Origin of the sequence: Rhodoferax sp. (genome assembly GCF_028688795.1) — a bacterium.
Lineage (GTDB): Bacteria > Pseudomonadota > Gammaproteobacteria > Burkholderiales > Burkholderiaceae_C > Rhodoferax.
Genome location: NZ_JAQTXM010000008.1, coordinates 1 through 115,343, shown reverse-complemented (window position 1 = coordinate 115,343; position 115,343 = coordinate 1). Strand labels below are relative to the sequence as shown.

Sequence of the window (115,343 nt, the reverse complement as noted above, 5' to 3'; positions counted from 1 at the left end):
ACGTTGTACAGGCGCCGCTCCACCGCGTCGACACAGTCGGTGACCACATAGGCATCGTCTGGGAAATACCCAGTGGGTGCTTTCTGGCGCTTGAGCAGCGCCATCACGCCCTGGTAGTTTTGTGAGAAGTCTTTGGAGAAGCTGCTGCCGGTGTATTGCAGCCGGGCGCTACCAGCGCTGTAGCCGCAGCCCCAGGTTGGGCCTGTGGTTGGGGCCTGGCGACGCAGGGTTCGGCGCAGCCCCCAAACTGCGGTCCATGCCAGCACGATGAGGCCGGCCACCGCCACTGAAATCAGACTGACCCGGCCCAGCACGTCGTGCACGCCCTGCATCGCCTGCAGGGCGGAGGTCTCCGGCACCGCGTGCAAAAACAGCCGGGTGGGCGCTGCAACCAGCATCAGCCCCAGCACTGGCATCAACCCCAACAGCACCGTGCCTGCTGTGTGAATCAGCAGCGGCGTGAGCATCCAGCCGCTGGGTTCATGGCCGTCGGGCAGGGTGGTGTCACGCGCGTGGCCCATGAAGATCACGCCATAAGCCCGGGTGATGCTCAGGGCGGACACGGCGCCCACGAAGGCCAGCAGCGTTGCCACCCCGATCAGCATCAGTTTGGCCCAGACGCTGATGGTTTCACCGGTGAACAGCCCGCTGTAAATCAAAAACTCGCTGGCAAACCCGTTGAACGGTGGCAGGGCCGAAATGGCAATGCCGCCCACCAGAAAGCTCAACGAGGTGAGGGGCATCAGCTTGGCCAAGCCGCCCAGGTGCTCAATGTCCACGCTGTGTTTGACCTGATACACCGCCCCCGCTGCATAAAACAACTGGCATTTGAAAAACGCGTGGTTCAGCACATGCAGCATGCCGCCAGCAAAACCCAGCGCCACCAGCCCCGGCACATCCCACGCCAGGCCGAGCGTGCCCATGCCAAAACCAATACCGGCAATGCCAACGTTCTCGGTGCTGGAATAACCCAGCAGGCGTTTCAGGTCGCGCTGGCCTACGGTGTACAAGCCGCCAATCACCGCAGAGGTCACAGAAAAGGCGATCAACGCCCAGCCCATCCAGGCGTCAGGCTTGCCCTGGATCAGCAAAAAGTGCAACAGCGCAAACAAACCGGCCTTATGGATCACACCCGACATCAGCGCACTCACATGGGCCGGTGCCGCCGCATGTGCGCGCGGTAACCACGAGTGAAAAGGGAAGAACGCCGACTTCAGCCCAAAGCTGGTCAGCAGCAGCAAAAACACCGTGTTGCGAATGGTGCCTGGGTGCGCGCTCATCCAGTCGCCCCAGTCGTCCAGGTACCAGCTTTGTGTCTGGGCATACAAAATCATGAACGCCGCCACCAGAAAAATCAGGCCGATGTGGGTGGACACCAGGTAGTTGAAGCCGGCAAAGCGCACTTTCTGGTTGGTGTAGTCCCAAATCACCAGCAACCAGGCAGACAGCGCTGCAATTTCCCAGCCCATCAGAAACGTCACCGCGTGTTCGCCGGTGTAGACCATCAGAAAGGACACCGAAATCATGTTCAGCAGGCCAAAGTGCACCCCGAGGTGGCGCGTGCTGTTGAAATACTTGCGCAAATAGCCCACCGCATAAACCCCGCCCAGCAGCGTCATCGGCAGCGACCAGCTCAGGAAAAAAGCGCCCAACGCGTTCAGGCGAAAGCGCACCGCGCCAATCGGGTAGCCCCAGGGCATCTCCACAAAAAGCTCGGGCGCGCCCAGCAGTACTGGTACCACCGCCAGCCATACCAGCCCGGTGGCCAGGACTTGCGAGGCCAAGCCAACACTGGCGCGCAGCCAGTTGCGCATCGGCAGCAGGCACAGCGCAGCGCCCAGCAGCAACACCAGAACCGCCGTAACGAGCGGGTTCATGGCGCTAGCCTAGGCTGACAAAATGAGGATGGGGTGAGGGAATTTGGGAATGGCTTCATGAGGGCTCCACACACTGACGAACAACGCAGTTCAGCCGATGTGTGGTGGACCGCAGTGGCGCAGGCGCATGTCAAACTGCCGACGCTTGGAGAGCATCAGGGTTTGTCCGTGCGAGGGGGTACCAGCAAGCCGTGTCATGAAGCGACAAATTCTACGCCTGCACGATGGTGCGCGAGCCCCTGGTTTTCCCGCGTCAATGAATCCGCATGCCCGGCTGGGCGCCGGCAAACGGCTCCAGCACATAGATACCGGGTTGCGCCTTCTCATCGGCGTGGCTGGCGGCCAGCACCATGCCTTCACTCACGCCAAATTTCATCTTGCGCGGGGCCAGGTTGGCCACCAGCACGGTGAGTTTGCCGGTCAGGTCGTCGGGCTGGTAGCAACTGGCAATGCCGGAAAACACGTTGCGCGTTTTGGGCTGACCGGCCTCGTCTACTTCACCCACATCCAGCGTGAGTTGCAGCAGCTTGGTGGAACCCGCCACCGCCTGGCATTGCACGATTTTGGCAATGCGCAGGTCGATCTTGGCGAAGTCGTCGATGCTGATGGTTGGGGCCAGCGCTTCACCACCGGGGGCAGTTGGGTCAATCGGTGTGGCCGGGGCGGCGGCTTTGGCAGCTTTTTTGTCACCCGGCTTTGTGGTCGCTGTTGATTCTGTAGCTGCTTGCGCTTGTTCTCCCTGGGCTGCAGGCTCAAACAATGCATCAAGTTGTTTCACGTCGACACGCTGCATCAAATGCTGGTAGTTGCCAATCACATGGCCGGTCTGCAGGGGATCGGCGATGTTGGTGAAGCTCAAGGGCTCAATGGCCAGGAATTGCTCCACCTCGGCCGCCAGCGCGGGCAGCACCGGTTTCAGGTAGCAGGTGAGGATTCTGAAGGCTTTGATGCACACCGTGCACACGTCTTGCAGGCGGGCCTCCTGGTCGGGCTTTTTGGCCAGGTCCCAGGGTTTGTTGGCGTCCACATAGGCGTTCACGCGGTCGGCCAGCAACATGGTCTCACGCAGGGCCTTGGCGTATTCACGCGACTCGTACAGCAGTTCGATGCTGGTGCGCTCAATGCGCAACTGGTGCAAGAGCGCGGCGCCGTCTTCCGACACATCGCCCAGTTTGCCGTCGAACCGCTTGGTCAAAAAGCCCGCGGCACGGCTGGCAATGTTGACAAACTTGCCAATCAAATCACTGTTGACGCGGGCCATGAAGTCGTCGGCGTTGAAGTCAATGTCTTCGTTGCGGGCCGAGAGTTTGGCGGCCAGATAGTAACGCAGCCATTCGGGGTTCATGCCCAGGCTCAGGTACTTGAGCGGGTCCAGCCCGGTGCCGCGGCTTTTGCTCATTTTTTCGCCGTTGTTCACCGTCAAAAAACCGTGCACAAACACGTTGTTGGGGGTCTTGCGGCCGCTGAAATGCAGGGTGGCGGGCCAGAACAAGGTGTGGAAGGTGACGATGTCTTTGCCGATGAAGTGGTATTGCTCCAGCTCGGGGTTGACCATGTAGGTGTCGTAGTCCGGGCTTTGCGGGTCCAGTGCAGCACGTTTTCCCAACAGGTTTTTCAACGAGGCCAGGTAACCAATCGGGGCGTCCAGCCAGACATAAAAGTATTTGCCCGGTGCGTCGGGAATCTCAATGCCAAAGTAGGGTGCGTCTCTAGAGATGTCCCAGTCGCCCAGGCCTTCGCTCTTGGAGCCGTCGGGGTTGGTGCGCACGCTGAACCATTCCTTGATCTTGTTGGCTACTTCGGGCTGCAGCTTGCCGTCTTGCGTCCACTGCTCCAAAAACGCCACGCAACGTGGGTCAGACAGCTTGAAGAAGAAATGCTCGGAGCTTTTCAGCTCGGGTTTGGCGCCTGACAGGGCCGAGAACGGGTTGATCAGGTCGGTAGGGGCATAGACCGCGCCGCAGTTTTCGCAGTTGTCGCCATATTGGTCTTTGGCATGGCACTTGGGGCACTCACCCTTGATGAAACGGTCGGGCAAGAACATGTTTTTCTGCGGGTCGAAAAACTGCTCGATGGTGCGGGTCTCGATCAGCGAGCCATCCTTGTTGTCGCGCAGGTCACGGTAGATCTGGCGCGCCAGTTCATGGTTTTCCGGGGCGTCGGTGCTGTGCCAGTTATCGAACCCAATGTGAAAGCCGTCCAGGTAGGGCTTGCGGCCAGCCGCAATGTTGGCCACAAACTGCTGCGGCGTGATGCCGGCTTTCTCGGCTGCAATCATGATCGGCGCGCCGTGGGTGTCGTCGGCACAGACAAAATCCACCGCGTTGCCCATCATCTTTTGGTAGCGCACCCAGATGTCGGCCTGGATGTATTCCATGATGTGACCAATGTGAAAATTGCCATTGGCGTAGGGCAGGGCGGTGGTGACGAAGAGTTGGCGTGACATGGGTGGATGACCTTTGGGGAAACAGCGGCCATTTTAATCGGGGCGATCTTTGGATAAACAGTTGGGCAAACGAAAGCGCGGGGGTCTTGCGACGCCCGCGCTTTTTGGGGATGCGGCCGTGTGCGCGTTAGGCGGCAGGTGTGCCCAGCATGGTTTGCAGTTCGCCGTTTTCGTACATTTCCATCAAGATGTCTGAGCCACCAATGAACTCACCCTTGAAATAAAACTGAGGAATGGTCGGCCAGTTGCTGTAGTCCTTGATGCCAGCGCGAATGCCGTCGTCTTCCAGCACGTTGACGGTTTTGACCGCCTTGGGGTCGACGCCACAGGCTTTCAGGATTTGGATGGCGCGGCCAGAAAAGCCGCACTGTGGAAAACTTGCCGTGCCTTTCATGAACAGCAAGATGTCGTTTTGTTTGACCAGGTCGTCAATGCGTTGTTGTGCGTCGCTCATGCTCAAAATTCCTTTGTTAATAAACAGATCGGATTATTTCACCTTCAAAGCTGTTGCGGGGTGTGACCCTGTCGGGCTTAGGGGTGTTGTGAATTGCTATTTAAAACATAGCTGCTTGCGCTTTTATCCAAAGGGCTAGAGGCTAATTTGTTATAAATTTAATGGGTGGCTCAATAGTGCGGCGGTAACTCGTCGCGCGGGTTGCGCTGGGGCACCGGCCCTTCTTCGGGCGATTGCTGGCGCAAGAAGTGCACTTCACGCGTCAGCCGGTCAATCTGATCTTGCTGGCGGGTGATGATCTGGTCGAGCTTGTCGATCAGGTCTTCGGCGAAGCTGGCCTTGATTTCAAGCTCGGTCAGGCGCGTGTCGATGCTGTTTGATTCTTGGGTAGTGTTCATGGCAGAGGGAGTTAGCAGGACGGTCAGGGCCGGGGGCAGTTGATGTCCGCAGGTGTGGCGTTGTGTTGCCCGCCGCTGCAGCGTTCGATGCCCGCCAGGTCGCAACGGGATTGCACCTGCGTGAAGCCGGCAGTGGTCAATAAATCCCGCACGGTTTGTGCCTGATCGTAGCCATGCTCCAGCAGCAGCCAGCCACCAGGCTTGAGGTGCGCCGGGGCTTGGGTGATGATCTGGCGGATGTCGTCCAGGCCGTCGGCGCCGCTGGCCAGCGCTTGCAGCGGCTCGTGGGTGAGAGCGGCTAGATGCGGGTCAAGCGCGGCGATATAGGGTGGGTTGGAGACTATGCAGTCATATTTGACAGACGGATCGGCTAAACCTGCGAACCAGGCGCCCTGGCTGAATGTGACCGCCAGTTGCAGCCGCTGGGCGTTGGCTTGGGCCACGGCCAGGGCATCGGCACTGAAGTCGATGGCATGCACTTGCAGTGCCGGCAGGCTGGCCTTGAGCGCCAGCGCGATGGCACCGCTGCCGGTGCCCAGGTCGAGCGCGCTACGGTTTGCCTTGCCCTGCCCTGAAGCAGAGGTAGTCGCCATGGTGCAGTTGGGGTCCGTGAGTATTTCAATCCCCCAGCTGACCAGTGTTTCGGTGTCAGGCCGGGGCACCAGCACGCGGGCATCCACCGCCAAGTCCAGACCAAAAAATTCCTTGCGACCGGTGAGGTAGGCCAACGGCTCACCCGCCAGGCGCCGCTGCGCCAGCAGTGTCAAGGCGTTGCCAAGCGCAGGCGGCAACGTGTCGGTGTCATGCGCCAGCAGCCAACCGCGCTGGTGTGGCGGCTGCCCCAACACATGCAGCAGCAGCAGTTGCGCGTCCAGCCGCTCCAGCCCGGTGGCTTGCAGGGCTGCGAGTATGTGGGCCAGCGTTTGCGGCAGAGGTTCAGGGATGGGTGTAGGTGACATAAATGCTATCTAATAAATAGCTGCTTACGCATTATTTATATGGGCTAGGGGTCATTTTTCCATATATTTCAAAGGGCGCGTCAAACGCACGCATTGAAAGCACTGAACTGGTGTTTGATGCCGTTCATTGAACTCAGGCATTGAGCTCCAGCGCAGCCAGCTGAGTGGCTGCCTCATGGGCTTGCAGCGCATTCACCACATCATCCAGGTCTCCTTCCATGATGGCCAGCAGCTTGTACAGCGTGAGGTTGATGCGGTGGTCGGTCAAGCGCCCTTGTGGAAAGTTGTAGGTGCGGATGCGGTCGCTGCGGTCGCCGGTGCCAACCAGGCTTTTTCGCTCGGCAGCATCTTTGGCGGCGCGCTCGGCGCGGTCTTTTTCGTGGATGCGGGCGGTCAGCACCTTGAGCGCCTGCGCCTTGTTGGCGTGCTGGCTGCGCCCGTCCTGGCATTCGGCGACTGTGCCGGTGGGCAGGTGGGTGATGCGCACGGCAGAGTCGGTTTTGTTGATGTGCTGGCCACCCGCCCCGCTGGCGCGGTAGGTGTCGATGCGCAGGTCCGAGGCGTTGATTTTGATGGCCTCAGCCTCGTCGGGCTCGGCCAGTACCGCCACGGTACAGGCGCTGGTGTGGATGCGACCCTGGGTCTCGGTCACTGGCACGCGCTGCACGCGGTGGCCACCGGACTCAAACTTGAGTGCGCCATAAACCTGGTCCCCTTCGATGCGCAGCACCACCTCCTTGTAGCCACCGAGTTCGCTGCTCGACTCGCTGATGATCTCGTGCTTCCAGCCCTTGCGGTCGCAGTAACGCAGGTACATGCGCGCCAGGTCAGCGGCAAACAGGGCAGATTCGTCGCCGCCGGTACCCGCGCGGATTTCAACAAACGCCGGGCGCGCATCGTCCGGGTCTTTGGGTAGCAACATGCGCTGCAACTCGGCCTCAAGCTGCTGCAGGTCGGCGCTGGCAGCATCGATTTCTTCTTGCGCCATTTCTGTCATGTCGGTGTCGTTGGCCGCGTCTTTGAGCATGTCTTGCGCCCCAGCCAGGTCGGCTTCGCGCTGCTGGTAACGCAGCCAGCGGCCGGCTACGGCGGCCACGTCGGTGTGTTCGCGTGACAGCTTCAGGAACTGTTCCATGTCGCTCATGATGTCCTGGCGCGACAGCAAGAATTCAAGCTCGCCGAGACGGTCAGCGTAGCGGGCGAGTTGTTGGCGAAGAAAGGGTTTCATGGGGATCGGTGGGTAATTGTGCTGAAAATCGGTGGATGTCAGTGGCTTTTGGCGTCACCTTGTGGTGACCTGGCCAAATGAATTCGGCCCTGCAAAAAAAGCCCTGCTGGGTCATACCCGCGGCGCCAAGAGGTGTGCCGTCTCGCGGGGATCAAGACGGGCGTACGAAAGCTTCAGCCCAGCTAACGCTCTTTGCGCAAAAAGAAGTGCTGCACGGCCGAAGTGGCGCGTTCACGGGCGGCGGCATCGCCTGCGCGCAACTCAGCCATGGCGCCGTGCAGCATTTTTTGCGTCAAGCCTTTGCTCAGGGCCTCCAGCACGGCATCCACGTTTTCACCCTTGGCCAGCAGCTTTCGGGCACGGGCAATTTCATTGGCGCGCCACTCATCCGCCTGGGCATTGAGTTGCTGGATCAGTGGCACGGTGCTGCGTTGCTCCAGCCAGTGCAGAAAGCTCTGCACACCGGCGTCCACAATGGCTTCAGCCTGCGCCACGGCCGCCTGGCGGCTGGCCTGGGCGGTCTGCACCACACCGGCCAGATCGTCCACGGTGTACAGGTAGACGTCTTCCAGGGCTTTGACTTCAACTTCAATGTCGCGCGGCACGGCCAAATCAACCATGAACATCGGGCGGCGACGGCGCTTTTTCAGTGCCCGCTCGACCGAACCCAAGCCAATCAGCGGCAAGGTGCTGGCGGTGCAACTCACCACAGCGTCAAATTCATGCAGCCGGTCCGGCAAATCGGCCAGGCGCATCACTTCAGCGCCAAATTTACCGGCCAACTCTTCGCCTCGTGACAGGGTGCGGTTGGCAATGGTGATGCTTTTGGGGTTCTTGGCGGCAAAGTGAGTGGCGCACAGGTCGATCATCTCGCCGGCACCGACAAACAAAACCTTCACCTCGCTCAAGTCTTCAAACAACTGGCCAGCCAGACGCACGGCGGCGGCGGCCATGCTGATGGAGTGCGCGCCGATTTCGGTGGAGGTGCGCACCTCTTTGGCCACGGCAAACGAGCGCTGGAACAACTGGCTGAGCGTGCTGCCCAAAGCGCCTGCAGCTTCGGCGGCGCGCACCGCGTCTTTGATCTGGCCCAGAATTTGCGGCTCGCCCAGCACCATGGAATCGAGCCCGCTGGCCACCCGAAAGGCGTGGCGTGCGGCCAGGCCGTCATGCATCACATAGGAGTGAGCGCGCAGCAGTTCGGTCGACACGCCGCCGCTGTGGGCCAGCCAGTCAAGGGTATTTTCGAGTTGCGGTTGTTCGCAGGCGCAATAAATCTCGGTGCGGTTGCAGGTAGAGATCAATGCCGCCTCGGGCTGGCGGCTCAGGGCACCGCGCAAGGCGTGCAGGGTGGGCTCGATTTGGTCGATGGCGAACGCAAAACGACCGCGCAGATCGAGCGGCGCGGTCGTGTGATTGATACCTAATGCCCAGACTGCCATGAGTGAATTATAAAATCACCGACCATGTGCTTTGACTTGTATCATTTTTTCTTTTCCCTCAAGGGCTGCTAATGGGTTTTCTTGCGTTGCTTAACCATGCCATCAACTTTTTGGCGCCAGCTGCCTGGCTTGCCTTGTTGGTGCCGGTCCTGAGCCGTTTATTTATGAAAAAACGGCCTGTAGCTCATACATATATTGCGCAGGCAGCTATACATTTTGCATTGGGTGTGGTGGCGCTGTTGATTGGGTTGGCGCTGTTTGGACGAGATGGGAAGATGCTCACCTATATGGCGTTGGTGGTGTTGATTGCCACCAGCCAATGGGTCATGCTCAAAGGCTGGCGCTGATTTGGTCTAGGGTCAGTTGCATTGGGTTGGTCCAAGCTTGTGCGGATTAGTTTGAAAGCACTTCGAGATTTTGATTTAAATCAAGGGTTTTGAGCCCGATGCAGCTACGCTCTTCGCTTCTTTGTCATCACACCGGAAACCCCCCATGAAATTTTCAGCTTTGCTTGCCACCCTTGTTCTCGCCAGTGGATTTGTTTCCGCTGCTCACGCGGCCGACCCTGAGTACCTGCGCATCATCGGCACCGACACCAAATTTGTAGCTAAAAATGCCAAAGGTGAAGAAACTGTGATCACCCGCGTGATGACACCTTGCGCCAAAAACAAGGGCTGGATTCAGGCCATGGTGCCCGTCCCGGGCGTGCACCCGGTGGGCGAGATTGAAGTTCTGAATGCCATGAACGACCGTGACGCCCTGCTGGTGGACATGCGCGAGCCGGAAGACCGTGCCAACGGCACGATCAATGGGTCCATGCACATTGTTTACACCGAAGTCGCAGGCCGTTTGAATGAGCTGGGTTGCAGCAAGACTGCGGGTAAATGGGATTGCAGCAAAGCCAAGAAGGTTTATGCGTTTTGCAATGGCCCGGCCTGCCCACAAAGCCCATCGGCCATTGTGGCCATGACGCGTGAAGGGTTCCCGGCTGACCGCATTTATTACTACCGTGGCGGCATGCTGGACTGGGCGGCGCTTGGTTTCCCGGTCATTAAAGGCGACTTCTAAAGCTTAATGGGTTGGTTTGAGGGCGCTGGGTGCAAATAAGTCCACCCGATCGGTGATGATGCCGTCCAGCCCCAAGTCAAAGAGCCGCTGTGCATCATTGACCTCGTTCACCGTGTAACTCAGGGTGCGCAGGCCGGCGCTTTTGGCCTGCGTCATGCTGGACGTGTCCCAAAGCGCTTGGTCGCAGACCACGGCGACACAGTCCAGCCGTAACGCGGTTTCCAGCCAGCCGGTCCACAGGTTTTCCAGCAGCAGGCCGCGTGGCAGTTCTGGGTGGACCTGCAGTGCGCCTTCAAGTGAAGCCACGTCAAACGAGGTCAGAAGGGGTGGCACCAGAGCCCCATGCCAAAGCCGTGCGGCATGGCTCGCCACCACCTCGCCGGTGTGTACTTCCGTACCGGGTGTGGCTTTGATTTCAATGTTCAAAAAGTAGCCGTTGTGCAAACAGTAGCGGGCAATGGCTTCAAAGGTGGGCAGTGGCTCGCCCACAAAGCTGCGCGAATGCCAGCCACCAGCGTCCAGCAGGGCCAGCGTGCCCCACGGGTGCTCTCCACCCACTGCGCTTAAGCCGCGCCCGAGCGCTTCAACTGCGTTGGTGGTGCGCTGCAAGGTGGCGTCGTGCATTAAAAAAGGGATGCCGTCGGCACTCAGCTTCACGTCGCATTCAAACATGCGGTAGCCAAAGCTGGCCCCCGTGCGAAAGGCCGACAGCGTGTTTTCTGGGGCCAGTTTTCCTGCGCCACGGTGGGCAATCCAGCTGGGGTAGGGCCAGTGGTCGGTTGTGACTGGTTTCATGTGGTGGTCTCCCTGCGTTTGCCGCTGGTAGCATCAAAGTGGTGGATTTTTTCTGGACGTGGGGTAACGTGCAGCGTCTGCCCCAATGCAGGCGGCGCATGCGATTCTTCCGTGCGAATGATGACCAATTCGTCAGCAGCTCCATGTGCCCAACGGCCGTAGGTGAGCCGCTCAGCGCCCAGCATTTCAACGGCCTCCACCGTCAGTGCCCATCCCGTTGGTGTGATGTCAAGGTGCTCGGGGCGTACACCTGTAATGGTGTCGGCGCCTGCACCTGGCGCGTTTTTGAGCAAGTTCATGGGCGGCGAGCCCATAAACCCCGCTACAAACGTGCTGGCCGGGCGGTTGTAGACCTCGTCTGGCGTGCCAAATTGCTCCATGACGCCAGCGTTCATGACGATCATGCGTTGCGCCAGCGTCATGGCTTCGACCTGGTCGTGTGTCACAAAGAGTGATGTGATGCCTAGTTCGCGGTGCAACTTCTGGATTTCAAGGCGGGTTTGGGCACGCAGTTTGGCATCAAGATTGCTCAGCGGCTCGTCAAACAAAAACACCTGCGGCTGGCGCACGATGGCGCGCCCCATCGCCACCCGTTGGCGTTGCCCGCCTGAGAGTTCGCGCGGTTTGCGTTGCAGAAATGGGCCAATTTCTAGAATTTTGGCGGCTTTGTCGACCCGTGCCTTGATCTCATCCACAGGCACCTTGGCAATCTTCAGGCCGTAGGCCATGTTTTCGAACACACTCATGTGCGGGTACAACGCGTAGTTCTGGAACACCATCGCGATGTCTCGCTCTGACGGCTCCAGGTCGTTGACCACCCGGTTGTTGATCGAAATGTCGCCGCCGCTGATTTCTTCCAGGCCCGCCACCATGCGAAGCAAGGTTGACTTGCCGCAGCCAGATGGCCCGACGATGACAACAAATTCACCATGCAGAATTTCGGCGCTGATGCCGTGGATGACCTGGGTGGCGGTTTTGCCCAGCCCATAGCGCTTGGTGACGTTTTTTAAAGTGATTGAAGCCATGTTTTATTCAGTTGGCGACAGAGCAAATCTTGGTCTGTCCCGCAATCCCTTAATCAGTTGAGGACGGAGCGACGCGCTGCATCGCAGGTGCATCGGTGTGTCCCCAAACATGTTACTTTTCTGTATCCACCAGCCCTTTGACGAACCATTTTTGCATCAGCATCACCACCAACGCTGGCGGTACCATGGCCAGCACGGCGGTGGCCATGACGATGTTCCATTGCATCTCGGAGTCGCCGCCGGAGATCATCCGCTTGATGCCGATCACCACCGGGTACATGTCCTCGCTGGTGGTCACCAGCAGTGGCCACAGGTACTGGTTCCAGCCGTAAATGAACTGAATCACAAACAGCGCAGCAATCGACGTTTTGGACAGCGGCACCAGAATGTCCTTGAAAAAACGCATGGGGCCAGCGCCATCCATGCGTGCCGCCTCCACCAGTTCTTCAGGCACGGTCAAGAAAAATTGTCTGAACAAAAACGTGGCGGTGGCCGAGGCAATCAACGGAATCGTCAAGCCCGCATAACTGTTGAGCATGCCAAGGTCTGACACCACTTTGTAGGTCGGTCCAATGCGCACCTCCACGGGCAGCATCAGCGTGATGAAGATGGCCCAGAAGAAAAACATGCGAAAGGGAAAACGGAAGTAGACGATGGCAAAAGCTGACAGCAGCGAGATAGCAATCTTGCCCAACGAGATGATCAGCGCCGAAATCAAACTTACCATCATCATTTGCCCGACCGGCGCTTTGGAGCCGGAACCGCCACCGGTGCCGTTCCAGGCGGCGGTGTAGTTCTCAATCAAGTGCCCACCGGGCAGCAGCGGCATGGGCGTTTGCACAATCGCCTGCGCGGTCTGGGTCGAGGCCACAAACGTCAGGTACAGCGGAAAAGCCACCACCAGCACACCCAAAATCAGCACGGTGTGTGACAGAAATGTCAAAAACGGGCGACGCTCAACCATCAGTAGTTCACTTTCTTCTCGACAAAGCGAAATTGCACCACCGTGAGCAGCACCACAATCACCATCAGCACCACGGATTGTGCGGCCGAGCCACCCATGTCCATGGCCTTGAAGCCATCAAAGTACACCTTGTAGACCAAAATGGCGGTTTCCTTGCCAGGGCCGCCTTGGGTGGCTGCGTCAATGATGGCAAAGGTGTCAAAAAAAGCGTAGACGATGTTGATCACCAACAGGAAAAACGTGGTGGGTGACAGCAGGGGAAACACGATGGTCCAGAAACGCCGCCAGGGCCGCGCACCGTCAATGGCGGCGGCTTCAATCAGCGACTTCGGAATGCTTTGTAGCCCCGCCAAAAAGAACAAAAAGTTGTATGAAATCTGCTTCCACACCGCAGCCATCACCACCAGAGTCATGGCATGTGTGCCGTTGAGCAAGTGGTTCCAGTCGACACCGAGCGCGCGCAGCCAGTACGACACCACGCCCACGCTGGGCGCAAACATGAACAGCCACAACACGCCAGCCACCGCTGGCGCCACGGCGTAGGGCCAGATCAGCAGGGTTTTGTAGACCAGTGCGCCTTTGACAATGCGGTCGGCAAACACCGCCAGCAGCAGTGAAATACTGATGCCCGCCACCGCCACCAGGGTTGAAAAAATGGCGGTGGTGTAAAACGAGGCCAGATAAGTCTCGTCGTTCCAAAGGTTACGGAAGTTGTCGAGACCGACCCAGTCCACCGATGTACCAAAGGCATCAGATTGCTGCACCGACTGCAGCAGTGCCTGGGCTGCAGGCCAGAAGAAAAACAGCGCGATCACAACCACCTGGGGGGCCATCAGCACCCAAGGCAGCCACTTTGAGCGGAAGAAAACGCGTTTTTCCACTGTTCACCCATTAACCTTTCTTGTTGGCCTTCTCAAAGCGTTCCAGCAGCTCGTTGCCGCGCTTCACGATGGCGTCCAGGGCTTCTTTGGCAGTCTTCTTGCCACCCCAAACGCCTTCGAGTTCTTCGTCCTCAATGGTGCGGATCTGTACGTAATTGCCCAGTCGGATGCCGCGCGATTTGTCGGTGACCTTGCGAATCATCTGGTTGACAGCCACGTCGGTACCCGGATTTTGTTTGTAGTAGCCCGATTTTTCAGTCAGCTCATATGCAGCCGTGGTGATGGGCAGGTAACCGGTGCGCTTGTGGCTCTCTGATTGCACCTCTGGGCTGGAGATGTAGTTAAAGAACTTGGCGACGCCTTTGTATTCATCGGCCTTCTTGCCGGCCATGACCCACAGGCTGGCACCCCCAATGACGGTGTTTTGCGGTGCGCCGGGCACGTCCGGGTAGTAGGGAAGGGGTGCAACACCAAAAGCAAACTTGGCATTTTTCTTGACGTTGCCGTAGAAACCGCTGGAGGTGGTGATCATGGCGCATTCGCCTGAGACAAAGGTGGCTTCAGGCACATTGGCGCGTCCCTTGTACACAAACAGCCCTTGCTGGTGCATGTTGGCCAGGTTTTCAATGTGGCGCACATGCAGCGGTGAGTTGACCTTCATGCGTGCGTCCATGCCACCCAAGCCATTGGCCTTGGTAGCGAATTCGACGTTATGCCAGGCTGAAAAGCTCTCCAGTTGTGTCCAGCCTTGCCAAGCCACGGTGAGTGGGCATTTGTGCCCACTGGCCTTGAGCTTGGCGGCGGCCAGCGCCACCTCAGGCCAGCTGCTAGGCGCCTTGTCGGTGCTCAGGCCAGCGGCCTTGAAGGCATCCTTGTTGAAATAGAACACGGTGGTGGAGCTGTTAAAAGGCATGCTCAACATCTCGCCACTGGGCGCGGTGTAATAGCCCGCCACTGCTGGAATGTAGGCTTTGGGGTCAAACTTTTGACCCGCGTCCTTCATGACCTTGCCGACAGGCACGATGGCGTTTTTGCTGGCCATCATGGTGGCCGTGCCAACTTCAAACACTTGCAAAATGTGCGGCGCATTGCCAGCCCGGAAGGCCGCCACGGCGGCTGTCATGGACTCGTCATAGGTGCCCTTGTAGGTGGGCACAATTTTGTAATCTGCCTGGCTGGCATTGAAGTTTTTGGCGAGGTCGTTGACCCATTCGCCGTTGACGGCGGTCATGGAGTGCCACCATTGGACTTCGGTCACGGCCTGGGCCGTCAGGGCAAATGATGCCAGCGCGACGGCTGCAAGTTTCAATTTCATGTGATTTCCTTGAAGTGAAGGGTGCGAGCTTACGGATCAAATATGACGAATTTGCGACAGAAAAATGTCAGTAGCCAACCCAGACCACAATTAAACGCGGATTCTTGCGGCGTGTGCATCAGGGTTTCCACAGGGTCACCATCACCCGAGTAGGGCAATGTTGCACTGCGGTAACATTGCCAGCCCAGCTTGGGCGTGCCTATGACAGGGCTCAAACGCCCACTCAAATGCCCATAAAGGCTGCAATAAAATACCCGATGAACGCCCCAATACCGCTCAAGTCTTTGTTGCCTGCTGGCGCTGTTGCGCCGCACGGACAGGAACGCATTCGCGAAATTCCTTACAACTACACCTCTTTTTCTGACCGCGAAATCGTTATTCGCCTGCTCGGTGCAACGGCCTGGGACTGGCTGAACAAACTGCGTGATGAGCGCCGCACTGGCCGCTCGGCGCGCATGTTGTATGAGGTGCTGGGTGACATCTGGGTGGTGCAACGCAACCCCTACCTGCAAGACGACTTGCTGGACAACCCGAAACGCCGGGTGTTGCTGGTGGAAGCCTTGCAGCACCGCCTGAGCGAGGTGCAAAAGCGCCGCACGCCCGAAACCGACCCTGAACGTGATGCTCTGGTGGGGCAGTTGCTGGCAGCGGCGGGCAAGGCTGTGCAGACGTTTGATGCGCATTTCGTAGAAACCGCCATGTTGCGGCGCAAGGCGCAAAAGGTGCTGGCCAAGCTCACGGCCAAAGACAACATCAAGTTTGACGGCCTGAGCCGCGTCAGCCATGTGACGGATGCTACTGACTGGCGCGTGGAATACCCGTTTGTGGTGCTCACGCCCGATACCGAGGCCGAGATGGCGCATCTGGTCAAAGGCTGTATTGAGCTGGGTCTGACCATCATCCCGCGTGGCGGCGGCACGGGTTACACCGGTGGCGCGATTCCGCTGACGTGGAAGAGCGTGGTCATCAACACCGAAAAGCTTGAGGCCATGACCGAGGTCGAGATGCTCAAGTTGCCGGGCCTGGACCATGAGGTAGGCACGGTCTGGAGTGAGGCTGGCGTGGTAACGAACCGTGTGGCACACGCCGCTGAGCGTGCCGGTTTTGTCTTTGCGGTGGACCCGACTTCTGCCGAAGCCTCTTGCATCGGCGGCAATATTGCCATGAATGCCGGCGGCAAAAAAGCCGTGTTGTGGGGCACGGCGCTGGACAACCTGGCGAGCTGGCGCATGGTGACACCGCAGGCCGAATGGCTGGAGGTGACACGCATCAACCACAACATGGGCAAGATCCATGACGTGGAGGTGGCCAGTTTCGAGCTTCAATATTTCAAAGCCGACGGCAAAACACCCATTCGAACCGAGCGGTTGGACATTCCCGGCAAGACCTTTCGCAAGGAAGGCCTGGGCAAGGACGTGACCGACAAATTTTTGAGCGGCTTGCCCGGCATTCAGAAAGAAGGCTGCGACGGCTTGATCACCAGCGCGCGCTGGGTGGTGCACAAAATGCCTGCGCACACGCGCACGGTGTGCCTGGAGTTTTTTGGCAACGCCAAGGATGCGGTGCCCAGCATTGTGGAAATCAAGGACTTCATGTTCGCCGAGCAAAAACGCTCGGGTGTGGTGCTGGCCGGGTTGGAGCATCTGGATGACCGCTACCTAAAAGCCGTGGGCTACGCCACCAAGAGCAAACGCGGCGCTGCCTTGAGCGGCGGCGGCGTTCCCAAAATGGTGCTGTTTGGCGACATCGCCGGTGAAAATGCAGACGACGTGGCGCGTGTCACGAGCGAGGTGGTGCGCATTGCTAACTCACGCAGCGGCGAGGGTTTTATTGCCATCAGCCCAGAAGCCCGCAAGAAATTCTGGCTTGACCGCAAGCGCACCGCCGCCATCAGCAAACACACCAACGCGTTCAAAATTAACGAAGACGTGGTGATTCCGCTGCCGCGCATGGCCGAGTACACCGACGGTATCGAGCGCATCAACATCGAACTGAGCCTGGCAAATAAGCTGGCCCTGTGTGACGCACTGCAAGACTTTTTTAGCCAGGGCAATCTGCCGCTGGGTCGGCAAGACGACGCTGGCGAGATTTCGGCCGCCGAGTTGTTGGAAGACCGTGTGGCGCAGGCGTTGGACCTGCTGGCCAATGTGCGTGCGCTGTGGGCCGGGTGGCTGCAGGAAGTGGCACCCCTCTTTACCCAGTTGCAAGACCATTCCTTGCGCGCCAGCTGGAAAACGCAGATTCGCCAGCCGTTGCAGCAAATATTCAGCGGCGTGGCGTTTGAGCCGATATTGAAAGAATGCAACGCCATTCACCAGCGCGTGCTCAAAGGCCGTGTTTGGGTGGCCTTGCACATGCACGCGGGTGACGGCAATGTGCACACCAATATTCCCGTCAACAGCGACGACTACGACATGTTGCAAGCAGCCCATGGCGCGGTCAAACGCATCATGGCGCTGGCGCGTGCACTGGACGGTGTGATCTCGGGCGAGCACGGCATTGGCATCACCAAGCTGGAATTTTTGAGCGATGCCGAGTTGCAGCCATTCACCGATTACAAAGCCAGGGTTGACCCGGAAGGGCGATTTAACAAAGGCAAGTTGCTGCGAAATAAAGAGCTGTCTTCGAATATAAATAAAGGGCTAGAGCCTGATGCTATATATGCCGACCTGACCAACGCCTATACCCCCAGTTTTGGTCTGATGGGGCACGAATCGCTGATCATGCAGCAGTCGGACATTGGCGCCATTGCCGACAGTGTGAAAGACTGCCTGCGTTGCGGCAAGTGCAAACCAGTGTGCAGCACCCACGTGCCGCGCGCCAATTTGTTGTACAGCCCGCGCAACAAGATTCTGGCCACTTCGCTGTTGGTAGAAGCCTTTTTGTATGAAGAGCAAACCCGTCGCGGAGTGTCGATCAAACACTGGCAGGAGTTTGAAGACGTCGCCGACCATTGCACCGTGTGTCACAAGTGCCTGAGCCCGTGCCCGGTCAACATCGATTTTGGCGATGTGTCAATGAACATGCGCAACCTGTTGCGCAAAATGGGCAAAAAAACGTTCAGACCGGCGGGCGCTGCGGCCATGTTCTTGCTCAATGCCACCAACCCTGAGACCATCAAAATCGCGCGTTCGGTGATGGTGAACCTGGCCATCAAGTCGCAACGCTTGGCCGCCGATGTGCTGAAAGTCATTGCGCGCAAGCAAACCAAGGCACCACCGGCGTCCTTGGGCACGGCGCCCATCAAAGAGCAAGTGATTCACTTCATTAACAAGAAGCTGCCTGGCGGCTTGCCTAAGAAAACAGCACGCGCCTTGCTCGACATTGAAGACAAAGACTACGTGCCGATCATTCGTAACCCCAAGACCACCACGGCCGAGACCGAAGCGGTGTTTTACTTTCCCGGTTGTGGCTCGGAGCGCCTGTTCAGTCAAGTGGGTTTGGCGACCCAGGCGATGTTGTGGCACGCCGGAGTGCAAACCGTGCTGCCGCCGGGCTATTTGTGCTGTGGTTACCCGCAGCGTGGCGCTGGCCAGTTCGACAAAGCCGAGAAGATGATCACTGACAACCGGGTGCTGTTTCACCGGGTGGCCAACACACTGAACTACCTTGACATCAAGACCGTGGTGGTGAGCTGCGGCACCTGTTATGACCAGTTGCAAGGCTACGAGTTTGAGAAAATTTTCCCAGGTTGCCGCATCATCGACATCCATGAGTACCTGCTGGAAAAAGGCATCACACTGGCCAATGCCGGGGCATTTTTGTTCCACGATCCATGCCATAGCCCGATGAAGTTGCAAGAACCCATCAAGACTGTGAAAGCCTTGCTGGGCGATAACGTGATTCAGTCGGACCGATGCTGCGGTGAGTCAGGCACGCTGGCCTTGAACCGCCCAGATGTGTCGACCCAGGTGCGTTTTCGCAAGGAAGAAGAAATCCTCAAGGGTGAGGCGCAGTTGCGCCAGAAACCTGGTGTGGGTGCCAAAGATAACCTGAAGATACTGACCTCTTGCCCCGCCTGTTTGCAGGGCTTGAGCCGGTTCGGCGAAGACCTGCAGAACGGATTGCTGGAAGCCGATTACATTGTGGTGGAAATGGCCCGCCAGATTTTGGGCGAGCAGTGGATGCCGGATTACGTCAAAGTCGCCAACGACGGCGGCATTGAGCGCGTGCTGGTTTGATTTGCAGACGGTTCTTAAAACTGAAAAAAGAGGTGACATGTCATGGCAGGTTTACAAAATGGCGCGCCCGCGCCACAAGACATCACGGTGCACAGCCAATCGCGTGTGCTGGAGATCAGCTTTTCTGATGGCGCCGCGTTTCGGATTCCGTTTGAGTTGATGCGGGTGTACAGCCCCTCCGCTGAGGTCGCGGGCCACGGGCCAGGTCAAGAAACCTTGCAAACCGGCAAGCGTGATGTGACGCTGGCAGGGCTGGAGCCCGTGGGCAATTACGCGATTCAGCCAGCGTTTTCTGATGGCCATGATTCAGGCATCTTTTCTTGGGATTACCTGTATTTCCTGGGCTCGCAGCAAGACAAATTGTGGGCGGACTACACCGCCAGGCTTGAAGCCGCCGGCGTTGACCGTGATGCGCCCATGCCAGAAAAGGCCGGCTCCAGCTGCGCTAGCCACTGACTTCAATTTTTAGCACGACACCCATGAGTACCACACACTTTGGTTACCAAACCGTTGAAGAAGCGGAAAAAGCCAGTCACGTCAAGGGCGTGTTCGATTCGGTTGCGCCCAAATACGACCTGATGAATGATCTGATGTCGATGGGCCTGCATCGCGCCTGGAAGGCTTACACCGTCATGGTGGCCAATGTGCATGAAGGCGACAAGGTGCTGGACATTGCGGGTGGCACGGGTGACCTGGCATTGGCGTTTGCCAAGAAGGTGGGAAAAACTGGCCAGGTGGTGCACACCGACATCAACGAAGCCATGCTGCGCACCGGGCGTGACCGCTTGGTAGATGCAGGGGTGGTGCTACCCACGGTGGTCTGTGACGCCGAAAAACTGCCGTTTCCTGATGGTCATTTCAACTTGGTCACTGTGGCTTTCGGTTTACGCAACATGACGCACAAAGATGTTGCGCTCAACGAGATGAACCGGGTGCTGAAAGCCGGTGGCAAGCTGCTGGTGCTGGAATTTTCCAAAGTGGCCAAGCCACTGGAAAAGGCGTATGACTGGTACTCGTTCAAGGTCTTGCCCAAGCTGGGTGAATGGGTGGCCGGCGATGCGTCGAGTTACAAGTACCTGGCCGAGTCGATTCGCATGCACCCAAGCCAGGAAGAGCTCAAAACCCTGATGAAGGCTAATGGCTTTGGCCATGTGGATTACCACAATTTGACGGGTGGTCTGGTAGCCTTGCACGTCGGCATTAAATGTTGATCTAAATCTAATTTTGGAGATGTTATGAAACGTTGGCTTTCGGTTTTGACCATGTGTCTGGTTCTTGTGGCTGGCCATGCAGATGCGGCTAAACGCTTCGGCGGCGGCTCGTCATTTGGAAAGCAATCCAGCAATGTCACGCAGCGCCAGGCGACACCGCCAGCCGCCGCGCCAACGCAGGGCGTCAATAACACCGCCAAGGCAGCGCCAGCGGCCGCTGCAGCGGCACCAAAGAAACCCTGGGGTGCGATGCTCGGCGGGTTGGCCGCAGGGTTGGGGTTGGCCTGGCTGGCAAGTTCGCTAGGTTTGGGGGCTGCCATGGGACAGTTCATGATGTTTGCCCTGCTGGCACTGGTGATCATGGTAGCGGTGGGTTGGTTTATGCGGCGTAAAAAACAAGCTGCGCCTCAAATGGTATCGCCGTTCGCGTTTCAGGGCGCAGGTGCCAGTGGCCAGCCTCCTGTGCCCACCAGCTATCGCCCTGAAAACGTCGGCAACGATGCGTCCGCACGGCCTTGGGAGCGCAGTGGTCCCGCTGCGTTTGATGGGTCGACCACGATGCCCGCAGTGTCTGGCTCCTTGATCGGCTCAGGCTTGTCGGGTGCGCAAACCTGGGGTATTCCGGCGGGCTTTGACAGTGAGGGTTTCTTGAAGTCGGCCAAGGCTAACTTTGTGTCGCTGCAGGCCGCGTGGGACAAGTCCGACGTTGGCGCCCTGCGCGTGATGATGACCGACACCATGCTGAAAGAAATCCAGGCCCAGTTGGCTGAGCGCGAGGCCCACACGGGTGGCCCGGTCAACCTCACTGAGGTGGTGATGATTGAGGCCCATTTACTGGGCATTGAAGATTTGGGTGACGATTACATGGCCAGCGTCGAGTTTTCCGGCATGATCCGCGAAGAGCCATCCAGTGGTCCCAGCCCGTTCCGTGAAGTCTGGAACATGACCAAGGCAAAAAATGGCAGCAATGGCTGGCTGGTTGCAGGGGTTCAGGCATTGCAATAAATAAATTGCGCCCAATTCGGGGAATAATCGGGGACTATGGCAACACAGTCCCCTTTTTCATTCCTGGAGGGTTTCCTCCAGAAGCTCCCCCTTCCTAACTTGCAGCCGCCTTCATGGGCGGTCGACGAGGTCCAGCGACGCGTCGTGCTGCTACTCAACCATGTGTTGATGCAGGAATCTGAGGCCATGGCGCGGCTGGCGCGGCAAAAAGGCCAGGTGATGCTGGTGCAATGGCGCGCCTTCAGTTTCAAGCTAGTCGCCACACCGGCTGGTTTGTTGGATCTGGCCGAGCCAGTCACTGCGCCAGACCTGGTCATGACGGTCACCGACGAGTCGCCGTTGGCACTGGCGCAAGCTGCGCTGCGTGGCGACAAACCCGCCGTACGTATTGAGGGTGACGTGCAATTGGCTGCCGAGGTCAATTGGCTCACGGAGCATGTGCGCTGGGATCTGGAAGAAGATCTGGCCCGGGTCATGGGTGATGTGCCGGCACACACCTTGAGCCAGATGGCGCAGACCATGACGGGGAGCCTGCGACAGTTCATGACAAAGGCTGCGGCCTTTGTGCCGGGCAAGTCGGCCAAATGACGCGTCTTTTTCGAGGGATCTTCATCCTCTGGGTGATGTTGCGCTACGGCCTGGACGAGCTGGTGCTGACCAGTTTCAAGAAGCCTTGGTTAACGGTTGTGGTGCGCGTGTTGACCATCGGACGCAAGCTCGATGCGCCGCGCGGTCAGCGCATTCGCATGGCGCTTGAAAGCCTAGGCCCCATTTTTGTCAAGTTTGGTCAGGTGTTGTCGACCCGGCGCGACCTGTTGCCGGTAGACATTGCCGACGAGCTGGCCATGTTGCAAGACCGGGTGCCACCGTTTGCCAGTGAAGTGGCGGTGGGCATCATTGAGCGCGCTTTTAAAAAACCAGTTGCAGATATTTTTGTATCGTTTGAGCGCGAGCCCGTGGCCAGTGCGTCAATTGCACAGGTGCACTTTGCGGTACTGAAAAACAAGCAGGGCGTCCACCGTGATGTCGCGGTCAAGGTACTGCGCCCTGGTATGGCATCGATCATCGACAAAGACCTTGGTTTGCTGAGAATGATGGCTGGCTGGGTGGAGAGTTTTTCGGACGATGGCAAACGTCTGAAGCCGCGTGAAGTGGTGGCTGAATTTGACAAGTACCTGCACGACGAACTCGATCTGGTGCGTGAAGCTTCCAGCGCCGCACAGTTGCGACGCAACATGGCAGACCTTGATCTGGTCATGATTCCCGAGATGTTCTGGGACTACTGCATGCCTGATGTGATGGTGATGGAGCGCATGAAGGGTATCCCTATCAATCAGGTTGAGCGTTTGCGCGCAGCGGGCATTGATTTCCCCAAGCTGGCACGCGATGGGGTCACAATCTTTTTTACCCAGGTGTTTCGCGATGGATTTTTTCACGCCGACATGCACCCAGGCAACATTCAGGTCAGCATTGAGCCGGCAACTTTTGGTCGGTATATTTCGCTTGACTTTGGCATTGTGGGCACGCTCACTGCCGTCGACAAGGAATACCTTGCGCAAAACTTCACTGCGTTTTTTCGGCGTGATTACAAACGGGTGGCAGAGCTGCACATTGAGTCTGGCTGGGCACCTGCGTCAACCCGGGTGGATGAACTCGAAGCCGCTGTTCGTTCTGTCTGCGAGCCCTACTTTGACCGGCCATTGAAGGAAATATCCTTAGGGATGGTCCTGATGCGCCTGTTTCAGACGTCCAGGCGGTTTCAGGTTGAAATTCAGCCGCAACTGGTGCTGCTGCAAAAGACCTTGCTCAATATTGAAGGTCTTGGACGGGAACTGGACCCCGAACTGGACCTTTGGCACACGGCCAAACCATTTCTTGAAAAATGGATGCTTGAGCAGATCGGTCCCAAAAAGTTGCTCGAAGAGCTGCGCAATGAAGCGCCTTTGTATGCCAAATTGCTGCCAGAGTTGCCGCGCCTGTTGTTTGAGTTTTTGAAGCATCCACCGTCATCCTCCAGTTCGCCTGAGTTGCGAGCGTTGTTGGCCGAGCAAAAACGAACCAATCGACTGCTGCAAACCCTCATTTATGGCGCCATTGGCTTTGTGCTGGGCCTGATCGTGATGCAACTGCTGGTGCGGGTCCGTCTTTTTTAGGCATCGTGCCTCGCCTTTCTGCACACGACAGTGCAGATTTATAATCGCAAGCTTTGCGAAACTTCTTCAAGTCTGGACACCATGCCTATTTATGCCTACAAATGCAGCGCCTGCGGGTTTGCCAAGGACGTGTTGCAAAAAATGTCTGACCCCGTTTTGACTGATTGCCCCGAATGCGGCAAACCTGCGTTTGCCAAACAGCTGACCGCAGCGGGTTTTCAGTTGAAAGGTTCCGGTTGGTATGCGACCGATTTCAAGGGTGGCAGTGGCGGTGCGGCTGTGGCTGCTCCTGCCGCAGTTGCTGCGGATGCCGGTGCCGCAGCTCCTGCTGTGTCCAAGCCTGATGCACCTGCTGCTTCAGGCGGCGGTTGCAGCACAGGCTGTGCGTGCCATTAGCCAAACCGATTTTTGAAAGTTACCGTGCCGTTTAAAAAATACCTTTTGACAGGCTTGTTGGTCTGGTTGCCATTGGCCATCACCATCTGGGTGCTGTTGTGGTTGGTGGGTTTGCTGGATGGCATTTTCATCGGGCTAGTTTCCGGTTTACAGGCCGTGGTGTCCGACGTTTCCTCAGGGTTGCTTGAGCGCTTCAAGCATATTCCAGGCTTGGGCGTGGTGCTGGTGTTTGGTGCGCTGATGATCACCGGTGCCTTGGTGTCCAATGTGGCAGGGCGTTGGTGGCTGGTTCAGTGGGATCGGCTCTTGACCAGGATCCCGGTGTTTAAGACCATTTACAACAGCGTCAAGAAAGTGTCCGACACGCTGTTTTCGAGCAATGGCAACGCGTTTCGTACGGCTTTGCTGGTGCAATACCCGCGGGCCGGGTCGTGGACGATTGCATTCCACACAGGTGTTCCTGGCGGCGAAGTTGCGTCGCACCTGGGTTCGGACTTTGTCAGCGTCTATGTGCCCACGACGCCCAATCCGACCAGCGGTTTTTTTCTCATGCTGCCGCGCAGCGATGTGATTGAACTCAAGATGAGTGTGGACGAAGCGCTGACCTATGTGATCTCGATGGGTTCTGTGGCGCCTGCATCTTTTACGGGCAATTTGCCCAAATAATTATTTTGATAACCCCGCCACCTGTCCTGGGTGGCCAATGAAAGCAGTTTTATGGCAATGCGTTCTCATTATTGTGGTCTGGTAACTGAAGCCTTGATGGGCGAAGCGGTAACCTTGTGTGGCTGGGTGAACCGTCGGCGCGACCATGGCGGCGTGATTTTTGTCGATGTGCGTGACCGCGAAGGTTATGTGCAAGTGGTCTGTGACCCGGACCGTGCCGAGATGTTTGGCGTGGCAGAAGACCTGCGCAATGAGTTTTGCATTCAGGTCAAGGGCCTGGTGCGTGCGCGCCCAGACGGCACGGTGAATGAGAACTTGAAGAGTGGGAAAATTGAGGTGCTGTGCCATGAACTCACGGTTCTGAACCCTTCGGTGACCCCTCCGTTCCAGTTGGACGAAGAAAACCTCAGCGAGACGACCCGTCTGACGCACCGCGTGCTCGACCTGCGTCGCCCCTACATGCAAAACAACCTGATGCTGCGCTACCGCGTGGCCATGGAAGTCCGCAAGTTTCTCGATGCCAATGGGTTTGTGGACATCGAAACACCCATGCTGACCAAGAGCACGCCTGAAGGCGCGCGTGATTACCTGGTGCCCAGCCGTGTGCACGACGGCCACTTTTTTGCGTTGCCACAAAGCCCACAGTTGTTCAAGCAGTTGTTGATGGTGGCCGGGTTTGATCGTTACTACCAAATTACCAAGTGCTTCCGTGACGAAGACCTGCGCGCTGACCGTCAGCCAGAATTTACCCAGATCGATATTGAAACCTCGTTCATGGACGAGGAGGAAATTCGCGCCATGTTCCAGGGCATGATCAAGACGGTGTTCCTGAACACCATCAACGTTGACCTGGGTGAATTCCCGGTCATGACATACCAGGAAGCGATGCATCGTTATGGCTCTGACAAGCCCGATCTTCGCGTCAAGCTTGAGTTCACCGAAGTCACCGATGTGATGACCGATGTAGATTTCAAGGTGTTTTCAGGCGCCGCCACCATGAAGGGTGGCCGTGTGGTGGCCTTGCGTGTGCCAGGCGGTGCCCGTGAGACGGGTGGCTTGAGCCGTGGTGAGATCGATGCCTACGCTGAATTCGTCAAGATTTATGGCGCCAAGGGCCTGGCGTATATCAAGGTCAATGACAAGACCAAAGGGCGTGATGGCTTGCAGAGCCCGATTGTCAAGAACATCCATGATGCTGCACTGAATGCCGTGCTGGAACGTACTGCCGCTGAGGATGGTGATCTGATCTTCTTTGGCGCTGACAAGGAAAAAATTGTCAACGATGCAATTGGTGCTTTGCGCATCAAGATTGGCCACAGCGTGTTTGGCAAGAAAAACGGTTTGTTTGAGGACCGCTGGGCGCCGATGTGGGTGGTGGACTTCCCGATGTTTGAACATGACGAAGACTCGGACCGCTGGATGGCAGTGCATCATCCTTTCACAGCACCCAAAGATGGTCACGAGGACTACATGGTGACGGCACCAGAGAAGTGCATCTCCAAGGGCTACGACATGGTGCTCAATGGTTGGGAAATGGGTGGTGGCTCCGTGCGTATTCACCGTGCTGAAGTGCAGAAAAAAGTGTTTGATGCACTGAAGATCACCCCTGAGGATGCTCAACTGAAGTTTGGTTTCCTGCTCGACGCCCTGCAATACGGCGCCCCTCCGCATGGTGGCCTGGCCTTTGGCTTGGACCGTGTGGTGACGTTGATGACCGGCGCCGAGTCGATCCGCGATGTGATCGCCTTCCCCAAAACCCAACGTGCACAGTGTCTTTTGACACAAGCACCGTCACCGGTGGATGAAAAGCAATTGCGTGAGTTGCACATTCGCCTGCGTACACCTGAGGCAGTCAAGGCCGATTAACTTTCAAAAAGTAGCTTGATGCAAAATCAAAGAGCGCTCTGATAGGCTAGCCGTTCCAATAAGGAGTTGGTAAGAGCAACTGTACTGTTTTAGAAGGGGCTCCAGTCTTAGATTGGAGCCCCTTTCTGCTGGAGGAAAAATCTTCTCCAGGTGAAACGGCTACTAAAGAAACTTTGCAGCATCTCACAAAGCGTTTCGGTGAGTTTCATGGGTTCTGACAAGCCTTTGCTAAAAACTCAGATACAAAATCCACAAACCGTGTACATTTATCCACTACTTGTGGATTTTAAATTAGATACCTATAATGTGGATGACAGTCCACAAATTAGGGATACGTAGTGAGCATTGCCAGTTTCTTGTTTACGCCTAGCGTCCAAAAGGTGTTGGGCGCCACCTTACTTCACCCAGAGCGCTCGTTCACGCTTCAAGAATTGTTGCGCGTTGCCTCGAGCGGACGCGGTAACACGCAACTGCAGATTGACCGTCTCGTGGACGCGGGGGTTCTCCAAGATGAACCGCGGCGAGGGCGTCAACGAAGTATTCGCGCAAACACTTCTTTCATTCTTTACTCAGAGCTCGCAAGTATCGCTCGCAAGTCATTTGCACTGGCGGAACCTCTCAAAGAAGCGCTCGCCTCATTTTCTCCGCAAGTAACAGAAGCTTTCTTGTTCGGGTCGGTCGTGAAAGGGACTGACACGGGAAAAAGTGACGTTGACTTGATTGTCGTAGGAACCGCTTCGCTCCTGGAGATGACAGAGGTAATGCACAAAGTCGAGCAAGGTCTGGGCAGGCCGATTCACTTTAGTTTGTACGAGCCTGCAGAATGGGCGACCCTCCTGCAGTCGGACCCCGTGGTTGCTCAGATTGCCAATGGGCCAAAAATAAGGATACTTCCCCATGTCCAGACCGAATGAATACGACAACCTCATAAAGAGCAAAGCCTTTGAGGCGGTAGCACCGACGACAGGCGCAGTGGACGGCTTTCTGCGGAACGCAGCCGACTATCTCGCTGCGGCAAAGGCGCTTGACCAGGCAAAGCACTTACAGGTGTTCACAATGGCCTATGAAGGCTACTTCCAGGTTGTTCAGGCGGTGCTTGAGTTCTTCGAAGTCCGCACCAAAGACGCAGGCCGCAACCTAGCTATCCAGCGCGTGTCTACGGACCTGAAGGTCGATACCAAAGAATTCGCGTTTATAACAAGGGCGCACGAGCGTCGAAACGGCACGTCCTATTCTTCGCCATTCCCTCCTGTGTCAAAGGCGGAGGCCCTGACCATGGTTTCTATCCTCGAAAAGTATCTGCCTCAAGCCAAATCCCTCACAGGTAATGAGCCGACAACTAATGCCTAAGCATTGGCAGCCAGGGTTTTGGTTTGGGCAACAACGTAATAAGCCTCTCTCAACTGATTGTTTAGAGAGGGTTTAAATCAAGGCCAAAAGAGCCGTTAGCAACTCCTTATTGGAACTGCTAGTCTGATAGGCGCTCTTTTTCGTTAATGGATACACATGACAAAGCCGCTCTTACGAACTCAAACGCATTGATACGGACTTCTTTACTGATGAGTAGTTGCTGGCATGCTGACTCGAATGGCTAAAATGGCTAAATTAACCCCAAGAGGTGTCAGATGCAAGTTACCGCCACAGAGGCGAAAAACCGATTTGGTTATTTTTGTGCCAAAGCTAAAGATGAGCCTGTGTTCATTGAAAAAGACGGGCGACTCGATAGCGTGATCATGTCGTTTGATGGTTTCCAAGCGCTTCAACAAGCGAAAGCCCCTGTCAGCTTTGAAGACCGCAAGCGTGCATTTGATGAGAAATACAAGGATTGGATCTCAGCGCAAAATGCACACCATGACTCTCATGGTTTGTGGTGTGAAGGATTGGTGGCTTGGCCGGGAGATGTCTGATGGCTCAGTACGATGTGTACACCAACCCACTGCGCCAGTCACGCCAGTTTGTGCCTTTTGTTGTTGATGTCCAAAGTACCTTGATGGATCAATTGGCGACACGATTGGTTTTGCCTTTGTCACGTGTTGGTTCGATGATGCCGCATTTGCCTGTTAATTTATGTCCCGTTGTCAGTGTCGAAGGAGAACGGCTAACGATCCAACCGCATCTGGCTGCGCCCGTTGCAGCCAGTTTGCTCAAAAACCCCGTCACAAACTTGCATTCACGGGCCAGCGAAATCGCCTCTGCCCTTGATGCCGTGATTTCTGGTGTTTGACACGCCTGTGAACTTCAAAATTCCGCAGTCGGTGCTGGTCGTCATCTATACCCCCGCGCTGGAGGTGCTGCTGATCAAGCGGGCCGATGTTGACGATTTTTGGCAGTCGGTGACGGGCAGCAAAGATGACCTGCAAGAAACATTTGAGCAGACGGCGCGGCGCGAAGTGTTTGAGGAAACGGGTATTGATTGCAGGTTGGGCGCCCCCTTGGCGGATAACTTGCAGGATTGGCAGCTTGAAAATATTTATGAGATTTATCCACGGTGGCGGCACCGTTATGCACCAGGTGTGACGCACAACACCGAGCACCTGTTTGGCTTGCAGGTGGCGCAGGGCATACCTATCAAACTCAGTCCGCGCGAGCACACGGACTGCCAATGGTTGCCCTACCAGCAAGCGGCGCAGCTGTGTTTTTCTCCATCGAATGCCGAGGCGTGTTTGCTGTTGCCAAGGTTTGCAAAATCAAGAGGTGAAACTTGAACATCGTCCGGGTCGCAACCTACAACATTCACAAAGGCGTGCAGGGCCTGGGACCGATGCGTCGGTTGGAGATTCACAATCTGGCGCTGGCCGTCGAGTCGCTGGATGCCGATGTGGTGTGCCTGCAAGAGGTGCGTCAACACAACCGCCTTGAGGCCAAACGTTTCGCCTTGTGGCCAGAGCAGACGCAGGCCGATTTTCTGACGCCCCAAGGCTATGAGGCGGTGTACCGAACCAACGCCATCACGCGCCATGGTGAGCATGGCAATGCCCTGCTGTCGCGCTGGCCGGTCCTGACGCACCAACATGAGGACATGTCTGACCACCGTTTGGAGCAGCGCGGCTTTTTGCATGTCACGCTCAATGTGCATGGGCGTGTGATGCATGTGCTGGTGGTGCATTTGGGCTTGGTCAAGGCCAGTCGGGCGCGGCAAGTGGCCCAGCTGCAGCGCTTTATTCAACGTGAAATTGAACCGGATGCCCCCTTGTTGGTGGCCGGTGACTTCAATGACTGGGGCACCTTGGTGCAAGATGCACTGGCACAGGTGGATTTGCACACTTGGGGCGTGCCGCACGCAACATTCCCGTCGCGCTTGCCCCTGGCGCAGCTTGATTATGTGTTTGCCCGCGGCCTGAAACCCATGGGCCTGACTGTGCCGCGCGGACGCATTTGGGGGCGCATGTCAGACCATTTGCCACTGATTGCTGAATTTGCCTTGACGGATTGAGCGCTTGGTGAAGTCACAGCGCCAAAGCGGTCATCAGTTGCAGCTGCTGCAAGGATCTGAGGCCTTTTTTACATCCTTGGTGGCGGCGCTGGATGCCAGCTTGCATGAGGTTCGGCTGGAAACCTACATTTTCAACCCGCAGGGCAGCGGTGAGCAAGTTGCGCTGGCTTTGGAGCGTGCCGCGATGCGTGGGGTGGCGGTGTATGTTGCTGTGGACGGTATTGGCACAGCTGAATTGCCTGCGCCGTGGCCGCAGCGATTCGCTGCGGCGGGTGTGCAGTGGCGCGTGTTCAAACCGCTGGGGCGTTTGGGTTTGCTGGTGCCCAGTCGCTGGCGACGCTTGCATCGCAAGCTCTGCGTGGTCGATGGCCAGGTGGCTTTCTGTGGCGGCATCAATGTGCTGGATGACTGGTTTGACCCAAACTATGGCGCACTGGCTGCACCGCGTTTTGATTTTATGGTGAGTGTGACTGGCCCATTGGTGCAGTCCACGCACCTGGCTATGAGTCAGTTTTGGTGGCGCATGCGGGCGGCTCAGCGTGCCAAGCAGGTGGACTGGGTGGGCGCCTGGCATGATCTGCAGCGTGCTGTTGAGGCAAAGCGCCAAGCCATGCCAGTTGCTGGGGCCGCCGGGGGCGCAATGGCTGAACTCGTGTTGCGGGACAACCTGCGTTTTCGCAGCGCCATCGAACGTGCCTACCGGCAGGCCTTGGGTGAGGCGCGGCGAGACATCATTGTCGCCAATGCCTACTTCTTGCCAGGCCGAAAAATTCGTCAAAGTCTCATTCATGCGGCCAAACGTGGTGTGCGGGTGCGTTTGCTGCTGCAAGGGCGCTACGAGTATTTCATGCAATACCACGCGGCCAACGCGTTGTATGCACCGTTACTGGCCGCAGGCATTGAAATTTACGAATACGTGCCGAGTTTTTTGCACGCCAAAGTCGCTGTTGTGGACGGGAGCTGGGCCACCGTGGGTTCATCCAACATTGACCCCTTGAGTTTGTTGCTTGCTCGCGAGGCCAATGTGGTGGTGCAAGATGCACCGTTTGCGAAAGAATTGCAGCAGCGTTTGGAGCACGCCATCAGCGTTGATGCGCGCCTGGTGGACGCCAGTGAACATGCCATGCGTAGCCTGCGTCAGCGCATGTTTGACGCAACGGCCTACCTTGTGATGCGGACACTTTTGTTTCTGATAGGTAAGCGCTATTAAATCAATAGTTAATAGCCCAGTAAACATAAGGGCTATGACCTAATAACCTTAGTATCAAAACACTGATACGATTGTTCTTCAATCATTTTTACATCCCCACCATGAACCCAGTTGAACAAGATGAAGGCGTCCCGGTATCGGTCAAAATCCGGGAGCGGGTCCAGGCCGCACGCAAGCGGTTTCATGCCAATGACAACATTGCAGATTTCATTCAACCTGGTGAACTTGAGTTGCTGCTTGATGAAGTCGAAGAGAAAATGAAAGGCGTGTTGAGCAGCTTGGTTATTGACTTTGAGCATGACCACAACACTGACAACACAGCGCGCCGCGTTGCCAAGATGTACCTCAAGGAAGTCTTTCAGGGGCGTTATGTCACTGCCCCAGCGATCACAGAGTTCCCGAATGCAGAGCATCTTAATGAACTGATGATCGTTGGCCCCATCACCGTACGTAGCGCGTGTAGCCACCACTTTTGTCCCATCATGGGCAAGTTGTGGATTGGCGTATTGCCCAATGAGCACACCAATGTGATCGGCTTGTCGAAGTACGCTCGGCTGGCCGAGTGGGTGATGGGGCGTCCGCAAATTCAAGAGGAGGCGGTGGTCCAACTGGCTGATCTGATCCAACAAAAGACCCAGCCTGATGGTCTGGCCATCGTCATGGAGGCCAGTCACTTTTGCATGAGTTGGCGTGGTGTGAAAGATGTCGACAGCAAGATGATCAATTCAGTGATGCGCGGCAGCTTCCTGAAGGATGCCAATTTACGTCGCGAATTTTTGTCACTTATTCCCAAGAAAGGCTAACCATGTTGGTTCGTTTACTTTATGCCAGCCGAGCGGTGGACACGCGTCCTGAAGCCATTGAATCGATCTTGCATCAGTCTCGTGACCACAATCCAGCCACGGGTGTGACGGGTGTGTTGTGTTACGGCGGCGGTATTTTTTTGCAGGCCATTGAGGGTGGGCGCATGGCGATCAGTGAGCTTTATGGCCATATCCAGCGGGATGCGCGCCACAAAGACGTGGTATTGCTGCAATACGATGAGATCTCAGAGCGTCGCTTTGCCGGCTGGACCATGGGTGAGGTCAACATGACCCGCATCAATGCGTCCATTTTGCTCAAATATGCAGAAAAACCTGAGCTTGATCCGTACTCAGTGTCGGGGAAGGTGTCGCTGGCCTTGCTTGAAGAACTGATGGCGACTGCGTCCATCATCGGCCGGTCCTGAGGTTGCACGCACGCGCCTCGTCTGTGACCAGTCACCCAGGAAAGCCAGGTGACGGCCTGGCAGATGGCGCACTGCTGTTGGGGTGCGACTTCTCGAGTGCACCCAACGCCAGGAAAACCATTGTGCTGGCTCTTGGCATGTTGCGAGACGGGCGAATTCAATTGTTGAAGCTGGAGAGTTTTGCATCGCTTGCGGCATTTGGGAGTTGGCTGGAGCAGCCACGTACCTGGGTTGGGGCCTTTGACCTGCCGTTTGGATTGCCGCGCGAACTGGTTCAGTCCTTGGGTTGGCCAACAGACTGGGCTGCCTGCATAGCGCACTACAGCGCGCTGAGCCGGGATCAAATCCGCAGCGTTTTTTCAGCTTTTTGCAACGCGCGCCCGGTGGGGGGGAAGTTTGCACACCGTGCCACGGATCGCCCGGCAGGGTCGAGTTCGAGTATGAAATGGGTGAACCCGCCCGTGGCGTTCATGCTTCATGCCGGTGTGCCGTTGTTAATGCGCGCAGGGGCTACGCTACCTGGCCTGCATGTTTATTCCGGCATTCAGGAGGGGGAAGCAGACCCGCCTTTGAAGGTAGCCCTGGAAGGTTATCCTGGGCTGTTGGCACGTGAAGTTCTGGGGCAGCGCAGCTATAAAAGCGATGACAAGGCGCTGCAAACGCCAGAGCGTCTGATTGCGCGCAAAGACCTGATTACGGCGCTGGAGCAGGGGCGCACGCGTTTGGACTTGCGTTTGAAGCTCTCACATGCCCAGCGCGATGCGCTGGTTGATGATGCGCGTGGCGATGCACTCGATGCGGTGCTGTGTCTGATGCAGGCGGCCTGGGCGCAAACCCGTTACCTTGCTGGTGACATGCGCTACGGCTTGCCGCCTGACATGGATGCGCTGGAAGGCTGGATCGTCACCGCCTGAATCCACCAGGCCTCTTAAGGTCTGGCGATCAGGGTTTCTTCAAGCTTGGCTGCCAATTGTCCGATGGCCAGCGCTGCAGGACAGCCGGGCAAGGATTGAACCAGCAACTGGCGCTTCATGACCGCCTGGCGCACCGACGGATCAGCCGGAATGTCGCCCATGTGAACCAGTCGCACGTTTTCACCAGGCTTGGCCACCACAAAGCGGTCAAGCACCTGCTGCAACTGGGAGGTGATGGCTCGGCCATCTCCCATGCGTGCCGTCTGGTTGATCACCATGCGAATGATTCTGCGTTTTTGCTCGCCTACCAGTACCTTGATGGTTGCGTAGGCGTCTGTCAGCGAGGTGGGCTCTGGGGTGGCGACCACCAGCACTTCAGAGGCCAGTGACACGGCAAACAGCACCACATCCGAGATGCCTGCACCGGTGTCGAGCAACACAATGTCGTAATGCGGCAGCAGACCGGACATGATGCGCAGAAAATCTTCGCGCACATTGGGTGTCAGGCGTGAATATTCCACCATGCCCGAACCCGCCAGTAGCACCGAAAAACCGCCTGGCGCACGCACAATGGCTTCCTCGAGTTTGGCTTTTCCCGTGAACACATCATGCAGTGTGATTTTTGGATACAGGTTTAACACCACATCGAGGTTGGCCAGGCCCAGATCGGCATCAAGTACCAGTACTTTTTGTCCACGTTTGGCCAAAGCCGCCGCCAGATTAGCCGACACAAATGTCTTACCCACGCCCCCTTTGCCGCTGGTAACCGCCAGCACTTTGCCAAGCGGTTTCAAAGGTACCCTGGCGGAAATGCTTTCAGGCACGGAGGGGTTCAATACGTCGCTCATTTCAGTTCACCCTATTCATTGCACTGCCCGATGAACCGACAGAATTTTCATTCGCCAAACTCTCAATCCAGGCTGGATCACCCAGAGAAAGCGGACCAAATAACAAACTTTTTTCCTCTGCGCTGACTGACAGCACGGGCTGCGGCTCAATGCACACCCGGTTGCGGCCCTCGGATTTGGCACGGTACAGCTCAAGATCAGCACGATCTACCCACAATTCAGGGGTGGATCGCACCCAGCGTGGTGCGTAGGCGCCGCCAATGCTGAGGGTGACCCGGACGCTGATGCCTGTTGGCAAGCTAACGCGCAAGGCACTCACGGATTCCCGAATACGCTCGGCGACCTGATGGCCGTAGTGGCCCTGGCAACTGGGCAGGATGATGACAAATTCTTCGCCGCCAAAGCGCGCCACGGTGTCCATGGAGCGAATACATTTGGCGAGGGTTTTGGCAACGGCCTGCAGCACCACGTCCCCAGTTGGATGGCCATAGGTGTCGTTGACATGCTTGAAGTGGTCAATGTCAAGCATGAGCAACAAAGCCGGTTCACCCGAGCGGGCCACCACTTCTATTTCACGGGAGAGCACGTTCTGGAAATAACGTCGATTGGCCAAACCTGTCAGTGGGTCTTTCTGGGAAAGCTCACACAGCCGGTCAATCACCGCTTGGACGTAAGCGTGAGGATCAGACCCGAATTCTGGCAGTGCATAGGTCCCATGCTCCAGCAGCGCGCGCGCATCGTTCAAGCGCAATTTATGTGGGTCAATCATGGAGGATGAAGACAATAAAGTCACCAAAGATTCAGGTATTGGAGCTTTAAAGTCTAACAGGTTCATCTTTGCGCTGATACTTCAAACAAGGCGTGAATGTGCTTTGTTTTGTGAGCGTTTGAAGCTGTCAGTCGTCGTTTGGATGGTGGCCAAAGGACTCGATTTTTGAGGTGTCTAGCATGTGGCGTTATGCGGCTTGGGTCTTTCTTTTTTTGCCGTGCTGGGGCATGGCTGAGACGTATTCGGGGCAGGTAACCCGTGTGTCCGATGGGGACACTTTGTGGGTGAAACCGGCCGATGGGCGTGCACCACGCAAGCTGCGCCTGCAAGGGCTGGATGCTCCTGAAATCTGTCAGGCCGGTGGTGAAACATCGCGCCATGCGCTAAGTCGGTTGGTGGCAGACAAAACTGTGTTGGTGACGGTGAAATATCAGGACGACTATGGCCGCGGGTTGGCGCGGATTTGGGTTGGTGAAAAGGATGTGGCTGCGCTCATGGTGCAGTCGGGCCAAGCCTGGTCGAACCGGTGGCGCAGAAGTCTGGGGCCATATGCCGCGCAAGAAAGTCACGCCAGGGCCTCCCGTTTGGGCTTGTTCGCTGACCCTGCCGCTGAATTGCCGCGTGATTTCCGCAAACGCGTTGGCAGCTGTTATTCGGGGCAGTCCTGGAGCGCTAAAAGTTCAAGCCGCTGAACCACACACCGGGCAACTTGTGTGACGGCCAATACGCACCTCAGTGAACTCCATGGCCCGGCCATCAAGCATCAGCAACCGTCCGGTCAGTGGTTTGCCGGCGCCACTGATCAGTTTGAGCGCTTCAGCGGCCTGCATGGTGCCAATGATGCCGACCAGCGGTGCAAATACACCCATGGTGGCGCAACGTGTTTCTTCAAAAGTAGCTTCTGGCGGAAATACGCAGGCGTAGCAGGGTGAGCGCGCATCGCGGGCGTCATAGACGCTGATCTGGCCGTCAAAGCGAATCGCTGCACCCGAGACCAGCGGTTTTTTGTGCGCCACACAGGCAATGTTGATGGCGTGCCTTGTTGCGAAATTGTCGCAACAGTCCAGCACCACATCAGCCTGCGCCACCAGTTCATCCAGCAACGCGGCGTCGGCGCGTTTTTGGATCGCCGTGACGCGTACGCCGGGATTGATCTCGGCGATGGCGCATTGAATGGAGGAGACTTTTGGGCTACCCACACGCGCCACAGTGTGGGCTACCTGACGCTGCAAGTTGGTCATGTCCACGGTGTCATGGTCAACCACCGTGATGTGCCCGACACCGGCCGAGCCCAGGTAAAGCGCCACCGGTGAGCCCAAACCACCCGCACCGATGATCAACACTTTGGCATCCAGAATAAGTCTCTGGCCCTCTATGCCGATCTCGTTGAGCAGAACGTGGCGCGAGTAGCGCAGCAGGTCGTCATCGTTCACGCGTTGCCTTTAGTTCTCTTTCTTTTCTTCCGGGCGTTCAACCAGCGTCTTGCTGACCATCACCGGCTGGCCCTTGAGCTGGTTGATGGCCTGCATCAGGGGGAAGTCTTTGGCTGTACCGAACTCTGGCAACTTGCGCTCGGATGCAGGTTTCTTCATTTCTTCTTCCAGCCTGATGCGGGCCTCTTCTCGGGCCTTTTCGCGCGCGGCGTCTTTCACCTCGGCGCCCTGGCCACTGGCGAGGTGCTTTTCAAGGTCAGCCTCACGGGTGCGCAGCGCTGCAAACAGGTTGCCTTCTTCAGTTTCGTCCACCATCACGTCAGGCACGATGCCCTTAGCCTGGATCGATTTGCCGCTGGGGGTGTAGTACCGGCTGGTGGTGAGCTTGAGGGCAGCTGTGGGGCAGTTGTCCATTCGAAAAGCAGAATCGAGACAGACGGCAGTTTGCACTGAACCCTTGCCAAACGTCTGGTTGCCCAGTACCTTGGCACGTTTGTGGTCTTGCAGGGCACCGGCAACGATCTCGCTGGCCGAGGCTGAGCCTTCATTGACCAACACCACCAATGGGACAGACTTCAGTGCACCATGGGTCACTTCTTCAAGGTGTTTGAGTGGATCTGGCCCGCCTCGGCGCTGGTAATAGCGGGGTGCGGCCTTGTAGGTGAACTTGCTCTCAGGCAACTGGCCATTGGCCGAGACCACGGTGACGTTTTCGGGCAAAAAGGCCGCAGAAATGGCCACGGCAGCGTCCAGATAACCACCTGGATCGTTGCGCAAATCAAGCACCAGGCCTTTCAGCTTGGGATCTTGCTTGTACATTTCTTCCATCTTGCGGGAAAAGTCAGCCACCGTGCGTTCCTGGAACTGGCTCAGGCGAATCCAGCCGTAGCCAGGCTCGATCACTTTGGACTTCACGCTCTGGGTCTTGATTTCTTCACGCACGATGGTGACCGGGAAGGTGCGGTTTTCTTCCTTGCGGAAAATGCTTAAGAGCACTTTGGTGCCAGGCTCGCCACGCATGCGCTTGACACCTTCGTTGAGCGTCATGCCCTTCACCGGTGTATCGTCAATTTTGACAATCAGATCGTTGGGCTTGAGCCCGGCACGAAAGGCCGGTGAGTCCTCAATCGGGGACACCACCTTGATGAGTCCGTCTTCTTGCGAAATTTCAATGCCCACGCCGACAAATTTTCCGGTGGTGCCTTCGTTGAAATCCTTCAAAGACTTTTTGTCGAGGTAAACCGAGTGTGGGTCGAGCCCGGCCACCATGCCGGCGATGGCATCGGTGATGAGTTTTTTCTCATCAACCGGCTCAACGTAGTTGCTCTTGACCATGCCAAAGACAGCGGCCAGTTGCTGCAACTCCTCCAGCGGCAACGGCGCCAAGGTGCCACGTGCCACGGTTTGCAACGACACGGTCGTCAAGGCCCCGGCAAAGACACCGACCGAGACCCAGCCGGCAATTTTCAGTTTTTGACCCATGGTGTTTCCAGCGCTTGTGAGCGAGTTAATGTGAAGCGATTGGACGATGTAGCGTCGTCAGTGTTCCCTGTCAGACGCAAAAAACCAGTTTTATTCTCATACAACCCCAGCAACCGCAACGGCTTCACCCTAATGGTACGGGTGAAGCGGGTTGATGTGGTTGTCGAGTTCTTGCACAAGCAGCATGCCATTAGGGATATTCAAGTCCGCTAAGTGCGCTGGCGCATTCTAAAATAGTCAGCTTGGCTCACGCTTAACCTAAGGATTTTTAAGTGAAATTTATTCTCGATAACTGGATGTTGATCGCTGTGGCATTGTCTGCTGGCGGCATGCTGATGTGGCCCATGATCAATGGTGCTGGCCCCGGCGCGCTCAGTGCCGACGGTGCGGTGCAACTGATTAACCGCGAAAAGGCCGTGGTGATTGATATTTGCGAGCCCGCTGAATTTGCCGCAGGTCACGTGGTGGGTGCCAAAAACATCCCCTTGGGGCAACTTGAAGGCAAGTTGGCCACCACGGTCAAGAACAAGGCGCTGCCGCTGATTCTGGTATGCCAGTCGGGCGCGCGCAGCAGAAGTGCCGTGGGGATTGCCAAGAAACTTGGGTTCGACAACGCCCATTCGCTGTCCGGTGGTATCGGCGCTTGGCGCAGTGCCAATTTGCCAATCGAAAAAGCCTGAACCAGGAGCGCGCCATGCAAGCCGTCAAGATGTACACCACCGCCGTTTGCCCTTACTGCATTCGTGCCAAACAACTTCTCAAAGCCCGTGGCGTTGAGACTATTGAAGAGATCCGCATTGATCTGAACCCTGCTGAGCGCGATCACATGATGGCCACCACTCATCGCCGCACCGTGCCCCAGATATTCGTTGGCAGCACGCACGTGGGTGGCTGCGATGATTTGGTGGCGCTGGATGCCAAAGGCGGCTTGATGCCGCTGCTGCAAGCCGCCTGAGATAATTTACCGCACACCTGTGCTTGCACCCCATTGGCACAGGCGTTTTAATTTATTAACTGAAAGACCCTCATGGCAGATACCCAAGACCCAATTTTTCAAATTCAACGCGTCTACTTGAAAGAAGCGTCTCTTGAGCAACCTAACTCACCTGCCATTTTGTTGGTGCAAGAGCAGCCCACGGTGGACATTCAGCTGGGTGTGAATGCTGCGCCGGTGGCCGATGGTGTGTATGAAGTGTCGGTCACGGCCACCGTGCAAACCAAAATCAACGACAAAACCGTGTTTTTGGTGGAAGCCACTCAAGCCGGTATTTTCGAGATTCGCAACCTGCCGCAAGAGCAAATGGGCCAAATCATGGGCATTGCCTGCCCGCAAATTGTCTACCCCTACCTGCGCGGCAATGTGGCCGACTTGATTCAGCGCGCCGGTTTCCCGCCCGTGCATTTGTCTGAAATCAACTTCCAGGCGATGTACGAGCAACAGCAACAACAGCAAGCTACCCAGGCTGAACCGGCACTGGCTCAGTAAAAATTTAGCCTTTTAGTGCTCTGGCCCTTATTTATATCGCGTATGTAACTATGAAAATCATAGTATTGGGAGCGGGGGCCTGGGGCACAGCCCTGGCGGCAAGTGCCAGCGCACAGGCCACCGGGCACACGGTCACGCTGTGGGCGCGGGAAGCTGCGCAGTGCCAACTGCTGCAAGTACAGCATGAAAACCGGCGTTACCTGGCCGGTGTGGTTCTGCCGCCTGCGCTGGGTTTTAGTGCCGTGCCCTTGGCCCACCTTGATACGCTGGTGGCAGACGCTGATCTGGTGGTGATTGCCACGCCGATGGCAGCCCTGCGCCAGATGCTCACGGCCGTGGCCACTTGCCGGGCGCCAGTGGCTTGGTTGTGCAAAGGCTTTGAAGCCCCAACTTCCGAGCCTTTTGGACTTTTAGCCCATGAAATACAAGCGCAGATAGCTCCTGATTTAATAGCTGGTGTACTCAGTGGTCCCAGCTTTGCGCTGGAAGTGGCGCGTGGCCAACCCACCGCTTTGGTGGCGGCCAGTGCGCATGACGCTGTGCGCCAGGCGCTGGTGGCCGCGTTTCACAGCCCCTCGCTGCGGGTCTATGCCAACGATGACATCGTGGGTGTGGAAGTGGGTGGCGCGGTAAAAAACGTGCTGGCCATTGCCACGGGATTGTGTGACGGCCTGCAACTTGGCCTGAACGCGCGCGCCGCCCTGATCACCCGTGGCCTGGCCGAGATGACCCGGTTGGGCGTGGCGCTGGGGGCGCAGGCCACCACGTTCATGGGCTTGAGCGGGCTGGGTGACTTGGTGCTGACCGCCACCGGCGACTTGTCGCGCAACCGGCAAGTGGGGCTGGCGCTGGCGCAGGGGCAAACCCTGACCCAGGCCATTGCCTCGCTGGGCCATGTGGCGGAAGGTGTGTACAGCGCCCGCACGGTGGTGCAACGTGCTGCCCATCTGGGTGTGGACATGCCCATTGCGCAAGCCGTGGTGGCCTTGCTTGATGGTCAGCTGACCCCGCCGCAAGCCGTGGTGGCCCTGATGGGGCGTGAGCCTACCGTGGAGCAAGCGGGTGTGGCGTTGTCCGCCTGATACGTCGAAAAGACGCGTTGAACAGGCACGCTGCAAACACACTCGAAAAATGTGGCATTTCATCTTCCGGAGCCTTTGACATGACTGTTCATTCAGATTTTTCACCCGCCTTTGTGGCCGATCTGGCCCGTGCCGATGTCGTCAGGGCCTTGCAGGAAGACGTTGGTGCAGCCGACTTGACCGCTGGTTTGGTTGACCCGGCCGTGCGCGCCAGCGCCCGCGTGCTGGCGCGGGAAAGCGCCGTTATTTGCGGTGAACCCTGGGTGCAAGCTGCTCTGCGACAGATGGATCCTGACGTAGATGTCATCTGGTATGTGCCTGAGGGCCACCGTTGTGAGGCCGACCAGGTGGTGCTTGAAATCCATGGCCAGGCACGCGCGCTCTTGACCGCCGAGCGCACCGCCCTGAATTTTTTGCAGCTGCTCAGCGCTGTGGCCACCAAGACCAGCGATTTTGTACAAGCTGTGCGTGCTGTGCCAGGAGCCCACGCTCGCATCGTCGACACCCGAAAAACACTGCCTGGACTGCGTTTGGCGCAAAAATACGCGGTGTTGACAGGCGGCGGTACCAATCACCGGCTGGGTTTGTATGACGCCGTGTTGATCAAGGAAAACCACATCGCGGCAGCCGGTGGCGTGGCCCAGGTGCTGCGCCGCGCGGCACAGGTTGCACCCACGGCCAAGTTCATTGAGATTGAGGTCGAGACCCTGGCTCAACTTGGCGAGGCGCTGGACGCTGGTGCCAGCATGGTCTTGCTGGACAACATGAGTCTGGCGCAGCTGCACGAGGCCGTGCGCCTCAACGCGGGCCGGGCGATTCTGGAAGTTTCGGGCGGCGTCAATCTGGCCACCGTGCGTGCCATTGCATCCACCGGCGTTGACCGCATCTCGATCGGCGCCTTGACAAAAGATGTCAAAGCCATTGATTTTTCCATGCGTTTTGCTGCCGAGACGCTCTGAGTTGGCCCCTGGTACCCGGTATTTTTGAAATAAGGAAAGCCCTCATGACAAACGCCTTGAAAGAAGTTGACTACGAACAGCCTCAACTTGGGTCTGCAGCCGGTGGCGCCGTGTGCGCCACCAAACACGTCTGGGCACGCGTGCCAGAAGAGCCCAGCCAGGCAGAGCGTGCGGTGTTGAAGGACAAGATTCGCCGTTTGCTCAAAGAAAAAAACGCCGTGATGGTGTCGCACTATTACGTGCACCCTGACTTGCAGGACTTGGCCGAAGAAACCGGTGGTTTGGTCAGCGACTCATTGGAGATGGCGCGTTTTGGCCGCGACCATGCCGCGCAAACCCTGGTGGTCTCCGGTGTGCGTTTCATGGGCGAAACGGCCAAGATTTTGTCCCCCGAAAAGCGCGTGCTGATGCCTGACCTGGAGGCCACCTGTTCGCTTGATCTGGGTTGCCCGGTGGATGAGTTCAGTGCGTTTTGCGATGCCCACCCTGACCGCACCGTGGTGGTTTACGCCAACACCAGTGCCGAGGTCAAGGCGCGCTCGGACTGGCTTGTGACCTCCAGCTGCGCGCTCGACATCGTGGCTGCCTTGAAAGCCCGGGGTCACAAAATCCTGTGGGCGCCAGACCGGCATTTGGGCGGCTACATCCAGCGCGAGACCGGCGCCGACATGCTGATGTGGAACGGCTCCTGCATCGTTCACAACGAATTCAAGGCCTTTGAGCTGCAAAGCCTGAAACAACAGCACCCAGGCGCCAAGGTGCTGGTCCACCCCGAGTCGCCAGCCGATGTGATCGCCCTGGCCGATGCGGTGGGCTCCACGTCTGGCATCTTGAAAGCCGCCCGCGAGATGGATGCCAAAGAATTCATCGTGGCCACCGACAACGGCATGATGCACAAACTGCGCACACTCAACCCGGGCAAGGTATTTATGGAAGCGCCCACTGCAGGCAACAGCGCCACCTGTAAAAGCTGTGCGCATTGCCCGTGGATGGCCATGAACAGCCTGGCGGACGTGGCCCGTGTGCTGGAAACTGGTGCCAATGAGGTGTTTGTGGACCCGGCCATCATCCCCCGGGCCAGATTGCCGATTGACCGCATGTTGGCGTTCACCGCTGCGCTCAAAGGAGGGCAGGATGCTGGCAGCTTGGTACCGATGATTGGCGCGGCGTGAGGCTTGTTGCTCCCGCCGCACTTTCAATTTAGCGCAGCCGCAACGGATCGCGCCTGCGCTCGATGCCTGGGGGCGGCTTAAACTGCGCGGTAATGGGTGCCGGGTTGGGATCAGTCCAGCCGAAAAACTTGTGAATATCGGCCCGTTGGCGTGTTGCGTCGGCGTAGCCCAAGGCCATGAGTTCCTGGGTAAAGCCTTGTTCGAACAACAAGTAGCTGGCCAGTGCCGAGCCTTTGACCTCGGCTGTTTTGGACGATGACTTGGCCCCCAGCATGTTGCGCACGGCTTCGGGCAGGGACTTCACATGGTGCTCGGCAATGCCGTCAATGCGCTGCGACGGTGAGATCAACAACAAGTCCACCGGCCGCAAATTGCTGGCGTTGCGCAAGTCGGCCGGGACCAGGCTGAGCGTCTGGTTGATGCGACGGATGCGCTCAACATCGACCGCCAGCGCGTCCAGAAAAATATTCGAGAGTGTGTGCCCGGCGATCTGTGCCATGGACGGGTAACTGCTGTTAACTGGCAAACAGGACTCGCTTTTGCGCTCGTTCATGCGTCCCGCACCCACCACCAGAATGCGGCTGCCACCCAGATGGATGGCCGGGGCAATCGGGGCTGACTGGCGCATCGAGCCATCACCAAAATACTGTGTCACGCCGTCAACTTGCAACGCTGTGGCTGGAAACACGAAGGGAATTGCCGACGACGCCAGCAAGTGGTCGTGGGTGATGCGGTCGCGCACGGCGCGCCGGTCTGAGCGCACCCAGGGCATCAGGCGCTTGTCGCCCTCAAAAAAAGTGATGTGTTCGCCCGAGCTGTAGCTTGAGGCCGTGACCGCCAGCGCCTGAACCTGGCCGCTGCGGATCAAGGCTGGCAGGCGCCTCAGTGGCACCAGATGCTCCAACAGTTCAGCCAGTGGTGCATTGTTCAGCAGCGAGCGCGGCTTGGTGCGTCGCCATTTGGCAATGACCCAGCCCAGCGACAACAGCGTCAGCCATGAGCTGCCCGCGCGCAGCATACGCACCGAGTCCGCCAGATAGACCTGCTGCGCATGAAAATTTCGCCAGACCTCGGCAATGCGTCTGACGGCTGTGTCAAAGTCGTCCGCCCCGCAGGCCAGCGACGCGGCGTTGATGGCACCGGCCGAGGTGCCGGTGATGATCGGGAACGGGTTGGGATGCGTGAGCGCACCGGCAGCTTTTCGGATGTCGGCAATGGCCTCCAGCACACCCACTTGGTAAGCGGCACGAGAGCCACCACCAGAAAGCATCAAGGCCGTGCCAAGGCGGTGTTCATTGGGGGATTCAGCCGGAATAAGCGGGGCGCTAGTCATGAATTGATTATCGGTAGTGAATGGCGGTTTCTATCGGGTCAAACGTTGCGGGTGAACCCTAGGCGGGTAAACCCCGATTTGCCCAGTTCAATAAGGTCAAGCTTATCTTGGCTAGACTACAGCCCCCTTAGGAGAAACATACATGGCAGTAGTTGAGCAAACCGTAATCGATGCCCTCAAGGGTGTCATTGATCCCAATACCGGGCGTGACTTTGTGTCGAGCAAAGCCATCAAAAACCTCACCATCACGGACGACGACGTGGCATTTGACGTTGAGCTGGGCTACCCTGCCAAAAGCCAGATTCCTGGCTTTCGCAAGGAACTCATTGCCGCTGCCAAGAGTGTGGCGGGTGTGGCCAACGTGTCGGTCAACGTCACCACCAAAATCACCGCGCACTCGGTGCAGCGTGGCGTGGCCTTGCTGCCCAAGGTAAAAAACATTGTGGCTGTGGCCTCTGGCAAGGGCGGCGTTGGCAAGAGCACCACGGCGGTCAATCTGGCACTGGCACTGGCCGCAGAAGGCGCCAGCGTCGGTTTGTTGGATGCCGACATCTACGGCCCAAGCATTCCAATGATGATGGGCATTGAGGGTCGTCCCGAAAGCGACGACGGCCAGACCATGGAGCCCATGGAAAACTACGGCGTGCAGGTCATGTCGATTGGTTTTTTGGTGGCGCAGGATGAGGCCATGATCTGGCGTGGCCCCATGGCGACCCAGGCACTGGAGCAGTTGCTGCGCCAGACCAACTGGAAAGACTTGGACTATTTGATCGTGGACATGCCGCCTGGTACCGGCGACATTCAGCTCACCCTGAGCCAGCGCGTGCCCATGACCGGCGCCGTGGTGGTGACCACGCCGCAAGACATTGCCCTGCTGGATGCCAAAAAAGGCATCAAGATGTTTGAGAAAGTCGGTGTGCCGATTTTGGGCATTGTGGAGAACATGGCCGTGCACGTGTGCAGCCAATGTGGCCACATTGAGCACATTTTTGGTGCTGACGGCGGTAAAAAAATGGCCACGGAATACAACATGGATTACCTCGGTGCGTTGCCACTGGACATGCAGATTCGTCTGCAGGCCGACAGTGGCAAGCCAACCGTGGTGTCTGACCCCGACAGTGACGTGGCGGGCCTGTACAAAGCCGTGGCACGCAAGGTGGCGCTGGCGATTGCGGCGAAAAACAAGGACTTCTCGTCGAAGTTTCCATCGATCAAGATTTCCAAGGAAACTTGATTCAGGTTTGACGTGCGGGGTGGGGCGTTGGCCAGACGCAGGGATTTGGTAAAGTCTGCGCCATGCCCAAACAGACCTACTCGTCCGTGCCGCTGGCCACAGCAGATTCGCTTCGCGCCAGTGCGCAACGTGCCCGGCGCATCGGTCACCTGAAAGGTCGGCAGGCCAGCGAGCAAGCCCTGGCCGAGGTCCGTGGCCTGATTGGCAGCGCGCCCCCTGACGGCCATCGGCGAGATCTTCTGATTGAGCACCTGCATGTGCTCAACGACCATTACCGCGCCCTGTTTGAGCGCCACCTGGTGGGCTTGGCTGCCGAGATGAAGCTGCCCATGGTCGAGGTGTTCGAGGTGGCCAGCTTCTACCACCATTTTTTAATCTTGCCTGACGACCAGACCGCACCCGTGGTGACTGTGCGCGTGTGCGACGGCTTGAGCTGCGCCATGGCCGGCGCCAATGCGTTGTTGCGCCAACTGCCGGGCCGTTTGGCCGATGGTGTGCGCGTGTTGCCAGCGCCTTGCATCGGGCGCTGCGAGCAGGCGCCGGCGGCGCTGGTGGGCCAGCAAGCGGTGCCGCACGCGACCGCGCCCTTGATCCAAAACGCTGTGCAACAGGCGTTGTCCGAGATCGCTGATTTTCCCGGTGTTTTTAAGAAAGATGAGCCTCTAGAGCAAGTCAATAAAGCGCAAGAAGCTATCAATTTTGTATCTTATCAAGCCTACCGTGCCGCCGGTGGTTATGCACTGGCGGCCGCGCTGGTCAATGGTGAAGAGGATGTCGGGCAGGTTCTGCGCGTGGTTGAAGACGCAGGTTTGCGGGGATTGGGTGGCGCCGGTTTTGCCACGGGCCGCAAGTGGCGCATCGTGCGTGAGCAAGCTGCACCACGCCTGCTGGCGGTGAATCTTGACGAGGGCGAGCCCGGCACCTTCAAAGACCGCACCTACCTGGAGCGCGACCCCCACCGCTTTCTGGAAGGCATGCTGGTGGCCGCGCAGGTGGTGGGCACCGAGGCCTGCGTGATTTATTTGCGTGATGAATACCACGCGGCGCGGGCCATGCTCATGCGTGAGCTGGCCGCGCTACAAGCCGACCCGCCGTGCCCCTTGCCGCAGATTGAGCTGCGCCGCGGCGCCGGGGCCTACATTTGTGGCGAAGAGTCGGCCATGATCGAGAGCATTGAAGGCAAGCGTGGCCAGCCCCGCCTGCGCCCACCGTATGTGGCCGAGGTCGGGCTGTTTGGACGTCCAAGCCTGGTGCAAAACTTTGAAACCCTTTACTGGGTGCGTGACATCGTGGAAAAAGGCCCGCAGTGGTTGAGCACACAAGGCCGCCAGGGCCGCAGCGGCTTGCGCAGTTTCAGCGTGAGTGGCCGGGTGGCACACCCCGGGGTTTGGCAGGCGCCGGCGGGCATCAGTGTGCGCGAGCTGATTGACGACTATTGCGGTGGCATGTTGCCCGGCCACACGCTTTACGCTTACCTGCCGGGCGGTGCATCGGGCGGCATTTTGCCCGCCAGCCTGTCGCATCTGCCGCTGGACTTTGACACCTTGCAGCCGCATGGCTGCTTCATTGGCTCGGCCGCTGTGGTGGTGCTCAGCCAGTTGGATCGGGCGCGCGATGCCGCACACAACGCCATGCAGTTCTTCGCCCATGAAAGCTGTGGCCAATGTACGCCGTGCCGTGTTGGCACCGTCAAAGCCGCAGCGCTGATGCAAGCCCCCGTGTGGGACTCGGCCACCCTGCATGACCTGGCCCAGGTGATGGGTGATGCGTCCATTTGCGGCCTGGGCCAGGCAGCGCCCAACCCGATGCTCAGCGTGCTCAGGTATTTTGCGCATGAGGTGTCCTGAATGACGACTGCTGCTTCAACCTCTCAACTCGCTGCAGTGGCTCAAGCTGACACCGCATTGGCGCACCCGACGGCAGGTAGTCCCGCCACACCTGCCCCTGTGCCTTTCACCCTGGACGGGCAGGCGCTCACTGCTTACCCCGGCGAAAGCATCCTCAAAGCCGCCCAGCGCCATGGCGTGCACATCCCGCACCTCTGTTTCAAGGACGGCTTGCGCCCGGATGGCAATTGCCGCACCTGCGTGGTGGAGGTTCAAGGCGAGCGCGCGTTAGCCCCAAGCTGTTGCCGCAGCGTGACCCCCGGCATGGCAGTGCAGGCCAACTCAGTGCGCGCCAAAAAGAGCCAGGGCATGGTGTTGGAGTTGCTGCTGTCTGATTTGCCAGCAGCCGGGTTGGGTGAACTGACCGATTGGGCACAACGCATGGGTATCACCGTGCGCGCTAGTTTGCAAAGCCTGCAGCGGGCACAACCCGCCCCGGACCCCAGCCACCCGGCCATGGCGGTGAATCTGGACGCCTGCATCCAGTGCGGCCGCTGCGTGCGCGCCTGCCGCGAGGCCCAGGTCAACGGTGTCATTGGCATGGCCTGGCGCGGCGGCAAAAGCCAGATTGTTTTTGACTTGGATGACCCGATGGGCAGCAGCAGTTGCGTGGCTTGCGGCGAATGTGTGCAGGCTTGTCCCACCGGCGCCCTGAGTGCCAAAGTGGCGCTGCAACAGCCCGCCGCGAACCAACCGGTGGATTCGGTCTGCCCGTTTTGTGGTGTCGGTTGCCTGCTGACCTACCACGTCACGGACAACAAAATCATCAGGGTGGACGGGCGCGATGGCCCAGCCAACCACAGTCGGCTGTGCGTCAAAGGGCGCTTTGGCTTTGACTACATCCACCACCCGCACCGTCTGACCCAGCCGCTGATTCGACGCACCGATGTGCCCAAAGATGTCAACGTGCTGCGCTCGTCCGACGACTGGGCGCAGGTGTTTCGCCCGGCCAGTTGGGACGAGGCGCTGGACCTGGCCGCCGGCAGCCTCAAAGCCCTGCGCGATGTGCATGGCCCAAAGGCCTTGGCCGGATTTGGCAGCGCCAAAGGCACGAACGAAGAAGCCTATTTGTTTCAAAAACTGGTGCGCACCGGGTTTGGCAGCAACAATGTCGACCACTGCACCCGCCTGTGCCATGCCAGCAGCGTGGCCGCGTTGTTGGAGGGTGTGGGCTCTGGTGCTGTCAGCAACCAGGTTAACGATGTGGCGCACGCCGACTTCGTGCTGGTGATGGGCTCAAACACCGCTGCCAACCACCCGGTGGCTGCCAGCTGGATGAAAAATGCCGCCAAGCGCGGCACGCGCATCGTGACCGCCGACCCGCGCGGCGTAGACCTGGCGCAACATGCCTGGCGTCACCTGCAGTTCAAGGCCGACGCTGACGTGGCCTTGATCAACGCCATGATCTACACCGTGTTTGACGAAGGCTTGGCCAATGAGGCCTTCATGGCGCAACGCGTGGACAACGTGCAGGTGGTGCGCGAAGGTGTGGCCGCCTACAGCCCTGAGGCCATGGCTAACGTCTGCGGGATTGCAGCGGGCACCATTCGTGAAGTGGCTCGCGCCTATGCCCGCGCCAAGTCAGCGATGATTTTCTGGGGCATGGGTGTCAGCCAGCACACCCACGGCACTGACAACGTGCGGGCGCTGATTGCACTGTGCATGGTGTGTGGCCAAATCGGCAAACCGGGCTCGGGCCTGCACCCCTTGCGTGGGCAAAACAACGTGCAGGGCGCCAGTGACGCGGGCCTGATTCCAATGATGTTTCCCAACTACCAGCATGTGGATGCCCCCGCCGTGCACGCCTGGTTCGAAGCCTTTTGGGGCACAAAGCTTGACGCTCAGCCAGGCTACACCGTGGTCGAGATCATGAATAAAGCGCTGGCGCCTGAGGTTGACCCGCACAAGGTGCGCGGAATGTACATCCAGGGCGAAAACCCAGCCATGAGCGACCCCGATTTGAACCATGCGCGCGCGGCACTAGCCGCCTTGAGCCACTTGGTGGTGCAAGACATTTTCATGACCGAGACCGCCTGGTTAGCTGACGTGGTGCTGCCCGCCACTGCCTGGCCCGAGAAAACCGGATCGGTCAGCAACACCGATCGCATGGTCCAGATGGGTCGTCAGGCGATTGAGGCGCCGGGTGAGGCCCGGGCTGATTTGTGGATCATCCAGCAAATTGCTTTGCGCATGGGGCCGGCGCAGGCAGGCACTTTGGTCAACTGGACGTATGCAGGCGCCCACCATGGCGTGGCTGCGGTGTATGAGGAAATGCGCCAATGCCTGGGCAGCAGCATCACTGGTGTGTCGTGGGACCGGCTGGAAAGTCAGGGCAGCGTCACCTACCCGTGCCTGAGCGAGAGCGACCCCGGTCAGCCCACGGTATTTTTGCAGCAGTTCCCTACCGCCAATGGCCGTGCGCAGTTGGTCAGTGTTGGGCTGACCCCGGCAAATGAGCAACCCGATGCCGACTACCCCCTGACGTTGATCACTGGCCGCCAACTGGAGCATTGGCACACCGGCAGCATGACACGCCGCTCAGAAGTGCTCGACGCGCTGGAGCCTGTGGCCACTGCCAGCGTCAACGCGGCTGAGTTGAGCAAATTAGGCTTGGCCCCCGGCGCCATGGTCACTTTACGCAGCCGCCGCGGCAGTTTGCAAGTGCAGTTGCGCCTGGACGATGGCACGCCCGATGGCACGGTGTTCATGCCCTTTGCCTACCGCGAATCGGCTGCCAACCTGCTGACCAACCCGGCGCTTGACCCGGTGGGGAAAATTCCCGAGTTCAAATATTGCGCGGTAGCGCTGCTGCGCGCTGTTTAGGCTGATTGCGCAGGTTCACCCAGCCGGCCATCGCGGAAATCGCTCAAGGCTTGGTAAATCTCGTCTTGTGAGTTCATCACGAACGGGCCGTATTGCACGATGGGCTCTTTCAGGGGCTGACCTGAAATGAGCAACACCTTGGCGTCAACGCTGGCTTCGATCACGACACCGTCTGCCTGCACCTCATTGGCCAAAATGGCCATGCGCTGTATCGGCACACCCTTGCCGGCAATGCTGATCTCGCCGCGGTAGACATAGACAAAAGCGTTGTGGCCAGCAGGCAGTTTTTGCTCAAAACGCGATCCACCCGGCAGGTGCACATCCAAATAGTTGGGCGCGGTGGTGTCGCGTGTCACGGCACCTGCCACGCCGTGGCTTTCACCAGCAATCACGGTCACCGCCACACCTTGCTGGGTTACAAATTTCGGCAAATCGTCGTTTTTGAAGTCACGGTACCAGGGGGCATTCATCTTTTCGCGCTTGGGCAGGTTCAGCCAGAGCTGAAAACCTTCCATGACACCTTCTGCCTGCTGCGGAATCTCTGAGTGGATCACGCCCTTGGCTGCGGTCATCCACTGCACACCACCGTTTTCCAGCAGGCCTTGGTGGCCGGCGCTGTCACGGTGCAACATGCGCCCGGCAATCATGTAGGTCACGGTCTCAAAGCCGCGGTGCGGATGGTCGGGAAAGCCGGCAATGTAGTCGTCAGGCTGGTCGCTGCCAAAGGCATCAAGCATCAGGAACGGGTCAAGGCGCTGCTGCAGGCCTTGCGCCAGCACGCGGGTCAGTTTGACGCCCGCGCCATCCGAGGTGACTTGGCCGGCAACCAGCCGCTCAACCGTGCGTGAGGTGTCAACGGTATGTTTGTTGATGGCAGTGTTCATTTCCAGTTCCTTCTTGAAGTCAGGTGGCTCAGTGGGTACCTTGCAATTGAGAAGAACCCAGTGATTTGAGGTAGATGTAGTTTATTCAACATCAATCACTTTGATAACCCCATCTATTGGATATGATTAATTCCACAATGGAACAATCAAGCCCCCCCGTTGACCCTAACGACCTGCTCATCTTTGCCAGCGTGGCTGAGTTGGGCAGCTTTAGCCGTGCCGCAGATCGCATGGGGCTGCCCAAATCGACCGTGTCGCGTCGGCTGGCTGCACTGGAACACCGCTTGGGCGAACGCCTGCTCTTGCGCACCACGCGCCGCCAGTCTTTGACCGAATTTGGCCAGCAGATGCTCGAGCATGCGCGCCAGGTTGTGCTTGAGGTGGAGGCCGTGACCGCTCTAAGCGAGCGTCGCCAGGCCACGCCGAGCGGGCGCTTGCGGGTATCCATGCCCAGTGACTTTGCCAACCTGTTGCTGGCTGACACGCTGGCAGCTTTTATTGCGCTCTATCCAGCGATTCAGCTTGAGCTTGATTTGTCACCACGTCGCGTTGATCTTCTGGGTGAAGGTTTTGACGTGGTGTTGCGCGTTGGAAACCTGCCTGACGACGCCTCGCTGGCGGCACGGCGCCTGGCGGTGTTTTCTTTCGGTTTGTATGCTGCGCCCAGTTACTTGGCCGAACACGGGGACCCGGTTGAACCTAATGACCTGGCACGGCATGCCGCCATTCGGATGCTGCAAGCCAATGGGGAGGCTGCCAGTTGGACACTGCAGCAAGGTGAGCAGCGTTGGCAGGGTGTTCCGCCAGGCAGGGCCAGCGCCAATGCACCCGAGTTGTTGATCAAGTTGACCTGCGCCGGCGCGGGTATTGCGGCCGTGCCGGATTACTTTGCTGCGCCTGATGTGCGCCGTGGTGCGTTGCGACGGGTTTTGCCGGGCTGGTGCTTGCCCAGCCAAACGGCATGGGCGGTGTTCCCGGAGCGCAAGCTGATGCCAGTTAAAACACGGGTTTTTATTGACATGTTGCATGCAGCGTTGGCTCAGGTGCCAGTTTGAGGTCCGTGTGGTCCGGCGTGTATTGCTGGATCATTGTTTCAATTTTGGAATGATGTTTCTCAAATGACATGGCTTATCAGGAAATGATGCGGTTAATAGAATAATCACATCGCCAACACAGCCCGTGCTGGCACTTCTAACCTGAAAGAAGCTTGACCATGAAATTACTGCACGTTGACGCCGGCATCCTGGGCAGCTATTCCGCCTCGCGCCAGCTCACCGCTGAAGTCGTGGCCCAATGGCTCAAGGGCCATCCCGACACCACGGTGGAATACCTCGATGTCGCGGCCAATCCGATCAGCCATTTCGGCGCCGATGCCATTGCCGTGAAGGGCATTGCCCAACCTGAGCCCAACGCCGCACAACGTGCCGAGAACGCCTTGTCCGAGCAACTGGTGAGCCAGTTTCTGGCGGCTGATGTGATCGTCATTGGCGCCCCGTTTTACAACTTCTCCATCCCGACCCAACTCAAGGCCTGGATTGACCGTCTGGCGCAACCGGGCCGCACCTTCAAGTACGTTGAGACCGGGCCGGTGGGTCTGGCCACCGGTAAAACCGTGATCGTGGCCTCCACACGAGGTGGCGCTTATGCCACCAGCGAAGGTGGCCAGGCCATGGAACACCAGGAGAGTTACCTCAAGGTGGTGTTTGGTTTCTTTGGCGTCACCGATGTGCGCATTGTTCGCGCTGAAGGCCTGGCCATGGGCGATGCGCCCAAGGCCGCCGCAATGAGCGCTGCGCGTGCCGAGATGGCAGCTGCCACGGTCTGAGGTTGGCCATCGCCTGGGGCGTCAGTGCGTCGACAATAGAAGTTTTCAAAGGTGTCAACTTGCTAAAAAAAGTCAAATATTTGTCAATGCAGCGCGGGTCTTGGCTGCTCTTGGCTGCCCTTGCCCTGGCCTTGGACGGGGTGGCCCTGTACCTTCAGCACGTCCTGAAGGTCGAACCCTGCAACGAATGCATTTACGTGCGCGTTGGTGTCCTTTGCATTGGGTTGTCTGGATTGTTGGGGGCGCTGGCTCCCAAGTATCTGGCGGTGCGCCTTGTTGCGCTGGCTGCTTGGCTGGCTGCTTTGGGTTGGAGTTTGTCCCGCATCTATCTGCTGCTTGACCTGGAGCGCGTGGTGCGCGAGGGCGGGGAGGCCAGTTGCAAGCGTTTCAAGGGTTTCCCGGACTGGATGCCACTGGACACCTGGCTGCCCAATGTGTTTGAACCTCGCGCCATGTGTGGCACGGTCAGCTGGACTTTTCTGGGGCACTCGGTCACCTTCTGGATTGGCGTCGCCTTGTCAGGCCTTGCCCTGGCGGCCGTATTGGCGTTGCTGGCCCAACCGTTTGCAGCAAAAAAAAGGCCTTGAGCCTTGGCCATCGCCCGGGTGTTGCGTGCCGATGGTTGGTCAATGATTCAAATCAAGCAGCCAACACGCAGGGTGTTTACTTTTGCCACCTGACTTGAGCGGACCAATCCGGTACAGTTCACGCCCATATGAGCCACCCACGCCCCTCCCTTGATGTTGCTGTGATCATGCAGCGTGTTGCAAACACCGGCTCTGCCAGCCGCTGGCAGCCTTGGCGCTGGGAGCTGGCAGATGTGGTCATGAACGAGCCAGGTTTTGGCACAGAGCCGCGCCTGCTTTATCAAAATGAGAGTACTCAGCGCTGGTTACACGGTGGCTTGAGGGTTGAATTGTTCACGGACGATGGCGAAGGCTACTACTTGAACGCCAGCACTGATGTGCCCAGCTGGTTTGTGCTTTGGCGCATGGATGACGAAGCCAATGTGGCCGATGAACCCATTCCACGCCCGCTGGTGGTGAGTCTGAGTTATTACGACGCCGGCCGATGGCTGGATGCACAGGAAACGGTCGAGCAAGTGGCAGCACCTGCTGACGTGGTGCAATGGTTGAAGGCGTTTGTCGATGAGCACCATGTGGTGGAACTCAAGCGACGCAAGCGGCCAGAGAGCTTCAGGTCGTTGACCGACCGGTTTGGCAACCCAGTGTCGATCAGCACCGAGAAGAAATCTGGTGGCGGTCAAGGCGGTGCCCGTGGCTGACGGATTTTTAGGCCGCTGGTCGCAGCGCAAACAAGCCCTGCGCGAGGGCAGGGCGGTGTCAGAGTTGCCAACGCCGACAGCCCCCGTTACTGATGCTGATTTGTCAGCGGCTGCCGTGCAGCAAAGCGTTACAGCGGTTGCTGGCGAGGCTGGTCGTGGCCCCCGGCCTGGCTTGGCGCCTGATGGCGTCGCGCTGCAACCGGGCGCAGGCGCTGCAGTAACGCAAAAACCAGCCCTAGCCCCAGTCCCAGCCCCGACTTTGGAAGACGTCAAGGCCTTGAATGCTGACAGCAGTTTTGCCCCGTTTGTCTCGCGCGACGTGGCGCCAGACGTGCGCAACGCCGCCATGAAAAAGCTCTTCACCGATCCGCATTACAACGTGATGGACGGTCTGGACATTTACATCGACGACTATGCCAAGCCTGACCCCATGCCCGCCGCCATGCTGCGCCAGATGGCCAGTGCCAAGTTTTTGAAATTGTTTGACGAGGAGCCGGACCAGGCCCCAGCCTCCACGTCAACTTCAGCCACCCCTATCGAAGACACCCCACATGACCACACTGATTTGCGACTGCAACCAGACGATGCCGCTCGACCCGAGGGCCTTGAGCGCGAGCCTGAACGAACCCCTGACGCTGCATTCCAGCCTGTGCCGCCGGGAAGCCGCTGAATTTTTGAAGGCTGCCGGCACTGGCGACGAGCTGGTGGTGGCGTGCACGCAAGAGTCGCGTCTGTTTGGCGAGCTGGCCGGGCAGGCCAACAGCACTGTCCCCATCAAGTTTGTCAACATCCGTGAAACCGGTGGCTGGAGCTTTGATGCCGCCAAGGCCAGTCCCAAAATTGCTGCCCTGCTGGCTGCTGCGCATTTGCCAGAACCCGATCCGGTGGCGACCGTCACTTTTAAGAGTGCAGGGCGCACACTGATCATTGGCGAATTGGGCGCGGCAGAACGCACCGCCGAGCTGTTGGGTGATGGGTTGGATGTGACGCTGTTCACCCAAGGCGTGGGGGACATGGGCGCAGCGCAAGAGCGCCGTTACCCGGTGCTGGGTGGTCAAATTCAAACACTGGCTGGCTGGCTTGGCGCGTTCGAGTTGACCTGGCAACAAAACAACCCGATTGACCTGGATTTGTGCACGCGCTGCAACGCCTGTCTGGCGGTGTGCCCAGAAGACGCCATTGGGCTGGACTATCAGATTGACCTGAAAGCTTGCGACGACCACCGCGCCTGCGTCAAGGTCTGCAAGGTCGCTGGCGCCATCGACTTCAATCGCACGCCGCAAAGCCACACCGACACCTTCGATCTGGTGCTGGATTTGCGCGCCACGCCAGCCTTCACCCAACACGCCAAACCACAAGGGTATTTGCATTGGGATGGGCGCGATTTGAAGGCGCTGCTGGCTTGGCGCGAGCTGGTGGGAGAGTTTGAGAAGCCCAAATTTTTCACCTACAAGCAAAAGCTCTGCGCTCACAGCCGCAACGAAAAAGAAGGCTGCACCGCCTGCATCGATGTGTGCTCGGCCAGTGCCATCAGCAGCGACAAGCGTCATCAACAAATCAAGGTTAACCCCAATTTGTGCGTGGGCTGCGGCACCTGCAGCACCGTGTGCCCCACCGGGGCCATGAGTTTTACTTACCCGCGCGCCAGCGACCAGGGTGTCAAGCTGAAAACCATGCTGTCCACCTACCTGCGCAGCGGCGGCAAAGACGCAGCGCTGCTGCTGCACAGCCAAGGCAAGGGCGCGCAGCTGCTGGGTGATCTGGGCCGCGCCGCACAGCTTGAAAAGGGCCAAAAAGACGGCACCCATGGCGTGCCGGCCCGCGTGCTGCCGGTGTCGCTGTGGCACACCTCATCGACCGGGCTGGAGCTGTGGCTCACGGCCGTGGCCTACGGTGCAAGCCAGGTCTGGGTGCTGATGACCGATGAAGAAGCGCCGCAATATGCCGACGCCGTGCGCAGCCAGATGGCGGTGGCGCAAACCATTCTGACCGGCCTGGGTTACCAGGGCGAACATTTCAAACTGCTGCAGGTGCGTGATGCGCGTGACCTGGCCGCGCTGGACCATGACCTGCAAGCCGCGCCCGCCCAAGCCCCTGCGCGCCACGCCAGCTTTGCCGTGCAGACCGACAAGCGGGCCACTTTGGAATTGGCGCTGGACCATCTGATCACCCACGCACCCAAGCAAGACGTGACCCCCATTGCCCTGCCTGCCATTGGCTCACCGCTGGGCACGCTCAAAATCAACAAAGACACCTGCACGCTGTGTCTGAGCTGCGTCAACGCTTGTCCCGCCGCGGCGCTGGCCGACAACATCGCTGCACCACAACTGCGTTTCATCGAAAAGAACTGTGTGCAGTGCGGCTTGTGCGTAACCACATGCCCGGAAAAGTCTCTCATGCTGGTGCCTCAATTGAACGTGGCGCCCCAGCGCAAGGAGTTTGTTGTGCTCAATGAGATGCAGCCGTACGCCTGCGTGCGTTGCAGCAAGCCCTTTGGCACCCTCAAAGGCATCGAGGCCATGCTGAGCAAGCTGTCAGGCCACAGCATGTTCCAGGGCGCTGCGCTGGACCGCCTGAAAATGTGCGGTGACTGCCGCGTCATTGACATTTATTCTGCCGACAACGAAATCAAAATCACCGATATCCAATCATGATGCCATTGCCCGACGCCACCACCAGCAGCGCGCTGGACGAAGAAACTGCTCGTTCTGAGCTTTATGGGCTTCTCGCCCCCGTTTATTATGCGCAACCAGCTATTGAATTAACAGCTGGCTTGCGTGCTGCTGCCACTGACTCACCGGCTGCGGGAGCCTTCCTGGAAGAGCCGTGGCGTGCATTGGTGGGCGTGGCCCGTGACATGACCGACGCACAAATCGCCACCGAGTTCGACACCCTGTTTGGCGGTGTCGGCAAGCCCGAGGTGTACCTGTATGCGTCGCATTACCTGAGCGGTTTTTTGAACGAAAAGCCGCTGGCGCGCCTGCGCACCGACCTCAATGGTCTGGGCCTGGCGCGTGATGAAACCATGAGTGAGACCGAAGACCACATCGCCTACCTGTTTGAGGTGATGCGCTACCTGATTGCCGGTGACGATGCGGCCGTGGCCAACCTGACGCAGCAACAAACCTTTTTTGCCGCGCACATTCAGTCCTGGGTGGGGCAACTGTGCGACACCTTGGCACGTCACCCCAAAGCCAGGTTTTACGCCGCCGTAGCCGAGCTGACCCGCGCCTTCATGAACGTGGAGGCGCAGGGGTTTGACATGCTGGCGTGAGGGGGATGTGGGGTGAAATTCTTCGTGGAATGAGCTGGTTTTGGGCTTTGAGCATATCCTTGTCGCTTTGAACCATGAAAGAAGCGCCCATGACCAGTCCGATGTATACGAATTCCGTCCCTGTCTTCAAGCAAATGCTGACAGCCCTGAAAACCATTTTGGGCAAGGCTGATGCGCACTGCGCCGCGAAATCAATCGAGCCTGGCGCGCTGTTACAAGCTCGTCTTTATCCCGATATGTTCCCTCTTCTCAAGCAAGTGCAGATCGCTTCGGACTTCGCACGCGGCATATCCGCGCGACTGGCTGGCATCGAAATTCCTGCCTTTGAAGGAAACGAGCAGAGCTTTCTCGATCTTGATGTTTTGCTGACCAAAACATTGACGTTTCTCGATGAATTGGACAGCGCACCCTTCCAAGGCAGCGAATTCAAAGAAATCGTGCTGCGTCCGGGTACGCCAAAAGAAAAGAAGCTGAGCGGACAGGTCTATTTGTCGAACTATGGATTGCCTCAATTTTTTTTCCACATGACGACCGCGTACGACATCTTGCGTCATAACGGGTTGGAAATCGGCAAGCGCGATTACATGGGTGCGTATTAGTGTCGCCGAGCGTGGCAACGCAGTTGCCCGTTCCATCTGCACCCTAAAAAAGCAATCACTGACTGTGAATCCGTGAACTCCCACCGCCAATCCATACGAATTGCCTCAATGTCTCGCTTTTAGGTCCGATTTTGGAAAAGCAAAAAAAAGGCCACCACCGCTCCGTGATACGGAAGTGGTTGCCGCAGTTTTGCATTTTCGACTCAATGGTAGTCACTCTCTCTTTGGTGTCGGATGGCGCCAATATGGACCCGGCTAGCAGTCTTTATCTCAAAGAGAACAACATAGCCTGTTGCTCCAAACGGGACAATCAACTCACGGACAAACGGACTGTTGTCTCCTTTGCGGCAGCTAAACGGGCTGACGGCTAGAAACTTGCACCCTTGCCGAATGGCCTCAATCGCTCTCGTTGGAATTTCAAGATTGCCAGTCGGACTGTTCAATTCACGCTCAAAGGCAAAATCAAACATTCTTACGAGATCTTCTTCGGCCTCGCGGCTGAATACGACCTGATAAATCATTGGGGGTGATTTTTTTGACGCTCTCTTGCGACTGCCACTTTAGCTTCCAGCTTGGCAATAACCGTTTCAGCCGGAATCCAGTCGCCAGCAGCCTCGGAGCGTGCAATTGCCGCTAGTCCGCGACGAACGAATTCGGACTGCTCCCGGCGACGCGAAACCTCGATCCGTACTGCATTCTCGACCAATGCAGCCATGGTTTCTCCATTATCAAGCGATTGTTCAATCTCTCTGCGAAAGGATGGTTCTATGCGAATAGGTGGGATCGTTGCTGTCTTCATAGAAACATTGTATCGCTTTTGCGATGCGCTTATCTGCTATTGGGAGATGGCGTTTTTTGCGAAACAACGCCCCGGTGGTTGCGCGCCGCTGCATCAATCCGCCAGCGCGTGGTCCGGGCCTGACACGGGTTCGTGTGCGGTCACATCCTTTAGCCCCAAACGTCCCCAAAAGGGCAGGCGCAACGCCGGTGTATTGAGGTCAATGCCAAAGTTCAGACCCAGCACATTGAATTCCAGACCTTCCTGTACCCCCACGCTCACGCCAAGCAAACCCAGCAGAGAAATTTGCAGGCCAGAGCCAGATGGTGAAACGCCCACCGGGCTCGTCAGCGGTCTGTAGTCTTTGCCGATGGCGTTGGCAGGCAAGTCGAGCTTGAGCGCTGGCACCTGTCGCCCGATGTGCGCCAGAAAAGTGTTGCTATTGGGGCCGGGGTAACTGCGGTATTGGTCGGCATAGGGGTAGTTGGCCACGGCGGCTTCGATGTCGTCAACCATGGCTTGGGCGTCGTCGCCCCGGTGCTCCACCAAAAGCTCAGGTGTTGACCCGTACCAGAGTCCGTCAGGCAGGGCGTAATTGCGCTGCACCACCTGTGGCGCCCGCCAGCCGACCACATCAAAACGGGTGTAGCTGGCCTCACCCTTGCGCTTGTAGATGATCCACGGATGCACGGCAAAGAAGCCGCGCCAGCCATAGGTTGGCGCGGCATAGACCTGGACAATGGCTGAGTCAATCAGCTGCACCGGGTCTGGTGCGATTGCCGCAGAGTGTCTTGGCGCAGTGGCCCAACTCCCGCGCGGCACTTCAGCCGTTGGTGGGCGTTCCTGCGCCCCCCCAGCTTGCGTGGCCAGCGCAAGGCAGACAAGAAGACCGGTGTGCAGCAAGCGGGTCAAGTGTTTCAAGATTCAGTGATTGTGACTCTGGATGAACGATTTAAGCGCCGGGTAGGTCACGTCATGCCAACGGTGACCGCTGAAAATGCCGTAGTGTCCCGCGCCCTTGATTTCCAGATGCTGGTGCTGTGCCTGTGGTATGCCAGGGCACAGGGTGTGAACCACCTGGGTCTGACCGATGCCAGTGATGTCATCGAGTTCGCCCTCGACCGACAAAACCGCCGTGTTGGTGATGTCCTGGGGGCGCACGCGCTCCATTTCGCCGTTCACGCTTTTAACATCCCAAGTGCCCAAGGCCAGGCTGTGGTCCTGGAACACGACCTTGATCGTCTCCAGGTAAAAGTCGGCGTCCATGTCCAGCACGGCGTTGTATTCGTCATAGAACTTGCGGTGCGCCTCGGCGCTGGCGTCATCACCTTTGACCAGGTCCTGGTAATAATCCACGTGGTGCTGGGCATGGTTGCTTGGGTTCATGGCGACAAAACCGGTGTGCTGCAAGAAACCGGGGTAGACGCGCCGTCCAGCCCCTGCAAAGTTGGCTGGCACCTTGTAAATGACGTTTTTCTCGAACCAGTCAAAGCTCTTTTCGGAAGCAAATTTGTTTACCGCAGTGGGGGCTATGCGGCAATCCATCGGGCCACCCATCATGGTCATGCTCAAGGGGGTGGTCTCGCCGCGGCTGGCCATCAAGGAGATGGCGGCCAGCACCGGCACCGTGGGCTGACAGACACTGAGCACGTGGCAATTGCCATGCACGCCCTGCAGGTGGCGAATGAACGCCTGCACATAGTTCACATAGTCATCGAGGTGGAATTCGCCTTCCGACAAGGGAATCAGGCCGGCATTTTTCCAGTCCGTGATGAACACCGTGTGGTCCTGGAGCATGGTCTTGGCGGTGTCGCGCAAGAGGGTTGCATAGTGGCCTGACAGCGGTGCCACGATAAGAACGACCGGCTGGTCCTGAATTTTTTTAAGTGTCTCCACGTCGTTACTGAAACGACTGAAATTGAGCAAGCGGCAAAACGGTTTGTCTAGCTCAACCTGCTCATGGATGACCACGTTGACCCCATCGATGTCAACGGTCTTCAGGTTGAACTCTGGCTTTTTGTAATCTTTGCCCAAGCGGTGCAGCAAGTTATAGCCGGCTGACAGATTCTTGGCAAACGGATTCTCCCCGATCATGGGCCAAGGCTTGGTGTAAAACTTGGCGGCTGAGTTGGCAAGGTCCACAAACGGTTTGTTGAGCGCGCGATGTGTTTCGTGGAGTTGGTAAAGCATGATTTTAAGATTCTCAAGTTTGTGACGGCTCGTGAGCTAGTCAGGGGTAACACGGCTGTGGTGCACTAAGACGAGAGCCGGATGTCATTGACACCTAGGGAAAACCCTATGAAGTATAGGCGTTTGATGTGACCGCGACTGATCAGTATGGTCTTATGACGCAACACGTCGCGCCAAAAGCCGACTGCAAAGCGATGGCAGTTGGGCTTGTTCTGCCTATGTCATGGTGTTGGCGACCACCTCCTCACACGGCAACCAAACGCCAAACACTGCGCCGCTTGCGTCTTTCACCTGATCGGTCCGGTTCCCGGCGCTGATGCTGCCCCCATAACGCTCCACCAGCCCAACGCTGATCCACAAGCCCAGTCCATTGCCATCGTTTTTGGTGGTAAAAAACGGGCTGAACAGGCGATCTTTGGCAGCTTCACTCAAGCCTGAGCCTGTGTCGCAGACCTCAATCAACACCCCCGCACGATCCGTTGCATCGGCCTGGTCGCTGCTGCGCAGGGTGAGGGTGCCACCGTCTGGCATGGCCTGCATGGCATTGATCATCAGGTTGATCAGCACTTGTTGCAGTTCTTGCCGGTTGATGTTGACGCATTGGCTGGCGTGCAACTGGCGTTCCACTTTGATTTTGGTGCTGCCAAGCAGGTGCTCCACCAACACCAATGAACTCGCCAGCGCGGCGTTCACGTCCACTGCATCGACGTAGCCCGCATAGTCATTGGGGCGGGCGTATTGCAGCAACTGCGTCACGATCAGCCGCATGCGGTCAATTTGCTGGTCGATCAGCTTGAATTCGGCCGCCACGGGTTGTGCTTGCGGGCCAAGCGTCTCGCGCACTAGGTCCAGGTTGCCCTGCATCACGGCAATGGGGTTGTTGATCTCGTGCGCCACGCTGGCCGTGAGCTGGCCAATGGCCGCCAGTTTTTCTGACTTGACAAGCTGTGCCTGCGTTTGTTGCAGCGACTGGTTGCTGCTGGCCAGCTCTTGTGTGCGCGCCGCCACCTTGGCATCGAGCTCTTGCCCCCAGTGCTGGAGCGTCGCGGTTTTGTCGTCAATCACATCCAGCAATTGGTCCAGATGACCAGCTAACGCGCCGAGCTCATCGCGTTGCGCGAGAACACCTACACGCGCTGTTGTCTGTCCCTCTTCAATTTGCTGCATGGTGTGGTTCATCAGCTCCACGGGCTGAAAAATGCTTCGCGCCCAGCGCAGAGACGCCCATGCGGCCAACAGCATGGCTGCGCCAAAGATGCCAATCACCATGGCCAGCAGGCCAAATTTGACCTGACGAAACGGGGTTTCCAGATAGCCCACATACAGCATGCCGATGCGCTCGTGTTGCGCATTCAGCAGTGGCTCATAAGCCGACACATACCAGTCGTTGACGACAAAGGCACGGTCCAGCCAGGTCTGGCCCTGGCCCAACACAGTGTCACGCACGGCTTGCGACACGCGTGTGCCAATGGCCCGCTGGTCTTGAAACAGCCGCACGTTGGTGGTGATTCGCACGTCGTCCAAAAACAGCGTGGCCGTGCCCTTGCTGCCCAGCGGCAAAGAGCCTTCAGGGTAGACGATGGCGTTGATGTGGTCAATGAAAGGCAAGTTCTGGTTCAGCAGCGTGCCACCCTGCAGCCAGCCCAGAAGCTGCCCGCCATCTCCACGCACGGCAAAGCTGGCGCGCATCAGCAGGGCACGGTCTTCGTGTGTGCGCTCGGTGGCTGCGGCGTTGCGCGTGGGCACCAGGGCAATGTGCAGGCGCTCGCTCAAGTGCGGTGCCAGGCTGAGCAACTGGGCCTTGTCCAGGCGTTGCAACTGGTTGTATTCAAAGGCCGAATCTTTAAGAAAAAATGACTCGTATCCCTTGTGTATATTGCGTGAGTAGCTATCACGTTTATTCCAACTGGCAGCTACCAGTGCGCCTTGCGGGTCGTACAGGTTGACAAAATCCAGCTGGTGCGCTTGTTGGGCCTGGCCCAGCACGCTTTGCACCGCTGCCCGGTCTGCCTTGGCCAGGGCCTGATGCAGCGCATGTGACTGCGCAGTGGCCCGGGTGGACGCACCCACGTCAGCCTGAACCTGCGAGAAATAGCCGCTGGCCACCGCCAGGTCGCTGTGAATTTTGGTGATCAGCAGCTGGTTGTAGGCAGCATTGCCCCACACCATCAGCGCGGCCATGAGCAGGGGCAACACCACCACCAGCGGCAGCAGCGCCAAGGCCATCAACTTGTGCCGCACCGACAGCTGCTGCCAATGCGCGCGCAGCCAGCCAGTGCTCATGCACCAGCCCAGTCGGCGCAGCGGCGCTCCAACGTGCGCCGCGAGATGCCCAGCAGCACAGCCGCGCGGGTTTTGTCGCCTTGCACGCTGTCCAGCACCGACTGAATGTGCTGCTTCTCCAGGGTCTGAAGATCTGTGGGGTGCGTCGTGTGTGCGGTGGCATTGCGTGCCACCGTGCCATACAAGGCCGACACATTGAGTTCGCCCAGAATCAGGGATCGCTCAATCAGGTTGCGCAGTTCACGGGCATTGCCAGGCCAGTCGTACTGCAGAAGGTAAGCCATTTGCTCCGTGCTGATGTGGATGGGTGGCACGCCAATGCGCGGGGCCAGTTGCGCCATGAAATGTGTCACCAGGTCGGCAATGTCTTCCTTGCGTTCGCGAAGCGGTGCCAGGGTGATGTCCACCACCTGCAGCCGGTAATACAGGTCTTTGCGAAAGCGACCGGCAGCCACCTCTTGTTCAAGCACCCGGTTGCTGGCGGCCATGATGCGCACATTCACTGGAATCAGCTGGTTGCTGCCCACGGGGCGAATCTGCAGGTCTTCCAGCGCGCGAAGCAGGGCGGCCTGCAACGGCGGTGGCAGTTCGGCCACTTCGTCCAGAAACAGCGTGCCGCCCTGCGCGTAGTAAAACAGGCCGTCACGCGCGCTGGTCGTGCCTTTGAGTGCGCCCTTGGCATAACCAAACAGGGTGCCTTCCATCAACTCCGGGGAGCTGCTGGCACAGTTCACTGGCACGAAGGGGCCGAGGTTGCGGGGGCTCAAATGGTGCAGGGCGCGCGCCACCAGCTCTTTGCCGGTGCCGGATTCACCTTGCAGCAGCACGGTGCTGTCGACTTGTGCCACGCGTGGCAAAGATTCGCGCAGGTTCTGCATGAATGCTGACCCGCCGATCAAGCCAGTGGTGGTGTCGGTTTGCCGAGACAGGGTGTGTCTGAGCACAAAGTTTTCCCGGGCCAACCGGGCACATTCAAAACAATGCTTGATGGCGTTAAGGATTTGCGGCACCCGAAAGGGTTTCAAGATGAAGTCTGACGCACCAGCGCGCAGCGCTTCAATGGCGGTTTCCAGGTCCGCAAACGCGGTGATCAAAATCACGCAGCCACGAAATCCCTGCGCGCGCAACGCCTGTAGCCAGGCCAAGCCACTTTGCCCTGGCAGCGAGATGTCAAGAATGATCAGGTCAACGTGTTGTTTCAGCAAGTACTGCGCGCCTTCTTCGGCCGTGCCTGCGGCGTGCACGGTGTGGCACCGTGGCACCAGCGTTTTGACCAAAAAATTGCGCATGCCGGGCTCGTCGTCGACGATCAATATGGACCAATCAGGCCAGCCCTCCAGAATTTTTGCAGGCGCAATATCTGACGCGTTGAGGGTGTTTGTGTTTGGCATAGGCGAAGAAATTCTATCGATAGACCCGACAAAATCAGTCGGGTAAAAATATATTTCGGGGAAGCCAAGGCCATTGCTCCGTATTTCATGGCCGACTTGCAGTCGGCCATGCCGGCGCGATGTGCGACAACTTGTCGCACGCGGCGTGACATTTTGGCGTCTTGGCGCGTCCTGATGAGCGGGCAATGGCAGTAACTCTGCAGGCCCCGGGAGTGTCTGGTTTGTTGATGGGTGATCGGATTGAGTGGCATGAATGCTGCTTGATGCGCGCAAGGTTAAACGTCCTGATCTGAAGACCCGAACTGACGCACCGGATGAATCGGCTCGACCGTGAGTTCACCGGGGTTTTCCCGCTTGCTGAAGCACTTGCTTATGGTTAAATTCCAGCGAATAGAGCTATGTCGCTGGGTTCATAAGTATTTCACCTGAGGAGACTCATCATGCCTTCATCCCCCTCCAAATTGTCGCGCCGCACTCTTTTTGCAGGTGCTGGCGCGGCCGGTGCGCTCGCCGCGGCGGTCAGTGTCATGCCATCGCTGCCAGTGGCGCCACAAGCGGCTGCTCCAGAGCGAGCCAAGCCTGAAAAAGGTGGGGGTTATGCGCTCAGTGACCACGTTGCCCAGTACTACAAGACGGCACGCGTCTGACCCGCCATTCATCAAGATTTTCGGAGACTGCCATGTTATTGACCAAGAAATCGGGTACCTCGGGTGGTGATCTGCGCACGCCGTTTGTTCACAGCCTACGCCGTGGCTTGAGCCAAGCCTTGCCCACCATGGATCGCCGCGCATTTTTGCGCCGCTCGGGTTTGGGCGTGGGCGTGGGGCTTGCCGCCTCGCAGCTCACGCTGGTGAAAAAATCACACGCGGCTAGCGGCAACACGCTGGTGGGCGAGGGAAAGATCGAGATCAAACGCACCATCTGCACGCATTGCTCAGTCGGCTGCGCAGTGGATGCGGTGGTAGAAAACGGCGTCTGGGTGCGCCAGGAACCTGTGTTTGACTCACCCATCAATCTCGGTGCGCATTGCGCCAAAGGCGCCGCATTGCGCGAACACGGCCACGGAGAATTCCGTCTGCGTTACCCGATGAAATTGGTCAACGGCAAGTACCAGCGCATCAGTTGGGACACGGCCTTGAATGAGATCACCGCCAGAATGCAGGAGCTGAAAAAGGCCAGTGGCCCGGACAGCGTGTATTTTGTGGGCTCAAGCAAACACAACAACGAGCAGTCTTACCTGTTGCGCAAGTTTGTCAGCTTTTGGGGCACCAACAACTGCGACCACCAGGCGCGTATTTGCCACAGCACCACGGTGGCCGGTGTGGCCAACACCTGGGGTTATGGCGCCATGACCAACTCCTACAACGACATGCAAAACAGCAAGTGCGCGTTGTACATTGGCTCGAATGCCGCTGAAGCGCACCCGGTCAGCATGTTGCACATGCTGCATGCTAAGGAAAACGGCTGCAAGATGATTGTGGTGGACCCGCGTTTTACCCGCACGGCCGCCAAGGCAGATGAATTTGTGCGCATTCGTTCGGGTTCGGACATTGCCTTTATTTTTGGCGTGCTGTACCACGTGTTCCAGAATGGCTGGGAAGACAAACAGTACATCAATGATCGGGTCTACGGCATGGACAAGGTCAAGGCCGAGGTCATGGCCAACTGGACGCCTGACAAGGTCGAAGAGGTTTGCGGCGTCAAGGAAGATCAGGTGCTTCGCGTTGCCAAAATGATGAGCGACAACCGCCCCAGCACGCTGGTGTGGTGCATGGGCCAAACCCAGCACACCATTGGCAACGCCATGGTGCGTGCGTCGTGCATCCTGCAACTTGCTTTGGGTAACGTCGGCAAAAGCGGTGGCGGCACCAATATTTTCCGCGGTCACGACAACGTGCAAGGGGCGACCGATGTCGGCCCCAACCCGGATTCATTGCCGGGTTATTACGGCATTGCCGAAGGCTCCTGGAAGCATTACGCCAAGGTCTGGGGTGTGGATTACGAATGGATCAAGAAGCAATTTGCCTCACCTGCGATGATGACCAAGCCTGGCATCACGGTGTCGCGCTGGATTGACGGCGTGCTGGAGAAAAACGAACTGATCGACCAGGACAGCAACCTGCGAGGCGTGTTCTATTGGGGCCATTCACCCAATTCTCAAACCCGTGGTCTGGAAATGAAACGTGCCATGGACAAGCTTGATTTGTTGGTGGTGGTCGACCCCTATCCGTCAGCTACTGCAGCCATGGCGGCGATGCCTGGCAAGCCTGAAGACCTGAACCCAAATCGTGCGGTGTACCTGTTGCCGGCAGCCACCCAGTTTGAGACCAGCGGTTCGGTGACGGCATCGAACCGCTCCCTTCAGTGGCGTGAAAAGGTCATTGAACCACTGTGGGAGAGCCGCTCTGACCACATGATCATGCAGCAGTTTGCTGACAAGCTTGGCTTTGGAAAAGAGCTGGCTGGCAACTACAAAATGCAAAAAGTGCACGGCATGGACGAGCCCACGCCGGAGAGCATTTTGAGCGAGATCAACACTGCCACCTGGACCATTGGCTACACGGGCCAAAGCCCGGAGCGCCTCAAGGCGCACATGCGCAACATGCACCTGTTTGATGTGAAGACCTTGCGTGCCAAGGGTGGCAAGGACAAGGAAACCGGTTACGACTTCACGGGTGATTATTTTGGCTTGCCGTGGCCGTGTTATGGCACGCCTGAATTGAAGCACCCAGGCTCGCCCAACCTGTACGACACCTCAAAACACGTGATGGACGGCGGTGGTAACTTCCGCGCCAACTTCGGTGTGGAAAAAGATGGCGTGAATTTGCTGGCAGAAGATGGCTCGCACTCGTTGGGTGCTGACATCACTACCGGGTACCCCGAGTTTGACCATGTGTTGCTCAAAAAGCTGGGCTGGTGGGCCGATTTGACTGAGGCCGAGCAAAAAGCCGCCGAGGGCAAGAACTGGAAGACCGACCTGTCGGGCGGCATCCAGCGTGTGGTGCTCAAGGTGCACGGCTGTCACGTGTTTGGCAACGCCAAGGCACGTGCCGTGGTGTGGAACTTCCCCGATGCCATCCCGAAACACCGCGAACCGCTGTATGGCATTCGCCCCGATTTGGTGGCCAAGTACCCGACGCACGATGACAAAAAAGCCTTTTGGCGTTTGCCCACTTTGTTCAAGACCGTGCAGGACAAGAACATCGCTGACAAGGTGCATGAGAAGTTCCCGTTCATCATGACCTCTGGCCGCTTGACCGAGTACGAAGGTGGCGGCGAGGAAACCCGCTCCAACCCCTGGTTGGCCGAGTTGCAGCAGGAAATGTTCATCGAGATCAACCCCAAGGTGGCGGCTGATAAGGGCATTCGCAATGGCGAGCGGGCCTGGGTGTCAACGCCGACTGGGGCGCGTCTGAATGTGCAGGCGCTGGTGACGGAGCGTGTCGGGCCTGACACCGTGTTCATGCCGTTCCACTTCTCGGGGCGTTGGCAAGGGGCTGATATGTTGGCGTACTACCCGACGGGAGCGGCACCCATTGTGCGTGGCGAGGCCATCAACACCGGCACCACGTATGGTTACGACAGCGTCACCATGATGCAAGAAACCAAGACCACGGTCTGTAACGTCGAACGCGCATAAGGAGAACAACATGGCACGTATGAAATTTGTTTGCGACGCAGAGCGCTGTATTGAGTGCAACGGTTGCGTCACCGCCTGTAAAAACGAGCACGAGGTGCCTTGGGGTGTGAACCGCCGCCGCGTGGTCACGCTCAACGATGGTGTACCCGGTGAGAAGTCCATCTCGGTGGCTTGCATGCACTGCAGCGATGCCCCCTGCATGGCCGTGTGCCCGGTCAACTGCTTTTACCGTACCGACGAAGGGGTGGTGTTGCATGACAAGGACGTGTGCATTGGCTGCGGTTATTGCAGTTATGCCTGCCCGTTTGGCGCACCGCAGTTTCCAAGCCAAGGCACCTTTGGTGTGCGTGGCAAGATGGACAAGTGCACTTTCTGCGCCGGTGGCCCCGAGGCGAATGGCAGCCAGGCCGAGTTTGAAAAATATGGCCGCAACCGCCTGGCCGAAGGCAAGCTGCCGGCTTGCGCTGAAATGTGCTCGACCAAAGCGCTGATTGCGGGTGACGGCGATGTGGTGGCCGACATCTTTCGCAACCGTGTGTTGCGTCGCGGCAAGGGTGCTGAAGTGTGGGGCTGGGGCACCGCGTACGGTGCCAAACAAGCGGGCAAGCCCGGCGTTGCTGCACCAGAAGGGGCCAAGTCATGAAGCAAGTTATTTTTTCAGTGATGCTGCTGGCGGGTTTGTCGGCTTGCAGTGAAAAACCACAGGTACTTGATGCCAACAAACACGACAGCGCGGCCTACACCGGCACGGGCAAAGCCTTTGTCAACAAAGACTGGAAGCCGGGCGACAAAACCAGCTGGGAGTCGCAGTTAAAGGCGCGTCAGCAGTACGGCCAAAACGACTACACCCGCATGAACTGAGCAGGAGGCCTCCCATGAAGTACGCCTTGATATTAAGTTGTGCGCTGGCGCTGGGTACCGGGTCGGCGGTGGCCCAGACCAGCCCGGCCGCTGCTCCTGCCGCACCCGCTGTGGTACAGGCCACGCCGGGTATCCAAAGCCAGAACATCATGGATGTCTTGCCTGATGCCACCGAAGCCCCCGGATACGCCACACAAACCAATGGTGAACGCGCTCGCGTGCAGCCTGGCAACAATGCGCCCATGTGGCGCCAAGTGGGCTCGGGTGTGGCTGGCTACAGCAGCTTGCCCGTGACACAGGCACCTGAAGCGGGTGTGTTGATCCAGCCGTTTGTGCAGTACCCGGGGTCGCGCCTGACCAACGCAGGCGAAGCCTGGCGGCAAACCCGCAACAATTGGCTCATTCCCTATGGCGGGGCGCTGGTGTTGATCACCTTGTTGGCGTTGGCCATCATGTTCTTCACCAAAGGGCCTTTGGGGCACGACTACCCCGCCAACAGCAAGAAGATTGAGCGATTCACCCCGTTTGAGCGGGCGGCGCATTGGGCCAACGCATTTGCCTTCGTTGCCTTGGCGGTGTCTGGCCTGACGATGGCATTTGGCAAATTCTTCTTGTTGCCCGTGATCGGCACCACCTTGTTCGGCTGGTTGACTTATGTGCTAAAAAACGTGCACAACTTCATTGGCCCGTTGTTTGCCGTGTCCCTGGTGATGGTCATCGCCATCTTTGTCAAAGACAACATTGCCAATGCAGCCGACTTCAATTGGTTGAAAAAACTGGGTGGCATGTTGGGCGACGAACAGGTGCCATCGCACCGCTTCAACGCGGCTGAAAAGGGTGTGTTCTGGTGGGCAGTCACCATCCCCGGTCTGGTGGTGGTGGTCTCTGGCCTGGTGTTGGACCAACTGGTGCCCGGTTTGGGGTTTCTGCGCAGCGACATGCAGATTGCCAGCATGGTGCACTCTGCCATGGCGTTCTGGATTGCGGCCATTTTGATCGGCCACATCTACATGGGCACCATTGGCACGCGTGGCGCACTTGAAGGTATGAAGACGGGTTATGTGACTGAAGGCTGGGCCAAGGAGCACCATGAGCTTTGGTACAACGACGTCAAGTCGGGCAAGATTCCAGCGCAACGTGGGTCAGCACCGGCCCCTTCCGCCCCTGCGGGCAACCCGGTTCGAGTTTGAGATGGTTGGAGACAACGCAAATGAATAAAACGATGAAAACCTTGTGTGCGGCAGTTGTGCTGTCGGTAATGAGTTCTGCGGCTTTGGCCAAGTTGCCAGCACCTTCAGACGAGGCCAAGGCCAAGGCGGCTGAGGCAGCAGCCAAGGCGGCCTGGGCGGGCAAGGTAGACGCGTACCGGAGTTGCATGGCACAGGACAAGGTGGCCGCTCATTACTTCCAGTCAGCCAAGGTCGCTGCCAAGGACGTCAAGCCACCTGCAGCCCTGCCGCCCTGTGCCGATCCAGGCGCTTTTTCTTATGCGCCTACGGCGCTTGCCAAACCGCTTGAGGCGTCGGGTGCGCATTCGCCGCCTGCTACCGCCACCAGCCCACCCAGCGGCAAAGCACCTGCTGCGGCCATTGCCCCGGCCAAGAAGCCCTGAGCGCCTTGCTGCCGTACCTGACGCAGGCACGCGCGCCGCTGACGCGCGAGGTGTCGGTGATCAACGAGTTTGGCGAGACCGACACGGTGTCGATCCCCGCCGAGCGTGCGCTTACCGTCTACGTCGATAAACGCGAACTGGTGACACTGATGACACTGGGCGCGCACCCCGAGTTGCTGGTGCTGGGCTTTCTGCGAAACCAGCGGCTGGTGGCCTCGGTGGATGAAGTGGAGTCCATCACGGTGGATTGGGAGGTGGGTGCTGCCGCCGTCAAAACCCGCCAGGGCATCTCAGACATTGAAGCGCGCACAGCCAAGCGGGTGGTGACCACAGGCTGCGGGCAGGGCAGTGTGTTTGGTGACTTGATGGCCGAGGTCGACAACATTGAACTGCCCGCAGCCACACTGCTGCAATCCGAGCTGTACGGCATTGTGAACGCCATACGCGTGCAGGAAACCACTTACAAATCCTCGGGCTCGGTGCACGGCTGTGCCTTGTTTCAAGGTGCCGAGATGCGGGTGTTCATCGAAGATGTGGGGCGCCACAATGCGTTGGATACTATTGCTGGCTGGATGTGGATGCAGCCCGGTGAGCCGATGACGGGCGCAGACAAAGTGTTCTACACCACGGGTCGACTGACCAGCGAGATGGTCATCAAGTCGGCGCAAATGGGCGTGCCGATTGTTGTGTCACGCAGTGGCATCACACAAATGGGCTTGGATGTGGCGCAGCGCCTGGGCTTGTGCGCCATTGGCCGGGCGACAAATAAGCGCTTTCTTTGCTACAACGGGGTTGAGCGATTGGCGCTGCAGCCCGAATTGGCGAGAAGCTCTGCGGTATAGGCGGTTGAAGCCGGTTGAAATTTCACTTGCATGGCGATTGGCTTTGCGCTTGCAGCATTGGCATGTTGTCGGCCGCGGTATCGTTACCCCATGAAAATCTTTGTTTTGAAAAGTCTTATGGCTGGCCTGCTTTGCGTGCTGCAATTCCAAGCGTGTGCGCAATCGCTTGATGCCAGTGAGCGCGCTTTCTTGATCGCGCACCCTCAGGTCACACTGTGTGTTGACCCTGACTGGTGGCCTTTTGAGGTGATTACTGAGTCTGGCCGCCATGCCGGCATTGCGGCTGATTTGCTCGCACTGGTTAGTCAGCGTGTTGGCTTGACACTCAAGCTGCACGCCACAGGCAGCTGGGAGGAATCCCTGGCCGCCTCAAAACTCGGCCTCTGCCAGCTCGTGAGTTTTCTCAACAGCACCCCGGAGCGAGAAAAGTGGCTGATCTTTACCGAACCCCTGCTCAAAGACCCCAACATCCTAATCACCCGAGAAGACCAGCCCTTCATCACTGACCTGGGCTGGTTGCAGGGCAAGACGATCGCGCTGCCGCGTGCAAGTGCCGTGATGGAGCACATTCAGAAAGACTTTCCCAGGCTAAAGGTGATTGCCACGGACACCGAGGAGCAAGCCCTTGGACTGGTCTCAGACAAAAAAGCCGACATGACGCTGCGTTCCCTGATCGTTGCGGCCCACACCATCAAACACAAAGGCTGGTTCAACCTCAAAGTTAATGGCCAGGTGCCTGGCTACGACAATCTTTTGAGGGTGGGTGTGCTGAAGTCTGAAACCGTGTTGCGTGATATCTTGAACAAAGGCATTGCCACCCTGACTACGCAAGAGCGCAACAAAATCATTGACAGCCATCTCGAAATCAAGATGGTCACCGATGTTCAAACTGACTACACCTTGGCCAAATGGTTGGCAGTGTTGTTGCTGACCATTTTGGCGACCAGCCTGGTTTGGCTGCATCGCTTGCGCGATGTCAACGCCCGTCTTCGGTCAGCACTTGCGGAGATGAAAACCACCGAAGCCGAGCAGCGCCACTTTATCTCGATGCTTGCGCATGAAGTGCGTTCGCCGGTGGCAGTGATTGATGCCACCGCACAGTTGCTGGCGGTCAAGCTTAGCGATGAAAATGCTGCGCACCCTCTGGTGGCACGAATTCGCCGCGGCACCTTGCGGCTGAGCAATTTCTTTGACAACTGCCTCACCCAAGACCGCGTTGCGAGCAAAAACTTTGCCCTGCAAAAAGACGACATCGACGTCGCCGAGCTCGCGGCCTGGGCCATGGATAATGCCGAACTCATGTCTGACCAACACGCGTTTTACCTGGCGCTGGCGCCCAACCTGCCGTCCTTGCGAGGCGACCAAACGCTGCTGCGCATCTTGCTCACCAACCTGCTCTCTAACGCTGTGAAATACTCGCCTGCAGGCACGCGCATTGATTTGAACTTTGAGGCGTACCAAGGCCACTGCCGAATCCAGATTGCCAACCAAGGCTTAGGCATTCCTGCTGATGAGCTCTTTGTGATTTTTAGCAAGTACCGACGCGGTCGCGCAGCCGAGCGCACACCCGGGGCCGGCTTGGGCCTCTACGTGGTGATGCGCATTGTGACCCTGCATGGTGGCACCGTGTGGGCCGAGAGTCAGGCCGGTGATGGCACGCGATTTATCATCGATCTGCCTTGTGGCGTTGCATTAAAACGCAAATAGATGCAAGGTTTTGACGCTGCTGCTGACAAAATCTAGTCCGTGAGCCACCAACCCCGTATTGCCATCGTCGAAGACGACCTGGACCTGATGCAAAGCACGCAGGAATTTTTAGCCTCGTCTGGTTACCGGATTTGGGGCGTGCCCAGTGCTGAGGCATTTTTCAGGCGCTTTACGGCTGAACCGGTTGATGTGGTGGTGCTTGATATCGGGTTGCCCGGTGAAGATGGCCTGAGTGTGGCCACCCTGCTAAAGGCCAACCCACGCATCGCCGTCATCATCCTGAGTGCCCGCGATTCGCTGAACGACCGGCTGGCAGGGATGCGTGCCGGGGCCGACCGGTATTTGGTCAAACCAGTCAACCTCATGGAACTGGCGGCCAATATTGATGCTGTGCTCAAGCGACCAAGGCAGACACACGTTAAACCCCTGTTGGAGCTGCCCCACCAGGCAACGGAGCCATCGGCAGGGCGTTGGCGGCTGGATATTCAAGACTGGCTGCTCACGGCACCCAACGGCGAAGCCCTTAAGCTCACCTCGCGCGAGTTTGTTTTGCTGCACACCCTGATCAAGGTGCAGGGCCAGGCTGTGCCTAAAAAAGACCTCATTGAAGAACTCTTTGGCGCCCGTGTGCTTAACGGGGGGGGGCGGCTTAACGTGTTGCTGGCACGCCTGCGCAAGAAAGCAGCGGACAACTTCGCGCAAGCGTTACCTATCAAAACTGCCTACATGGTTGGTTACGCGTTCACCGCCCCGGCCACGCTCACCTGATCACACCTCCAGCGGCGGATGACAAAGCTGGGCGGATCCGTTGTGCTCCGAATACGAATTCTCCAAACCCTCGCTGATCCAACGAATTGCAAGCGTAAATGCAACAACATGCAAGGTTTGGATATGTTGCGAAATCGCAATCGGATCGAATATTTTGATACATTTTGATATGGCATTAGGGGCGTAGGGTCACTGGTGCCTGGCGGGGGTATTTCCCGCTTAAGACACTGCGAATATTCCATTCCCCGGAGATTGACATGACCGCTGCACTTGCCACCAATAACTTGTATTTCATCGACGCCACCTTGCCCGACTTGGCCACGCTGCTGGCGGGCTTGCCACCCGGCGCTGAAGTTCACTTGATGGAGGCTGGCGCTGACGGTGTGCAACTGCTGGCCGACACCCTGGCCGGGCGCAGCGACATTGAAGCCATTCACCTGCTCACCCACGGCAGTGCCGGCAGCTTGAACCTGGGCAGTAGCACCCTGACCAGTTCCAACCTGGGCGGCTATAGCACGCAGTGGGCCACCATCAAAATCGCACTCAGCACAGATGCTGACTTTTTGATCTACGGCTGTAACGTGGCTGAAGGCGAGGCGGGTGCCACCTTTATCAGCGAGCTGGCCAGTCTAACTGGGGCTGATGTGGCGGCCTCTACCGATCTGACCGGTGCGGGTAGTCTGGGTGGCGACTGGGTACTTGAAGCGGCTACTGGCGGCATTGAGGCAACCGCCGCCCTCAGCGCATCCGCGCAAGCCGCTTATCAACACACACTGCCGCTCGGCGCGCACAGCGCAACGTCAGGCAGCGAAGTATTTCTGGGCGGTGCATACATCGAGTTGGGCATTAGCTCGGTGGGCTCTTTTGGTACCAGTGCCGCCAAACCCGCTGGTTTCAACGGCACCAGCGGCAGCAGCGCCATCGGCATGAGCAATGATGCTGATGGATTCAGCAATGGCACCGACCTGGCCATTGACTACTTCTTGCCCGGCTCCCCCGAAGAACGATGGGCGGCAGGCTACAACGGAAGCACCACCGGCGGCTACAGCAATCTCAGCGGTGTCAGTGGTGCAGCGCTCAGCGCTAATTCGGTGACCAATCAGTCTTCTGGTGACAACCTCAGCGCCAAATTTACCGGCATCGTGGGCGGCGCATTGAAGGTGGAGCAAACCCACTCATTCAAGACGGCAGACAAGTTCTTCAAAACCACTGTCACATTGACCAACACCACGGGCAGCACCATGACCGACGTGCGCTTCATGCGCTCGTTTGACCCGGACAATACAGTTTTCAAGGGCGGTAACTATGACACTGTCAACAAGGTCGAAAAAACCATTGCAGCGAACGGTCAGGCCGTTGTTTCAGCCACCAGCAAGGCCGGAGACGCCTATAACACTGCTGCTGGCAGCACCGCAAAAATTCTATTCTTCTCATCGGACAGCCGCGCCAACGTCGCCAACTTCGGCTTTTCAAACTCTGACCCCTACGCCATGCCGGTGCAGGCAGCAGGCTACACCACAACTTCAGACTCTGGCATTGCCATCATGTTCAAAGGTGGCTCGCTGGCTGCCGGTGCATCGGTCACTTTTGAATACTTTACATCCCTCGATACTGCGGATATTGCCACCACCATCACCAAGATTGAGGCAGCATCCAACCCAGCTCCTACCCTGACGGTTTTTGCTGCACCGGTGGTCACCGGCAACGAGGACACACAGGTCACCATCACCTACGCCAACCTGGCCGCCCAAGGAAACGAAGCCGACCAACAACCCGATGCCAGCGGCGGCTTGGTCGCAGGCACTGTCAGCGCCTTTGTAGTCACCAGCATCACGAGTGGCTCACTCAAGATTGGGACATCAGAAGGCTCTGCCACAGCATGGAACCCGGGCACCAATGATGTCATTGACGCCACCCATCAAGCCTACTGGACACCCGGTGCCAACGCTAACGGCAACCTCAATGCGTTCAAAGTGGTGGCACGCGATGCCGATGGGCTGAAATCCACGCCCGCACTGGAAACCCCGGTTACCGTGACCGCCATCAACGATGCGCCAGTGATCGCGTCCAACACTACACCCGTGTCGCTGCCAGCCATCAACGAAGATCAGACCAGCGGCACCACTACGGGCAACAACGCTGGCGCAACCGTCGCCAGTCTGTTTGGCCCACGCTTTACCGACGTTGACAGCGGAGCCACCCTGGGTGGCGTCATCGTGGTGAGCAACACCAACGCCAGTGGCGGCCAGTGGCAATACAGCACCGACGGCAGCAATTGGTTTGACATTGGTGCGGTGACCGCCACCTCCGGGCTGGCTCTGTCTGCGGATACTGCGCTGCGCTTTTCTCCAGAGGCAAATTACCACGGCACGCCAAGCGCATTACAGGTTTACCTGACCGACAACACCTACACCGGAGGCTACACCAGCGGAGCCAGCCGCGATCTTGAGGCCAGCACCTCTGCCAGCGGTGTGTCCAGCAATTCGACCACACTCGGCACCGTCGTCAATTCGGTCAACGACCTGCCGGTTTTTGATAGCGCGCCGGGGGCAGCATTCTTGACCGAGACCGCCGCTTACGACAGCGCCGTCACCACGGCCAGCGGTGCCCTCACCGGCACCTTGACTGGCAATGACACCAACGACAGCGGAGAGGTCACTTTTGGGATCCGGGGTGGCACCGGTACGACCACAGTGACCAAAGTTGGCTTTTACGGCACGCTAACGCTCAACACCTCGACCAACGCGTGGACCTACACCCCCACCAACTTCGTCGCCATCAATGCGCTGGCTGTTGGAATTGCTGCCACTGATAACTTTGAATTCAAGGTCATTGACGGTAGTGGTGCTTCTGTCACGCAACCGCTGGTCATCACCATTACCGGCACCAACGACACGCCGGTTCTCAAGGCGGGCGCTGACCCCATTGCCGACCAGACCTTCAACGGCAATGGCGCCTGGTCGTATCAAATTCCTGCTGATATTTTTACCGATGCTGAGGGGTTGGGCCTGACTTACACGGTTCAAGTGGTTGATGGTATTGGGACAGTGTTGGACACCATCACCAGCGGCACCGGAGGCACGACAACCCTGCCTTCAAACTGGCTGATTTTCAACGAAGCCTCGCGCACCCTCAGCGGCACACCCACAGCGACCGCGCCACTGCCGCTGAACCTAAAGATCACCGCTACCGACCCCTCGGGCGCAGCGGTGAGTGACACCTTCACGGTCACGCTGGTTACCGGCAACTCTGATGCCAACCCGACACCGGGCAATGTGGCGCCCACCTCCAACAACGACCACATCGATACCGTTTTGGGCACGGACAAGATTCTGGCCATCACTGATTTCGGCAGCTACAGCGATGCCAACGGCGATGCTCAGTCGGGCATCAAAATTACCAGCTTGCCAGCCAGCGGCACTTTGCAAAAATCGTCCGATGGCACCAATTGGACAGCGGTTAGCTCAGGCGATGTCATCAGCAAAGCCGAGATTGATGCTGGCCACTTGAAGCTGGTACCGGGCTCGGCAGCCACAAGCATCGGCTTTCAGGTAGGTGATGGCACTGCCTTCAGCGGCAGCTACACGCTGTCCTCCGATGTTCAGACATCAGCAGTGACGTTCGCTGCGTCGACGGCTACCACAGCGGCAGCAAACACCTGGACCAACGTGTATGGCGTCGATCCACTCTTAGGATTCAGCGGCACCGTGCGTGTCGTGGTGGATGCAACGGGTGGCAAAGTCAAGTTGACTGACACGACAGGGGTGACCGCCATCACAACCGGCTACGGTAGCCTGACTGATGGCTCGGCGACCAGCATTGCTTTTGAAGGGGCACTGTCAGATGTCAACGCCGCCTTGCGGAAGTTGCAAACCAACCTGGCCACCAACCCCGCAGTCACTCTCAATATCAGCGCCATCAAAGGCGGTGCAGCCTACAACCCCGACAACGGGCATTACTATGAAGTGGTGACCAGTGGCTCCGACATAAGTTGGGCATCGGCACAGACGGGCGCTGCAGGAAAATCATTCAATGGTTTGACAGGGTATCTGGCAACCATCACATCAGCCACCGAGAATGCATTCATTCTCGGCAAGATCCCTTCGGATGCCTGGATCGGGGCCAGTGATGCGGCGACGGAGGGTACCTGGAAATGGGTAACAGGGCCTGAAGCTGGAACCACTTTTTCAATTGGCAATACAACTCCCGTCACGCAGTCAGGCCAGTACGCCAACTGGAACGGTTCAGAACCCAATGACAGTGGCGCCGACGAAGACTACGCAGAGTTCTTTGCCTCTGGTGGCACGGCGCCCGGCAAGTGGAATGACCTAGCCGGTACTACTGGTATTCAAGCCTACATCGTCGAATACGGTGGCATCGGCACGGTCACCGAGCAAGCCTCGCGCACCATCACGCTGACTGCCACCCCCCCGGCGCCAGTGCTCTCCATGGCCGGTGATGCCGCATACACTGAAAACGCCGCCCCTAAAGCGCTCAACCCCGCGCTACAAATTACAGACCTGGACAGCACCATGCTCGCCAGCGCCACGGTAACGATCAGCGGTGGCAAGGTGACTGGCGATACGCTGGCCTTCACCAATGTCTCGGCCACCATGGGCAACATCCTGGCCAACTATGACGCCGGCACGGGTGTCCTGAGCCTGTCGTCTGCCGGCAACTCCGCCACCCTGGCGCAATGGGTGACGGCGCTCAAATCAATCACCTTCGCCTCCACCAGCGACAACCCGGGCAGTGGTGCCCGCAGCATTTCATGGCAAGTCACAGATCCGCAAAGCAACATCAGCAACATTGGTAGCACCAGCATTGCGGTCACCCCTGTCAATGACGCCCCTGTTGTCACGACCTTGCCCGATGTGGATGCTACCGCTGGCACTGCGTTTAACCTGACCCTCGGCACCGTCTTCTCCGACCCTGAAGGCACGGCAATTACCTATTCCGCCCAGTACCTGAATGGCGCGGGTGTCTGGACGGCGATACCGGCATCCGGCACCTCTTACTGGTTGACGTTCGACCCTGCAACCAAAGCCTTCACTGGTAACCCGCCCGCCGGTCTGCCAGATTTGAAAATCAAGGTGATTGGCAGCGATGGCAGCGCCAGCGGCGAAACCACCTTTACGCTGAACCTGGCAACATCAGCAGCCGGTGTGGCGGCTGAAAACAATGGCGGCGCGTTCAGCATCAGTGACGGCAATGGCGGGGCTGTCGCCTTGGGCGACACACTCACCGCCACAGCGCCAACCGATGATGACGGCTACAACCCCGCAGGCCTGCATTACCAGTGGCAAGCCAAAGCCAGCGGCGGCAACTGGACCGACATCGACGGAGCCACCAGCGCCACCTACGTCATTACCCAGGCTGAGTCCAGCAAGCTGATTCGGGCGCAGGCTTACTACACCGACAACGGTGGTTTTGCCGAAGCGCCACTGTCTAACGAAATGACCGTGCCGGCCCTTAACCTGCCGGGTGTGGCAACCATTACCGGGGCAGCAACGCCTGGACAAACCCTGATCGCTACCCTGCAAGACGCCAACGGGCTAGCCGGTGTCACGCCTACCTACACCTGGTACCGCGGCGCAACAGCGGGTGCGCAAACCGATGTGGTCGGCGGCAACTTCAGCGCGTACACGTTGACCAACGACGATGGCGGCAAGTACATCACCGTCAAAATTACCTACACCGATGGCGAAGGCACGGTAGAAGCACCCGTTGGTCAAAGCGGGCTGATCACCCTCGGTGCAGTCGCGCCGGGTGCAGTGAACGACACCGGTGCGGCCAATGAAGCGGGTGGGGTTGATAACGCCACGGCGGGCAGTGATGCCACTGGCAACTTGGTCACCAACGACACCGACCAAAACACCACCGTAGGCTTGAACATCACGGGCTTGCGCAGCGGCAGCGCCGAAGGTTTGGGCGAAATCGGGTTGCTTGAAGGAACCGATTACGTTGTCAGCGGCGACTACGGTACGCTGACCGTCAACAAGACGACGGGGGCCTACACCTACCGCGTGAACCAGTCTAACTACTCGGTTCAGGAGCTGAATTCGGGTAACACCGTCAAAGACTATTTCAATTACACGGTGACCGACACCACTCTGCTGAGCGACATGGGTGTGCTGGAAATCACCATCGGCGGCGCCAACGACGCACCGTCCGTGCGCGATGTGCCAACCGTCTTCACGGTGGTGGAAGACCAGAAAACTGCGCTGGTCATTCCCTCCACGTTCGCCCTGTCTGACCCAGACAACACCGGCCCCGCGACCGTCAAGCTAGCGGCCAGCGAGGGCAAGATCACCGGCGCGACCAGCGGTGGCGTGACCGTTACCGGCAGCGACAGCGGTACGCTAACCTTGGTAGGCACGCTTGCTGACATCAACACCTGGCTTAAAACACCCGGCAATGTGTCCTATACCAGCGCGCCGAACAATATTGTGGGCACTGTCCTGGCGGCGGCCACGATTACCCTGACAGCCAATGATGGCGTTTCGGGCTTTGTCACGCTGACGACTGTGAATGTCAACGTGACGGACACTAACAACGCCCCGATTCTTGACTTGAATCTGGACAACAGCACCGCCGCTGGGGTGGTACCCGCCAATGCCACTGGTGCTGACCTGACCGGAAATGACCATGCCGTGGTATTTCGTCCTCGTGGCGGTGCGGTGCAGGTGGTAGACAGCGACATCACGATCACCGACAGCATTGACGGCGACACCACATTGGTAAGCGCGACGGTGGAAATCACCAATGGTGCCTGGGACAACTCACGCAACATTTACGAAACGCTAAGCTCCACCTCGGGCGCTAGCTACGTTGGGGCCAGCGGTACGATCACGATCACCGGTAACGGCACCGGCACCGGTGGGCTTACAGATGCCACCAAGCTGACACTGTCTGGCACGGCCACCCACGCAGACTACCAAAATGCCCTGAAAACGGTGGTTTACAACAACACCAACGATGGTGCGTTTGCCGGCAACCGCACCATCACCATCACCGTGCAAGACAAGGCGATCGTTGATAACGGCCTGGTGTCAAATGTGGCGTCATTCACAACGACGGCGGTCAACAACAGCATTGCTGTCGGTCAAAAAATCCTGATTGGTGGGGTGGACAGCGGCTACACGGTATCCAGCGTGGGTGCTGACCACCAGCATTTCATCGCCAGCGGCCCGCTTACTACGCTGGCCAACAACAGTGCGCTGACCTTCTGGCTGGATGGCACGCAAGTGACCACGGCCACTGCATCTGCACCTCTGGCCGCGACCGGCTATGCCGCCGGTGCCGCCACCAGCACGGTCATGGTGTTGTGGACTCCCGTGGTTGACCTGAGTGGCAGCGCTGTGGCAGGCACTGGCTACACCACCAGCTATACCGAAGGCGGTGCCGGCAGCTATGTTGCGGGCACTGAGGCACTGATCACCGACCTGGACGGCAACCTCAAAACCGTCACCGTAACACTCACCAACCCGCTGGACACAGCAAGTGCGGTCAGCACCGAGTCGCTGTTCATTGCCAGCAACATCGTGACCAATCTGGCGGCCAATGGCATCACCACGACCTGGTACGACGCATCAGACAATTCTGTGGCATCGACTGCTGCTGGCATTCACAAAATTGTCTTTGCGGGCAACAAGGACGCAACCACCTTCCAGCAGGGCTTGCGCGAGGTGCGCTATAAAAACACCTCTGAGAACCCGTCGGTTACGCCGCGCAACGTCACCACCTCGATCATTGATCAACAAGACAACACGGGTGTATCAGCCACCACCACCATTGGCATCATTCCGGTGAATGACGCTCCGATCAAAGGTGGTGACTACGCCGGTGCGTTGAACGAAGGCGCTGTGCATGTATTCACCAACGCCGACCTCAACAGCACTGATGTGGATAACACCATCGGCACGCTGAAGTACATCTTGACCTCGGTGCCTGATGCCGTGACCGAAGGCGTGCTCTTCCGCGACAGCAATAACAACGGCGTGGTGGATGCGGGCGAGGCGCTAAACGCTACGGCCGACACGTCTTCGGCGCTTTTGATCAAAGCCATTACCAGCACCGGTTACTTCACGCAGGCGGAGGTAGATGCCGGCCAGATCAAATACAAGCACAGCGGCGCCAACCCCGACGGCATCAATCTCACAGGTACCGATACCTTCGGCTTCAAGGTGGTCGATGGCATGGAGGACTATGCCTTCAGCAATGTCGCCACCAACCAGTCTGGCACGGTGACCTTGACGGTGACCGAGGTGAACGATGTCGCGACCGGCACGCCGGTGGTGACAGGCACCATGACACCGGGCCAGGTGCTGACGGTGAACACCAGCAGTGTTGCAGATGCCGACGGACCGGCAACGCCGACGTTTACGTATCAGTGGCAGACCTACAACGGGACGACCTGGGAAGACGTAGGTTCCAGCGCAACAACTTACACATTGCAGGCGTCTGACCAAGGCAAGCAGGTTCGAGTACAGGTGAGCTTCCAGGATGCCTTTGTTGGACATGCGCTCAACACATTGACCGGCGCAGCGACCGGCACGGTGGCCTTTACCAATACGGGCGGCACCGGTGGTGTCTCCGTCACCAACGATGGCACTCCACAAGCCGGTGAAACCCTGACAGCCGACACGAGTGCGTTGACAGACGCTGACGGCCTTGGCCCGCTGAGCTACCAGTGGGCGGTGAGCACCGACAACGGCACAAGTTGGACGCCTGTGGGCGGCGCCACCAGCAAAACTTACGCTTTGCCGGGTGATGCAGCAACTAGCGCGCAATACAAAGCCATCGTCAGTTACACGGATGGCCGTGGCAATGCAGAAAATATCGATAGTGCTGCCGTGACGGTTGTTGCTCCAGCTGCCGACATCAACGATGCGCCGGTGCTGACTGGTGATGGCTCATTTGGTGCCGCCGCTGTGGGCGCCACCAGCCTGTTCTCCGGCGTGGCCGTCAGCACAGTGGAAGCCGGGCAAACCATCAAAACCCTGACCCTGACCGTTAGTGGTTTGCAAGACGGTGTGGCTGAAAAGCTGACAGTGGACGGGGTTCAAGTTGATTTGGCTGATGCTGTTACGACCGCAATCACCTACCCGGCTCCACTTCCTGCAGGCGCTTTGGGTGGTGTCAGCTACGCGATCAGCGTTACGGGTGGGGAGGCCACAGTGACACTGACCCATGTGGGTCTGACCGAGGCGCAAACCAAAACACTGGTGGAAGGGTTGACTTTTGCCAACACCGCAGGCGCGCCTGTGGCAGGCTTGCGTGTCGTCACACTGACCACCTTGGTGGATGATGCTGTCGGCACGACCGGTGGTTTTGACACTGGCACCATCGGCATCAGTGCCACGGTGGATATTGGTGACAGTCTCGGTGTAACGCCTTCCAGTAACACCGCACCCACCGTAACTACGGGCGGCGTGTATAACACCGCAACGGTGGCCGAAGCCGGTGTGGTGACGATTGCCAATACCCTGTTGGCTGCCACCGACACCGAGCAGCCCGGTGGCTTGAAAGTCGTATTGGCCTCCACCCCGACCCACGGCACCTTGTTCCGCGACCTCAACGGCAACGGCATCATGGACGGCGCAGAAACCGCGTTGACCAGCGGCAGCAAGTTTGCACTGGCCGACATTGCTGCCAACCGCATCAAATACCTGCATGATGGCTCGGAAACCACCAGCGACAGCTTCACCTTCAATGTCAGCGATGGGCTGGCGCTGACTGATTCGGACAGCGGGGCGGTTGGTGATCAGGCAACTAATTTCACCATCACGGTCACACCGGTCAACGACATCCCGACCCTGACCGCCACAGCTGCAGGCACCTTGGCAACGCCCGTGGCATTCGCCGAGGGAGATGCCGCCAAGGCTTTGTTTACCGCGACCGCTGCCAGCGCCGTCGATACCGGTCAAAACATCACCGAGTTGAAGGTGATGGTCAGCGGCCTGCGTGATGGGGCTGCTGAAATACTGGTGGTGGGCACCACGCAAGTCGCCCTGACGCATGACCTAGTGTCTAAAGTTGCATCAAACGGTGTCAATTACACGGTCAGCGTCACCGGTGGCACAGCCACAGTCACCCTGACAAAAACCGACACGGGCAGCAACTGGAACGGCTTTGTCAATGGTCTGAAATACGAAAACACCAGCCAGAACCCCACCGAAGGCGTACGCGCCGTGACGCTGGTCAACCTCAAAGACGATGGCGGCGACCACAACACTTCCGAACTGGCCATCACCAGCCGGGTCAATGTCACGGCGGTGAACGACGTGCCTGTCGTCACCAGCGGTGCTGGGCCTGTCAGCTTGGCGGAGAACATTGCGGTCAGCACAGTGGTCTACACAGCAACAGCCACCGATGTCGAAAATCAGACGTTGACCTACAGCCTGAGTGGTGCAGACGCCAGTGCTTTCGATATCAACAGCGTGACTGGCGCGGTCACCTTAAAAGTCAGTCCGGATTTTGAGACCAAGTCCAGCTACAGCTTCAACGTGTTGGCAACCGACTCGCAAGCCGGTGTTTCTTCGCCCCAGGCAGTGGTCGTCACGGTCACCAATGTCAACGAAGCGCCTCGCATTGACAACCTGGGCACTGATCTCTTGACCTACCCGGCCAGTTCCGGTGCCAAGGGGCTTGAGCAGGGGGGTGACGTCTTGGTTGTAGACGATTCTGCAAACTTTAATAGCGGCAGTTTGCGCGCGTCCATCGGCTTCAACCGCGACCCGGCGCACGATACCCTGACCATTCAAAACGTAGGGGCTGCACCAGGGCAGATCAGCGTCGGCGCGGGTACCGTGAGCTACGCGGGGACCCAGATTGGCACATTCACAGGCGGCACAGGCACGGCGGATTTGGTCGTGACTTTTGACAGCAACGCAACACCGACTGCGGTGACAGCGCTGATCAAAGCCATCCAGTTCAGCAACGACCAGGCCGCCCCGGCACTGACCTCACGCACCGTCAGCTTTACCCTCAATGACGGTGGCACGGGTGGACAAGCTGCGCCGGTGTCAGTCAACGTCAACCTGCAAACTGGCGTGACACCAAGCATTTCCATCGGCAACGGCTTCTTTGTGATGGAAAACACGCAGCTGGTGACTGCCTTGTCTGCGACCGACCCCAACAGCCGCCCGATCACCTTCAGCGTAGATTCAACGGTGGACGGGACCAACAACCCTGACCAAGCCAAGTTTGAGATCGTCTCCGGCAACCTGCTGCGTTTCAAGGCGGCACCAGACTACGAGATTCCAGACGACGCCGGTGTCAACCGGGTCTACAACGTGATCGTCAAAGCCAGCAACGACCTGGGTTCTACGGCCACACAGGCCTTGACCATCACCTTGCTGGATCAAAATCCGGAAGGGGGTGTGGCTGTGGGCGACACATCAGGCCCGGCGTTTGGCTTTGCCACGGTCAATGGCAACACCTTGGTGATGACCTTCACCGACGCCAGCAACCTGGACGCGACCAATTTGCCGCTCACTTCTGCCTTCGCCGTCAGTGGCAACACCGTCACAGGCGTAGCCGTCAACGCCACAGCCAAGACTGTCACACTTACGCTAGGCACCGCCGTTGTCGCTGGCGCAGCCGTGACGGTGAGTTACACCGACCCAACCACCGGCAACGACGTGGCTGCGCTGCAGGATGCCGCAGGCAACGACGCCGCCAGTCTGGCAGCCACAGCGGTAAGCAATGTCACGCCGAGTACGGGTGGCGGTGGCGGTGGCGGTTCGCCCGCACCAACGCCACCTGGCGGCACCACTACCACAGCCGACGCGCAAGGCAACACTACCGTCAACAACACTGGCACCACGTCAGCTGTCGTCACTGCGCCAACAGGTGGCGGCACGGTCACGACCACCGGCAGTGGCCCCACCACTGTGACCGCGCCCAGCGGAGAGGTTACCCTCAACAACACCGGCACAGGTACCGTCACCACCAGCGGTATTCGGGATAGTGCCACGCTTAACATCACTGGCACCGGCAATCAGGTGGTTGACCTGTCTGGTGTGCCAGCAGGCCAAACCGTGACGATTGACAACAAGGGGACGGGGACGGTTGACATCAAAAACTTGCCCGATGGCGTGATTGTGAATATTTTAGGAGTCGGCCCGGTCAGTCTCAATGATGCCGATGGCGCCACACCAAACGTTGAAAACAATGCCCCTGCCAAAACAGGCGGGCACCTGGGTGATGGTAACGGTGATGGTGTGGCAGATGCGTTGCAGTCCAACGTCACATCGATCCCGTTTTTAAACACACCCACAGCCCAGAGCAACCCCAGCAATGCGCCATCGATTTACGTGTCGTTGGTCGCAGACTCGCGCAATGGCAATATTGACACCGCCGACAGCAACACTGCCAGCTTGAGCAACCAGCACCAGCTTGACCGGCCCGCTGACGCGCCAGACAGCTTGCAGATGCCAATAGGCCTGATTGCCTTCAGTGCCAACGTAGGTTTCGCTGGCACCACCGAGACCTTCAGCTTGTTTGTCGATGCCAGCTTGGCTGTGAATGGTTACTGGAAAAAAGATCCCATCAGCAGCACCTGGGTCAACTTGGCCAGCCCAGCCTTTGGCGGCCAGGTCGTTAGCGACGGCGGCAAAACCCGGCTTGACTTCCAGATTACCGATGGCGGTCGGTTTGACTCAGATGGCAAAGCGGACGGCGTCATAACCGACCCCGGTGCAGCAGGCTATTTTCAACCGAGCAACCCCAACGACACCGACAATGATCAGTTCCCGGATGCGCTTGAGTTTGCCAACGGCTTAACTGTGGGCATCAAAGACAACGATGTGTTCACCAGCTCCAAATTCTTTGCCATGCAGCTCTACCGCGACATCCTTTACCGTGAAGGAGAAACCGCTGGCGTTGCGTACTGGCAAGGACGCATTGACGCGGGCCTGAGCCGTGCCGAAGCCGCTGTGGCCTTCCTGGACTCCCCCGAGTTCCAGAGTGGCACTGGCGCCATCGCCCGGCTGTACTTTGGTGCTTTGCAGCGTCTGCCCGATGCCCCTGGCATGAGCTTCTGGATGGACCAGCAACAAACGGGAACCACCATCAGCCAGGTTGCAGCTGCCTTTGTGGCCAGCACCGAGTTCACTGCCTTGTACGGCAGCCTGAACGACACCGCCTTCATCCAGTCCCAATACCAAAGCGTGCTGGGGCGGGCCGCCACGGCGCAAGAGCAAACGCAGTGGGGCGCGCAACTGGCAGCAGGAGCCAGCCGAGGCGTGGTGTCGCTGGGCTTGACCGAGTCGGCAGAGTACACGGCGGCAAGCGATGTCAAGCTGAGTGTGGCGCTGGATTATCTGGGTCTGTTGGGTCGACCAGCTGAGCAGGCGGGATTTGACTGGTGGGTGAACCAGCAAAGCAGCAGCATCCCTGAGGTCACTGTCGTCGGTGGATTTATCGCCAGTCCAGAGTATCACGACCGATTCTTGCCGTAAAACACGGTGCGGGCAGTTGTGGCGGAGTTGTCTAAGATTGGTTAGGTTTGGCATCAAACCTAACTATTTCATGGAAATCGACAATTGGACTTCTCTAAGCGATGGGTGGTTCTGAGTGGTTACTACCTGGAGAGATATCAAATTGGCCATGTATCAGCCCAATCACGGGCACAAAAACGCCTCTGCTGTCATTTGCTCCATGACCCCTCTCGCACTTCTGCTCCGGCCGGCCCCGCTGACTATGCTCGAAACGGCGCTGACTTTTGGCGCCACGGGTAACTTCCAAGCGGTGCTGCTGGGCCTGCGTTAAGGGCTAGGGTGTTGTGAGTACCAGGGCAGGCAATGCCCACCTGGTGAAAAATAAGGACTTCTGCACTTTCGGTTTTCATAAGGTATCGTTCCCCTATGAAAATTTCCTTCCTGAAACTGGGCTGGCGCTCATTGACGCGTGATTTGCGTGCCGGAGAATTGCGTTTGCTGATGTTGGCGGTGACACTGGCGGTGGCGGCGCTGACGGCGGTGGGTTTTTTTGCCGACCGGCTCAAAGGTGGACTGCAGCGTGATGCCCGTCAAATGCTGGGCGGCGATGCCGTTGTGGCCAGTGACAATCAAATACCTGCGGCCTTTCTGGCCCAGGTCAATACCTTTGGCTTGGCGCAGGTGCAAACCCTGAGTTTTCCCACCATGGCGCGCGCGCCTGATGCCGCAGGCGCTGGCACCAAGCTGGTGTCTTTGAAAGTGGTTGAGCCGGGTTATCCCTTGCGCGGGCGTTTGCGGGTGAGCGAGCAGCCTGGTGCGGCTGGCGCGCTGACTCAGGACATCCCTGGCCCCGGCCAGGCCTGGGTGGACGAGGCCTTGCTCAACGCGCTCAATGTGCAGGTGGGTACCGACCTGCTGCTGGGCGACGGCAGCTTCAAGGTCAGTCGCATAATTACCAACGAGCCAGACCGTGGCGCCGGCTTCATGAACTTCGCGCCGCGCGTCATGATCAATCAGGCCGATGTGGCCGCCACAGGCCTGATTCAGCCCGCCAGCCGTCTGAATTACCGGTTGGCGGTGGCGGGCGAAGAGCAGGCGGTGCAGGCCTTTGTCGACTGGGCGCAGGCGCAGGTTGTGGCGCACACCGTGCGCGGCGTTCGCATTGAAGCGCTGCAAGGTGGCCGCCCCGAGCTCAGTACCACGCTGGCGCGCGCTGAGAAGTTTTTGAACCTGGTGGCGCTGCTGGCGGCCTTACTGAGTGCGGTGGCAGTGGCGCTGGCCGCGCGCGGCTTTGCTGCCAGCCACCTGGACGACTGCGCCATGCTGCGCGTGCTGGGCTTGCCCCAGCGCACCATTGCCGCCGCCTATGCCTTTGAATTCATCTTGATTGGGCTGCTGGCCAGTGCCGTGGGGGTGCTGCTGGGTTTTGGCGTGCATTACGGGTTTGTGGCGCTGTTGGCTGGTTTGGTGGACGCTGCCTTGCCGGGCGCGGGCCTGTGGCCCGTGCTGTTTGGCATGGGCATGGGCCTGACGCTGCTGCTGGCATTTGGCCTGCCACCCGTGTTGCAGTTGGCGCAAGTGCCGCCGCTGCGTGTGATCCGGCGTGATGTTGGGGGGTTAAAGCCGGCATCGCTCACCGTGCTGGGCGTGGGCATTCTCGGCTTTGCCGCCTTGCTGATGGCCGCCAGCAGCGATGTGAAACTGGGCCTGATTGCCGTCGGGGGTTTTGCCGCGGCCACGCTGTTGTTCGCGGCCTTGAGCTGGCTGGCCGTGAAGCTGTTGCGCACGGTCGTCAATGATGAAACCGCGCCCACGGCGCTGGTGCTCGCCACGCGGCAAATCGCGGCGCGCCCAGCCTTTGCCGTGGTGCAGGTGAGCAGCCTGGCGGTGGGCATGCTGGCGCTGGTGCTGCTGGTGTTGTTGCGCACGGACCTGATCAGCAGTTGGCGCGCTGCCACGCCACCCGATGCACCAAACCGTTTTGTCATCAATGTGATGCCCGAGCAGGGTGAGGCGTTTTCCCAAGCGCTCAAAAGTGCAGGCATCAGCAAGTTTGACTGGTACCCCATGATCCGCGGCCGTCTGGTGGCTGTGAACGGCCGCGACGTCAGCCCCGACGATTACGCCGATGAACGTGCCCGGCGCTTGGTGGACCGTGAATTCAACCTCTCCAACAGCGCCACGCAACCCAGCCAGAACATTGTGGTGGCCGGGCGCTGGCAGGAGGACGAGGCGGGTGCCATCAGTGTGGAGGAAGGCATTGCCAAAACGCTTGGCCTTGGGCTAGGCGACACCTTGACCTTTGATGTTGGCGGCATGCAAACCAGCGCAAAAATCACCTCGCTGCGCAAGGTCGACTGGGGCTCAATGCGGGCCAACTTCTTCGTCATGTACCCGGTCAACAAGCTCGAAGGCGTGCCCGCCACCTACATGAGTGCCTTCAAGGCACCCGAGACAAAAGGTTTCGACAATGCGTTGGTGCGCCAGTTCCCCAACATCACCAACGTTGACATGACGGCCACCATTGCCCAAATTCAGCGCGTGCTGGACCAAGTGATTGGGGCGGTGGAATTTTTGTTTGCCTTCACGCTGGCGGCCGGCCTGGTGGTGCTGTTTGCCGCGGTGACCGCCACGCGCGACGAGCGCGCCCGCGAATTTGCCATCATGCGCGCCATTGGTGCACGCGCCAGCCTGTTGCGCCAGGTGCAGCGCATTGAACTGGCAGGGGTTGGCTTGCTGGCGGGTTTTTTGGCCTCGATCGTGGCCAGTGCGGTCGGCTGGGCGCTGGCGCGTTATGTGTTTGACTTTGAATGGGCGGTGTCGCTGTGGGTGCCCTTGCTGGGCTCGCTGGCCGGTGCAGCGTTGGCGCTGGCTGCAGGCTGGTGGGGCCTGCGCGAGGTGCTCAACCGGCCGGTGGTGCAGACGCTGCGACAAGCCGCCATGTCATGATGGGCTGGCTGGTCGTACCACGCGCCCTGGATTCATCAGATTTTGCGGGTCCAGCGCCAGTTTGATGGCGCGCATGGTGGCCAGCGCCACCGGTGATTTGTAGTGGGTCAAATGCGCCACTTTCAGGCTGCCCACACCGTGCTCGGCAGAAATGGAGCCGCCATGTGCCATCACTGAGTCAAACACCAGGGCGTTCACGCGAGGCTCTTGCTCACGCAAAAACACAGCGGCATCCTGGCCTTCAGGCGCTTGCACGTTGTAGTGCAAATTGCCGTCGCCCAAGTGGCCAAAGTTGACCAGTCGCACCCCGGGGATGGCCTGCGCCAGTAGCGCATCGGTGCTGGCCACGAACGCCGCCATACTTGACACGGGCACGGAGATGTCGTGCTTGATGTTCAGGCCTTCTAGCGCCTGCGCCAGTGGAATACTTTCGCGAATCTGCCACAGGGTTTTGGCTTGGGTCAGGTTTTCGGCCACCACGGCATCAAGGACACAGCCCAGATCAAGTGCGGCTTCCAGCAAGCTTTCAAACTGGGCTCTGGCATGGTCTTCAGACTCTGAATCGGCGTTTTCCAGCAGCACGCAAAACGCGCTGTGCTGGTAGAGCGGCACACGCAAAGCGTCAAAGTGTTTGGCCACCAGACTCAGGGAAAATTGCCCCATCATCTCAAATCCGGTCAGGTTTGCCCCCAAATACTGGTGCGCCAGACCCAGCAAACGCACCGCAGCGTCGATCGACGGCACGCCCGCCCAGGCCGTGAGTTGGGCCTTGGGCTGCGGGTAAAGTTTCAATGTGGCGGCGGTGATGATGCCCAGTGTGCCCTCAGCGCCGACGTAGAGGTCTTTCAGGTCGTAACCGGTGTTGTCTTTGCGCAAGCCGCTCAAACCCTGCCAGACATCGCCCTGCGGCGTCACCACTTCCAGCCCCAGGCACAGGTCGCGCGCATTGCCAAAGCGCAGCACCTGGGTGCCGCCGGCGTTGGTGCCCAGGTTGCCGCCAATGGTGCAGGAGCCTTCAGCGGCCAGGCTCAGGGGAAATAAAAAACCTGCTGACTCGGCGCGCGCCTGCACCGCTTGCAGTATGCAACCGGCCTCTACTGTCATGGTCAGGTTGGCGCCGTCCACCGCACGCACGGCGTTCAGGCGTTGCAGGCTCAGCACAATTTGCTGGCCTGATTCATCCGGGGTTGAGCCCACCACCAAGCCGGTGTTGCCACCTTGCGGCACGATGCTCAGACCGCAGTTGGGGTGCTGCGTCACATGGTCGGCGCAGGCCTTGACCACTTGCGCCACCTCATCCGTACTTGCCGGTCGCACCACTGCCAGCGCCTTGCCTTGTGTACGTTTGCGCCAGTCCTGGGTCCAGGCGCTCAGATCACCGTCGGTCAGCACATGGGCTGTGCCAACGATGGCTTTGACCTTATTGAGCAGAGTTTGCATGGTCGGGTGTCGGTGTGGCCATCGAGGTTGCCGAGGTGAGGCTGGCTTTTGCCGCATTTTTCAGGCGCAGGCGCACATGCAGCGCGCAGGCGGTGAACAAGGTCAGGCACAAAAAGACCTCAATCATGGCCAAATAATTGCCAGGCGGCTTGTCGCTGTAAGCGCGCACCGCGCCTTCGGTGAAATACAGCCACACCAGCAGACTGACCCAGCGGTAGGTGTACATGCGGTTTTTCAGCAAACCAGCCAAAGGCAGGCAAAGTGGCAGCACTTTGAGCGCCAACCACGAGCCCCCTGGGCGAATCGGTGCCAGCACCAGCTCCCAGGCCAGGCCCAAAACAATCAGCCCGAGCAGGCTGCCTACAGCCAAAATACGGGTCAATGCCACGCTGGGGGTTGCGGCTGTGGTGGGGGAGGTGGAGGTATGGGTCATGGGGATGGCATCATAGCGGCCATGAGTTTCCCCTCCATCTCCCGCACCTCCCGCATGACCTGGCCCCAGAGGCTGGAAGCTTTTCTGCAAGACCTCTCGCATTTCCCCTGGAAGAACACCGCCTACACGCTACGTGAGCGCTTTCGTGAAGACCGCCTGGGGCTAACCGCCAGCAGCTTGACCTTCACCACCACGATCGCGCTGGTGCCGTTTGTCACCGTGGCGCTGGCCGTGTTCACCGCGTTTCCGATGTTTGCCAAGTTTCAGGGGGTATTGCAGCAGTGGCTGGTGCAGAGCCTGATCCCGGACAGCATCGCGCGCCAGGTGTTGGGCTATTTGACGCAGTTTGCCGGCAAGGCCAGCAAATTGGGTGGTGTCGGCTTGGCAGTGCTGTTTGTCACAGCCTTGGCGTTGATTCTGACCATTGACCGCACCCTGAACGGCATTTGGCGGGTGCGCAAACCCCGCCCCTTTGGTCAGCGGGTGCTGGTGTACTGGGCGGTGGTGACGCTGGGGCCATTTTTGCTGGGTTTGAGTTTGAGCCTGACGTCTTATGCCTTGTCGGCTTCAAAAGGGGTGGTGGGCGCGCTGCCTGGCGGTGTGCAACTGCTGCTCGATACCTTGCAGTTTGTGCTGCTGGCCTGGGGTATGGCAGCCTTGTACCACTATGTGCCCAACACCCAGGTGCGCTGGTCACATGCCTGGGTGGGCGGCGTGTTTGTTTCTGCCGGGTTTGAGCTGGCCAAGTGGCTGCTGGTGCTGTACCTGGGCAAAGTGCCCACTTACTCTGTGCTGTATGGTGCGTTTGCCACAGTGCCCATATTGCTGATCTGGATTTACACCGCATGGGTCATCGTGCTGCTGGGCGCCGTGATCACGGCGTATTTGCCCAGCCTGCTCAGTGGGGTGCAGCGCCGCGCGCCGAACCATGGCTGGCATTTTTTGCTGGCGCTGGAAACGCTGCAGCAGCTGGCACCGCTGCAGGCCAGCGCTGCCAAGGGTTTGACGATGACTGAATTGGCACAGCTGCTGAAAGTGGACACTTTGCAACTTGAACCGGTGCTGGAGACTTTGGTTGAGCTGGATTGGGTAGGTCAGCTGCAGGAAGAGCGAGAGAGTGGTGAAGCGCGTTACGTGTTACTGACCAACCCGGACACCACGCTGATGGAGCCGCTCTTTAATGCCTTGTTGTTACAGCATGAACCCAGCACCGAAAATTTAAGAAAAAATGGCCGCTGGCCCTTTATATATATGCGTGAGGCGCTATAAATTTAGAAAAACGCCATGAGCCTTGCCCGAACGCAACGACTTTTTCTGGCACTCTGGCCCAGCGACAGCCTGCGGGGTCAACTGCAGGCGCATGCCGACCAATGGCATTGGCCCAGCGGTTGTGTGCGTTATGCGCCAGATGACTGGCATGTCACCCTGCATTTTTTGGGCAATGTTGCTGCGGACCAAGTGAACGCCATTGAAACCAGTGCCGCTGTGCCATTTGAGCCTTTTGCGCTGGTGCTGGACCAGCCTGCGCTCTGGCGCCATGGCTTGGCGGTGCTGTGCCCGACGGTCATCCCCAAACGCATGAGTGCACTGCACGGGTCCTTGGGCCTGGCTCTGCAGCGGCTTGACCTAGCTGTGGAGGCCCGACCTTACCGACCCCATGTGACGCTGGCGCGGCAGGCAGATGAAGCCACTCTGCCACCAGCTCCGATGCCTGTGCAGTGGCAGGTCTCGGGTTTTGCGTTGGTACTGTCCACGGGGGACACGGCGCAACGCTACCGGGTGCTTCGCCACTACCGTTAAAGACTCCCAGCCAGCTGGCGTCACCGCCCCCATTCACAGACTGGGCTTTTGTCCCCACAAAGCGTGGCCAAACTTGTGGACAAGTGATGGAACAACTCGGCAAATCGGCGTCAGTGCTGATGCTGCGGGGTGCGCTTAAAAAACAGGCAGTTTCAAAAATCCCTGCAGCGCTGCCAGCATTTCCTCCGGTGTTTCGTTCATTTGCTGGTGCCCGCCGGGCAAATACACCACTTTGGGTGTGCTCCTGGCCGCCTTGATCAGGTCTTGCGCGGCCTTGGGTGGTGTCATTTGGTCAACTTTGCCCAACACAAACAACACTGGGCAAGTCACTTGCGCCATGGCCTGCAGGCCGTTCTGGTAGCTGTCGCACGCCTTAAAGCCGGTGTAGAAAACATTGACGGCGGTGTTGCTGGCCAGCACACGTCGCCCCAACGCCATCGACGCACCGTAAACCCAGGTGCCCGGCCCCATGGCAGAAGGCGGTGGGGCCAGGGTCGACCGTGAGAACACGTTCACCATTTCCAGCGCCTTCATCGGCGCACTGACGGAAGCTTCGAGCAAGGCCGGGGACACGCGCATGGGGAATGCCGTGCCCACCAGCACCAGCTGGCTGATGCGCTCTGGCGCCCGCGCAGCGGCTTCCATCGCAATCAGCGAGCCAAAGCTGTGGCCAATCAGCACGGCTTTCTCCAGACCTGCCGCGTCCATCAGGGCGAGCACAAAGTCGGCGGCGTCTTCCACGCTGGCTGGCGGTGTACCGGCGCTGCGGCAATGACCGGGCAAATCCAGCGCCAACACGTTCCAGCCATGGTGTGCCAGGTAGCGGGTTTGCAAAATCCACACGCTGTGGTCGTTGAGCACGCCGTGGATGAAGATGACCGTGGGTTTGGCCGGATCAAAGGGCTTACCGCCGGTGTAGCAGTAGGTGCAATGGCCGTTAACATTGAAATTCATGCTGCTTTCTCCGCCGCTTTCAGGGCACGTTTCAAATCGTCAATCAAATCATCGGGGTCTTCCAGCCCGATGGAGAGGCGAATCGTGCCCTGGGTGATGCCACCAGCGGCAAGCGCCGCGTCATCCATGCGGAAATGTGTGGTGCTGGCCGGGTGAATCACCAGGCTGCGGCAGTCGCCCACGTTGGCCAGGTGGCTGAACAGTTTGAGGCTTTCTACAAACGCCTTGCCTTGGGCACGACTGCCTTTCAAATCAAAGCTGAAGACCGAGCCCGCGCCGCGTGGCAGCAGCTTTTGCGCCAGCACGTGGCTGGGGTGGCTCTCAAGCATCGGGTGGCCCACGCGCGCCACAAACGGCTGGCCCGCCAGAAATTCGACCACGCGCTGTGTGTTGCTCATGTGCCGCGCCATGCGCAGTGGTAGCGTTTCCATGCCCTGCAAGATCAGCCAGGCCGAGTGCGGGCTCAAACACGCGCCAAAGTCGCGCAGACCTTCGCGCCGGGCGCGCAACAAAAACGCGCCCACGGTGGATTCTTCAGAAAACACCATGTTGTGAAAGCCGTCATAGGCTTGGCACAGCTCGGGGAACTTGCTGGCTGCGCCCGTCGTTTTGTCAGAGGGCGCGTCCCAGTCAAAGCTGCCACCGTCCACCACCAGCCCACCAATCACCGTGCCGTGGCCACTCAAAAACTTGGTGGCCGAGTGGTAGACCAAATCTGCACCGTGGTCAAACGGCTTCAACAACCAGGGCGTCGTCAGGGTCGAGTCCACCAGCAGCGGCACACCGGCCTCGTGGGCAATGGCGCTAACGCTGGCAATATCCAGCACATCCAGCCCCGGGTTGCCCACGGTTTCACCAAAAAACAGCTTGGTATTGGGCCGCACCGCCGTGCGCCAGCCGTCGATGTCACCCGGCTTGACAAACGTGGTCTCAATGCCGAAGCGGCGCAATGTGTAGTGCAGCAAATTTTGCGAACCGCCATACAACGCGGTGCTGGCCACGATGTGGCTGCCCGCGCCCATCAGCGTGGCAATGCTCAGGTGCAGCGCCGCCTGGCCGCTGGCCACCGAAATGGCGCCAATGCCACCTTCAAGCGCCGAGATGCGCTGCTCCAGCACCGCGTTGGTGGGGTTGCTGATGCGGCTGTATACGTGGCCTGCGCGCTCCAGGTTAAAGAGGGATTGGGCGTGGTCGCTGCTCTCAAACACAAACGAGGTGGTGAGGTAGATCGGCACAGCGCGCGCCCCGGTGGCAGGATCGGGCGCGGCGCCGGCGTGCAGGGCGAGGGTGTCAAAAGCAGGGTCGGAGTAGCCGGGCATGGCGGTCTTTCATGGTGAGTCAGTTGCGGCGTTGCAATTAGTTGCTCAAACTTGAGCGTCTTGGTGTAAATCACTAGTCTGCAAGGGGGCATTGTGGGCTATATTTCACTCAAATTTACCGACTTTGGTCGATCAACTTAGCACGAGGAATACCATGAAAGTCAGCGATATTTTGCGCATCAAAGGCGGTACTTTGTTTACCGCGGCACCCGAAGAATCTTTGTTGAACGCGCTCAAACTGATGGCTGACCGTGACATCGGCTCGCTGGTGGTCATGGAACACGGCGAACTGGTTGGCATGCTCACGGTGCGTGAACTCACCCAGGTGTTGGTCAAAACCAATGGCAACATCAGCCCCACCACGGTTCGTACCGCCATGGATGACCACCCCCTGACCTGCACCATGGAAACCGACATGGACGAAGTGCGCCGCATGATGCTGGACCGCCATGCGCGCTACATGCCGGTCATGGACAAGAAAATGCTCATGGGTGTGATCAGCTTTCACGACGTGGCCCGCGCTGTGGTGGACAGCCAGAACTTTGAGAACCAGATGCTCAAGGCCTACATCCATGACTGGCCCGAAGGCCAGGCGCCGGTCGACGCGCCCAGGCTGTAGACGTCGAGCAGGTCGGGTTTCAAAGCGTGATGCCCCTAGTTGGCATCAGAGTCGGCTGTTGCATTGAGATATCTGAGCACGTCCTCAACAGGCTCGGCGGTTCCCGGTGAATGTCTTGTTGCTTGGTTAATACGCCACCAAGGTTGTGATATTACGGGTGGCGTGGCAGTTTGGCTGCATTGCACCGTGCAAACCCTTGATGCCATCAGAACCGATTGCATCAAAATAGTACCACTGGCTTAAATTCTCTTTTAAGATAAAATTTAGCCATGGTTGTCCCCATTCCCCACACCTTGCTGCACTACACCGAAGAGGGTGTCGACCTGTTTGGGCATTGGCTTGATTCGGTGACAGATCAGATTGCCCAAGCAGCTATCGCCGTGCGGCTCATTCGGCTGGAGTTGGGTTTGTTTGGCGACTGCAAAGGGCTGGATGGTGGCTTGTATGAGTTGCGAATTGATCATGGGCGGGGTTGGCGCGTTTACTACGGCGTTGAATCCGGGTGAGTTGTTTTGCTACTGGCCGGCAGCGACAAATCTGATCAAAAAAGCGCCATCAAGACAGCGCGCAAGCGTCTCAAGAACTGGCAACAAAGGAACTCGCAATGAAGCACACTGACTGGCTGAAAAATCAACTCAAAGATGACAACTTTGCCGCGCAATATTTGACTCAGGCGGCGCAAGATTTGGAGCCTGCGGTTTTTATTGCAGCGCTGCGGCATGTGGTTGACGCCCGCGGTGGTCTGGCCAAGGTTGCCAATGTGGGCAACTTGTCAAAAGCCAGTCTTTACAAGGCGATACCGCATTCAGGGCAAGGCAACCCGACAGCCAAGACAATGTTTGCCGCATTGCGCGCCAGTGGGTTGAATTTGACGTTTTCGGCAGCAACGCCGGTGCAGTGATGCAATGGTTTTCTGGCTTGCGGACAGCAGCAGGTGAATCTGGCACAGATGCCACCGTAATCTCTGCGCAGACCTCGACTGTGGTCCTGTAGTCAAAGCATCGTTTTTTCAATAATGCAACTGGCCGTTGTCATGCCGTGCTGCCTGCAGATGACTGTCTCTTCTTCCATGTTCTGCATCCGTTGGCGCGCTCTGGGATAATCCCGCCCCATGAGCGGCAATACCTTCGGAACCCTATTCGCAGTCACCAACTTTGGTGAATCCCACGGTCCAGCCATTGGCTGCGTGATTGACGGCTGTCCGCCGGGCATGTCCTTGAGCGAGGCTGATATCCAGCCCGACCTGGATCGGCGTCGCCCTGGCACCAGCAAGTTCGTCACCCAGCGCAACGAGCCCGATGCAGTCGAGATTTTGTCGGGTGTGTACGAGGGCAAAACCACTGGCACCCCCATTTGCCTGCTGATCAAGAACACCGACCAGCGCAGCAAAGACTACGGCAACATCGTTCAAACCTTCCGCCCCGGCCACGCCGATTACGCTTATTTTCAGAAATACGGCATCCGCGACCCGCGCGGCGGTGGCCGCAGCAGCGCCCGTCTGACCGCACCCATGGTGGCCGCCGGTGCGGTGGCCAAGAAATGGCTGTTTGAGAAATACGGCACCACGTTTCGCGGTTGCATGACCCAGGTAGGTGAGTTGCCGATTGCGTTCGAGTCTTGGGATTTCGTCGAAAACAACCCATTTTTTGCCCCGGTGGCTGATGTGTCGGCCTTGGAAGACTACATGGCCGCTTTGCGCAAGGGTGGTGATTCGTGTGGTGCACGCCTGCGCGTGAGTGCGTCCAATGTGCCAGTGGGCCTGGGCGAGCCGCTGTTTGACAAGATGGACGCCGACATTGCCTACGCCATGATGGGTGTCAACGCCGTCAAGGGTGTTGAAATTGGTGCCGGGTTTGCCAGCGTGGCGCAGCGCGGCAGCACCCATGGCGACTCGCTCACGCCGCAAGGGTTTGCCAGCAATAACGCCGGGGGTACCTTGGGTGGCATCACCAGCGGGCAAGACCTGGAAGTGTCGGTGGCCATCAAACCCACCAGCTCGATCCTGACCCCGCGCGCCTCGATTGACATGGCGGGCCAACCCCTTGAGGTGGTCACCAAAGGCCGCCACGACCCCTGCGTGGGCATACGCGCCACCCCCATTCTTGAGGCCATGCTGGCGCTGGTGGTGATGGACCACGCCCTGCGACAGCGCGCGCAGTGTGGGGATGTTGCGGTCAACCTGGCCCCTATCAAAGCCTCAGTCTGACGGAGTCAGTGATGCGGCGCCGCGCTGGTTGCGGTAATGGTTCGCCGGTAACCTCAAGGCGTGCGATGGTGCAATGCACCGCCACGCGTGGGTTGGTTGCGCAGGTTGGAAGAAGCCGCTTCAAGGCGTTCAGCAAGCCAGACCTTGATCACAGATTGCCGGGTCACCCCCAGTTTGCTGGCTTCTCGGTCCAGCGAGTCAACCATCCAGGTCGGAAAGTCGACATTCACCCGCTTTTGTGTCTGCATCACACGTTTGGCCTTGGTCAAGTCCAAAGACGCAGTGAGGTCGACGTCATCGTCAAACTGCTGCTCGAAATTTTTAGCTTTCATAAAGTTTCACCTCTTCTGTGCGTGCGCGACGAACGGATATCAATCGAATATTGCTTCCACGATAAGTCGTGACGGCAGACCAATGTTTTCCCTCAATCAGCCCAATCATTAAATTGCGTGGTTCGTCATCCGTTTTTGCTGGAATTTCCAGAAGCATCGGGTCAGTCCAAAGGCACTGCGCCTCAACAAAATCGATGCCATGCTTCTGGCGGTTGGATTCACTTTTTGCTGGATCAAATTCAAATGAAATCATGATATATAAACTATACCTTAATTGGTGTCTATTCTCATATTCGCGTTGATCGTCGGTCAATGTGCGACCCTTTGCCAGCGCCGATAATGCTCCCCCTATGCGATGAATGGAATCTGTTTTATGAAAACCGCTTTATGCCCCTGTGGTCAAGCTTTCAATTGGCCCGGCACCAGTGGCTCGCTGGTGAACTGCCGCGGATGTGACTGCATTGGAGCCTGCGAATGACTTTCAAAACCCCTGAACTCCTGGCCCCCGCCGGCTCCCTGACTATGCTGGAAACGGCGCTGGCCTTTGGTGCCACTGCCGTTTACGCCGGCCAGCCGCGCTACAGCTTGCGCGTGCGCAACAACGACTTTGGCGACATTGAAGTCTTGAAGCAAGGCATTGACACCGTGCACGCCAAGGGCGCCAAGTTCTTTCTGGTGTCCAACATCTTCCCGCATGGCAACAAGATCAAGCACTATGTATCAAACATGGCGCCGGTGATTGCCCTGAAGCCCGACGCCATGATCATGTCCGACCCCGGCCTGATCATGATGGTGCGCGAGACCTGGCCTGAGATGGAGATTCACCTGTCGGTGCAGGCCAACACGGTGAACGCCGCAGCGGTGCGCTTCTGGAAAACCGTGGGTGTGAAACGCGTGATCTTGTCGCGTGAACTCTCCCTGGACCAGGTGGCCGAAATTCGCCAGGATTGCCCCGACACCGAGCTGGAGGTGTTTGTGCACGGCGCGTTATGTATTGCGTACTCCGGCCGCTGCCTTTTGTCAGGCTACTTCAACCACCGTGACGCCAACCAGGGCAGTTGCACCAATTCTTGCCGCTGGGACTACAAAACGCAAAAAGGTGTGGTGGATGCCTCGGGCGATGTGCTGACCCGCCAGGCAGCCATGGCGCGCGAACGCGAACACGACGTTCGCTCAAACGGTGGCGTGTTGCCAGAGCAGGGCGACATTGAGCGCTCGCCAGATGCTGATCAGGTCTACATGCTTGAAGAAAGCCAGCGCGAAGGCAGCTACATGCCGATCGAAGAAGACGAGCACGGCACCTACGTGATGAACAGCAAAGACTTGCGCGCCATTGAGCATGTCAAGCGTCTGGTGGAAATTGGTGTCGATTCGCTCAAGATCGAAGGCCGCACCAAGAGCCCGTATTACGTGGCGCGCACCGTGCAAAGTTACCGCCGTGCGATTGACGATGCCGTGTCTGGGCGCGAGCTAGACCCGGCGCTGCTGGGCCAGCTGGAAGGCCTGGCCAACCGCGGCTACACCAGCGGCTTCTTCCAGCGCCACACGCCAGAGGCGACACAAAACTATCTGCGTGGTTACTCTGAGTCGGGCCGCAGCCTGTATGTGGGTGATGTGCTGAGTTTTGACGCAGCGCGTGGCCTGACCGAGGTGCGTGTCAAAAACCGCTTTGCCGTGGGTGACTGGCTGGAAATCATCCACCCCCAAGGCAATGTGGACGTTCAGCTAGCGCGCATGGAAAACGGCAGCGCCGAGGCGATGGAAGTGGCTCCCGGCAGCGGCCACACCGTGTGGCTGCCCTTGCCTGAGAGCGCCGTGGGTGCGTTTGTGGCGCGTTATGTGAATGCGCCAGAAACGCCAACACCAGAAGCCCCGGCATCAGAAGCACAAGCATCAGAAGTTGATGGTGTTTTGGCACCCTAGCCCTTATTTAATAATCGCAGACAGCTATAAAAATGGAAGCAATTCGGATCCCACCCGAAGAAATGAGCTTGAGTGCGATTCGCGCCCAGGGCGCGGGTGGGCAAAACGTGAACAAGGTGTCAAGTGCGATTCACCTGCGTTTTGACATTGCCGCATCCAGCCTGCCCGAAGACGTGAAAGAGCGTCTGCTGGCCCTGCATGACAGCCGCATCACCAAAGACGGCGTGTTGGTGCTCAAGGCACAGCAGCACCGCACGCAAGAGATGAACCGTTTTGACGCGCTGATCCGCCTGCATGAACTGGTCAACAGCGTGGCGCAGCCGCCCAAAGATCGAAAACCCACCAAACCGACACGCGCCTCACTCAAGCGCGTGCGCCAGGCAAAAACCCAGCGCTCGCAAACCAAGGCCACACGTGCCCGGGTGTCGCATGAAACCTGAAGGGTTCTTCAAGGCCAGCCTGGCGCTGGCCCGGCTGGAGGCTCACTTCTTTTTGCACTACCCAAGAATGCTGATGGCCGCCGCCGTGGTGGTGCTGATTCCGGCCCTGTATGTGTTGATTTACCTGACCAGTGTGTGGGACCCGGCGGCCAAAACTGGTGCCTTGCCGGTGGCCATTGTGAATCTGGATCAGGGCCTGGAATATCGCGGGCAGGCTTTTAATGTGGGGCGTGACCTGGCCCAGCGCCTCCGACTCAAACCGGCCTTTGGGTATGTCGACGAGGCCGACGAGCAAAAGGCACGACATCAAGTGCGTTCCGGTGCCTTGGCTTTTGCCCTGATTGTGCCCAAGGATTTCAGCTCCAACGCCATTCCGGGTGCGCAGGCAGGAGCCGGCAAACTGGTGATTTTTACCTCTGAGGGCAACAGCTACCCGAGTGCCGGCCTGGCCCGGCGCTTTGCCGAAGACCTAGGCCGTGAAGTGAATCAAAGCCTGAACGAGCAACGCTGGGCGTTGGTGCTGGCCGATGCTGCCGGCTCACAGCGCAGCCTGGTGCAGTTGCAAGACGCCGTGGCCCAGTTGCGCCACGGCGCCACTGAACTGGCGGGTGGCGCACAGCAGTTGTCCCATGGCGCCGAACAGCTAACGCGCGGCGCAGTTCGGCTGGATCAGGGTGTAGGCCAGTTGGGTGCTGGTGTTAAAGAGCTGGGTGGTGGTCTGCGCAGCATGTTTGCCCAACGCCCCAGAAACTCCGATCTGCGCCGCCTGGACGAGGGTGCGCAGGCGTTGGTCATTGGCCATGACGAATTGGGCAAGGGCTTGACTGAGCTGCAACTGGGTAGCACACACCTGCAAAAAAGCATTGACGGGTTTCGTGAGGAGGCTGACAGCAGCCTGTTTGTCGCGACCCAAGTCAAAGACGGCTTGGGCCAACTGGGGCAGGGCGTGGCGACGCTGGATACGGGTCTGAAGAGCGCCGTGGTCGGGCAACAAAAACTCAGTGATGGCGCTGTGCAGCTCAACACCGGTGTGGGCACACTCACCACCGGCTTGCGCACGCTCAACGCCGGGTTACGCACCATGGTGACCGAGTTGCCAGACGACAGCAAACTGGATGAACTCAGCCGTGGCGCTGGCGCTTTGAGCAGCGGGGCCAGCGCGCTCAAGCAGGGCACCGTGCAAGTCATGCAAGGCGCGCAACACTTGGCCGGGGGGCTAGACTTGTTGGCGCAAGCGCTGCCTGCAGCGCCTAAAACCATGGACGGCAATGCCCAGGGCTTGGCCAACTCGGTGCAGCCCGCCGTCGAAGTGGCAGCACCTGTGCAAAACAATGGCAGCGCCTTTGCCGCCAACATCGTCCCCGGTGCCTTGTGGCTGGGCGCGAGCCTGGCGGCTTTCCTGATTCGCATGCGTTCGCTACCGCTTCAGGCCCGGTATTACCCGGCTTTGGCGCGGGTGGTGGGGAAAGTGGCTGTGCCCATGGTTCTGGTGTTGTTGCAAGCTTTGCTGGTATGGCTGGCAATGCTGTGGGTGCTGCAGATTCATGCCGTACACAAGGGCGCGCTGGCTTTGATTTTTGCCTTGGCAGGGGTCACTTTTTTATGGATAGTGTTTGCCTTGACCCGCGCTTTTGGAGATGCCGGCAAGGCGCTGGCACTGATTTTTTTGGCGGTGCAGTTGTCGTCCTCGGGCGGCATTCTGCCGGTTGAGCTCAGTGGCGGGCTGTTTGCCAAAATGAGCCCCTATTTGCCCATCACCTGGGTGGTGACGGCCATCAAGGCGGCGTTGTTTGGCGCCTTTGACGGCCATTGGCAGGGCGCTTTGCAATGGGTGCTGCTGTGGGCTGTGTTGGCGGCACTGGCAGCGAGCTTTTTGGGGCGTTGGCGCTTTGTGAGGCCGTCCGCGCTGCGGCCTGTACTGGATCTATAAAACATGGCAATTCAATGGTTTCCCGGGCACATGCACCTGACGCAAAAGGCCATCGCCGAGCGCATCAAAAATATCGACGTGGTGATTGAGCTGCTTGATGCCCGCTTGCCTGGCTCCAGCGCCAACCCGATGCTGGCTGAGCTGACGCAAGCCAAGCCCACGCTCAAAGTGCTCAACAAGCAAGACCTGGCTGACCCGCTGCGCACGGCAGAGTGGTTGGCGCACTTCAACGCCCAGCCCGGCACAAGTGCCATTGCGCTGGATGCCAGCATGACCGCCCCGGCCAAGGCGCTGGCCAAAGCCTGCCGCGAGCTGGCCCCCAACCGCGGTGGCATGGTCAAGCCAATGCGGGTGCTGATTTGCGGCATTCCCAATGTGGGAAAGTCGACCCTGATCAACACCCTGGTGGGCAAACGCGCCACCAAAACCGGGGACGAAGCCGGTGTCACCAAACTGGAGCAACGCATCAGCCTGGCCGACGATTTTTACCTCTATGACACGCCCGGCATGCTGTGGCCGCGCATCATCGTGGCCAAAAGCGGCTACAACCTGGCGGCCAGCGGCGCGGTGGGGCGCAATGCGTTTGACGAGCAAGAAGTGGCGCTGGAGCTGCTGGACTACCTGATCGCCCACTACCCGCAACTGCTGGAGGCGCGTTTCAAGTTCGAAGGCGTGGCCACCATGACCGACGAACAGCTGCTGGAGGCCATTGGGCGCAAGCGCGGTGCGCTGCGGGGCGGCCAACAGATCGATCTGCAAAAGGCCGCCGAGATTGCGATTTATGACTTTCGCGCCAGCGTGATGGGACGCATCACCCTGGAAACGCCCGAAGAATTTGCCCAGTGGCTCAGTGCCGGGCAAATGCTGGATGCCGAGCGTCAGGTGAAAAAAGATGCAATTGAGCTGGACCGCAAAATCAGGTTCAAGAAAATCCCGCGTCCGGATCAGCGTGGTGAACGCTGAGTTAGTCGCCTTCGTGCAACGCCAAATCCGAGCACGGGTAGGCCACGCAGGGCAGCACATAGCCTTCTTCTTTTTCTTCTGAACTCAAACCCGGCCATTCGATCTCATACCGCACTTGGCCGCTTTCGAGCTTGCCAAAGCAGGTGCGACAGGTGCCGTTGCGGCACGAACTCGGCCAGTCAATGCCGCCTTGCTCCAGGGAGATCAGCAAGGGCTGGTTGCTCCAGGCGTCAAACTGCTGGCCATCGGGTTGGGTTTTGCCAATAAAAAGCGCGGGAGTTTTGACGTGGCTCATGGGTTTTATGATAAAAATGTGCCTCTAGCCCAATAAATAAAAGCGCAAGAAGCTATAAAATATATAGCATAATTTTACCCTTAAACCTGATGTCTGGTGTTTTGTATGTCTTTGAATCTGTCCGTATTGCCTGAACTGAATGACCCCAATCCGCTGATTTTGTACCACGGCCGCAAATGCCCGGACGGTTTCGCCGCGGCGTTGGCGGCGTGGCTGTATTACGGTGGCCGAGCCGAGTTTGTTGGCCTGGACCATGGCGATGTGACCTCGGTCGATGATTTGCCAGCACTGGCTGGCCGTGCGGTCTACATTCTGGATTTTTCATTTGCCGAACACATCCTGCACGCCATTGATGAGCGCGCCGCCAAGCTGGTCATGCTTGACCATCACCTGAGCGCAGCTGAAAAACTCACCGGCTTCAAGTGCCGTTGTGGCGTGGTTCACTTCGACATGAAAAAGTCAGGCGCGCGACTGGCCTGGGAGTTTTTTCACCCAAGCCAACCCGTGCCGGATTTGGTTCGTTTTGTGGAAGACCGCGACATCTGGGTCTGGCAATACCCCGAGAGTGCCGGCTTTTTGGCCGCGCTTGACATGGAAGCCTTTGAGTTTGAGCGCTGGCAGGCCATTGCGAGCTTTGATGCCGCACAAATGGCGCTCTACATTGAGCGTGGTCGCGCCATGGACGACAAATTTTCCAAGCTGTCAGAGCTGATCGCAGAGGGCGCAACGCCCATCGTGTTCAACGGGGTGACGGGCCTGATGGTCAATGCGCCCGGCGTGTTTCATAGCCTGGTGGGCGACATGCTGTGCAAAAAATCTGGCACCTTTGCGTTGCTCTGGACCGTCGATAAAAGCGCCGTAGTGAAGTGCGGCATGCGCTCCAAGCCCGGCTTTAACTGCATTCCACTGGCCTCCAGCATGGGCGGCGGTGGCCACGCCCAGGCTTGCGGTTTCAAGATGCCTTACCAGCGGCTGCCAGAGTTATTGGCGGGCACTTTGACAGCTGACGCACCTGCTTCACTTGCCGTGACTGACTAATCAGTCCACGCCAAGCAACTTGGCCAGCGCATCGGTGTCCATGGCGCCGTTGTTGCTGACGATTTCGCCCGTGCGGCGATTTTTGGCCACGATGAAAGGCACCGAATCTGCACCCAGACTGCTCAGCAACTGGGTGTTGCTTTTGATGGTCTGCACCAGTTCATCTGAAGGGCTTGAGGCTGCCATGCCGCCAGTGCCTGCCAACAGCGATTGCTCATGCGCCGTCATCGTCTCAGCCGGGTTGGCAGCAGACAGCAGCGCAGCGGCTTGCGACAGGCTCTTGCCGGTGTTGAAGGCAATTGGCACCCAGATAAATTTCACTTTGCTGTGAAGCGGGATAGATGATTGCCACAAGTGGCCGCAGTGCGGGCATTGGGGGTCAAACAGCACATAAACAGCCTGTGCGCTCATCAAGGCGCCCACGGTAAAACCCTTGCCGGTGGCAGCCACCTTGTCATAGCTGGAGCTGCTGATCGCAGCCACAGTTGTTGTAGCGGCGGCAGGTGTTGTGGGTGCATCCTGTTTGGAGCAGGCGCCAAGAGACAGCACAAGCGCGGTGGCCAGGGAGAGGGTCAGTGCGGTTGATTTCAAGTGGCTTCTTTCATACAAGTTGTGGAGAAGCCTATTTTGGCAGCGAAATCCGCCTCAAGTGGCGGGCGGGGTCACTGGCCGAGGCGCTTTTTCCGGTTAACGGTGTTAGTCTGACAACGCGGCTTGCGCGGCAGCCAGCCGGGCGATTGGCACGCGGTAGGGCGAGCAGCTGACGTAATCCAGTCCGATGCGGTGAAAGAACGCCACTGAGGCTGGGTCGCCGCCGTGTTCGCCACACACCCCGGTCTCGATGCCGGGGCGCACGCTGCGGCCTTTTTCGACCGCCATTTGCACCAGCACCCCGACGCCTTTTTGGTCAATGGAGCGAAACGGGTCATGCTCGTAAAGGCCGCGCTTGAGGTACTCGGGCAAAAACTTGCCGGCATCGTCGCGCGAGAAGCCCAGCGTCATCTGTGTCAGGTCGTTGGTGCCAAATGAGAAAAACTCGGCGCAGCTGCCAATGCTGTCGGCAACCAGCGCGGCACGCGGGGTCTCAATCATGGTGCCCAGCGCATAGTCCAGGGTTTCGCCACGCTCGGCAAACACCGTGGCGGCGGTGCGGCGAATGACCTCGGCCTGGGCGTTGAACTCACGCACCGTGCCTACCAGCGGCACCATGATTTCAGCCTTGACGTGCACACCCAGTGCCCGGACGTTGAGCGCGGCTTCCAGCACCGCGCGGGTCTGCATTTCGGTGATTTCCGGGTAGCTGATGCCCAGCCGACAGCCCCGGTGGCCCATCATGGGGTTGAACTCGTGCAGCTCTTCTACCCGCATCTTGATTTTGCCCAGCGGCACGTGCATCTCGGCGGCCATGATGCGTTGGTTCGCATCGTCATGCGGCAAAAACTCGTGCAGCGGTGGGTCGAGCAGGCGGATGGTCACTGGCAGCTCATGCATTTCACGGAACAAGCCTTCAAAGTCGCCGCGCTGCATCGGCAGCAGCTTGGCCAGAGCCTTGCGCCGACCAGCTTCGTTGTCGGCCAGGATCATTTCACGCACCGCCAGAATGCGCTCGCCTTCAAAAAACATGTGTTCGGTGCGGCACAGGCCAATGCCGGTGGCACCAAAGTTGTGGGCTACTTTGGCGTCAGCCGGGGTGTCGGCGTTGGCGCGAATTTCCAGGCGTTTGTACTTGTCAGTCAAGGCCATCAGTGTGCCAAAGTCGCCACTCAGCTCGGCGTCTTTGGTGGCAATTTTCCCCTCAAACACCTCGCCGCTGGAGCCGTTCAAAGACAACCAGTCGCCCTCGTGGTAGACCGCATCGCCCACCGTCATGGTGCGTGCTTTCAGGTCAACATGCACGGCACCAGCGCCCGAGACGCAGCATTTACCCATGCCGCGCGCCACCACAGCGGCGTGTGAGGTCATGCCGCCACGCGCCGTCAAAATGCCTTTGGCCACACTCATGCCACGCAGGTCTTCGGGTGAGGTTTCTTGTCGTACCAAAATCACAGCTTTGCCGTCTTTGGCCCAGGTTTCGGCCTCATCGGCAAAAAACACGATTTGCCCGGTCGCCGCGCCGGGCGAGGCGGGCAGGCCGCGAGCGATCAAGGGTGCAGCCCGAAGTGCCTTGGGGTCAAAAATGGGATGCAGCAACTCGTTGAGCCGGTCTGGGGCGACGCGTTGCAAGGCCGTTTTTTCATCCACCATGCCTTGCTTGAGCATTTCCATGGCAATGCGCACCATGGCAGCACCCGTGCGTTTGCCGTTGCGGGTTTGTAGCATCCAAAGCTTGCCCTCCTGAATCGTGAATTCCAGGTCCTGCATGTCCTTGAAGTGGTTCTCCAAAAGGGTCTCAAAGTGCAGCAACTGCTGGTAAATCTGGGGCATCAACTCTTCCAGGGACGGGTAGTGGACGCGGCGTTCGTCCTCATGCACCAGGGCCAGTTCGGCCCAGCGGCGCGAGCCCACCAGCGAGACCTGTTGCGGCGTGCGAATACCCGCCACCACATCTTCACCCTGGGCGTTGACCAGGAATTCGCCATTGAACAGGTCTTCCCCAGTGCCGGCGTCGCGCGTGAAGGCCACGCCGGTGCCACTGCTGTCGCCCAGGTTGCCAAACACCATGGCCTGCACGTTCACCGCCGTGCCCCAGCTGGCCGGGATGTCGTTGAGTTCGCGGTAAACCTTGGCACGCTCGTTGTTCCAGCTCTCAAACACCGCCCACACCGCGCCCCACAATTGTTCCCAAGGGTCGGTCGGAAAGTCGCGCCCAATGCGCGCGCGAATCAGTGACTTGAAGCGCTGCACCAGTTCTTTCAAGTCCTCGGCGTCCAGGTCGGTGTCTAGCTTGACGCCGCGCTTGTCCTTAAGCATCTCGATGATGATCTCGAACGGGTCGTGCTCTTCTTTCGACAGGGGCTTGAGGCCCATCACCACATCGCCATACATCTGGATGAAGCGGCGGTAAGAGTCCCAGGCAAAACGTTCGTTGTTGGCCTTGCGCGCCAGGCCCATCACGGCGTCGTCGTTCAGGCCCAGGTTCAGGATGGTGTCCATCATGCCGGGCATGGAGGCACGGGCACCTGAGCGCACCGACAGCAGCAGCGGGTCATCTGCGTTGCCAAATTGCTTGCCCATTTCCTGCTCGACGAAGGCGACACCTTGGCGCACCTGCTCATGAATCAAGGCCAGCACGGCATCGCGGCCAAGCTCGGTGAAGGCCGTGCAAGCCTCGGTGCTGATGGTGAAGCCCGAGGGCACAGTGATGCCCAAGCGGCACATCTCGGCCAGGTTAGCCCCCTTGCCGCCCAGCAGGTTTTTCATGTCGGCAGCACCTTCGGTGCGGTTGCTGCCAAACAGGTAGACGTATTTGTGTGAGGAATTCATGCGCAGCCCCTGAGTTGCTTTTTTGACTCAGTGCAGTATCTGCCTCTGCCAAGGTAGGGTCAAGAGCAACCGCAAAGGCAGACTAATCTGTGCATATTTGAGCCAGGGCACATGGCGGACAGGCACCCTGGCAGGGTGTCAGGCGAGCGGCGGAATACGCAGTTTCTGGCCCGGGTAGATCTTGTCCGGATGGCTCAACATGGGCTTGTTGGCCTCAAAAATGGCCATGTACTTGTTGGCGTTGCCGTAGTAGGTCTTTGCAATGGCAGACAGCGTGTCGCCTCGCACCACGTCGTGAAACTGCGACTCGGCGGCAGGTTCAGTGACCGCCAGCAGGTTTTCCACAGACGTCACGCCGCTCACATTGCCGCAGCACAATGCGGCCTTCTCACTGGCTTCCTGCGAAGGCGCGGTACCTTGAAGGTTGACCGTGCCGGATGCGCCGTCAAACGTCACAGCCAAAGCCTGCAGCCCGAGGTTTTGCGCTTCAATGTAGGTGGCTATGGCTTGTGCTGCCGCGGCGTTGAGTTCGGCCAGATTGGCTTTGGCGCTGTCGCTGCTGGCAGCACTGGCGGCAGCGGTTTCAATCTCTTTGTGGCCAAACAGTTTTTCGCCGGCTTCCTTAATGAAACTGAACATTCCCATGTGATAACTCCCAAAAATTGAACGCCCAAAATCTGGGCGGGTTCAATGTAGTGGCAAAACCCGCGCGGTGCCAGCCTAAAGTGCCAATTGCGTCACAGACCGGGAATCATTTTTTTGCAGGAATCAAAGCGCCAGCGTCAGGCTCAAATGCCGCGTTGACGACCTGGTTGCGTCCCTTGTTTTTGGCTTCGTACATGGCGTCATCAGCTTGCTTGATCAGGTGCTGATGGTCCGGGTGGCCGCTGTACAGGGCCACGCCAATGCTGGCGGTCACGTGGGTCACACGTCCTTGGCCGATGTTGAACGCGCTGCTTTCAAACCGGTGGCGAATGTTCTCTGCCAGGCGCAAGGCGGCTTCTTTGTTGACTTCCACCAGCAACACCAGCAACTCTTCGCCGCCGTAGCGAAAGATAAAGTCGCCATTACGCACGCAATTCATCAGCAAGTTGGCGGCCTGTTGCAACACCATGTCACCGACATCGTGCCCATACTCGTCGTTGACGCGTTTGAAATGGTCCAGGTCCAGCAGCAACAGGGCAAAGCTGGATTTTCGGGTTTGAGCCACTTGCATTTCACGGTTCATCACAGCGGGCAAAAACCGCCGGGTAAGCAAGCGCGTCAGGGTGTCACGGCCGTTTTCGGCCTCCTGGTGGCGCTCAAACAGCGAAGACAGATGAAATTGCAGGGTTTTCAGTTCGGACTGCAAATCTTGAATCAGGACATCGCGGGGGCGAATCTCCATGCTTGGCGCGCGCAGCATGGGCAACAAGGTGTGGTCCACGCGGTCAATGATGGCGCTGATTTCTGCCACTTCCGGGTCACGGTCGAAGATGCCTGCCGCTTTGTGGTGAAACCACAGTCCAAACTCCGATTTGCCCAGGCTGGGCAAGGCATCGTTGCCGGTGGAGCGGTGCAGGCTGAACATCACCTCCTGGCCCCATTCCATCAGCACGGCGCGTTGGCGTTCGCGCTCTACAGCAATGTTTTGCCCCACCGAATAAAGCCGGTAGGCCTCGTCTTCGCGGGCACTGCGCTGGCTGTTGCGCTCATAAGACGCGCTCATCAACTCCATCGCCAGGTCAATCAACTGACCCACATAGGAGACACTTTTCTCGAACAGGCCGAGGTCATCAAACTGGGGCGCGAGCGCCGCGCTCAAGTCCAGCTTGATCAGCCTGGCGCCGCGTGCCACCAGATGCACCGGCACCTGGATGCGTGCATGCACCTCACCCACCAGTCGTTGGTGCGCCACCACGGCATTTTCATCCTGCAAGGGGTGTTGAAAAATTTCATTGAACCAGCGCATCATGGAGCCATGCAGGCGCGTATGCACTGCCTCATGGTCCAGAAAAACCGAGGCCTGCGGATGCCCCATCATGTAGGCGTAGAAATGGTCAGCCAACAAGTGCCGGTTGTCGGCCACGGTCTGGGCGACTATGGCTTTGCAACTGTCAGGGGTAGATTGCACGATAAAGCGCCAATCAGCTTCGGCTGAAGGCGACGTGCCGAGCGAGGGGTTTGAGAACATGAATGCGTTACTTTTTTAGGTTGACCGACGACGTGCCCAAACTGTAACAGTCTGATTTTCAGGGTCAAGCCGATAGCCCGGCATTCACTACACCCAACACCCCAAGATGCGCCTTATGTCACGTAAATCAGACCGCAGTTGCTGCTGTTTTTGCTTTTGCCGTTGCGGCGCGCGGTTTGCGAACCGCTGCACGCGTGCGCTTGGCAACGGTCACAACCACATTGTCGCCAGCAATCTTGCCGGCCAGGTGGGCCGATTTTTGCTCGATCTTGCTGGCCAGGGCGCTCAGTGCCACAACACCGGGCAGAGTCGCCTGGGCCAGGTTGCTCAGCACGTGCGCGCCAGTTTTGTCTTCCAGACGGCTGGCCTGCACGGACATGCTGTGCACACCGGCGTCTGCGAGTTTGACCACCTGATTGACGACACCTTGTGCGCCGCCTGCTGTGAGCGTCAAGCCCTTGAGGGTGTATTTGTGCAGCAGTTGTTGCACCACGCCAGCGTTTTGGGCCACACCAGCGGCCAGTTTTGATCGGGATTGTTTCAATGCGCTGTTCCAGCGCCGGTCCAGCAGGTTGACCACGCGCTCACCGCCCGCACTGTAGGCATGGATGACGTTTTTGACCGTGTTGCCATAGGCATTGATGACGTGGCAGGTCACGGTAGAGAGTTTTTTGGCGCTCATGATTGCTCCTTTAAAGCGATTTTCAATGGGCCAATTGTCGGGTTTTCCCTTAGTAAATGCACCCTAACGGGCTAGAGTGTTGCGTCCAAAATCTGGGGGGAGGTGCCGATGCTGGCGACGCTGGCAGCGTATTCGTACTTGCTAATCGATCATAATTTGACCAAGGGAGTCGGGTGTTGAATTCATACAGTTGTATGGATGACGTTGCTGGCGCCCGCACCTTCAATGAACCACCTCTCCCAATTTCCGCCGCCCAAGTCTGGCACTTGGCCACGCCTGTTGCTGGTGGGGGTCGTTTACTTTTTGCTCTGGATGGCCGCCTGGTACTCAGCCAGGTTGCATGATCAGCTCGGCGCTGCCAGTTTGTGGTTTTTACCGGCTGGGTTGCGTTTTGCGATCATGTTTGTGATGGGCTGGCGCGGATTGTTGCTGGAAATGGTCACGGTACTGGTAGTCAGCGCGTTTCAATACGTGGCGTCTGGTTCTGCATGGCCTCAGGCGCTGTCGGCACAGATGTTCTGGCTTCTCCTTGAGTGGATGACACCAGTGTTTGCCTATGCGGTGGTGATCTTCCCCTTGCGAAGTTGGATGCGAAGCCCGTTGGACTTTGCCCGTCCCTTACACAACGCCCTGTTTCTTGGCGCGGCACTGGTCTCAAGCACACTGGCTGCCTTGGGGGGCACCTTTGGGCTCACCCGAATTGGCGCTGTTAAGGCTGAGCAGTTTACCGAGGTCGTGACAACCTGGCTGACTGGGGATTTCATTGGGATCATCACGTTTTCGCCTTTGCTACTGGTGGTGCTTTGGCCAGGGTTGACGCGCTATTTGCAGCAAGGTCACTGGCCTTCCAGGCGCTCACCCACGGCACTGAATAACCTCGCAGAGGTCCAGGTTGTGTTGATGTCGGTGCTGGCGCTACTTGTGGTGCTGGGTGTGCCCTGGAATTTTGGCCTGACGCGGCATCTGCCATTTTTTGCGCTGTTGCTGCTGCTACCCCTGGCCTGGGGCGCCCTGCGCTGGGGTTTGCGCAGCGCGGTGCTGACGGTGGTGGTGCTTGAGACGGGGCTGGTGCTGTTGATTGCGCTGGTGGGTCAAGAGGGCATGGCGCTGCGATATCAATTGGTGATGATGGCCATCGCGCTGGTCGGCTTGTGGCTGGGGGGTGCAGTGGAGGCCCGAAACCGCGTTTTGCAGCGTTACCGCGATTTCGCCAACGTGTCCAACGACTTGCTTTGGGAGGTGGACGCGCAGGGTCACTTGCTTGAGGTGAGTGGACGGTTGGCAAAATTTGTGCCTATTTTCAAAGGACAGGCTTGGCAACAGGTGCTGGCGCAAGGGTCACCATCGCATTTGGCAGCGCTTGAACGCACCTTGGCACGGCAGCAGCCGTTTCATCATCTGGAAATTGCACTGCTCAGCCGTGGTCGCCCACCGCGCTGGATACAGCTCAATGGACAGCCGGCTTGGGGCGATGCGGGTGAACTGCTTGGCTACCGTGGCACGGCCATTGATGTCACCCGTGCCCGGCGCGCGAGAACCTTGCTGCGAAGCTACAACAAGGAGCTACTTGAACAAGTTGCCGAGCGCACCCATGAACTGTGTTTGAGCAACATCGCGCTGGAGAATAAAAAACGCCATCTACAGGTGCTGCTGGCTGCAGCACCGGTGGGCGTGATGGAGTTGGACGAGGCGGATGCCTGCCGCTACCTGAACACCAACGCTTGCCTGCTGACGGGGTTTACCCAGGAGAGTGCACAAGGCCGTGCGCTGCTGGATTTTGTGCATGCTGAAGATCGAGCTCTGGTGGCGCAGGCGTGGCGCGCCAGTCGGCAAAGCGAGGGTGTGCAGGGGCTGGAGTTTCGGTTGCAGCAGACACAGGTCTGGGTCTGCGCTGGCTGGATCAGCCTGAACCCTGCCGACGCCGCGTTAACGGGCACGCTCCTGGTGCTGACCGATGCCACCGCACGACGCCAGCATGATGAAGCGCTGTGGGCGCTGGCACACCACGACACGCTGACCAACTTGCCCAACCGCAGCCTGTTCAAAGACCGCTGTGATCAGGCTTTGAGCCTGGCCAAACGTCAGGCGCATTGTGCGGCCGTGTTGTGGCTTGATCTGGACGGTTTCAAGGCGGTGAATGACGGCCTTGGCCATGCTGCGGGCGATGCGCTGCTGCAACAGGTGGCGCAACGCCTGAAGAGCCGTATGCGTGACAGCGACACCGTGGCGCGCATGGGCGGTGACGAGTTTGCAGTGGTCATGCCGGACATTTTTGACGCAACGCAGGCGCAGCGCCTGGCCACGGAATTGGTTGCCCAACTGGCGCAGCCTTTTGACTTGTCCGTGGGCATGGTCCATATCTCAGTCAGTATTGGCGTGGCCGTGTACCCGCAAGATGCCAGCACGGTCGATGGCTTGATCCGGTGTGCAGACTTGGCCATGTACAGCGCCAAGCGCAGTGGCAAAAACAAGGGCCAGTCCTGGCAGGACAGTGGTCTGGCGCCTTTGGCGTGACCGGCCTGATCGCCTACTCCAGCTAATCCTTGAACTCAGGCTTGCCCATGTTGCCCATCATGGCCTCCTGCCGGTCGCTGCTGAGCAGCACGGCGGCGTTCCAGGTGGCCACATGGTTCAAGCCATCGGCCACCGTGTGGTCGCGCGCATAAGTGATTATTTCCTTGACACCCCTGATGGATAAAGGCGACTTTGAGCAAATCGATGCAGCAATCTCGCGCACCCCCGCACGTAAAGCCTCAGGCGAGCCAAACACGCGATTGACCAGCTTCATTTGCAGCGCCTCGGTTGCGTCAAATTTGCGCACGGTGTAGGCCAGTTCCCTTGCCATACCCTCACCAATCAGTTTGGGCAAGCGCTGCAAGGTGCCCACGTCAGCCGTCATGCCGATGTCAATTTCCTTGATGCCGACACGCTCAGACCTATCCTCGCCGGAGGTGAACAGTCGGACTTCGCCCGCCAGAATGGCCGCGCGGGCCTCAGGTGTGGCATCGACCCATTTGAAGGCTTGCAGAATCTCACGCCACATGGCCAGGTTCATGTCATTGGCTTTGTCGGGCCGGTTCAGGTTGATGGAGGCGATGTGATCTGCCAGGGGCAAGGTGGTGTCACCCACGGCGCTATTTTTTTGATTGCGGCTTGCGTTTGTTCCATCTGGGCCAGAGGCCGATTTTGTTTGTGACTTGTCGGGCATGGGTGTCGTGGCTACGGCCAGCGAAATCGCAAGTTCCAGGCCCAGGTTGATGGCGCGCGTCGCGAAAATTGCACCATGCCATCGCCGCTGTGACGGTGTATCAAACGGGTGACCCTAAGTTTCACCGTTTGGGCCTGAGCATGGAATTGACGTGGCAGCGAAGGCGACCCTGCACTTTGTCGCAGCAATGCCGGTGAACGATTCGCGCAC

The 115,343-nt window shown here is 58.4% G+C and carries 99 protein-coding genes (1 of these 99 running past the window's edge); 62 read left to right on the top strand and 37 right to left on the bottom strand.

The genetic code is table 11. The annotated features are described in order from the left end of the window. The 7 genes from PHQ58_RS08200 to hemA all read right to left on the bottom strand — a co-directional run. Positions 1–1,877 carry the 5' portion of a proton-conducting transporter membrane subunit gene (locus PHQ58_RS08200; protein ID WP_300109620.1) on the bottom strand. It extends 142 nt beyond the left edge of the window, so the window shows 1,877 of its 2,019 coding nt (coding positions 1–1,877); its start codon is at positions 1,875–1,877; the stop codon falls past the left edge of the window. Positions 1,878–2,130: 253 nt separating this feature from the next. Then, entirely contained in the window at positions 2,131–4,323 is a 2,193-nt protein-coding gene (gene metG / locus PHQ58_RS08195) for a methionine--tRNA ligase (RefSeq protein ID WP_300109617.1), read from the bottom strand. Positions 4,324–4,450: 127 nt separating this feature from the next. Beyond that, the gene (gene grxD / locus PHQ58_RS08190; protein ID WP_300109614.1) at positions 4,451–4,777 is read right to left on the bottom strand and encodes a Grx4 family monothiol glutaredoxin; all 327 of its coding nucleotides are present in this window, start codon (positions 4,775–4,777) and stop codon (positions 4,451–4,453) included. A gap of 170 nt (positions 4,778–4,947) precedes the next feature. Continuing rightward, complete coding sequence (locus PHQ58_RS08185) at positions 4,948–5,175, bottom strand: SlyX family protein (RefSeq protein WP_300109612.1); 228 nt, start codon at positions 5,173–5,175, stop codon at positions 4,948–4,950. A gap of 23 nt (positions 5,176–5,198) precedes the next feature. Further along, a complete protein-coding gene (gene prmC / locus PHQ58_RS08180; protein ID WP_300109609.1) occupies positions 5,199–6,134 on the bottom strand; it encodes a peptide chain release factor N(5)-glutamine methyltransferase in 936 nt (311 codons plus the stop codon). A 133-nt stretch (positions 6,135–6,267) separates the two neighbouring features. Then, positions 6,268–7,362, bottom strand: coding sequence for a peptide chain release factor 1 (gene prfA / locus PHQ58_RS08175; protein ID WP_300109606.1), 1,095 nt, complete (start codon positions 7,360–7,362; stop codon positions 6,268–6,270). Between the two features lie 182 nt (positions 7,363–7,544). Beyond that, the gene (hemA, locus tag PHQ58_RS08170; RefSeq protein WP_300109603.1) at positions 7,545–8,804 is read right to left on the bottom strand and encodes a glutamyl-tRNA reductase; all 1,260 of its coding nucleotides are present in this window, start codon (positions 8,802–8,804) and stop codon (positions 7,545–7,547) included. A 71-nt stretch (positions 8,805–8,875) separates the two neighbouring features. Here hemA and PHQ58_RS08165 point away from each other — a divergent pair, with 71 nt between their 5' ends. Together PHQ58_RS08165 and PHQ58_RS08160 are read left to right on the top strand one after the other, a co-directional pair. Next, on the top strand, positions 8,876–9,151 hold the full coding sequence (locus PHQ58_RS08165) for a hypothetical protein (protein ID WP_300109601.1): 276 nt from the start codon (positions 8,876–8,878) through the stop codon (positions 9,149–9,151). Between the two features lie 145 nt (positions 9,152–9,296). Next, positions 9,297–9,872, top strand: a complete 576-nt coding sequence (locus tag PHQ58_RS08160; protein ID WP_300109598.1) for a rhodanese-like domain-containing protein — start codon at positions 9,297–9,299, stop codon at positions 9,870–9,872. A 3-nt stretch (positions 9,873–9,875) separates the two neighbouring features. Here the strand turns inward: PHQ58_RS08160 and ugpQ are convergent, their stop codons facing one another. From ugpQ to ugpB, 5 genes are all read right to left on the bottom strand, one after another. After that, positions 9,876–10,667 (bottom strand): glycerophosphodiester phosphodiesterase, encoded by a 792-nt coding sequence (ugpQ, locus tag PHQ58_RS08155; protein WP_300109596.1) that lies wholly within the window; start codon positions 10,665–10,667, stop codon positions 9,876–9,878. Beyond that, positions 10,664–11,692, bottom strand: coding sequence for a sn-glycerol-3-phosphate ABC transporter ATP-binding protein UgpC (gene ugpC / locus PHQ58_RS08150; protein WP_300109593.1), 1,029 nt, complete (start codon positions 11,690–11,692; stop codon positions 10,664–10,666). The genes ugpQ and ugpC overlap by 4 nt, the downstream gene beginning before the upstream one ends. A 112-nt stretch (positions 11,693–11,804) precedes the next feature. Further along, on the bottom strand, positions 11,805–12,656 hold the full coding sequence (gene ugpE, locus PHQ58_RS08145) for a sn-glycerol-3-phosphate ABC transporter permease UgpE (RefSeq protein WP_300109590.1): 852 nt from the start codon (positions 12,654–12,656) through the stop codon (positions 11,805–11,807). Further along, the gene (gene ugpA / locus PHQ58_RS08140; RefSeq protein ID WP_300109587.1) at positions 12,656–13,537 is read right to left on the bottom strand and encodes a sn-glycerol-3-phosphate ABC transporter permease UgpA; all 882 of its coding nucleotides are present in this window, start codon (positions 13,535–13,537) and stop codon (positions 12,656–12,658) included. Before ugpA ends, ugpE begins: the two co-directional genes overlap by 1 nt. A 10-nt stretch (positions 13,538–13,547) precedes the next feature. After that, on the bottom strand, positions 13,548–14,852 hold the full coding sequence (gene ugpB, locus PHQ58_RS08135) for a sn-glycerol-3-phosphate ABC transporter substrate-binding protein UgpB (protein ID WP_300109585.1): 1,305 nt from the start codon (positions 14,850–14,852) through the stop codon (positions 13,548–13,550). Positions 14,853–15,109: 257 nt separating this feature from the next. Between ugpB and PHQ58_RS08130 the strand changes: the two genes are divergently transcribed. The 19 genes from PHQ58_RS08130 (at position 15,110) to PHQ58_RS08040 (ending at position 33,115) form a co-directional block, all read left to right on the top strand. Then, a complete protein-coding gene (locus PHQ58_RS08130; RefSeq protein ID WP_300109582.1) occupies positions 15,110–19,033 on the top strand; it encodes an FAD/FMN-binding oxidoreductase in 3,924 nt (1,307 codons plus the stop codon). A 42-nt stretch (positions 19,034–19,075) separates the two neighbouring features. Further along, positions 19,076–19,489 carry a DUF971 domain-containing protein gene (locus tag PHQ58_RS08125; protein ID WP_300109579.1) on the top strand — a complete coding sequence of 138 codons (414 nt, stop codon included), beginning with the start codon at positions 19,076–19,078 and terminating at the stop codon, positions 19,487–19,489. 23 nt (positions 19,490–19,512) lie between these two features. Continuing rightward, entirely contained in the window at positions 19,513–20,244 is a 732-nt protein-coding gene (gene ubiE / locus PHQ58_RS08120) for a bifunctional demethylmenaquinone methyltransferase/2-methoxy-6-polyprenyl-1,4-benzoquinol methylase UbiE (protein ID WP_300109576.1), read from the top strand. Between the two features lie 24 nt (positions 20,245–20,268). Further along, positions 20,269–21,249 carry a TIM44-like domain-containing protein gene (locus tag PHQ58_RS08115; RefSeq protein WP_300109573.1) on the top strand — a complete coding sequence of 327 codons (981 nt, stop codon included), beginning with the start codon at positions 20,269–20,271 and terminating at the stop codon, positions 21,247–21,249. Between the two features lie 36 nt (positions 21,250–21,285). Then, positions 21,286–21,837: a hypothetical protein gene (locus tag PHQ58_RS08110; protein WP_300109570.1), complete on the top strand. Its 552-nt coding sequence runs from the start codon at positions 21,286–21,288 to the stop codon at positions 21,835–21,837. After that, positions 21,834–23,402: a ubiquinone biosynthesis regulatory protein kinase UbiB gene (gene ubiB, locus PHQ58_RS08105; RefSeq protein ID WP_300109567.1), complete on the top strand. Its 1,569-nt coding sequence runs from the start codon at positions 21,834–21,836 to the stop codon at positions 23,400–23,402. Before PHQ58_RS08110 ends, ubiB begins: the two co-directional genes overlap by 4 nt. An 81-nt stretch (positions 23,403–23,483) precedes the next feature. Continuing rightward, positions 23,484–23,798, top strand: coding sequence for an FmdB family zinc ribbon protein (locus tag PHQ58_RS08100; RefSeq protein ID WP_300109564.1), 315 nt, complete (start codon positions 23,484–23,486; stop codon positions 23,796–23,798). Positions 23,799–23,810: 12 nt separating this feature from the next. Beyond that, on the top strand, positions 23,811–24,464 hold the full coding sequence (locus PHQ58_RS08095) for a DUF502 domain-containing protein (RefSeq protein ID WP_300109561.1): 654 nt from the start codon (positions 23,811–23,813) through the stop codon (positions 24,462–24,464). A 51-nt stretch (positions 24,465–24,515) separates the two neighbouring features. Beyond that, on the top strand, positions 24,516–26,330 hold the full coding sequence (aspS, locus tag PHQ58_RS08090; protein WP_300109559.1) for an aspartate--tRNA ligase: 1,815 nt from the start codon (positions 24,516–24,518) through the stop codon (positions 26,328–26,330). Positions 26,331–26,668: 338 nt separating this feature from the next. Beyond that, positions 26,669–27,244, top strand: a complete 576-nt coding sequence (locus tag PHQ58_RS08085; protein ID WP_300109556.1) for a nucleotidyltransferase domain-containing protein — start codon at positions 26,669–26,671, stop codon at positions 27,242–27,244. Beyond that, positions 27,228–27,680: a hypothetical protein gene (locus PHQ58_RS08080; RefSeq protein ID WP_300109553.1), complete on the top strand. Its 453-nt coding sequence runs from the start codon at positions 27,228–27,230 to the stop codon at positions 27,678–27,680. The genes PHQ58_RS08085 and PHQ58_RS08080 overlap by 17 nt, the downstream gene beginning before the upstream one ends. 275 nt (positions 27,681–27,955) lie before the next feature. Next, entirely contained in the window at positions 27,956–28,237 is a 282-nt protein-coding gene (locus PHQ58_RS08075; protein WP_300109551.1) for a prevent-host-death protein, read from the top strand. Further along, positions 28,237–28,554, top strand: a complete 318-nt coding sequence (locus PHQ58_RS08070; protein WP_300109548.1) for a CcdB family protein — start codon at positions 28,237–28,239, stop codon at positions 28,552–28,554. The genes PHQ58_RS08075 and PHQ58_RS08070 overlap by 1 nt, the downstream gene beginning before the upstream one ends. Continuing rightward, the gene (nudB, locus tag PHQ58_RS08065; RefSeq protein WP_300109545.1) at positions 28,547–29,035 is read left to right on the top strand and encodes a dihydroneopterin triphosphate diphosphatase; all 489 of its coding nucleotides are present in this window, start codon (positions 28,547–28,549) and stop codon (positions 29,033–29,035) included. Before PHQ58_RS08070 ends, nudB begins: the two co-directional genes overlap by 8 nt. After that, the gene (locus tag PHQ58_RS08060) at positions 29,032–29,763 is read left to right on the top strand and encodes an endonuclease/exonuclease/phosphatase family protein (RefSeq protein ID WP_300109542.1); all 732 of its coding nucleotides are present in this window, start codon (positions 29,032–29,034) and stop codon (positions 29,761–29,763) included. Before nudB ends, PHQ58_RS08060 begins: the two co-directional genes overlap by 4 nt. A gap of 7 nt (positions 29,764–29,770) precedes the next feature. Continuing rightward, a complete protein-coding gene (clsB, locus tag PHQ58_RS08055; protein WP_300109539.1) occupies positions 29,771–30,973 on the top strand; it encodes a cardiolipin synthase ClsB in 1,203 nt (400 codons plus the stop codon). 101 nt (positions 30,974–31,074) lie between these two features. After that, positions 31,075–31,776: a GTP cyclohydrolase I gene (gene folE / locus PHQ58_RS08050; RefSeq protein WP_300109536.1), complete on the top strand. Its 702-nt coding sequence runs from the start codon at positions 31,075–31,077 to the stop codon at positions 31,774–31,776. A gap of 2 nt (positions 31,777–31,778) precedes the next feature. Continuing rightward, positions 31,779–32,201, top strand: a complete 423-nt coding sequence (locus PHQ58_RS08045; RefSeq protein ID WP_300109533.1) for a BLUF domain-containing protein — start codon at positions 31,779–31,781, stop codon at positions 32,199–32,201. A 23-nt stretch (positions 32,202–32,224) separates the two neighbouring features. Further along, positions 32,225–33,115 (top strand): DUF429 domain-containing protein, encoded by an 891-nt coding sequence (locus PHQ58_RS08040; RefSeq protein ID WP_300109530.1) that lies wholly within the window; start codon positions 32,225–32,227, stop codon positions 33,113–33,115. A 14-nt stretch (positions 33,116–33,129) separates the two neighbouring features. Here the strand turns inward: PHQ58_RS08040 and PHQ58_RS08035 are convergent, their stop codons facing one another. Together PHQ58_RS08035 and PHQ58_RS08030 are read right to left on the bottom strand one after the other, a co-directional pair. Then, the gene (locus PHQ58_RS08035; RefSeq protein WP_300109527.1) at positions 33,130–33,963 is read right to left on the bottom strand and encodes a MinD/ParA family protein; all 834 of its coding nucleotides are present in this window, start codon (positions 33,961–33,963) and stop codon (positions 33,130–33,132) included. A 1-nt stretch (position 33,964) separates the two neighbouring features. Then, positions 33,965–34,732: a GGDEF domain-containing protein gene (locus PHQ58_RS08030; protein WP_300109524.1), complete on the bottom strand. Its 768-nt coding sequence runs from the start codon at positions 34,730–34,732 to the stop codon at positions 33,965–33,967. Between the two features lie 227 nt (positions 34,733–34,959). On the opposite strand from PHQ58_RS08030, the gene PHQ58_RS08025 reads away from it, so the two are divergent. Continuing rightward, the gene (locus tag PHQ58_RS08025; RefSeq protein WP_300109521.1) at positions 34,960–35,424 is read left to right on the top strand and encodes a thermonuclease family protein; all 465 of its coding nucleotides are present in this window, start codon (positions 34,960–34,962) and stop codon (positions 35,422–35,424) included. Here PHQ58_RS08025 and PHQ58_RS08020 read toward each other — a convergent pair. Next, on the bottom strand, positions 35,413–36,165 hold the full coding sequence (locus PHQ58_RS08020) for a molybdopterin-synthase adenylyltransferase MoeB (RefSeq protein ID WP_300109518.1): 753 nt from the start codon (positions 36,163–36,165) through the stop codon (positions 35,413–35,415). The genes PHQ58_RS08025 and PHQ58_RS08020 overlap by 12 nt on opposite strands. 9 nt (positions 36,166–36,174) lie before the next feature. Further along, on the bottom strand, positions 36,175–37,647 hold the full coding sequence (locus PHQ58_RS08015; protein ID WP_300109516.1) for a S41 family peptidase: 1,473 nt from the start codon (positions 37,645–37,647) through the stop codon (positions 36,175–36,177). Between the two features lie 272 nt (positions 37,648–37,919). On the opposite strand from PHQ58_RS08015, the gene PHQ58_RS08010 reads away from it, so the two are divergent. From PHQ58_RS08010 to nadA, 6 genes are all read left to right on the top strand, one after another. After that, the gene (locus PHQ58_RS08010) at positions 37,920–38,327 is read left to right on the top strand and encodes a rhodanese-like domain-containing protein (RefSeq protein ID WP_300109513.1); all 408 of its coding nucleotides are present in this window, start codon (positions 37,920–37,922) and stop codon (positions 38,325–38,327) included. Positions 38,328–38,341: 14 nt separating this feature from the next. After that, the gene (gene grxC / locus PHQ58_RS08005; protein ID WP_300109510.1) at positions 38,342–38,602 is read left to right on the top strand and encodes a glutaredoxin 3; all 261 of its coding nucleotides are present in this window, start codon (positions 38,342–38,344) and stop codon (positions 38,600–38,602) included. A 72-nt stretch (positions 38,603–38,674) separates the two neighbouring features. Then, complete coding sequence (gene secB, locus PHQ58_RS08000; protein ID WP_300109508.1) at positions 38,675–39,133, top strand: protein-export chaperone SecB; 459 nt, start codon at positions 38,675–38,677, stop codon at positions 39,131–39,133. Positions 39,134–39,183: 50 nt separating this feature from the next. Next, a complete protein-coding gene (locus tag PHQ58_RS07995) occupies positions 39,184–40,215 on the top strand; it encodes an NAD(P)H-dependent glycerol-3-phosphate dehydrogenase (RefSeq protein WP_300109505.1) in 1,032 nt (343 codons plus the stop codon). A gap of 80 nt (positions 40,216–40,295) precedes the next feature. Beyond that, the gene (gene nadC, locus PHQ58_RS07990; RefSeq protein ID WP_300109502.1) at positions 40,296–41,174 is read left to right on the top strand and encodes a carboxylating nicotinate-nucleotide diphosphorylase; all 879 of its coding nucleotides are present in this window, start codon (positions 40,296–40,298) and stop codon (positions 41,172–41,174) included. Between the two features lie 44 nt (positions 41,175–41,218). Next, on the top strand, positions 41,219–42,346 hold the full coding sequence (gene nadA / locus PHQ58_RS07985; RefSeq protein WP_300109499.1) for a quinolinate synthase NadA: 1,128 nt from the start codon (positions 41,219–41,221) through the stop codon (positions 42,344–42,346). A gap of 28 nt (positions 42,347–42,374) precedes the next feature. Here the strand turns inward: nadA and PHQ58_RS07980 are convergent, their stop codons facing one another. After that, entirely contained in the window at positions 42,375–43,679 is a 1,305-nt protein-coding gene (locus tag PHQ58_RS07980; RefSeq protein ID WP_300109496.1) for a patatin-like phospholipase family protein, read from the bottom strand. A gap of 142 nt (positions 43,680–43,821) precedes the next feature. Between PHQ58_RS07980 and apbC the strand changes: the two genes are divergently transcribed. The 3 genes from apbC to fdhF all read left to right on the top strand — a co-directional run bounded on the left by apbC (position 43,822) and on the right by fdhF (position 49,622). Further along, positions 43,822–44,913, top strand: coding sequence for an iron-sulfur cluster carrier protein ApbC (gene apbC, locus PHQ58_RS07975; RefSeq protein ID WP_300109493.1), 1,092 nt, complete (start codon positions 43,822–43,824; stop codon positions 44,911–44,913). Positions 44,914–44,975: 62 nt separating this feature from the next. Then, positions 44,976–46,760: an NADH-ubiquinone oxidoreductase-F iron-sulfur binding region domain-containing protein gene (locus tag PHQ58_RS07970; protein WP_300109491.1), complete on the top strand. Its 1,785-nt coding sequence runs from the start codon at positions 44,976–44,978 to the stop codon at positions 46,758–46,760. Then, entirely contained in the window at positions 46,761–49,622 is a 2,862-nt protein-coding gene (fdhF, locus tag PHQ58_RS07965; protein WP_300109488.1) for a formate dehydrogenase subunit alpha, read from the top strand. It abuts the gene before it with no gap. Here the strand turns inward: fdhF and PHQ58_RS07960 are convergent. Then, complete coding sequence (locus tag PHQ58_RS07960; protein ID WP_300109485.1) at positions 49,619–50,506, bottom strand: pirin family protein; 888 nt, start codon at positions 50,504–50,506, stop codon at positions 49,619–49,621. The genes fdhF and PHQ58_RS07960 overlap by 4 nt on opposite strands. A 137-nt stretch (positions 50,507–50,643) precedes the next feature. Here PHQ58_RS07960 and PHQ58_RS07955 point away from each other — a divergent pair, with 137 nt between their 5' ends. The 8 genes from PHQ58_RS07955 to PHQ58_RS07920 all read left to right on the top strand — a co-directional run bounded on the left by PHQ58_RS07955 (position 50,644) and on the right by PHQ58_RS07920 (position 57,489). Continuing rightward, positions 50,644–51,561, top strand: a complete 918-nt coding sequence (locus PHQ58_RS07955) for a LysR family transcriptional regulator (RefSeq protein WP_300109482.1) — start codon at positions 50,644–50,646, stop codon at positions 51,559–51,561. 158 nt (positions 51,562–51,719) lie between these two features. After that, on the top strand, positions 51,720–52,331 hold the full coding sequence (locus PHQ58_RS07950) for an NAD(P)H-dependent oxidoreductase (RefSeq protein ID WP_300109479.1): 612 nt from the start codon (positions 51,720–51,722) through the stop codon (positions 52,329–52,331). Positions 52,332–52,417: 86 nt separating this feature from the next. Beyond that, positions 52,418–52,918 carry a disulfide bond formation protein B gene (locus PHQ58_RS07945; protein ID WP_300109747.1) on the top strand — a complete coding sequence of 167 codons (501 nt, stop codon included), beginning with the start codon at positions 52,418–52,420 and terminating at the stop codon, positions 52,916–52,918. A gap of 128 nt (positions 52,919–53,046) precedes the next feature. After that, on the top strand, positions 53,047–53,616 hold the full coding sequence (locus tag PHQ58_RS07940) for a DUF3305 domain-containing protein (RefSeq protein WP_300109476.1): 570 nt from the start codon (positions 53,047–53,049) through the stop codon (positions 53,614–53,616). After that, on the top strand, positions 53,588–54,286 hold the full coding sequence (locus PHQ58_RS07935) for a DUF3306 domain-containing protein (RefSeq protein ID WP_300109473.1): 699 nt from the start codon (positions 53,588–53,590) through the stop codon (positions 54,284–54,286). Before PHQ58_RS07940 ends, PHQ58_RS07935 begins: the two co-directional genes overlap by 29 nt. Further along, positions 54,168–56,270 carry a 4Fe-4S dicluster domain-containing protein gene (locus PHQ58_RS07930; RefSeq protein WP_300109470.1) on the top strand — a complete coding sequence of 701 codons (2,103 nt, stop codon included), beginning with the start codon at positions 54,168–54,170 and terminating at the stop codon, positions 56,268–56,270. The genes PHQ58_RS07935 and PHQ58_RS07930 overlap by 119 nt, the downstream gene beginning before the upstream one ends. Continuing rightward, positions 56,267–56,890: a molecular chaperone TorD family protein gene (locus tag PHQ58_RS07925; protein ID WP_300109467.1), complete on the top strand. Its 624-nt coding sequence runs from the start codon at positions 56,267–56,269 to the stop codon at positions 56,888–56,890. Before PHQ58_RS07930 ends, PHQ58_RS07925 begins: the two co-directional genes overlap by 4 nt. 89 nt (positions 56,891–56,979) lie before the next feature. Next, entirely contained in the window at positions 56,980–57,489 is a 510-nt protein-coding gene (locus PHQ58_RS07920) for a DUF1993 family protein (protein WP_300109744.1), read from the top strand. A gap of 203 nt (positions 57,490–57,692) precedes the next feature. On the opposite strand, the gene PHQ58_RS07915 is transcribed toward PHQ58_RS07920, so the two are convergent. The 6 genes from PHQ58_RS07915 to PHQ58_RS07890 form a co-directional block, all read right to left on the bottom strand. Next, positions 57,693–58,010, bottom strand: coding sequence for a type II toxin-antitoxin system RelE/ParE family toxin (locus PHQ58_RS07915; RefSeq protein ID WP_300109464.1), 318 nt, complete (start codon positions 58,008–58,010; stop codon positions 57,693–57,695). After that, entirely contained in the window at positions 58,007–58,288 is a 282-nt protein-coding gene (locus PHQ58_RS07910) for a YlcI/YnfO family protein (RefSeq protein WP_300109461.1), read from the bottom strand. The genes PHQ58_RS07915 and PHQ58_RS07910 overlap by 4 nt, the downstream gene beginning before the upstream one ends. Before the next feature lie 93 nt (positions 58,289–58,381). Then, positions 58,382–59,188: a DUF3750 domain-containing protein gene (locus PHQ58_RS07905; protein WP_300109458.1), complete on the bottom strand. Its 807-nt coding sequence runs from the start codon at positions 59,186–59,188 to the stop codon at positions 58,382–58,384. A gap of 3 nt (positions 59,189–59,191) precedes the next feature. Further along, positions 59,192–60,457, bottom strand: a complete 1,266-nt coding sequence (locus tag PHQ58_RS07900) for a polyhydroxyalkanoate depolymerase (protein WP_300109455.1) — start codon at positions 60,455–60,457, stop codon at positions 59,192–59,194. 216 nt (positions 60,458–60,673) lie between these two features. Then, positions 60,674–62,740, bottom strand: coding sequence for a cache domain-containing protein (locus PHQ58_RS07895; RefSeq protein ID WP_300109452.1), 2,067 nt, complete (start codon positions 62,738–62,740; stop codon positions 60,674–60,676). Continuing rightward, positions 62,737–64,131: a sigma-54 dependent transcriptional regulator gene (locus tag PHQ58_RS07890; RefSeq protein ID WP_300109450.1), complete on the bottom strand. Its 1,395-nt coding sequence runs from the start codon at positions 64,129–64,131 to the stop codon at positions 62,737–62,739. Before PHQ58_RS07890 ends, PHQ58_RS07895 begins: the two co-directional genes overlap by 4 nt. Positions 64,132–64,571: 440 nt before the next feature. Here PHQ58_RS07890 and PHQ58_RS07885 point away from each other — a divergent pair, with 440 nt between their 5' ends. From PHQ58_RS07885 to PHQ58_RS07835, 11 genes are all read left to right on the top strand, one after another. Then, positions 64,572–64,778, top strand: a complete 207-nt coding sequence (locus PHQ58_RS07885; RefSeq protein WP_300109447.1) for a formate dehydrogenase — start codon at positions 64,572–64,574, stop codon at positions 64,776–64,778. A 32-nt stretch (positions 64,779–64,810) separates the two neighbouring features. After that, on the top strand, positions 64,811–67,771 hold the full coding sequence (locus PHQ58_RS07880) for a formate dehydrogenase subunit alpha (RefSeq protein ID WP_300109444.1): 2,961 nt from the start codon (positions 64,811–64,813) through the stop codon (positions 67,769–67,771). Between the two features lie 10 nt (positions 67,772–67,781). After that, positions 67,782–68,414 (top strand): formate dehydrogenase FDH3 subunit beta, encoded by a 633-nt coding sequence (gene fdh3B / locus PHQ58_RS07875; protein WP_300109441.1) that lies wholly within the window; start codon positions 67,782–67,784, stop codon positions 68,412–68,414. Beyond that, entirely contained in the window at positions 68,411–68,632 is a 222-nt protein-coding gene (locus PHQ58_RS07870; RefSeq protein WP_300109438.1) for a hypothetical protein, read from the top strand. The genes fdh3B and PHQ58_RS07870 overlap by 4 nt, the downstream gene beginning before the upstream one ends. Positions 68,633–68,646: 14 nt before the next feature. Beyond that, a complete protein-coding gene (locus PHQ58_RS07865) occupies positions 68,647–69,822 on the top strand; it encodes a formate dehydrogenase subunit gamma (RefSeq protein ID WP_300109435.1) in 1,176 nt (391 codons plus the stop codon). A 20-nt stretch (positions 69,823–69,842) separates the two neighbouring features. After that, positions 69,843–70,244 carry a hypothetical protein gene (locus tag PHQ58_RS07860; RefSeq protein ID WP_300109432.1) on the top strand — a complete coding sequence of 134 codons (402 nt, stop codon included), beginning with the start codon at positions 69,843–69,845 and terminating at the stop codon, positions 70,242–70,244. A 5-nt stretch (positions 70,245–70,249) separates the two neighbouring features. Then, positions 70,250–71,086: a formate dehydrogenase accessory sulfurtransferase FdhD gene (locus tag PHQ58_RS07855; protein ID WP_300109429.1), complete on the top strand. Its 837-nt coding sequence runs from the start codon at positions 70,250–70,252 to the stop codon at positions 71,084–71,086. Positions 71,087–71,203: 117 nt separating this feature from the next. Further along, a complete protein-coding gene (locus tag PHQ58_RS07850; RefSeq protein WP_300109426.1) occupies positions 71,204–72,793 on the top strand; it encodes a transporter substrate-binding domain-containing protein in 1,590 nt (529 codons plus the stop codon). A gap of 39 nt (positions 72,794–72,832) precedes the next feature. Next, positions 72,833–73,561: a response regulator transcription factor gene (locus tag PHQ58_RS07845; protein ID WP_300109423.1), complete on the top strand. Its 729-nt coding sequence runs from the start codon at positions 72,833–72,835 to the stop codon at positions 73,559–73,561. Positions 73,562–73,818: 257 nt separating this feature from the next. After that, on the top strand, positions 73,819–87,027 hold the full coding sequence (locus PHQ58_RS07840) for a DUF4347 domain-containing protein (RefSeq protein ID WP_300109420.1): 13,209 nt from the start codon (positions 73,819–73,821) through the stop codon (positions 87,025–87,027). A 405-nt stretch (positions 87,028–87,432) separates the two neighbouring features. Continuing rightward, the gene (locus tag PHQ58_RS07835) at positions 87,433–89,955 is read left to right on the top strand and encodes an FtsX-like permease family protein (RefSeq protein ID WP_300109417.1); all 2,523 of its coding nucleotides are present in this window, start codon (positions 87,433–87,435) and stop codon (positions 89,953–89,955) included. Here PHQ58_RS07835 and PHQ58_RS07830 read toward each other — a convergent pair. Then, complete coding sequence (locus PHQ58_RS07830) at positions 89,950–91,395, bottom strand: FAD-binding oxidoreductase (RefSeq protein ID WP_300109414.1); 1,446 nt, start codon at positions 91,393–91,395, stop codon at positions 89,950–89,952. The genes PHQ58_RS07835 and PHQ58_RS07830 overlap by 6 nt on opposite strands. Beyond that, positions 91,376–91,828 (bottom strand): DUF2069 domain-containing protein, encoded by a 453-nt coding sequence (locus tag PHQ58_RS07825; protein WP_300109412.1) that lies wholly within the window; start codon positions 91,826–91,828, stop codon positions 91,376–91,378. The genes PHQ58_RS07830 and PHQ58_RS07825 overlap by 20 nt, the downstream gene beginning before the upstream one ends. Before the next feature lie 21 nt (positions 91,829–91,849). Between PHQ58_RS07825 and PHQ58_RS07820 the strand changes: the two genes are divergently transcribed. Further along, positions 91,850–93,097: a YihY family inner membrane protein gene (locus PHQ58_RS07820; RefSeq protein ID WP_300109410.1), complete on the top strand. Its 1,248-nt coding sequence runs from the start codon at positions 91,850–91,852 to the stop codon at positions 93,095–93,097. A gap of 15 nt (positions 93,098–93,112) precedes the next feature. Beyond that, complete coding sequence (gene thpR, locus PHQ58_RS07815; RefSeq protein WP_300109407.1) at positions 93,113–93,628, top strand: RNA 2',3'-cyclic phosphodiesterase; 516 nt, start codon at positions 93,113–93,115, stop codon at positions 93,626–93,628. 135 nt (positions 93,629–93,763) lie between these two features. Here thpR and PHQ58_RS07810 read toward each other — a convergent pair whose 3' ends face one another. Next, positions 93,764–94,582 carry an alpha/beta hydrolase gene (locus tag PHQ58_RS07810; protein WP_300109404.1) on the bottom strand — a complete coding sequence of 273 codons (819 nt, stop codon included), beginning with the start codon at positions 94,580–94,582 and terminating at the stop codon, positions 93,764–93,766. Next, positions 94,579–95,901, bottom strand: a complete 1,323-nt coding sequence (locus tag PHQ58_RS07805; RefSeq protein ID WP_300109401.1) for an O-acetylhomoserine aminocarboxypropyltransferase — start codon at positions 95,899–95,901, stop codon at positions 94,579–94,581. The genes PHQ58_RS07810 and PHQ58_RS07805 overlap by 4 nt, the downstream gene beginning before the upstream one ends. A gap of 154 nt (positions 95,902–96,055) precedes the next feature. Between PHQ58_RS07805 and PHQ58_RS07800 the strand changes: the two genes are divergently transcribed. The 4 genes from PHQ58_RS07800 to aroC all read left to right on the top strand — a co-directional run bounded on the left by PHQ58_RS07800 (position 96,056) and on the right by aroC (position 98,726). Then, the gene (locus PHQ58_RS07800) at positions 96,056–96,520 is read left to right on the top strand and encodes a CBS domain-containing protein (protein WP_300109398.1); all 465 of its coding nucleotides are present in this window, start codon (positions 96,056–96,058) and stop codon (positions 96,518–96,520) included. Positions 96,521–96,789: 269 nt separating this feature from the next. Continuing rightward, the gene (locus tag PHQ58_RS07795; protein WP_300109395.1) at positions 96,790–97,026 is read left to right on the top strand and encodes a type II toxin-antitoxin system RelE/ParE family toxin; all 237 of its coding nucleotides are present in this window, start codon (positions 96,790–96,792) and stop codon (positions 97,024–97,026) included. 98 nt (positions 97,027–97,124) lie between these two features. Next, positions 97,125–97,421 carry an addiction module antidote protein gene (locus PHQ58_RS07790; protein ID WP_300109393.1) on the top strand — a complete coding sequence of 99 codons (297 nt, stop codon included), beginning with the start codon at positions 97,125–97,127 and terminating at the stop codon, positions 97,419–97,421. 210 nt (positions 97,422–97,631) lie between these two features. After that, positions 97,632–98,726, top strand: coding sequence for a chorismate synthase (gene aroC, locus PHQ58_RS07785; protein ID WP_300109391.1), 1,095 nt, complete (start codon positions 97,632–97,634; stop codon positions 98,724–98,726). Positions 98,727–98,779: 53 nt separating this feature from the next. Here the strand turns inward: aroC and PHQ58_RS07780 are convergent, their stop codons facing one another. Continuing rightward, positions 98,780–99,058 carry a CopG family transcriptional regulator gene (locus PHQ58_RS07780; protein WP_300109389.1) on the bottom strand — a complete coding sequence of 93 codons (279 nt, stop codon included), beginning with the start codon at positions 99,056–99,058 and terminating at the stop codon, positions 98,780–98,782. After that, positions 99,048–99,371, bottom strand: coding sequence for a BrnT family toxin (locus PHQ58_RS07775; protein WP_300109386.1), 324 nt, complete (start codon positions 99,369–99,371; stop codon positions 99,048–99,050). Before PHQ58_RS07775 ends, PHQ58_RS07780 begins: the two co-directional genes overlap by 11 nt. Before the next feature lie 161 nt (positions 99,372–99,532). Between PHQ58_RS07775 and yegQ the strand changes: the two genes are divergently transcribed. From yegQ to ylqF, 4 genes are read left to right on the top strand one after another with little or no spacing between them, the layout of a single operon-like run. After that, positions 99,533–100,981: a tRNA 5-hydroxyuridine modification protein YegQ gene (gene yegQ / locus PHQ58_RS07770; RefSeq protein WP_300109383.1), complete on the top strand. Its 1,449-nt coding sequence runs from the start codon at positions 99,533–99,535 to the stop codon at positions 100,979–100,981. A gap of 32 nt (positions 100,982–101,013) precedes the next feature. After that, on the top strand, positions 101,014–101,421 hold the full coding sequence (gene arfB, locus PHQ58_RS07765; RefSeq protein WP_300109380.1) for an alternative ribosome rescue aminoacyl-tRNA hydrolase ArfB: 408 nt from the start codon (positions 101,014–101,016) through the stop codon (positions 101,419–101,421). After that, the gene (locus PHQ58_RS07760) at positions 101,411–103,351 is read left to right on the top strand and encodes a YhgE/Pip domain-containing protein (protein WP_300109377.1); all 1,941 of its coding nucleotides are present in this window, start codon (positions 101,411–101,413) and stop codon (positions 103,349–103,351) included. The genes arfB and PHQ58_RS07760 overlap by 11 nt, the downstream gene beginning before the upstream one ends. Positions 103,352–103,354: 3 nt before the next feature. Continuing rightward, the gene (gene ylqF, locus PHQ58_RS07755; RefSeq protein WP_300109374.1) at positions 103,355–104,314 is read left to right on the top strand and encodes a ribosome biogenesis GTPase YlqF; all 960 of its coding nucleotides are present in this window, start codon (positions 103,355–103,357) and stop codon (positions 104,312–104,314) included. 1 nt (position 104,315) lies between these two features. Here the strand turns inward: ylqF and PHQ58_RS07750 are convergent, their stop codons facing one another. Continuing rightward, a complete protein-coding gene (locus PHQ58_RS07750) occupies positions 104,316–104,609 on the bottom strand; it encodes a 2Fe-2S iron-sulfur cluster binding domain-containing protein (RefSeq protein ID WP_300109371.1) in 294 nt (97 codons plus the stop codon). A gap of 105 nt (positions 104,610–104,714) precedes the next feature. On the opposite strand from PHQ58_RS07750, the gene PHQ58_RS07745 reads away from it, so the two are divergent. After that, the gene (locus PHQ58_RS07745) at positions 104,715–105,647 is read left to right on the top strand and encodes a DHHA1 domain-containing protein (protein WP_300109368.1); all 933 of its coding nucleotides are present in this window, start codon (positions 104,715–104,717) and stop codon (positions 105,645–105,647) included. Here the strand turns inward: PHQ58_RS07745 and PHQ58_RS07740 are convergent, their stop codons facing one another. The 5 genes from PHQ58_RS07740 to PHQ58_RS07720 all read right to left on the bottom strand — a co-directional run bounded on the left by PHQ58_RS07740 (position 105,648) and on the right by PHQ58_RS07720 (position 111,925). Further along, complete coding sequence (locus PHQ58_RS07740) at positions 105,648–106,238, bottom strand: thioredoxin fold domain-containing protein (protein ID WP_300109365.1); 591 nt, start codon at positions 106,236–106,238, stop codon at positions 105,648–105,650. A 105-nt stretch (positions 106,239–106,343) separates the two neighbouring features. Beyond that, positions 106,344–109,070, bottom strand: a complete 2,727-nt coding sequence (ppdK, locus tag PHQ58_RS07735; RefSeq protein ID WP_300109362.1) for a pyruvate, phosphate dikinase — start codon at positions 109,068–109,070, stop codon at positions 106,344–106,346. 138 nt (positions 109,071–109,208) lie between these two features. Further along, positions 109,209–109,715 carry a peptidoglycan-binding protein LysM gene (gene lysM / locus PHQ58_RS07730; RefSeq protein WP_300109360.1) on the bottom strand — a complete coding sequence of 169 codons (507 nt, stop codon included), beginning with the start codon at positions 109,713–109,715 and terminating at the stop codon, positions 109,209–109,211. A 106-nt stretch (positions 109,716–109,821) separates the two neighbouring features. Continuing rightward, positions 109,822–111,243, bottom strand: coding sequence for a diguanylate cyclase (locus PHQ58_RS07725; protein ID WP_300109357.1), 1,422 nt, complete (start codon positions 111,241–111,243; stop codon positions 109,822–109,824). A 127-nt stretch (positions 111,244–111,370) separates the two neighbouring features. Next, on the bottom strand, positions 111,371–111,925 hold the full coding sequence (locus tag PHQ58_RS07720; RefSeq protein ID WP_300109354.1) for a hypothetical protein: 555 nt from the start codon (positions 111,923–111,925) through the stop codon (positions 111,371–111,373). A gap of 225 nt (positions 111,926–112,150) precedes the next feature. On the opposite strand from PHQ58_RS07720, the gene PHQ58_RS07715 reads away from it, so the two are divergent. Continuing rightward, positions 112,151–114,439 carry a diguanylate cyclase gene (locus tag PHQ58_RS07715; protein WP_300109351.1) on the top strand — a complete coding sequence of 763 codons (2,289 nt, stop codon included), beginning with the start codon at positions 112,151–112,153 and terminating at the stop codon, positions 114,437–114,439. Between the two features lie 22 nt (positions 114,440–114,461). On the opposite strand, the gene PHQ58_RS07710 is transcribed toward PHQ58_RS07715, so the two are convergent. Continuing rightward, positions 114,462–115,055, bottom strand: coding sequence for an enoyl-CoA hydratase-related protein (locus tag PHQ58_RS07710; protein ID WP_300109348.1), 594 nt, complete (start codon positions 115,053–115,055; stop codon positions 114,462–114,464). Between the last annotated feature and the right edge of the window lie 288 nt (positions 115,056–115,343).

Excerpts from the sequence above, each read along its gene's own strand:
- metG (WP_300109617.1), bottom strand. The coding sequence starts at position 4,323 with ATGTCACGCCAACTCTTCGTCACCACCGCCCTGCCCTACGCCAATGGC.
- grxD (WP_300109614.1), bottom strand. The coding sequence starts at position 4,777 with ATGAGCGACGCACAACAACGCATTGACGACCTGGTCAAACAAAACGAC.
- PHQ58_RS08185 (WP_300109612.1), bottom strand. The coding sequence starts at position 5,175 with ATGAACACTACCCAAGAATCAAACAGCATCGACACGCGCCTGACCGAG.
- prmC (WP_300109609.1), bottom strand. The coding sequence starts at position 6,134 with ATGTCACCTACACCCATCCCTGAACCTCTGCCGCAAACGCTGGCCCAC.
- prfA (WP_300109606.1), bottom strand. The coding sequence starts at position 7,362 with ATGAAACCCTTTCTTCGCCAACAACTCGCCCGCTACGCTGACCGTCTC.
- hemA (WP_300109603.1), bottom strand. The coding sequence starts at position 8,804 with ATGGCAGTCTGGGCATTAGGTATCAATCACACGACCGCGCCGCTCGAT.
- PHQ58_RS08165 (WP_300109601.1), top strand. The coding sequence starts at position 8,876 with ATGGGTTTTCTTGCGTTGCTTAACCATGCCATCAACTTTTTGGCGCCA.
- PHQ58_RS08160 (WP_300109598.1), top strand. The coding sequence starts at position 9,297 with ATGAAATTTTCAGCTTTGCTTGCCACCCTTGTTCTCGCCAGTGGATTT.
- ugpQ (WP_300109596.1), bottom strand. The coding sequence starts at position 10,667 with ATGAAACCAGTCACAACCGACCACTGGCCCTACCCCAGCTGGATTGCC.
- ugpC (WP_300109593.1), bottom strand. The coding sequence starts at position 11,692 with ATGGCTTCAATCACTTTAAAAAACGTCACCAAGCGCTATGGGCTGGGC.
- ugpE (WP_300109590.1), bottom strand. The coding sequence starts at position 12,656 with ATGGTTGAGCGTCGCCCGTTTTTGACATTTCTGTCACACACCGTGCTG.
- ugpB (WP_300109585.1), bottom strand. The coding sequence starts at position 14,852 with ATGAAATTGAAACTTGCAGCCGTCGCGCTGGCATCATTTGCCCTGACG.
- PHQ58_RS08130 (WP_300109582.1), top strand. The coding sequence starts at position 15,110 with ATGAACGCCCCAATACCGCTCAAGTCTTTGTTGCCTGCTGGCGCTGTT.
- PHQ58_RS08125 (WP_300109579.1), top strand. The coding sequence starts at position 19,076 with ATGGCAGGTTTACAAAATGGCGCGCCCGCGCCACAAGACATCACGGTG.
- ubiE (WP_300109576.1), top strand. The coding sequence starts at position 19,513 with ATGAGTACCACACACTTTGGTTACCAAACCGTTGAAGAAGCGGAAAAA.
- PHQ58_RS08115 (WP_300109573.1), top strand. The coding sequence starts at position 20,269 with ATGAAACGTTGGCTTTCGGTTTTGACCATGTGTCTGGTTCTTGTGGCT.
- PHQ58_RS08110 (WP_300109570.1), top strand. The coding sequence starts at position 21,286 with ATGGCAACACAGTCCCCTTTTTCATTCCTGGAGGGTTTCCTCCAGAAG.
- ubiB (WP_300109567.1), top strand. The coding sequence starts at position 21,834 with ATGACGCGTCTTTTTCGAGGGATCTTCATCCTCTGGGTGATGTTGCGC.
- PHQ58_RS08100 (WP_300109564.1), top strand. The coding sequence starts at position 23,484 with ATGCCTATTTATGCCTACAAATGCAGCGCCTGCGGGTTTGCCAAGGAC.
- aspS (WP_300109559.1), top strand. The coding sequence starts at position 24,516 with ATGGCAATGCGTTCTCATTATTGTGGTCTGGTAACTGAAGCCTTGATG.
- PHQ58_RS08080 (WP_300109553.1), top strand. The coding sequence starts at position 27,228 with ATGTCCAGACCGAATGAATACGACAACCTCATAAAGAGCAAAGCCTTT.
- PHQ58_RS08075 (WP_300109551.1), top strand. The coding sequence starts at position 27,956 with ATGCAAGTTACCGCCACAGAGGCGAAAAACCGATTTGGTTATTTTTGT.
- PHQ58_RS08070 (WP_300109548.1), top strand. The coding sequence starts at position 28,237 with ATGGCTCAGTACGATGTGTACACCAACCCACTGCGCCAGTCACGCCAG.
- folE (WP_300109536.1), top strand. The coding sequence starts at position 31,075 with ATGAACCCAGTTGAACAAGATGAAGGCGTCCCGGTATCGGTCAAAATC.
- PHQ58_RS08045 (WP_300109533.1), top strand. The coding sequence starts at position 31,779 with ATGTTGGTTCGTTTACTTTATGCCAGCCGAGCGGTGGACACGCGTCCT.
- PHQ58_RS08035 (WP_300109527.1), bottom strand. The coding sequence starts at position 33,963 with ATGAGCGACGTATTGAACCCCTCCGTGCCTGAAAGCATTTCCGCCAGG.
- PHQ58_RS08030 (WP_300109524.1), bottom strand. The coding sequence starts at position 34,732 with ATGATTGACCCACATAAATTGCGCTTGAACGATGCGCGCGCGCTGCTG.
- PHQ58_RS08025 (WP_300109521.1), top strand. The coding sequence starts at position 34,960 with ATGGCTGAGACGTATTCGGGGCAGGTAACCCGTGTGTCCGATGGGGAC.
- PHQ58_RS08015 (WP_300109516.1), bottom strand. The coding sequence starts at position 37,647 with ATGGGTCAAAAACTGAAAATTGCCGGCTGGGTCTCGGTCGGTGTCTTT.
- grxC (WP_300109510.1), top strand. The coding sequence starts at position 38,342 with ATGCAAGCCGTCAAGATGTACACCACCGCCGTTTGCCCTTACTGCATT.
- secB (WP_300109508.1), top strand. The coding sequence starts at position 38,675 with ATGGCAGATACCCAAGACCCAATTTTTCAAATTCAACGCGTCTACTTG.
- PHQ58_RS07995 (WP_300109505.1), top strand. The coding sequence starts at position 39,184 with ATGAAAATCATAGTATTGGGAGCGGGGGCCTGGGGCACAGCCCTGGCG.
- nadC (WP_300109502.1), top strand. The coding sequence starts at position 40,296 with ATGACTGTTCATTCAGATTTTTCACCCGCCTTTGTGGCCGATCTGGCC.
- nadA (WP_300109499.1), top strand. The coding sequence starts at position 41,219 with ATGACAAACGCCTTGAAAGAAGTTGACTACGAACAGCCTCAACTTGGG.
- PHQ58_RS07980 (WP_300109496.1), bottom strand. The coding sequence starts at position 43,679 with ATGACTAGCGCCCCGCTTATTCCGGCTGAATCCCCCAATGAACACCGC.
- apbC (WP_300109493.1), top strand. The coding sequence starts at position 43,822 with ATGGCAGTAGTTGAGCAAACCGTAATCGATGCCCTCAAGGGTGTCATT.
- PHQ58_RS07970 (WP_300109491.1), top strand. The coding sequence starts at position 44,976 with ATGCCCAAACAGACCTACTCGTCCGTGCCGCTGGCCACAGCAGATTCG.
- fdhF (WP_300109488.1), top strand. The coding sequence starts at position 46,761 with ATGACGACTGCTGCTTCAACCTCTCAACTCGCTGCAGTGGCTCAAGCT.
- PHQ58_RS07960 (WP_300109485.1), bottom strand. The coding sequence starts at position 50,506 with ATGAACACTGCCATCAACAAACATACCGTTGACACCTCACGCACGGTT.
- PHQ58_RS07955 (WP_300109482.1), top strand. The coding sequence starts at position 50,644 with ATGGAACAATCAAGCCCCCCCGTTGACCCTAACGACCTGCTCATCTTT.
- PHQ58_RS07950 (WP_300109479.1), top strand. The coding sequence starts at position 51,720 with ATGAAATTACTGCACGTTGACGCCGGCATCCTGGGCAGCTATTCCGCC.
- PHQ58_RS07945 (WP_300109747.1), top strand. The coding sequence starts at position 52,418 with ATGCAGCGCGGGTCTTGGCTGCTCTTGGCTGCCCTTGCCCTGGCCTTG.
- PHQ58_RS07940 (WP_300109476.1), top strand. The coding sequence starts at position 53,047 with ATGAGCCACCCACGCCCCTCCCTTGATGTTGCTGTGATCATGCAGCGT.
- PHQ58_RS07930 (WP_300109470.1), top strand. The coding sequence starts at position 54,168 with ATGACCACACTGATTTGCGACTGCAACCAGACGATGCCGCTCGACCCG.
- PHQ58_RS07925 (WP_300109467.1), top strand. The coding sequence starts at position 56,267 with ATGATGCCATTGCCCGACGCCACCACCAGCAGCGCGCTGGACGAAGAA.
- PHQ58_RS07920 (WP_300109744.1), top strand. The coding sequence starts at position 56,980 with ATGACCAGTCCGATGTATACGAATTCCGTCCCTGTCTTCAAGCAAATG.
- PHQ58_RS07915 (WP_300109464.1), bottom strand. The coding sequence starts at position 58,010 with ATGATTTATCAGGTCGTATTCAGCCGCGAGGCCGAAGAAGATCTCGTA.
- PHQ58_RS07910 (WP_300109461.1), bottom strand. The coding sequence starts at position 58,288 with ATGAAGACAGCAACGATCCCACCTATTCGCATAGAACCATCCTTTCGC.
- PHQ58_RS07900 (WP_300109455.1), bottom strand. The coding sequence starts at position 60,457 with ATGCTTTACCAACTCCACGAAACACATCGCGCGCTCAACAAACCGTTT.
- PHQ58_RS07895 (WP_300109452.1), bottom strand. The coding sequence starts at position 62,740 with ATGAGCACTGGCTGGCTGCGCGCGCATTGGCAGCAGCTGTCGGTGCGG.
- PHQ58_RS07890 (WP_300109450.1), bottom strand. The coding sequence starts at position 64,131 with ATGCCAAACACAAACACCCTCAACGCGTCAGATATTGCGCCTGCAAAA.
- PHQ58_RS07885 (WP_300109447.1), top strand. The coding sequence starts at position 64,572 with ATGCCTTCATCCCCCTCCAAATTGTCGCGCCGCACTCTTTTTGCAGGT.
- PHQ58_RS07880 (WP_300109444.1), top strand. The coding sequence starts at position 64,811 with ATGTTATTGACCAAGAAATCGGGTACCTCGGGTGGTGATCTGCGCACG.
- fdh3B (WP_300109441.1), top strand. The coding sequence starts at position 67,782 with ATGGCACGTATGAAATTTGTTTGCGACGCAGAGCGCTGTATTGAGTGC.
- PHQ58_RS07870 (WP_300109438.1), top strand. The coding sequence starts at position 68,411 with ATGAAGCAAGTTATTTTTTCAGTGATGCTGCTGGCGGGTTTGTCGGCT.
- PHQ58_RS07865 (WP_300109435.1), top strand. The coding sequence starts at position 68,647 with ATGAAGTACGCCTTGATATTAAGTTGTGCGCTGGCGCTGGGTACCGGG.
- PHQ58_RS07860 (WP_300109432.1), top strand. The coding sequence starts at position 69,843 with ATGAATAAAACGATGAAAACCTTGTGTGCGGCAGTTGTGCTGTCGGTA.
- PHQ58_RS07850 (WP_300109426.1), top strand. The coding sequence starts at position 71,204 with ATGGCTGGCCTGCTTTGCGTGCTGCAATTCCAAGCGTGTGCGCAATCG.
- PHQ58_RS07840 (WP_300109420.1), top strand. The coding sequence starts at position 73,819 with ATGACCGCTGCACTTGCCACCAATAACTTGTATTTCATCGACGCCACC.
- PHQ58_RS07835 (WP_300109417.1), top strand. The coding sequence starts at position 87,433 with ATGAAAATTTCCTTCCTGAAACTGGGCTGGCGCTCATTGACGCGTGAT.
- PHQ58_RS07830 (WP_300109414.1), bottom strand. The coding sequence starts at position 91,395 with ATGCAAACTCTGCTCAATAAGGTCAAAGCCATCGTTGGCACAGCCCAT.
- PHQ58_RS07825 (WP_300109412.1), bottom strand. The coding sequence starts at position 91,828 with ATGACCCATACCTCCACCTCCCCCACCACAGCCGCAACCCCCAGCGTG.
- PHQ58_RS07820 (WP_300109410.1), top strand. The coding sequence starts at position 91,850 with ATGAGTTTCCCCTCCATCTCCCGCACCTCCCGCATGACCTGGCCCCAG.
- thpR (WP_300109407.1), top strand. The coding sequence starts at position 93,113 with ATGAGCCTTGCCCGAACGCAACGACTTTTTCTGGCACTCTGGCCCAGC.
- PHQ58_RS07810 (WP_300109404.1), bottom strand. The coding sequence starts at position 94,582 with ATGAATTTCAATGTTAACGGCCATTGCACCTACTGCTACACCGGCGGT.
- PHQ58_RS07805 (WP_300109401.1), bottom strand. The coding sequence starts at position 95,901 with ATGCCCGGCTACTCCGACCCTGCTTTTGACACCCTCGCCCTGCACGCC.
- PHQ58_RS07800 (WP_300109398.1), top strand. The coding sequence starts at position 96,056 with ATGAAAGTCAGCGATATTTTGCGCATCAAAGGCGGTACTTTGTTTACC.
- PHQ58_RS07795 (WP_300109395.1), top strand. The coding sequence starts at position 96,790 with ATGGTTGTCCCCATTCCCCACACCTTGCTGCACTACACCGAAGAGGGT.
- PHQ58_RS07790 (WP_300109393.1), top strand. The coding sequence starts at position 97,125 with ATGAAGCACACTGACTGGCTGAAAAATCAACTCAAAGATGACAACTTT.
- aroC (WP_300109391.1), top strand. The coding sequence starts at position 97,632 with ATGAGCGGCAATACCTTCGGAACCCTATTCGCAGTCACCAACTTTGGT.
- PHQ58_RS07780 (WP_300109389.1), bottom strand. The coding sequence starts at position 99,058 with ATGAAAGCTAAAAATTTCGAGCAGCAGTTTGACGATGACGTCGACCTC.
- yegQ (WP_300109383.1), top strand. The coding sequence starts at position 99,533 with ATGACTTTCAAAACCCCTGAACTCCTGGCCCCCGCCGGCTCCCTGACT.
- arfB (WP_300109380.1), top strand. The coding sequence starts at position 101,014 with ATGGAAGCAATTCGGATCCCACCCGAAGAAATGAGCTTGAGTGCGATT.
- PHQ58_RS07760 (WP_300109377.1), top strand. The coding sequence starts at position 101,411 with ATGAAACCTGAAGGGTTCTTCAAGGCCAGCCTGGCGCTGGCCCGGCTG.
- ylqF (WP_300109374.1), top strand. The coding sequence starts at position 103,355 with ATGGCAATTCAATGGTTTCCCGGGCACATGCACCTGACGCAAAAGGCC.
- PHQ58_RS07750 (WP_300109371.1), bottom strand. The coding sequence starts at position 104,609 with ATGAGCCACGTCAAAACTCCCGCGCTTTTTATTGGCAAAACCCAACCC.
- PHQ58_RS07745 (WP_300109368.1), top strand. The coding sequence starts at position 104,715 with ATGTCTTTGAATCTGTCCGTATTGCCTGAACTGAATGACCCCAATCCG.
- ppdK (WP_300109362.1), bottom strand. The coding sequence starts at position 109,070 with ATGAATTCCTCACACAAATACGTCTACCTGTTTGGCAGCAACCGCACC.
- lysM (WP_300109360.1), bottom strand. The coding sequence starts at position 109,715 with ATGGGAATGTTCAGTTTCATTAAGGAAGCCGGCGAAAAACTGTTTGGC.
- PHQ58_RS07725 (WP_300109357.1), bottom strand. The coding sequence starts at position 111,243 with ATGTTCTCAAACCCCTCGCTCGGCACGTCGCCTTCAGCCGAAGCTGAT.
- PHQ58_RS07720 (WP_300109354.1), bottom strand. The coding sequence starts at position 111,925 with ATGAGCGCCAAAAAACTCTCTACCGTGACCTGCCACGTCATCAATGCC.
- PHQ58_RS07715 (WP_300109351.1), top strand. The coding sequence starts at position 112,151 with ATGAACCACCTCTCCCAATTTCCGCCGCCCAAGTCTGGCACTTGGCCA.